Source organism: Tenacibaculum singaporense (genome assembly GCF_003867015.1).
Classification (GTDB): Bacteria; Bacteroidota; Bacteroidia; order Flavobacteriales; family Flavobacteriaceae; genus Polaribacter; species Polaribacter singaporensis.
The window spans coordinates 1,338,700-1,454,042 of sequence record NZ_CP032548.1 but is presented as its reverse complement, the minus strand read 5'-3'; the positions used below and the strand labels follow the sequence as shown (position 1 = coordinate 1,454,042).

The following is a 115,343-nucleotide window of genomic DNA, read 5'->3' as shown; positions in this document are numbered from 1 at the left end:
AAGCTATTCATGAAAAGAAGTTCAAGCAACTAAAAACCAATACCATGTGGTCGGTACTACTTTCGCTGCCTGTAGTTGTTATTGGTATGTTTTTTATGAACATGCCTTACGCCAACCCTATTATGTGGGCCTTCTCTACCCCTGTGTTATTATGGTTTGGTAAAGACTTTTTTATCAATGCATGGAAACAAGCCAAACATCGTTCTGCAAACATGGACACTTTGGTCGCTTTAAGTACAGGTATAGCGTATATATTTAGTGTATTTAACATGTTGTTTCCTAAGTTTTGGGAATCTAGAGGATTAGAAGCACATGTATATTTTGAGGCTGCTTCGGTTATCATCGCATTTATTCTGTTAGGAAAGCTATTGGAAGAAAAAGCCAAAGGAAACACCTCATCTGCCATTAAGAAATTGATGGGCTTACAACCTAAAACTGTGGTTGTGATACAACCTGACGGAATGGAAAAACAAACCCCTATTGAAGAAGTGAACGTAAATGATACTATTCTTGTCAAACCAGGAGAAAAAATTGCGGTAGACGGTATTGTTATTACAGGAAGCTCTTATGTAGATGAAAGCATGTTAAGTGGCGAACCTGTGCCTGTGCTAAAAGAAGAAAATGAAAAAGTGTTTGCAGGAACCATCAATCAAAAAGGAAGTTTTCAATTCAAAGCTCTTAAGGTTGGAAAAGAAACCATGTTGGCTCAAATTATTAAAATGGTACAAGATGCACAAGGTAGTAAAGCTCCTGTACAAAAATTGGTTGACAAAATTGCAGGTATTTTCGTACCTGTAGTTATGAGTATTGCTGTGATTACATTTATTATATGGTTTATTTTAGGGGGTGATAACGGAGTGGTTCAAGGATTGTTAGCTGCCATCACCGTATTGGTTATTGCATGTCCTTGTGCTTTAGGTCTTGCTACTCCTACCGCTATTATGGTGGGCGTTGGTAAAGGTGCCGAAAAAGGTATTTTAATTAAAGATGCTGAAAGCCTTGAATCTGCTAAAAAAGTAAATGCTATTATTTTAGATAAAACAGGAACTATTACCGAGGGAAAACCAGAGGTAACTGGTATATCTTGGTTACAGAATAATAATACTGCTAAGAACATTCTTTTAAGTATTGAGAAAAAATCTGAACACCCATTAGCAGAAGCAGTTGTAAAGTTTTTAGGAGATACTGCCACTACCCCACTAACAAATTTCGACAGTATTACGGGTAAGGGTGCTAAGGCTGATTATGATGGAAAAACCTTTTTTGTAGGTAATAAAAAACTATTAGTAGAAAATAAAGTTACCATAGCGGAAGAACTTTTAAAACAGGCAGACGGATGGAGCAAACAGGCTAAAACTGTTATTTGGTTTGCTAATAGTAAAGAAGCACTTTCTGTACTTGCTATTTCAGACAAAATAAAAGAAACCTCGGTACAAGCTATTAAAGAGTTACAGGCTATGAATATTGAATTATACATGCTTACAGGTGACAACGAAGCTACTGCAAAATCAATTGCTGAAGAAACAGGTATTCAACATTATAAAGCTGAAGTGTTACCACAACATAAAGCCGATTTTGTAAAAGAGTTACAGCAACAAGGAAAAACCGTTGCTATGGTGGGTGATGGTATTAACGACAGTACTGCCCTAGCTACTGCTGATGTAAGTATTGCCATGGGAAAAGGTAGTGATATTGCGATGGATGTTGCTAAAATGACCATTATATCATCTGACCTAAGTAAGATACCACAAGCCATAAAACTATCAAAACAAACGGTAGCTACCATTAAACAAAACCTATTTTGGGCATTTATTTATAACCTTATTGGTATACCTATTGCTGCTGGTATTTTATACCCAATTAATGGTTTCTTATTAAATCCTATGATTGCTGGTGCAGCCATGGCTATGAGTAGTGTTAGTGTAGTTACCAATAGCTTACGATTAAAATGGAAAAAGTAACAAGTGTTTCAGCACTAACAAGTGTCGGAACGTTTTAAATCTCACTTAATAAGTAAATCTGTAAATCTCACAAATCAATCTTAAAATAGTATAACAACAAACAGTCCCGTTGTGCTGAAATTTACAGTATTCAATAACTAATAAATTTTTAATATAATGGAAAATAATAAAGAGTTAAAATTCAAAACAAACCTTAACTGCGGAGGATGTGTATCAAAAGTTCAAGCTGATTTAGACAATGCTGAAGGTATTTGCCATTGGAATGTAGATACTAATTTTGATGATAAAGTTCTTACCGTAAGTTCTAAAGGAATTACTACGGATGAAGTAATTGCTATTGTAAAAAGTAAAGGTTTTAAAGCAGAACCTTTAGTATAAAAACAATTACACGACTCTCACTTACGCTGCAAATTGAAACAAAAGAGAACACCTGTGCTTTTGTAAGCTGTTAAATTAACTGTTTATAAAAATTTACACTTTAATACACCTCTCTTTGGGGTGTATTTGTTTTTTTTAATGACTTCTTTATACACCACAGCACCTAACAAACATTTTTCTACACAATACGAATATTTTACCTTTTTTGTTGTTTGAAGTTGCTCTCCTTAGGCAGTGAATGGCACTCCCCTTAGGCGGGGAGCATCGTTCCCCTTACCGAGGGAGTGTCGACCCGATTAGGCTTGGGGTGTCGACCCGATAAAAAAGTTACACTTTTTTATCTTACTTTTTTTATATTTGAGAGTGTAAATAAAATTGCTATATCTTCCATTTATTCTACTGTGTAAAATGCGTATTGGTAATTTTATTACGTATATAAACTAGTTATACTATAAAAATATTTAGATGAAAGATATATTCAATTCTATTTTCAAATCTTCAGAAGAAAGGTTAAAAAACCCATTCATCGGCACTTTTATAATATCTTTTATTGCTATCAACTGGAAGCCGATTATGGTACTTATAATTTCAGATAAAAAAATAGAAGATAGAATTGATTACATTGCCAAAAATTTTAATCATCTATCTCAAGTATTATATATCCCGTTAGCAATCGCTATATTTTATATAGGTATTCTTCCTTACATCATGATGATTTTCGATAAACTTACTTTTTACGCGTTGAGTCAAAGAAATGAAAATTTATATAAGAATAAACTCTTAGATATAACTGGCAAAAAATCGGTAGCAACCAGTGAGATTGAATTAGAAAATTTAAAATCGGATTTCAAAGAAAAATCAGATTTAAATAAGAAAATCAAAAAATTAGAAGAAGAAAAATCATTACAGGAGTCAAGAATAGAGAACTTTAATGATGAAAATACAAAACTAAAAAATCAATTATTATCTCTTGAGAAATCTTTAAATGAGAAAGACAGAAAAATTCAAGAATTGAGATATGAGTCCAAAGAAAACAATAACCAATTCAAAAATTATTATACTGAATATAATAGTACACCTCAGAATATTGTTTATGAGTTTGTAAATAGTTTACATATGATTAACAAATACCTTACAGATAGTAATTCTTTAAATAGAGAAAGTAAAAATATAATTGAACAGTTCTTATCTTTAGGACTCATTGAATCTCAAATTGATAATAACAAAAGAAAATTTATTATTTCAGATAAAGGACTTTATTTTATAAAAAGAGCATATTCTGATAATGTTATATAAATACGTTGCATAACAATGACTCCATAAAAAGTACGACTTGAACTCTATGCCTGCGGATATCCTTATGATGGAATTACAGGTCTAACCTTGTTCCTAAAATCATTTAACTTTAAAGCAGCTAAAATAGATGAAGGCGGAGGAATATATGATGTGGAATGGAAAAACGAAACGAAATTTGAACTAAAGGAAATAAAAACGGTAGCTAATTCATTGTGCAAAAAATAAAAGTAAAACTTAATCTATAAGTTTAAAGACCTAACTCTCTTAATCTTAAACTATATTTATTTCTCGATAACAAAATCATAATAAAACATTTATTACAAATGAAAAAACTTACAATAATTTTAATTCTAGCTTTTATTGTATTTACTTCCTGTAAGCAGAGCAAACAAGAAAAACAACAAGTAACTCCTGAAAAATTTGAGTTTACCGAGCTTATAAAAGAAGATTACGAACTTTATAAACCAACTAAAGAAATTAAGGCGGTTTTAATTTTGTTTGGAGGTTACCCAGAAGTTGCTAAAGACATTAAAAGAGAGTTTAAAATTCTTGATATCGCTAGAGAAAATAATATTGCGGTTATACTTTCTAATCTTAATCAGAAATTATGGCTTGAAGAAAACGAAAAACAACAACTTGCTAAAAGTTTACAAACTATAATTACAGAAAATCAATTACCAACTGACAATATTATTATTGGAGGTTTTTCTAGTGGTGGAGTTGTTAGTCTTCTAATAAGCAATTATATTATTGGGAAGAAACAATTTTATATCGATCCAAAAGGAGTATTTATAGTAGATTCTCCAATAGATTTGGTTGCTTTGTATAAATCTTCAGAAAAAAATATAGAACGAAACTTTTCAGAGCCTTCAATTTTAGAAAGTACTTGGCTATTAGAAACATTAGGTAATAACTTTGGCAACCCTAAAGACAGTATTAAAAAATACGAGGAGAAGGCTATATTTACCTCTAGTACAGACAATATTTCTAACATAAAGAAACTAAAAAACACTAAGATTAGACTTTACACAGAACCTGATACTTTATGGTGGAAAAAGAATAGAATGGCTGATTATGACCAAATGAATGCCTTCTATATCAAAAAATTATATGAGAGTCTAAAAACTAAAGGTTTTAATAATGTTGAGTATATACCAACCACAAACAAAGGGTATAGAGCAAATGGTGAACGACATCCTCATAGTTGGGCTATTGTAGACAAAAAAGACCTAATAAACTGGGTATTGACAAAATAATATTGGTTATAAATAACTGCTTGTACTCTCCTGCTTCTGAATATATTCAGTTTACATTTACTAAATTAGGCCCCCAAAACAAGTAACAATCCTTATACTTTATAAAAAACAATAAAGATTAATGAAAATTAAATTAATAAGAATCAGTAAAAACGAATGGATTTCATTTATTCTAACTTTAATAGCAACCCTAGCGGGTGTTTTAATTGCTATTTGGCTAACTAATTCAGGTATTAGAAATAAAGAAAAAGAAGACACTATAAAGCTTTTACACACTGCTAAATTAATTTTAGCTAATACAAGTGAATATTCTAATAATCTAAATAAAACAATACTTAAATTTGAACAGGATACTGTTAACTATACAAAAGAAAAATTAGAATCTGTGAAAGCAAACAACCCTATTCCATATCCTGATTTATTAGAAACAATAATATCAAATGAATTAATATCTAAAAACGTATCAGAATACTCTCATAATTCTATTTATAACAATTTAATTAATCTTAGAAAATTATCCCAATATGAAACCGCTGAATATTATCTTAAATTATTGGAAGAAATGATGCTTAATTTAGACCTAGAAATAGAGTTCCAAAAAGATGAAATAGATGTCAATGAATTAGAATCCAAATTTGAACTAGAAAAAAAATTAATTGAAAATAAGTATTCTACTAAAAATATATCAGTGATTAAAACTGATTAAAAAACGTAATAGACAATAAAATAGATAGCGTAACCTCTTATAATCTGGACCGTAATAGCCAATTTGAGTTTCTAAGTAGAAAATGATAGTTTGTTAACCTCATTTATATTTTTAAATTCTAGATAATTGTTAACTTCTGTTAAATAAGGTTTTACCGTACTTTTATTACGGTTTATTTCATTTTTTCATTTTTATTTATTCATAAGTTTGATAAATTTAAAACTCAAAATTATGTTAAAGAACATTTCAAGCTTAGGTGCTGTTTTAAACAAACAGGAACAACAATCTATTAACGGGGGAAATGAAAACTGTGGAGTTTTCACTAGACCTTGTCAAGAAGGCTATGGTTTTGATGAGAATTGCAACTGTATACCTGAACCAGGTAACTAAATTTTTATTAGCGAACTTCAGTTCGCTATTTTCCTTTTAAAACCTATTCTTGTTTTAAATACAATGAAGCTCAGTAATCAACTGAATATAAAAACAGTCACCTTAACTTAATAAAGTGACTGTTTTTTATTAACTCCAATCAACACCATCTAGTACAACACAAAATCAATATTTTCAATATCTGATCCTCTAAAGGCTCCAGTAATACTACCTTCTAATTTTTGAGGCATATTTACCTTTTTTAACCTCTTGCTATCCTTAAAGGAGTCGCTCCCTAGGGTTGTTATGTGTTCTGGAATTGTAAGTTCTTCAAAATTATTTTCAGTAAAACAATCGTTATACAATGTAGTTACCGATTCTGGTAAATCTATACTCGTAAGTGCATTTCCTACAAAGCAAAACATATGAATCGTTGTAATTGGTGCTTCAATAACAAGTTTTTCAATCTTATTTCTTCCAAAAGCCCCTCCTCTAATTTCTGTAACTTTTGAAGGAATTACCAGCTCTTTAATTTCATTTTTATAAAAAGCATCCTCATCTATATACTCTAAAAATTTTGGTAAAACTACAGCTTTCAGCCCTTTGTTATCAAAAGCTTTCCTTAATATATACTTTAAAGGTTTGTTGTTAATATTATTAGGTATAACAACATCAGTAGACTTTCCTATGTAGTCTAAAATTGCAACACCACCATTAAGTTCTCTAAAAGAATAATCCTCATTTTTTAAAATAGCAACTTGCTCTTCCATTTTGTTTAATCTAATGTTTTATTATTAATTACAAGTATCAAATGTATACCGTAGGTAGTAGCCTATAAAAAGTAGTTTGTTTTCGTAGCAATTGTTTTTATATTCGTAGTCATACTAGCCAATACTGTTTATTATTCAGTTGTACACAAGTTGCTCTAATTACTACCATTCTAAAAAGTACTGTATGAAAATAACACTGTAAAATTTTGCCGAAGCCAACTTCCCTAATTATTTCAAACTTGTGAATAATGAAAAAATTATGGAAATGATTATTGAAAGAGCAATAGAATTGGAAGAAACTAAAAACAACTTTTAAAAACTAATATTTAACGATGAATAAAAATAAAATAGCAAAAAAATACCTAGAACACCTAGAAAATGGAAATATAGAAAAGGTAATTAACCTGTTTAGTAATAACGGAATTGTTGAGTCTCCTATCTATGGAATTAAAAAAGCAGACGAATTTTATCGTGAATTAAATAATGACACTTCTAATTCTGAGCTTTTCCTAAAAGGGATTTTTGAACAAAATGATTCTAACAATTTAGCACTATACTTTACCTATAAATGGACTTTAAAAAACAATGAAAAAGTAGAGTTTGATGTTGTTGATATTATTGAACTTAATTCTGAAAACAAAATAACTAAGCTAAAAATAATTTACGACACAGTTATTTCTAGAAAGTTAGTCAATGACTTAAACGAGTAAAGCTAAACCAAAAATGCTGAAGTTTTTAAAGAAAATATTTAGTAAAAAAGGAGCCTTTTTTGGGGCTTCTAATTATGAAATAGATAATATGATTTGTGGCATTGGAGAATCTAAAATCTTAAAAACTGAAATTGAAATTTTAGCATACCCATTTAAACCATCATTTGTGTTCCCTAATAAAAAAATTAAAGCTAATGAAATAACTGCTATTTGCCATCAATCCTATCCTCCATTAATTAAAATTGGTGATGAAGTTATATTTATTTCAAGAGAACATGCCGAATCTCTTAAAGAATTTACAGAAAGAAATAACATAGCTACTTTTAAAGAAACAAAAAACTGGAATTGGTTACTAGAACCTTACCTTGATACAGAAAACACTCCGGAGGAAGACATTAAAATAAACCAATTACTTAATAAACATGGTTTTTCTGACTCTGAAATAATGAAAATAAGAACAGAAGTAGAAAAGCAAATGTATAAATACAATTTTGACACCATGCTTTGGGATTGGTTTAGTTTGGGTTTACCAGATGTTTTAGCTGCCATGAGAGTTAAGTATAACGAAAAAGAGTTTACTGACTTTTATAAAAGAGCTATGGAAATTGAGCTTAGATCATAAAAACAAATAACTTCCCCTACTCTAATATTTTAATTAAACATACTAAGGATTGTTATCTACAACTACAAAAATAACAATGACTTAACAAACCGTTTACGCTCTCTTCACTCATGTAAATGATTAGTTTATACATTTGATGCTTAATCAATTAACTATTTCTGTAGATGAGATTCTATAAATCAAACTAATTTAACCCCCATGAGAAAAACTATTATTTTTGTCTGCTTCTTATTAATAGGAAGCCTTATCAAGTTACACGCACAAAGTGTAAATCCTTCAAAAACCACTTATACACCTAACGAAGCTATTACTATCAATTTTTCTGACGGTCCTGGCAATGCAAAAGACTGGATTGGTATTTATAATCAAGGTGATACACCTAGTATTGTAAGCTCTATTGATTGGTTATATGTAAACGGAAAACAAAGTGCTACCAAAAAACTTAAAAATGGTACGGTTACCTTTTCAGCTGGTTTACCAAATATTGGAACTTATAAAGTGTATTTTTTTAAAAATGACGGATACACGGTATTAGCTTCTTCAAGTTTTAAGGTTGGTACAGAAACTCCAACCTGTACTCCTATTTCACAATCTGGATGGAGTTTACAGTATGTAGACAGCCAAGAAACATCAGGTGAAAACGGAGTAGCTACCAATGCTTTTGATGGGGATACGTCAACTATTTGGCATACCGAATGGAGTGCTAGTCAACCTACACACCCACATGAAATTCAAATTAACTTAAACGGTATCTACGATGTCTGTGAGTTAAAATACTTACCTCGTCAAACAGGAACCAACGGTACAATTGCCGATTATCAAATTTATGTAAGTGATACCCCTTCTAATTGGGGAGCTGCTGTTGCGACTGGAACCTTCGCTTCCAATCAAACAGAAAAAACGGTTAGTTTTCCTAAAAAACAAGGACAATATGTTCGCTTAGTTGCTACTTCTGATATTAATGGTGGAAATTATACTTCAGCTGCGGAGATTAATATCAGCGGTACCTTAATTCAATCAGGAGCTCCAGTAGCTAACTTCACTTCAAACACCTCTTCTATTATTTCAGGACAACAAATTTCTTTTACAGATAGTTCTACGAACAATCCTACCTCTTGGAATTGGACATTTGAAGGAGGGACTCCTACTACGAGTACTGCTCAAAATCCGGTAGTGACCTACAATACAGAAGGAACTTATAATGTTACTTTAACCGCAAGCAATACCACAGGTAGTAATACCATTACTAAAACAAGCTATGTTACTGTTCGTAACACCAACAGTCTTAAAGTATTGCAATTTAATATTTGGCAAGAAGGAACTTCGGTACCTAACGGAATGACCTATATCAGAGATGTCATTGCCAACGTGAATCCGGATATTGTATGTTTTAGCGAAGTGAGAAACTATACGGGTGATTGGACCACTAAAATTGTAAACAATCTTGCGGCTATTGGCTTAAACTATCACAGAGGTTATGCCAGTGGTGATGTTTCTATCATTAGTAAATACCCTATCACCTCATCGGGTACGAACCTTGGAGCGATTTCTGTTTTTGATGTAGATGTTAACGGACAAAGCATTGTGGTAGCAACCGCACACTTAGATTATACGTATTACGCTACCTATCTTCCAAGAGGATACAACTGTGGAGGTTCTTCACCTTATACAGGATGGAGTAAAATAGGAGCTGCCAACCAAGATCCACAACCAGTTACCGATCCTGCTATCATTTCAGAACAAAATTTAGGTTCACGAAGAGATGAGCAAATTGCTTCGTTTATCAATCATATAAAAAATGAAACTCGTCCAATAATTTTGGTAGGTGATTTTAACGAACCATCGCACTTAGACTGGACAGCAAGACAAGCAAATATGTTTGACCACCACGGAGTGGTATTCCCTTGGCATACGACCAAAACTTTAGAAAATAATGGCTTTGTTGATGCTTTTAGGGAAGTATATCCTGATGAAGTTGCCAATCCTGGTATCACATGGCCTTCAGTAGCTACAGGTGTTGGAAGTACTAGCTGGACACCAGAAGCTGACGAGAGAGATCGTATTGACTATATTTTTTACCGAGGTTCTACCCTTTCTGCAACTAACGCTGCCATTGTAGGTCCAAAAGCATCGTATGTTAACAATGTATCGAGTACCGCAAACACACAAAACGAGACCTTTGAAGCTGACCAACTACCTTGGCCTTCTGACCATAAAGGGGTAAGTGCTGTGATTAATCTATCTGCAAATACTACTGCTAGAATGTTTGAAACAACCGATAACACTTCACAAACCAATGATACCTTTAGCTTATATCCAAACCCAACAAAAGGTATGGTGAATATCAAGTGTGAAGACTGTGCTCCGTTTACCTATACAGTACGAAACTTTTTAGGGCAAACAGTTTTACAACAAACCGCCAAACAAAAAAATGTGAATATCAATTTAAAATCAGCTCCTAAAGGAATGTATTTTGTTGATATTAAAACCAAGGACAAAACTCTTACCTGTAAAATTATAAAAGAGTAAAACGCCCAAGAAGCTGCTACAGAAATAGATAATTATTAATACCGCAAAATCCCAAGTTAGTAACTTGGGATTTTTTACTATATTTAGTTCATGAAAAAGAATAAAATTACTAAAGCTTCCGATTATCATATGTATACAAGGGATAAAAGTAGTTTTACTTCTTATATAACAAGTTGTAACCAATAAACCCAAACTAGATTAATTTTACCATATGAAAATAATTGCCTTTATGGTTGTTTTATTACTAACATCTTGTAAAAATGATAAAATGGACAAAAAAGTAGTCACACACAAAACTATACCAATTACCACTTCATCTGAAAAGGCGAGAGAACATTTTGAAAAAGCAAGATTTTTAGTTCAAAATGGAATAAATGGAAATCCTGTGGAACATTATGAAAAAGCTATTAAGTTAGATAGCAGCTTCGTTAGAATGTACAACTTTATATCAATGTATTCTCAAGACGATTCAATAAAAAAACAAAATCATCAACTTGCGAAAAGATATAAGCATTTAGTTTCCAAAGAAGAACAGATGTTAGTTGATGCAACCGAATTTAGGTTAAACAATCCTGATGATATTTATGAAGCTAAATTATTTGAACTAACAGAGTTAAGTCCGTCTGACAAATATCTTCATCATAGCATTTGCTTTTTACTTTTTAGAAAAAATCCAAGTTTAGCTATTAAAGCAGGAAAAAAATCAGTTGAGTTAGATAAAGACTATGGTTCTGGATATAATATTTTAGGGTATGCTTACATAAACAACAATGAATTTGACAAAGCAAATGAAGCTTTTGATAACTTCATTAGATGCGAACCTAAAAATGCTAATCCTTATGATTCTAAAGCTGATTTAATGTTAAAATTAGGCAATTACAAAGAAGCTTTAAAACTAAAACAAAAGGCATATAAATTAGATAAATCTTTTGACTGGATTCCTGAAGAAGTAGTTGACATCAAAGCTAAAATAGACTCATTAACAAATAAATAATTACCGATTACAACAAGTTGTATAACGAATGAGGCGCAATTATAGTTCTCCGTGAGACTAGTGTTTCACTTTCCTCACACCTAGAGCGTTACGCAACATTTAAGATATAAGAAATGCTAAAAAACACTTTAACTATAATATTATTTTTTGCTCTTACAACATTATTTGCCCAAGAAGCAGTTATAATTCCAAGGTTTTTGTATAACCCTATGGATTCGATTTCAAAACAGAATTTCAATCAAAGTTTGGAGTCATTTTTTTCAGAAATAACAAAAGGCAAAATAAATAAAAGTCTGTTAACCCCTAAAAGAGCAGAACTAACTCAATCACAGCTTCAGGAATTGATAAGCTACGAAACCAAGAAGGATAGTACGACTTCAAAACTTCAAGATAAACGATTGATAAATTTATATCCAATATCAAATAATGATTATTTTATTTCCATTTCATACACTCATCAGAAACCTAAATCCAACCCTACTCTTCTATATATCTTTAATTTAATTGCAACAAAAGAGGGAAATAAATTTACATTTTCAGTTCCAATTGATTATTTGACTCGCTACTGGAAAACACAAGTTATTGGTAATATCACTTATCATTTTAGAGATAATCTTAACATAGAAAGAGCAAAACTATTCAATAAAAAAAATTCTGAGATAGCTATGAAATTAGGGTTAAAACCTGAGAAGTTAGACTTTTATATGACTGATAATTTCCAAGAGATATCAAAACTCTTAAGTTTTGGATATTCACTTTTTTCAAACGGAAAATATCGAGATGGTTATGGTGTAGACTGTAAAACAATTTTTGCAGTAATGAACAACGAAGACTTTTCTCACGATATATTCCATTACTATTCTGGGAAAATTAACAAACGTGAAAACCGCAATTGGATTACCGAGGAAGGAATTGCCTACGCGTGGGGAAATGCTTACTACACAGACAAGAAAGGTGAAATGATTACAAACAAAAGACTTATAACAAAGTTAAAAGATTACCTAATAAAAAACCCTAATGCTAATCTCTTTGAAATTTTCAGCAAAAATAAAAAAATTTTCAACGATATAGCACCTGAAATTTCCGTACGTTCTACAATGTCCGGAATTATTGCTCTTGAAATTGAAGCAAAAAAGGGAAAAGAAGGAATTACAAAACTAATTAATGCAGGTCGTAAAAACAGATTGGAAAGTTATTTAAAAACTACCGATGAATTAATTGGAATTAACAATAAAAATTTCAATGTAAAGATGAAAGAACTAATTAACAAATATCAAAAAGCTTTGTATATCAAATAATTAAGTTAAAAACCAAATCTTTTTAGCTTAATTTAGATACAAAATTCTCGTCGTAAGGTAAACCGCTTTTTACAATTGAAAATACTTGTTTTAATAATTTATTTGCTACGGAAATAAGTGTTCGTTTTTATTCTTTTCTTTACTTACCAATCTTTCGTATAGTTCCCCACATGCTTTGTTATTTCCTGCGGGAAAAATTTGGAAAGAATACAATACCTATAAAGATAAAGAATCTTTATACGGTCTAGATAACTTCCATCCTTCTACTGCTGGAAGCTTTTTAGCTGCACTTACTATTTTTCATCAATTATATCCAACAAAAAACCTTCAACAACTCCCTTTTAAAAAGTATAAAAAATGGGTAGCTGATGAAGATTCTTTTAACTTATTAATTCAGTTGGTACAAAAGTATTAGGACTTCATACACTTTTTCAACACCTGTTCTGCTCTTTGTACATTAAACTTAGGATAAAATTTTTCTTTTATTTTTTCTTCCTTTCCCAACTCAATAGCTCTTTTTACGTTATTACAAAAAGGTTCTGTAGATTGACCAAAAAAACGTGCTGCTCCCATATCTGACTCTGCTTTACTTAAAATAACTCTCGGATTGTTAGGTGCTAATTTTAGTGCTTTTTCATACAACGCCGCATTTTTCATCGACATAGTCATCCCGTACTTCTGCCCATCAAAAGCCATATATGAAACATGTAATAATGCCTGTGTAATTAATATTTCTGGGTTTTCTGGTGAAATTGATTTAGCGGTATCTAAAAACTCTTGTGCCTTATTTAATTTAGCTATTAACGTTGCTTCTTCTTTTATTTGAAAACTTTCTAAAATGTTAATCATTCCTGCGTAATAAGACGGCAACCAGTTGTCTTTTTCTGCTTTAGAAATACGTTCGAATAATTGAGCTGCTTCCGTTGTTTTATTTGCTCCCCATAACTCAAATGCCTTTACCATTCCTTTTTCGTATTTACTTTGTGCTGAAATACTTATTGTTAATACTAATAGAACTAATGTGATTATTTTTTTCATCTTTTTAATCTTAATTGTTTTGTTTTTATTACTCTACGGGAAGTAGGGTATATTCATTAAATACTCTATCAAGTAACTAATTCTTCTTTTGTTAATTTATATTAATCACTAATGACATGTCTTTATTTACCAAAAATTTGGCGTCTTTATATCTTGGAGGCCCCATAAATCCTTTTGCATCGTTAGAAACTCCTATTGGCTCTTTTGGTATTCCTATAAAATTTGTATCCATTTTTTTATTATCATTTGTATCGTGAAAGCAAGAAACCGCATATGTTCCTTTTGGAATATCGTGAAACTCAACCCTCGCCTTTTTATTAGTTATCTTTACAACCTCTCCCTTATACCCTTCTTTTAAAAAACTTTTCTCCGTATTGTATAACGCCACAAATAATGCGCCTTTATCTGATTTTATTCCTTTAAAATCAATTGAAACTGCATGTGTATTTTGAGCTACCATAGCTGTTAAGCACCCAAATAAAATTATCATTGTTAAAATTGTTTTTTTCATCTGTCTCGTATTTATTTTAGAAAAATTGATTTTATTTTGACTATTCAAATATCTTTTGATTTTCGTTAATTATATAAAAAAGAATACTGAATCGTTATTTTTAATTACTGAATTGTTGTTATAAGTTATTTAACTGATTATCCTTTTTATTATCACTAATCGTCCAAAAGAATCCTACAAAGAAGAAACTATCCGCTGATGGTATTATAGCTTGTCGATTAAAAGTCCCAGCTGGATTGGGTGTGTTTTTATAATTATATCCAAACACATTTTGTGTTCCTAACACATTATTTACTGAGAAATACAAGATTTTTTGCTGACTAATTAAGTATGCCCAATTTAAGCTTACAGAATTATAACTCTTTGTTTTTTGATTTAAAAAGCCACCTTTATTAGGGTTTGTATAACTTCGTCCAGATGCAAAATTATAACTCATTCCTACTTGACTTTTCCAATCTGCAATCCAATGTTTTGCTACGACTGATAAGTTGTGTTTTGATGCAAAGTTTGGTGTAGCTTTTACTGGGTAGTTTTTATAATCTCTTTCTGTATCTAAAAACGAATAGGAAACCCAATAATCTGTATTTTTTACATTTTTATTATCTCTCCAAAAAATATCTATTCCTTTTGAATACCCTTCTCCTAAGTTTGAGAAATTTGAATAGGGTAATGCTCTATCAGTATCATATTTTACTAAATCTTGATACTTTTTATAATATCCTTCTATTCTTAAAATTTGTTTGTTTTTAACATATTGATAATTTGCTATAAAATGAGAAGTATTCTCTGCTTTAAATTGCATGTTGAATTTTAGGTATTCATTTTTCGGATTTTGATAAAAGCGTCCGTAAGCAAATGAAAACTGTGCGTTTTCTCCCGGTTTATAAGCTATAGAAGCTCTTGGTGAAATGGTGAACTCATCTAACAATTCAGAGTTTTCCATGCGTACTCCTACTTTCGTTGCTAACTTTTTACTAAAAAAGATATCTGCTTCAATAAAACTTCCAAAAATATTATTGTCAAATCCGTACGTAGTATTTCCATTCGTTTCGCTTCTATAATCTTCAGAGAAATCGGTTATGAAATATTCTGCACCAAAATTCAGTTTAAATCGGTTTGAAAATCTCTTTTTCAACGTTGCCTTAACATGAGCTGAGTTTTCATTATCTACAACCTTATCATCCAATATATTCATCTTTGAATTATCATTAGTAAACGACACCCCTCCTGAAACTGTCCAGTTATTAGCTAAATGTTGTTTATAGGATCCGTTGAAATATAAGTTTCTATTTTTCAATCCAAAACGAAATCCGTCTTTATAATTAATATCATCTTGAATCATATCAAAATCAGTATAACTATATGCTCCATATAATTTTAACAAAGACTCATTTTTAAATCTACAACGATATACAGCTTCACCATTTAATGATTGCACTGGTTTGTTCCAAGTATTCCTATCGGGAAATAATTTTTGATAAGGTGCTAAATTGATATACGAAGCGTTCACACTTAGTGAGTTTTTTCCAAATACTTGCGTGTTTCCTACTCCTAAACCAACTGTCATTAGTGAGATGTCTGTCTTCTCTTTTATTGCTTCGTCATTCGTGTTTAGTAATAAAACACTCGATAGTGCTTGACCATATTCTGCTGAATATCCTCCTGTAGAAAATGTAATTCCTTTAAATAAAAATGGAGAAAATCGACCACGTGTAGGAATGTTACGTGCCGAAGGACTATACGGAGTAAACACTCGAATTCCATCAATAAAAATTTGTGTTTCATCCGCTTCCCCTCCGCGAACAAATAAACGTCCATCTTCACTAACCGAAGAGGTTCCTGGTAATGTTTGCAAGGCTCCAACAAAATCTCCCAAAGCACTTGCTGTTGTTACTACATCTAACGGTTTTAAAGCGGTTACTTTCGCATTATCTCCTGCTTCAAAAGTTCCAGCATTAATTGTCACAGCATCTAAGGTGGTTACATCTTCACGAAGAACAATTTTCATGTTTGTGAATGTGGAAACATCTCCTGTTTTTATACACGTTTCAAAAGAAATAAAAGATACAACCAAAGTTTGCTTTCCTGTTTCAGAAGTAGTAAACGAAAAATCTCCTTTTGCATTAGAAGAAGTTCCGTCATAAGTTCCTTCTAAATATATATTTGCCCCTTCAATAGGATTCCCTTTAGTATCAGTTACTTTTCCTGCAATAGTAGTTTGTGCAATTAATAATGTATGCATTAAAAAACATACAATAAGTAATAAATGTTTCATTTTGTTCGTTTTTGACACTACAAAACTGCTTTCTTTTCAAACTTTAACACAAAAAGAAATACTCAACTGTATAATTTTACGGATGAATTGTTTTGCATATCAAAACTAAGATTACTTAACTCTCCTTATTTTACCTTTCTTGCTTTTGTTTATTCAAATCTTGCTAAATTTTAATACCTAAGGCCTACAATACTTTTGATAAAGTTGTACTTTTACATAGTATAAATTAACAATAATGGCACACGATTTAAGTGACTATAGAAAATCTTACGAAAAAAGAGAGTTACTAGAGCATAACTGTCCTGAGAATCCTATTGAATTGTTTAGGGATTGGTTTTTTGCTGCAGATGAATCTGAAATGGTAGAGGAAGCAAATGCTATGACGATTGCGTCTATTGGATTAGATGGTTATCCAAAAAGCAGGGTTGTTTTATTAAAAAAATACACTTGGGAAGGTTTTATTTTTTATACCAATTACAATTCAGAGAAAGGAAAGGCTATTTTAAATAACAATCATGTATGCCTATCTTTTTTTTGGGCTGGTTTAGAACAACAAATTATCATTAAAGGAAAAGCTGAGAAGCTTGCTGAGAATTTGTCTGACGGGTATTTCGAATCGAGACCAGATGGAAGTAAATTAGGCGCTTGGGCTTCTAATCAAAGTGAAGTAGTTACCTCTCGTAATGAGCTAGATAACAATCTTGCTTCTTTTGAAAAAAAGTTTGAGAATCAAGAAATCCCAAGACCTAAACATTGGGGTGGTTTTTTAGTAAAACCAGTTTCTATTGAGTTTTGGCAAGGGCGCCCTAACCGTATGCACGATCGCATTAGGTACACCTTACAAAAAGATTTTTCTTGGAAACTTGAACGTTTAGCTCCTTAGTTTTATATTTACATAGCTTTTTATAATTAAATGAAAACACTTTATATCGTTCGTCACGCAAAATCATCATGGAAATATGAGAGCGTTAAAGATATTGACAGACCTTTAAAAGAACGTGGTATTAACGATGCCCATCTTTTATCTAAGTACCTAGCGGAAGAAATAAAAAGACCTGACGTATTTCTTTCTAGCAGTGCCAACAGAGCGCTTCATACAGCTGTTATTTTTTGTGAGAACTTTGGATATCCTTTATCCAATCTTAAAATAAAACGTCAGTTGTATAGCTTTAGTGATGGTTATTTGGTTAAAACTGTAAAAGCTCTTGATGATAGTTTCAATAGTGCTATTGTTTTTAGCCACGACCATGGTATAAATAGTTTTGTAAATAAGTTTGGAAACAAACCTATTGCACATGTAACTACTTGCGGTGTTATTGGAATAGAGTTTGATACAAAGCACTGGAAAGATATTAAAAAAGGGAATACAATTTTAGTTGAGTTTCCTAAAAACCATAGATAAATCAGTACATTTTGAAGATAAAGAAGTACGGCGCTATTGATATAGGATCTAATGCAGTAAGGTTATTAGTAGCCAACGTTATTGAAGAAAAAAACAAAGAACCACAATTTAAAAAATCATCCTTAGTTCGCGTGCCTATTCGTTTAGGAGCCGACGCTTTTGTCTCTGGAAAAATATCAGAGGCTAATACTCAAAGAATGCTTGACGCAATGCAAGCCTTTAAATTAATCATGAAAATTCATGGTGTTGAAAGGTACAAGGCCTGTGCAACTTCAGCAATGAGAGAAGCTGAAAATGGAGAAGAAGTTGCCGCTACTATTTTAAAAAATACTGATGTTAAGATTGATATTATTGACGGAAAAAAAGAAGCTGCCATAATTTCATCTACAGATTTAAATCAATTAATAGAGTCAGATGCTACCTACTTATATGTAGATGTTGGTGGTGGTAGTACAGAGTTCACCTTATTTTCTAAAGGAAAAATCATCAACTCTAAATCCTTTAAAATAGGTACTGTACGTGTACTTAATAATACAAAACCTGAAAATAAAGCACTTTTTAAGAAGGTTCAAAAATGGATTGAAGAAAATACTAGTGATTACAAGCGTATTTCTTTAATTGGTTCAGGAGGAAACATTAATAAGCTATTTAAAATGTCTGGTAGAGATAGTGGTAAACCTATTTCTTACATCTATCTTAATGCTCAGTATCAATTCTTGAAAAAGATGAGTTATCAGGAACGTATTTCAGAATTAAGTTTAAACCCTGATAGAGCTGATGTAATTATTCCTGCTACAAAAATATATTTGTCTGCTATGAAATGGAGTGGCGCAAGAAAAATTTATGTTCCTAAAATTGGGCTTTCAGATGGAATCATCAAAAGCTTATATTTCAACAAGCTTTAAACATTATTTGTGACTCTTTTAAAATTATGGTGTCATATAATAGGTAATTGGAGTAATCTCTTATTTACTATGAATACTCTAACAAGTAATCAAAAAATTAAACCGAGCTGTACAGCTCGGTTTTTTATTTTAAGTTTTTATTTTAAGTTTTTATTTTCTTCTTAGTTGAACTTTATCAATCTTCAACTCTTTTTGTATCCAACTTCTTAATTCATTTTCATTTTTTACTATGACAGAGTCTTTTAATTTTGCATTCCATTTTACAGAAACTACAGTAGTTGTGTCTACTTTTATAAAATCACTAGATGATAATACCTTCGCTAAACTCATTTCTTTAATATCATTAAATCGGATTTTAGCTTCTGTACTAATTTTACTAAAAGGAATTGAGTTTTTATCTCTATATAAAGCATCTTGTTCAATGGTTTGATTTAAGTTAGAGATGGTTCTTTTCAAATCATCAATCTCCATATGTAAGCCTTTGATAACATTATCCTTTTGATCTAACTCTTTTACAGCTCTATCATAAGCATCCACTACTCTATCAACACTTTTGGCTTTATTTTCATTAATAACTAAAGAATAAGAATCTATTTTAGGGAAGGTTTTTAATTCATTTCTTAAAAAAGATTCTGTTGCATCACTTACATCACCATTAAAAAATAATTTTATCGTTTTTTCTTTAACCTCTAGTTTTTCACGCTGTAACCATAAGTTAGGATTATCATATACTTTCGCTTTTAAAAACCTTTTATAACTTGCATCTATTACACTTTCATTATACACTCCTACAAAGGTAAATACGGCTGGAACCATTACTAAAAAGGCTATAAAAGATGCTATTTGTGCTATTCTTTTACGTTTAGCTGAGTTTACATAACGAATCATAGTAAACCCTAACAGTTTCAACACTAAGAAAGTTGCTAAAGCAATAAAAATGGTGTTGATTGTAAACAAATACATCGCACCAAGAAAGTAGTCAAAATTACCTATTGCTAAACCATACCCTGCTGTACACAATGGCGGCATTAAGGCTGTAGCAATTGCTACACCAAATATTACAGAAGCAATTGTTCCTTTTTTAGTTCGTGCGATAATTAATGCTAAACCACCAAAAAAGGCTATTAATACATCTCGAATATCTGGTCTTACCCTACCTAATAACTCCGAAGTTTCTTCACGAAGTGGAAATATAAAGAAAAACAAAAATGCTGTTAATAAACTTAACACAATCATTGTGGCTAGGTTTGTTAACGATTTGCGTAATGTATCAATATCGTTAATAGCAATTGACATTCCTACTCCTAAAATAGGCCCCATTAGTGGAGATATTAACATGGCTCCAATTACTACTGCTGTTGAGTTTGCATTTAAACCAATAGATGCCACAAAAATAGAACAGATTAAAATCCAAGCTGTCGCTCCTTTAAAAGAAATATCGCTTTTTATAGCTTCTATTGTCGCCTCTTGGTCTGTATCATCTCTAAAATCAAGAAGTTCTAAAATAAACTTCTTTATCTTTTCCCATAAACCTTTTGCATCCTTCTGTATCTCCTGCTTTGACTGCTCTGCAGCTTCTTCTTGTTTATTTTCTTCCATAAATTTTGATTTTTGTTAACTTTGGAAAGATACGAAATTCCCAAATTAGAAAAGATATAAAAAACGCTTGAAGATTCTAAGTCTCCAAGCGTTTTGCATACCCTTAAAGAGTTTATTCTTATTTAATATTTAATTTGTTTTTCAACTTTGGTGCAATTGCATCTTTATGTAATAAAACTGATATTGTTTTTAATTTAAAGTAAGGAACTGACATATATACATAACCTTGATTCCCTTGATTTTTACCCCAAGAATTCTTTACTTTAAAGTAAGTATTTCCTTTTTGATCTTTTACCAAACCTACGATATGCATTAAGTGATCGTCTGTTGTATTAAAGTTTTCAAATTCTGTTTGACGTAAACTTGGTGTAATAGTCCTTTCTTCAACTATTTCTGTTAATGCTTTTTCATTTTCTGTGCTACTTGCAGGAATTACTGCTACTCCGTTTTTTGATGAAAATGTTTTTTCTGAAACATCACAATCTAACTCTACGGTGTATCCTTTTTTAATTGCGTCTTCTGTTACTGCAACTAATTCATCTAAAGAAACATTATAAAATGCTCCGTTTGAAAAATTATCTGGAATATTTAAGATGAATTGATCATATTTTTTTGCATGCTCAAAAGAACTAATCGTTACATAATTTGTAGGATCTATCTTTACATACTCTGCAAAAGACTTAGGAGTATATTTTTTTCCTTCAAAAGTAAACTCCTTTTTATTTTTTCCTAAGTATACATCCAAAACACTTTCTACTGATTGCTTCCATTTTGGACTTAATTCTCCTGCTGGATTTTTGATATAAGCATCCAACATTGATTTTAACACCGCAATCATTTCAGCGTGATTGTGTCTGTCTTGTCCAAGATCTAAACCTGTAAAAACCTGTTCAGGAACTAACCCGTATTTTTCTACAGAATTAATAACATCATGTGCTAAACCTCCTTCACTAAATTGTGCTTTTCCTTGACGGTATAAGTAATTATTTGCTTTATCTGAATAGGTGTTACGAACCGTATACATTTCAGATAAATCAATGTTTTTACCTGTTAATCTAATAATTTCCGATTCTAAAAAAGAGGTTGTAGAAAAACTCCAACACGTTCCTGTTCTTCCTTGACTTTTAACTTCAGTATCTTCAATATCTTTTACTGTTGAGAATTGATATTTTTGCGCTGAAGTTGAAGTTATACTTAAAAAAGTGAATGCTGCTCCTAATAGAATTTTTTTCATATTTAAAAATCTTATGATAATTTAAGCAAGCAATTTACTCTTTTTAAAAGAGTATTAAACTTCAAAAGTGTTAAAAATCTATTATAACACCTATACGAGGTAAAGCTCTTCCTGTTGTACTTTCTATTTCTTCTAATAAATATCTTGAACTATCGTTAGGATCGGTCACTCTTCCATTTCCATCTTCAATAGGTAATAAAAATGGTTGCTGTTTAGAGCTACTAGCATATATATTTTGAACATCTAAATATAAGTTTATGGCCGCTTTCTTTAAGAACCATGTTTTATCTACACGTATATCTAGTTGTGTATACGTATCTAATCTTTCTGTGTTTAGTTTGGTATAATCTAAAATTCCGCCGTTTTGCACATCATAATTATCTTTTAAAGAAGAAGCGTCTAAATCGTATGGCGTATAAGGTTTACCACCAACTAATCGAAATTTCGTTCCTATTTCCCAGTTTCTGTTTAGTTTTTTTCCTGCTGTAATTGTTAGCAAGTGTTTATTATCCCAAGTTGAGGGAATATAGGCTCTTTGCGCATCTTTAAATTCACTTCTCACAAAAGTATACGACGCTATTCCATACAGTCCACTATATGATTTCTTTTGTGCCAATAACTCAAAACCATACGCTCTACCTTCAGAGGTTGAACTTACTGCTTCGTTTCCTATTATACCAAAATCAGCACCTAGGTTTGCTAGACTTATCTGATTTCTTATTGAAAATGGATAATTTTTATATCCTTTGTAAAACCCTTCAAAGGTTATTTTTGAGCTTGTATCAGGCTTATAACTCAATCCGCTTACAAAATGATCTGATTGTATATACTTCAATCCATTTTTGTTCTCAAATTCGCCTACATCATTTTTATATCCTAATACTGTATAAGATGGCAATTGATAGTAACGCCCAACTGAAGAACTCACCATCCATTTTTCAGACAAATCATAACTTAACGACAACCGTGGTGAAAACTGATTGAATGGATTTTTCATTTCTGAATTGTAGTCTATTCCATCCATTCTAAACCCAAAAGAAACTCCTAATTTTTCATCTAAATATCTTTTTGATACTTGTCCGAAAGCCCCGTATTTAACAAAATCTATGGCTGAATTAAAATCGTAAATGATAACTCCATCTGAATTAGCATTTTTCTGATAATTACTATTTGTATACCTCGCTGTTTCTAGGTTAAAACCTAAGTTAAAATCAATTTTGTTGGCAGTTTCAAAACTGTTTTCGTATCGCAATTTATTCTCTATCTCTTTAGATGAATAATCTAACAATAAGTTTGCTGGTATTTCTTCATTTAAAAAATATTTCACCGCCTTGTTTTTCCACTCATTCCTACTTAACACAACCAAGTGTGTTGAGTTTGGTGCAAAGTACTTATAACTTGCTCCTACTGTATAATTCGATTGGCTGTTTACGGGAACAGCATTTAAAATAACTTTATTTCTCTTTATCGTTTCTAAATCTGTTTCACCATCATTTACCTCTTTATTAATTTCAAAATCATCAATAGCACCCAAAGCAACTATTGATAATTCACTGTTTTTTGATAATTGTGATTTAACATTCACTTGAAAATCGCTGTATGTAGGTAAAAAAGGAAGTTTTGTCAACTTAAATAAAAACTGTAAATACGATTGTCGTGCAGAAAACATAAAGGTTGTGTTCTTTCCTAATGGACCATCTAAGGTAATTCCTGCGTCTGAAGTTCCAATAGTTGCTCTCGTATTTAACGAAGTCGGATTACCTCTTTTTTGTGTAAACTCTATAACAGAACTTAAAGAGTTACCCCTATTAGCAGGAAAAGCACTTGAATAAAAATCTACCTTACGAATTAAATCTGCATTCATAATTCCAACCGGTCCACCAGTTGCTCCTTGTGTTTGAAAATGATTTATTACAGGAACTTCAATTCCATCTAAATAAAACTTATTTTCAGAAGTTGCTCCTCCTCTAATAATAATATCATTTCTAAATCCAGGATTAGAGGCTACACCAGGAAAAGACTGAATTACTTTTAACACATCTCTATTACCTCCTGGGTTCTTTTCTATTTCTGCTATACCCAAACTTTGAAGCGATAAAGGGCTATCTACAGACTCTTTAAATAGTGGTGCTTGTATTTGAACTTCTTTTAACTGTGTTGCATCTTCAATTAACTCTAAGGTTATATATGGCGAATTATCTTTAGTAACTAAATACTCGTCAGAAATTAACGTCTTATAGCCTACAAACGATGCTTGTATTTTATTATATCCTAAAGGAACATTACTCAAGACAAACTCTCCTTTTTCATTTGAAACTGCCCCTATTCCTGTTCCATAGACTAAAACATTAACGAAAGGAAGTACTTCTCTTGTTTTAGAATCAATAACCCTCCCTGAAATTCCTCCCTCATTTTGGGACATTCCAGTAAACGACTGAAGTAAAACCAAGAGTATCAACACTTTTCTCATATCATATTATTTAAGACCTAACAAAAATACATATTTTGTTTAACAAAAAATACAAAATATTAAACAATATAATTATACAAACAAAAAAACTCAATCGATATGATTGAGTTTTCGTGGGGAGAGCAGGATTCGAACCTGCGAAGTCGTAAGACAACGGAGTTACAGTCCGTCCCATTTGGCCGCTCTGGAATCTCCCCAAAGCTTTTAAAAAAAGCTTCTCAGTAAAATCGAGAAGCTTTACTAGTGACCGGGCTGGGGCTCGAACCCAGGACCCTCTCCTTAAAAGGGAGATGCTCTACCAACTGAGCTACCCGGTCATTTTTTGCTTTTGCTTTTCTGCGTTTGCGGGTGCAAATATAGAAGCTTTTATTGTTCCCACAAACATTTTTTAGAAGTTTTTTTGAAAAATTTTTAATGTTTTTTGTTACCTATTAATTAACAGAAAGTTACCTAAAGATCATTTAAGTATGCTTTTCTAACTTTTTTAAATAAATTAGATGAATACACAAAATCTACCACTGCTTCATTATCTGTTTTGAAGATTTCTTTATGTGATCCTTCCCATGCTTTGACTCCATTTTTTAGAAAAACTATCTTATCTCCTATTTCCATCACCGAATTCATATCGTGTGTATTTATTACTGTAGTAATTTTATACTCATCGGTAATTTCTTGAATTAAGTTATCTATAACGATAGATGTTTGCGGATCTAAACCTGAATTAGGTTCATCACAAAACAAGTATTTAGGATTCATGACAATTGCACGAGCAATTGCTACACGTTTTTGCATTCCTCCTGATAATTCAGCTGGAAACTTTTTATTCGAATTTTCTAAGTTTACACGCTTCAATACAAAATTCACCCTATCCAACATTTCGCTTTCAGGCTGTTTGGTAAACATTTTTAAAGGAAACATTACGTTTTCTTCTACTGTTTGGGAATCAAACAAAGCACTTCCCTGAAATACCATTCCTAATTCTTGACGAAATTGACGTTTATCTTCTATTGTCATGTCAATATTTGCTAACCCATCGTAAACAATTGTTCCTTCTTCAGGTGTATGCAGACCAATTAATGACTTTAAAAATACTGTTTTACCAGAACCACTCTGACCAATTATCAAACTTGTTTCTCCTGGCTTAAATGAGGTTGTTATTCCTTTTAAAATCTCAACACCATTAAATCCTTTATGTAAATTATTTACTTTTATCATTAGGTTAATAACATTTGGGTTAAGAAATAGTTCGCTATTACAATAAGCACTGTAGTCCAAACTACAGACTGTGTACTTGCTTTACCAACTTCTAGTGAACCTCCTTTTACATAGTATCCATGGTACGAAGGTACTGTAGCTATTAAAAAGGCAAAAACTACTGTTTTAATTAATGCATAGGTTATAAGAAAAGGGTCAAAATCCATTTGAACTCCTGCAATGTAATCTGCTCCAGAAAACAGCCCTGATAAAACTCCAGCTACCCATCCTCCAAAAATTCCTAAAAACATTCCTAGAATTATTAAAAACGGATAAAAGAAAACTGTGGCTATTATTTTAGGAAGCACTAAATAATTAAGTGAGTTAATTCCCATCACCTCAAGTGCATCAATTTGCTCTGTAACACGCATAGTTCCTATACTAGAAGTTATATACGATCCTACTTTACCTGCTAAAATAATAGAACAAAACGTAGGTGCAAACTCTAAAATTACTGATCGTTTTGCTGCAAAACCAATCAACGATTTTGGTATAAACGGACTTTCTAAGTTTAACGCAGTTTGTAAGGCAATTACTCCTCCAATAAAAAATGAGATGAAAGCTATAATCCCTATCGACTTATGCCCTAACTCATCTACTTCTCTAAACAAAGCTTCACGAAATACTCTTGCCCTCTGAGGTTTTGAAAAAACCTGTTTTAGCATTGAAAAGTATTTACCTATATGCTCAATGTAATTCATTAAATGAAATATATTTTCTTTTTTGCTAAAGTATTAAAAAACCATTAACTCATCGCCTTATTTACAAGTTTTAGCTTGCTTTTTGTGTACCTTTGAGTTTTAATTTTCAAAAAACAAAATGAGAAAAATAGCTTTTTTAGCAGCTATAATATGTTTAACAAGCTGCTCTGTTAACAAAAAAACAAATACTCAAAAACCAAAACTTGTAGTTGGTGTTGTTATTGACCAAATGCGTTACGATTACCTTACTCGTTTTGCTGATAGATATGGAAATGACGGTTTTAAACGTTTGCTTAGAGAGGGGTACTCTTTAGAAAACGCACACTACAATTACATTCCTACCTACACAGCTGTAGGACATACTTCTATATATACAGGGACAACTCCTACTAACCACGGTATTATTAGCAATCATTGGTACGATAAGTATTTAAAGAAAACCATTTATTGTGTTGATGACAATAACTACAACACAGTTGGTAACGATGGTGAAGGAGGTAAAAAATCTCCTTACAGAATGTTTACTACAACTATGACTGATCAATTAAAATTAGCTCAAAACATGAATGGTAAAACTATTGGTGTTGCTATAAAAGATCGTTCTGCTATTTTACCAGCAGGACACACAGCTAATGCTGCTTATTGGTTTGATGGTGGTGATAAAGGACAGTGGATTTCTTCTTCTTTTTACCTAAATGAATTACCTAATTGGGTACAAGAATTTAATGCTTCTGGAAAAGCAGACGAATACTTAAGTAAGCCTTGGGAAACTTTATATGATATTACTACCTACAAACAAAGTATAGAAGATAATAATAATTTTGAAGCTACTTTTAAAAGGGAAGAAAAGCCAGTTTTTCCACACGACATTCCATCTTTAAGAAAGAGTAACAACAACTATAGCATTATAAAAGGTATTCCTGCTGGTAACTCTATCACAACCGATTTTGCTAAAGCAGCTATTGTTGGTGAAAACTTAGGAAAATCAGCATATACTGACTTTTTAGCGGTTAGCTATTCTTCTACCGATTATGTTGGACATCAATTTGGAGTTGCTTCTAAAGAAATTGAAGACACTTATTTACGTTTAGATCAAGATTTAGCAGAATTATTTAAGTTTTTAGATACACAAGTTGGAAAAGGGAATTATACCTTATTCTTAACTGCAGATCATGCTGCTGTACAAGTTCCTTCATACTTAGAGTCTTTAAAAATACCTGCTGGTTATGTAAAGCCTGTTGCTTTTAAAAACTTTTTAAATGAGATTACCTTAAAGCATTTTAAATCTGACGAAATCATTGAAAACGTTTCTAACTTCCAAGTTTTCTTAAATAAAGATAAGATTAGAGAGTTAAACCTTAACTATGAAAATGTGGCACAAACCATAGCGGATGAAGCCATTAATCATAAAAAGATTTATAAATCGGTAACTGCGAGAACCATGCAGACCACTACGTTTACAAACGGAGTTTTACATGTATTACAAAATGGTTACAATCAAAAGCTTTCTGGTGATGTAATTTTAGTTCCTAATCCATCAACTATTGCAAGTAGCTCTAGAAAAGGAACAACTCACGGTTCTGGATACTCATACGACACACACATTCCTATGATTTTCTATGGAAATGGAATTAAGCAAGGTGTTTCTAAAAAGAAATATGAAATTGTAGATATAGCTCCTACCATTTCTAATTTATTACAGATAGAATTCCCTAATGGATGTTCTGGAGAGATTATTGAAGAAGTTCTTGAATAGAAAAACTTAGAAGATAAAAATAGAAAACGCCATTTTGATAAACTCAAAATGGCGTTTTTAATTAATTCATATTCTCAAATCAACATATCGTTTAATTTGGGTTGTTTAATATAATTAGTGCAGCAATTACTCCTGGAACCCATCCGCAAAGTGTTAGTAAAAACACTATAATAATAGACCCACAGCCTTTACCTATAACTGCTAACGGTGGAAAAAATATTGCTAATAAAACTCTTAATAAACTCATAGTACTTTTTTAGTTAGTATACTTAAAAGACGAGTTAATTAAAATTTTGTTACACTTATTTTAATATTGAAAACAAGCTCCATCATAACAAGTGAAGTAATTATTCTTTTTGTAATTCCATTTTGACTAAGCTTTAGCTTATTTCTTTGTAAAATTTTTAAAAAAGTTTTTTATTCCTTCTAATTTATTTGGCACATAAATAGTTGTACCATGCTCTTCTTTATCTTTTATTTGAAAATATGCTCCAATAGGTAATAACAATAATCCAGACCACCCTAGTATTGTTATAATATACCCTAAACAAATAATTATTCCTTTCTTAACATTTGGAATACTCCCAAGAATGGTTTCTTTATTTATAGCTAGATATACTAACTTTTCTTTACTATAAATTACTTCTAATGTGTTTATAAAACCTAGTTCACCCTCATTCAAACTAATAGGAAGTGAACTAAAAAAATCTTCTTCATTTTTAATTAATTTTTCTTTTTTTAAAACTGCCAATAAAGGTTTATAGCTCTCATCTGGTATATAATATTGAAAATGAACTATTTTATTATCTGTAACTATATCAAAATTTAACCTATTCCTCATTAATGGATGTATATCCAAGTTATTATATTTTAAATCAATCCTTTTTACTTTATTAAATACTTCAGGTTTTATATTTATCTCTCTACCACCATTTAAAATATCTGGACCTCCTATAAATGCTAATAAAGCAGCAATGCCTACATAGGCTAGCGTATATAAAATAAAATTACTTTTAGACATGTTTACTTTAGTTTTATTAATCCTCTTTTTCTGGAGGAAATGGGTATTCATCTAAAGGTAATCAACTATCCCCTTTCATTGCTAAATACTTTTCTAAACTTCCTAATTGATATGCAAAGTCATAAATAAGTTCAATTGAGATTTCTTTGATATCTATGGTTACAAAAGATGTTCCATCTGCATAGTCAGTATTAATCAATTCAATTTCTGTATTATTATTAAATTTATAAACTAATTGTTCAACTGCTAAAGGTGAATAAACTACTTTTTTTATTTTCATTTTTAATATTTTAGACCATCTATTAATATAATTTTTACATTAGTGAACATTGTACTAAAATCTTGTATCATTCCCTGACAAGACATACAGTAAGGTAGTTCAGAAACTAATTTAACTTCTCCTTGAATATTTGGATAAATTTTCCCTCTTTTAGCTCAAGGATAAAAAAAACTTATATAATTCCTCAATTTTTTTATTTACTTCTGGTTGTTTATATATTTTTAAAGTTGGAATTTTATTAGGTTTTATTCTTTCTGTATAACACTTAAAAGCTTCTTCAACTTCTTTTTTTGAAGGAAAACATACCTTATTTTTATATGAAGAATGATCTATAATCTCTAATTGCTTCTCACAAAAATTTAACAAATCTTCTGTAAGATGCTTTTCTTCCATATTTATTTTATAACTAACTGCCATTATATATGGAATAACCTCTCTTATTTTTGAATATAGATTAATTTCATTGAGTTGATGTTTTACATCAAGACCTTGTTCTCTAGATTTTGCTAATTGAAAGATTCTTTTACTTTGTTTATTTTCTTCTTTGGATGTTTTCCATTCAAAAGCTTTTCTTATTTCTTCAAAAACCTCTATTCTTAACTCTAATTTATCTCTTTCTCTATTATTCAAGCCTTCTCTTTGAATATGGCTTCTTAGATTAGTTAATACCTTATCTATATATAATAATATTTTCTTATCCATATCTTATTCTAATAATTCAATAATTACTTTGGTAAACGAATTCTCTTGAGAATAATCAACATCATAAATCATAAAATCTTCGACTACATCAACTTTCCAAAGAAAATGGCATTCATCAATAGTTTATTGGTTCCAAACCAAAAACCTCTAAAGTTAGTATTATCCGTAAAAACGATTACTCTACCACTCCCTAATCGTTGAACTTTAAACGGAACGGTGTTTTTCAACTCTTTTAAGTTCTCTTTTGAAATATAACCACTCAATAACGGATTCTTGGTGTACTGAATTGGGTTGTTATAACTCTTTGCATCAGGTTGAATAAACTGTTTTGTATTTCTAAATAATGCTATTTTATCATTCTTATATCCAAAATTGATTGGATGTGAACGGTCAATCTTTGCTTCAAAAATTGCTCCTCCAATCACTTGCGCTCCCGATTGTAACGAACGGTTTTCAAATGACACATTCTTTATAGAATCTATTTTAGTTTTATTAAACTTTGCATTAACAAATCCTCTGCTAGATAACCAATTTACTGCATTTCTATATCCAATTAACACTCCTCCATTACGCACCCATACTTTTAATTTCTCTACTAAATTCTTATCAATAGAGCGACTATTTGGAACAATAATCGTTGTATATTTATCAAGATTTACTCTTGTAGCGTACTGTGTATCTAACTTTGTTAGCTTCATATCGTAGCGTTGGTCTAACAAATGCCAAATTTCTCCTGCATCGTAACTTGTTACTCCATTTCCTACCAACATCGCTACTTTTTGCCTTTTTACAGCCTCAAAGTTTCTACTTCCTAAATCAATTCCTTCATTTAACCCTGTAGATGCTCCTTTAATTTCAATATGGTTTTCATTTGCTACTTTTCCCAAGAAATCGAACAACTCATTTCCGTTTAACTCTTGATTTTGAGCTGGAATAAAAATAGTTCCATAGTCATATGAATTGCCGTCGTTTACAAACTTTTTCATCGCTACTTTCGCTCGTAATCCTTTTTCTAAAATCGCATTTAAAGCTTTAGGAGTGTTATATTCATTCCAAGGAAATAAATATCCCACACTACTTTTTTGTTGAATTGTTCCTTGTTTTGGTTGCAATTTAGTAACCTCAACTCCTGCTTTCGACAATGATATATCATCTGCAAAATCAACTCCAAAAGCATAATTAAAAGTCCAAGCAGATACGTCATAAAACAAACTGTCTTTAAATGTAGTTCGTACATCAAACATTGCTTTTACCAATCGATGATTTTTTTGGTTCATAGGCACGACATAGCTATACCCTTTTTTGAAGCGTTTTCCATTCGATGTAAAATCTTCTTTTAACTCATGGAGTTTTATTTGATGACGTTGTAAAACCTCAGCTAAGTGATTTGTTTTAGTTGCGTCTTTTTCATCACCAAATACTATCGCTTTGTTTGTTTCTGAGCTTCTTGAATTTTTATAAAAATCTTGTTGATACTGTAAGATTTTAGTTCGCATGTTTTTAGCAGCCTCTAACGTTGATAACGCTGCTGTAAACTGGTTACGAATTGTAAACGGAAACGTTAATATTCCGTTTTCACTTTCTTGCGCATGCCCACGAGAGCTTCCTTGTTCAAACAAAATTCCGATACCTCCATTAATATCTGGGAAAGTTGATCCTTTTCCGTAGTAAAAATCATCAAAACTCTCCTCTGAATAATACGTTGAACCAATTTTATCAAATGCTTTAGCATGATAGGTAGCTATTTCTTTTGTTAACTCCTGATTCATTTTTGGAGTTAACGGATTGGTTCTACTAGGAATTCCTGGTTGAAAAAAGAAGGTTGAATTCGTTCCCATCTCATGATGATCGGTTAAGATATTAGGTAACCATTTATGGAAAGTTTGAATTCTCGCTCTACTCTCTGGTAACTGCACAGGTAACCAATCACGATTCATATCAAACCAATAGTGATTTGTTCTTCCTCCGGGCCAAATTTCGTGATATTCTCTATCATTCGGATCAGGGTTGATATTATTTGCCTTGTTAGTATTAGTCCAATAAGCAAAACGTTGTAAGCCGTCAGGATTCATTGCTGGATCAAAAAGAATAACTGAATTATTTAGTAGTTCCTCTATTTTTTGTCCTTCTGCTGCTGCTAAATAATAGGCTGCTGCCAACGCTGCATTTGAGCCACTTGCTTCGTTTCCATGAATAGAAAAACCTTGATACACCACAATTGGACTCTTAGAAACATCAACTGAAGCATTGTTCGTTGCTTTTATATGATTTTCTCGTATTGCTTCTAAATTTTGATGATTTTTAGAGGAAGTAATTGTTAGCAACACTAAAGGTCTTCCTTCATAAGTTGTTCCTCTATTTTCAAGCACCACTCTATCAGAAGCTTTGGCTAGTGCCTTCATATACTCTACCAACTTATCATGTGTAACATGCCACTCTCCTACTTCATGTCCTAAAACTGATTTTGGAGTAGGAATGTTTTGGTTATAAGAAACATTTTTTGGTAAATAATAACTCAAATCGACAGTTTGAGCTGTTAATGTAGCACTGATAAATAGTAGTGATAGTAAAAATTTCTTCATTATTTTCTTGGTTTCATTTTACGATTCGTTATAAAATTAGGTAATTAATAGCACTAATAGACAAAATCCCGCATAAACCGCGGGATTTATTAGTTTTAAAATATTTAACTGTTAATTATCTGTTTCTTTTATCTTTAATAGAACAACCTATAGCCCTTGTATCTGTTTTTGTTGGTTTTTCCCCTTTTAACAAAGCATCTACAGCATTTTCAACAAAACGTTCTTTCACATTGCTTTCATCACGAGAACTATCGTCAATAGCGCCAATATATTCTACAATTAATTTATTATTTTCTTTATTTAAAATATATACATGTGGTGTTCTTGTTGCTCCATATTTAGGGTACACCTTCTGTCCTTCATCAAACAAATAAGGAAATGTAAACCCTTTTTCTTTAGCTCGTACTTTCATTGCTTCAAAACTATCTCCTTTCGATACCTCTGGGTCATTCGGATTAATGGCTATTACAGGAAATCCTTTTTGTTTATACTTTTTATCTAAAGCTATTAACCTATCTTCATTAGCTACAGAATACGGACACATATTACATGTAAACACAACAATAAATCCTTTTGCGTCTTTATAATCTGCCAAAGAAACCATTTTATCATCTATATTTTTTAATGTAAAATCAGAAGCTTCATCTCCTACTTTATAACCTCTAGAGTTATCACTAGTAAATGCTGAAACAGATGCCACCACCAATAACATCAATATTATTTTAATTGTCTTCATAATTATTTAGTTTAAAAAGGTTTGTAATTCGTTTTGTAACTCTACATAGCTAAAAGTTCGTTCGTAAAATTTTCTCTTTTGCCTATTGTAAATTAGGGTTGCTGGTATTGAACCTGACCAGCTTTTTGCAATATCTCTAATCCAAAACTGCTCATTTGAATCTTCAAAATGTAGTATTTTAGATTGTAGTTTTTTCTTTTTGATAAATGGTATCAAATTCGTTTCTATTTGCTTAGAAAAATCTAAACTTACCAAAACAACTTCAACATTTTTATCTTTATATTTCTTATGAAGTTTTTCAAAAGCAGGTAACTCTTTTACACAAGGCATACACCATGTAGCCCAAAAATTAACTACATACGTTTTATCATTGCTTTTATGTAAAAATGGTTTTAACTCTTCGTAATTTAACGTAGTAATTTTAACTTTTTTAGATGTGCCCTTTACCTGAGCTTTGGCTGTTGTTCCACTAAAAAAAGCGGTTATTATGAGTATGAGTAAGAATTTACTTCTATGCATTTTAAAACGATTTCTCTCAAAATTAACTGTTTATCGTATTAAAAAGATAGAATTAACTAAATATTAACAAGAAAAGAGCTCGGAAAATATATTTCCGAGCTCTTTATTTTATCACTGTATTTTGTTGTACTAACAAAAAATTTCATTCAGTAATTTAGCTAAACGTAAACCTCCTTTTTGTAACTGTTCTCTCACTACAGGAAAGTATACATACGAATAACGGTAACGTAAGTTCTCTCCTACTTCAGCAGATTTGTATACTTCTTTAGTAATCTTATGTGTATCATGTAGCCAATCTACAACAGTTCCTTTTTGAATTACTTTGATTTGTTCTTTAGATAAATCTCTTGCATTATCAGCTAATTCAACATAACTCATGTCCCATTTATTAATTAAATCTTCATCCCAAACTCTGTGTAAATTAGAGCCTTTTCCATGCCACTGAACCTGAATTTTATTACCTCCTAAATCTTCTTTTTGCCCAACATGCATCGGTTGATGTAAATCTCCCACTAAATGGACTAACATTTTTAAGTAAAAACGTTTGTCTTCAATTGAACTATTTTCATCCTTTAACACTTTTACACATTGCTCTATACCAGTAATCATATCTCCTTTCGGATTTTTTTCGGTATCTTCATAACGAGCGTCTAATGGCATATTTACATAATGCCAAGTATAAAACTTTCCATATTTCTTTCTATCAGATTTTATTTCATCTGCATAAGTAGATACAAATGCTAAGCTCTCACCTTGTAGTAATTTTTCAATTTTCTTTCTAGCTTTCTTAGTCAAATGTTTTTCTGCAATTTTTCCAGTAGCTCTGTGACCTGTTGGTCCCCAAACATCTTCGTTATTAGCAATTGATGAAATACTCACTAACAATGCAACTAATACTATTAAAAATTTTGTCTTCATGAATGGTTTAAATTATAATCGGAAGCTAAATTATAAAATATAATCATCAAAAATTTGGATTTAACAAAATTTAATCTATATCTTTATAATATCATTTTAATATCATTTTAATTAAAACAAACATGAAAGCAGAAAAAATTATCAAACCAGCAAATGGGTACCTAATGTTTTTTATTGTACTTATTCTTTTTATTGGCGGAATCGCATTAGCCGTTAAAACCGAAAATCCAATATTTATATTAATGTCTGTAATAGCATTTATTTTAGCATTGGGCTTTATTTTAGTAAATCCTAATTCTTCAAAAGTTCTATTATTCTTCGGTAAATATGTAGGTACTGTGAAGCAAAATGGTTTATACTGGGCTAATCCATTATATAAAAAGAAAACCGTTTCGTTAAGAGCTAGTAATTTTGATAGTGAGCGTTTAAAGGTCAATGATAAACTAGGAAACCCGGTGATGATAAGTACTATTTTAGTTTGGAGAGTTACCGAAACCTATAAGGCTGCTTTTGATGTTGATAATTATGAGAATTTTGTTCGTGTACAAACAGATGCTGCTGTACGAAAACTAGCTAGTATGTACCCATACGACAATTTCGCAGATGAGGGACACGAAGAAGATATTACACTACGATCTAGTGTAAACGAAGTCAGTGAAGCTTTGGAAAAAGAATTAGAAGAACGATTAGCTATTGCAGGTATTGAAGTTTTAGAAGCACGAATTGGTTATTTAGCCTATGCACAAGAAATTGCAAGCGCTATGTTAAAACGTCAACAAGCTACAGCCATCGTTGCTGCTCGTCATAAAATTGTACAAGGTGCTGTTGATATGGTTGACATGGCTTTAGAAGAACTAAACAAAAAAGAAATTGTGGAGTTAGACGAAGAACGTAAAGCTGCGATGGTTAGTAACTTATTAGTTATTTTATGTGGAGATAAAGAAGCTTCTCCAGTAGTAAATACAGGAACTTTAAATCATTAAATTATCAACACAAAATCAATTAACGTGACACAAATAATAACCACCATTATAGTATATATCTTAATTTTTATGATCTCTTTACTATAAACTAAAAGAATTTTGAAATTGTATTTTTGTAACCATTTTTTGCGTTTCAAAAAAACACTATTATAAAACACAACATGGCAAAAAAGAAAGCTTTTGCACTCCGCATTAATGAAGAAATGTTAAAAGCCATTGAAAAATGGGCTTCCGATGAGTTTCGATCTACCAATGGACAGATTGAATGGATGCTTATGCAAGCACTTAAAGAAGCCAAAAGAGAACCTAAAAAGAAAGAAGAAGAATAACAAATCTTAAGAACTTGTTAAAAAAAACGTCCAATTTTATTGGACGTTTTCTATTTTGTACATTGTACAAACTTAAATTACAAGCAACTAACTCTTATGAAAAACCTTTTTTATCTACTATTTATAACCTTCTCTTGCGCTACTTTTTCTCAAGAATTCTCAATGGATTTAGTCAAAAACATGAAACCGAGAAACATTGGTCCGGGTGGAATGAGTGGACGTGTCACAGCCATTGATGTTGTTGAATCCAATCCTGATATTATGTTCGTTGGTACAGCTTCAGGAGGAATTTGGAAGTCTACTTCAGGAGGAATTAAATGGGAGCCTATTTTTGATAAAGAAGTAACAGCCTCTATTGGCGCTTTAGCTATACAACAATCCAATCCTAGTGTAATTTGGGCAGGAACTGGTGAAGGAAATCCTCGTAATAGTTTAAATGGTGGTTATGGAATTTTTAAATCTCTTGATGGTGGTAAGTCATGGAAGTCCATGGGATTAGAAAAAACACGTCACATACACCGTGTGGTTATACACCCAAACAATCCAGATATTGTTTACGTAGGCGCTATTGGATCACCTTGGGGTGAACATAAAGAACGTGGTGTATACAAAACTACCGACGGCGGTAAAACTTGGAAACAAATTTTATTCAATAATAATAAAACCGGTGCTGCAGATTTAATTATGGATCCATCCAATCCAAACAAGCTAATAGCTGCTATGTGGGAACACAAACGCGATCCTTGGTTTTTTAAATCTGGAGGTGAAGGAAGTGGTTTATATATTACCCATGACGGTGGAGAAAACTGGAAAAAAATTACCGAAAAAGAAGGCTTTCCAAAAGGAGAATTGGGGAGAATTGGAGTAGCAATCGCTCCTTCTAACCCAAACACTGTTTATGCTTTGGTAGAAGCAAAAAAGAATGCCTTATACAAAAGTGAAGATGGTGGTTTTTCTTGGAAAAAAATTAATGATAAAAAAGGCATCGGAAATCGCCCTTTTTACTATTCAGAAATTTATGTAGATCCTCAAAACGAACATAAATTATATACAGTTTTCACCTATGTAAATGTTTCTATTGATGGAGGAAAGAACTTTAAGCAACTCATGCCTGCTTATAGTGTTGATAATGGTATTCACCCAGACCATCACGCTTGGTGGATTCATCCTAAAAACGGAAAATTCATGATTGATGGAAACGATGGTGGAATGAATGTTACCAAAGATGGAGGTAAAACTTGGCGTTTTATTGGAAATTTGCCTGTTGCACAATTTTATCATATTAATGTAGATAATGAGTTTCCTTACAATGTGTATGGCGGTATGCAAGATAATGGCTCTTGGCGCGGACCTGCTTATGTATGGAAAGCACAAGGAATACGAAATTCATATTGGCAAGAGATTAGTTTTGGTGACGGTTTTGATGTTATTCCAGACAAAGACGACTCGCGTTATGGTTGGTCTATGAGTCAACAAGGTTATGTATCTCGCTACGATTACAAAACAGGTAATAATTACACTGTTCGTCCTACACATCCGGATGCTAACGTGAAACTACGCTTCAATTGGAATGCAGCCATTAATATTGATCCTTTTGATAATTCTACACTATATTTTGGAAGCCAGTTTGTACACAAATCAACCGATAAAGGTTTAACGTGGAAAGTAATTTCTCCAGACTTAACTACAAATGATAAAAGCAAACTCAAACAATCAGAAAGTGGTGGGTTAACCATGGACGCTACCGGAGCAGAAAATCACTGTACTATCTTAGTAATTGAACCTTCTCCCCTAGAAAAAGATATGTTATGGGTTGCTACGGATGATGGACAAGTACATATTACTAAAAATGGAGGTACAACTTGGACAAATGTTGCCAGAAACCTGAAAGGTTTACCTAAAAATAGTTGGATTACTCAAATAAAAGCATCTAACAAAAATAAAGGAGAAGCTTTACTAGTTGCCAACGATTATCGTCGTTTTAACTATAAACCTTATGCATACAGAACAAAAGATTACGGAACAACTTGGGAACGTATTGTTGATGAAAGCGATGTAAAAAGCTTTACACAATGTATTATTGAAGACCCAATTGAGCCAAATTTAATGTTCTTAGGAACTGATGACGGTTTATATATTTCTATCAACGCAGGAAAAAAATGGACTAAGTGGACGGAAGGCTTCCCTACTGTTCCTGTAAAAGATTTAGTAATTCACCCAAGAGAACACGATTTAGTTATTGGTACTTTTGGTAGAGCTGCTTGGGTGTTAGATGACATTCGTCCGTTAAGAGCAATAGCTAAAGACAAAAACATTCTTACCAAAAATATTGAATTATTCACTCCGCCAACAGCCTATCAAGCTGCCTATCAGCAACCCACTGGTAGCCGATTTGGTGCTGACGCTATGTTTAATGGAACTAACAGAGGTCGTGGTGCTTTGGTTCAATTTTATGTGAATAAACCAAAATCAACAAAAAAACCTGAAGTAAAAGGCAAAAATTCTATTAAAAAAGAAGACGAGAATACCATAAAATGGGATTCTATCAAATTTGAAGTTTTTGATGGTAACAGACTTATTAGAACCCTTAAAAGAAAAACCCCTGAAGAAAACGGCATTCATAAAGGTGTTTGGTTTATGAGTGAAAAAGGTGTTGCCAGACCTTCTAGAACTATCAGGAAACAAAAAAGAGAACCTAGAGGTGTTCGAGTAAAACCTGGAACCTATAGAATAAAAGCTTCGTTTGGTAACCAAACATCAGAACAAAACATTACTGTAAAGTTTGACCCAAGACTGCATATTTCTCAGAATGCAATAGATCAAAAATATGCAGCAGCCAAAGATCTAGAAGCTCAGCAAAAAATTATAGCCGATGCAGTAAAACAGTTAGTTGAGAGTAAAAATATTGCCAATAGTTTCAACCAAAAACTATCTAAAAAAGACAAAAAGCTTTATAAAGAATCAATTAAAAATTCTAAAGATATTATTAAGAAAATAGATACACTTTTAGCTGTTTATTTAGGAAAGGTAGATAAAAGACAAGGGATTACACGAAATCCAGAAGTAAATATTATGCAACGTTTAGGAACTGCTAGTAGATATGTGAATAGTAGATTTGGCGAACAAACTTCTACAGAAAAACAGTTAATTATTCAATTTAAAGAAGCATTAAAACCTGCTTTAGAAAAAACCAATGCTTTCTTTAATAAAGATTGGAAAGAATATAAGGCAGAAGTTGAGAAAATAGATTTATCTCCTTTTAAAGAAACCAAGCAGTTTAGCTTAGAATAAAAAAACTATTAAAAACCGAAATTAATAACCCAAACACACACTTATGAAAAAACATTTCTTATTACTTGCCATTGCCGTTTCGGTAATTGCTTGTAAAACGGATAAAAAAGAATCTGTTAAAACCAGTACAGCTCCCAAAAAATATACTATTGAGCAAATGATGGATAACGAAAACGTTTTTGGTGGAAGTTTTTCTCCTGATAATTCTAAGTTACTTGTAACTAGTAATCGTTCGGGAATCTATAACATGTACACCGTTTCAACATCTGGAGGAGAATTTGAACCTATTACAAAGTCAGATAGTTCTTCAGTTTTTGCAACATCTTATTTCCCAAAGGATGAAAGAATGTTATTTAGAATGGATAATAATGGGGATGAAATTTATCATATCTTTTTAAGAGAACTTAATGGTGATATTAAAGATTTAACACCAACTAAAGGTGCCAGAGCAGGCTTTTTTGGTTGGGCTAAAGATGAAAAGAGTTTCTTTTTTACTTCAAACGAAAGAGACAATCGTTTTATGGATCTCTATGAAATGGATCTGGAAACGTTTACTCCAAAAATGATTTATGAAAATAAAGAAGGTTATAACGTAGCAGCAATATCAAACAATAAAAACATACTAGCCCTAAGCAAAACGGTTAATACTAACGATAGTGATTTATTTTTGTTTGATAGAACCACCAAAGTAATCACCAAAATTAATCTAACATTGAGCGGTAATTCTGCTGCTGATTTTTCTATCGATGATACAGAGTTCTACTATACAACAGATGCTGAAGGTGAATTTGCTACTTTAATGAAATATACAATTAGTACTAACGAAACAGAAAAAGTACTAGCCAAAGATTGGGATATTTCCGGAAGCTACTTTACAAACAATGGTACCTATAGAGTAACATACATTAATGAAGATGCTAAAAACGTCATTGAAGTTTATGATATCAAAGCTGGTAAAAATATTGAGCTTCCTAATGTTGATGGAAAAAGTATTACTAGCGTTGGTTTTTCTAGAGACGAAAGTATGATGCGTTTTTATGCTGGTGGTTCTAATACTCCTTCAAACTTATATGTGTATGACTTAAAAACAAAAAAACAAACGCAGCTAACCGATGTGTTAAATAAAGAAATTAATCCTGCTGATTTAGTAAAAGCGAAAGTAATTCGTTACCCTTCTTTTGATGGAGTAACTATTCCTGCAATTTACTATGTACCTCATCAAGCTTCAGAAGATACTAAAGTTCCTGCTTTAGTTTGGGTTCATGGAGGTCCTGGAGGACAATCACGTCAAAATTTTAGTTCAAGAATTCAATATTTAGTAAACCACGGATATGCTGTTTTGGCTGTTAATAATCGTGGAAGTAGCGGTTATGGTAAAACCTTTTTTACTATGGATGATTTAAACCATGGAGAAAAAGATTTGCAAGATTGTGTAGAAGGGAAAAATTGGTTAGCAAAACAACCAGAAATTGATGCTGAAAAAATAGGAATTATTGGAGGATCATATGGTGGTTATATGACCATGGCTGCTTTAACATATACTCCTGAGGAGTTTGCTGTTGGTGTAAACATTTACGGAGTTACAAACTGGATGCGTACCTTAAAAAGTATTCCATCTTGGTGGGAATCTTTTAGAGAAGCTTTGTACAAAGAATTAGGAGACCCATATTCTGCCGATTCTGTAAGACTTAAAAGAATTTCTCCTTTATTCCATACAGACAAAGTAACCAAACCATTAATGGTATTACAAGGAGCTAAAGACCCAAGAGTTTTGCAAGTAGAATCTGATGAAATTGTAGCTGGAGTTAAGAAAAATGGAGTTCCTGTAGAATATGTGCTGTTTGATGATGAAGGGCATGGTTTTGTTAAAAAGGAAAATCAAATAGAAGCTAATAGTAGAATCTTACAATTTTTAGACACCTACTTAAAGAAAGAAGAACCTATAAAAAACGACGAATTATAAACAAGTTAGCGCAATTTTAACACCCTAATTTTTCGTAAGAAAAACCTGGTTTTTATTTTTGCCTATATAACAATTAAATCTCCTGCATATACCAAACATGCAGGGGATTTTTAATATAACAAACAACCTCTTTATCAATTATGAAAAAGTTTACTTTATTAATCATCACTTTATTTTCATTAAACAATTTCGCTCAACAATCAGTAGCCCCAGACCCAACAAAAGAATTAGGTGTATGGTACATGTACAACGGATCTCATCAAGTTTCTGATAAGTTTAGCTTAAAAACCATGGCACATTTCCGCTTCTTTGAAGTTGGAGATGACATGCAACAATTTATTGGACGTTTAGGTGGTAATTATAAATTCAACAAAACTTTAAGCGCTACCGTAGGATATGCTTTCTTAAATACTGATAGAACTTTTAATGTTGATGCGAGCGACTTTAACGAACATCGTATTTATGAAGACCTAAATGTAAATCATAAAATAGCTAGTTTAAACTTAGCACATCGTTTTAGAGGTGAACAACGTTTTTTTGAATCGACCACTGGTAACTTCTTTAGATATCAATTAGCCTTGGGGCATCCTATCGATGAAAAATGGTCGACATACCTATACAATGAAACCTTTTTAGATTTTGAGGCAGAAGCTTATAATCAAAACTGGTTTGGAGCTGGTTTTAAATATAAAGTATCTGACATAGTTAAGCTTCAAGCAGGATATCAACTAATACATGTAAACGAGGTTGGTAACTTTAATAGAATTCAACTAGGAGTTGCAATTAGTACAGATCATAGAAAATAGAACTAACTAATATTTCATACTTTAGCGGCAAATTATTTTTAAATGGAAGCACCTCTTTTTACAAACGATGCAATCGTATTTGGTATTTTAATGATTTCGTTAGGTTTTGTATTTTATACAGAATCAAAAACCTCAGGATTTTGGCCTAAATTTTATAAAATAGTCCCAGGTTTATTCATGGCGTATTTTATCCCTGCAATATTTACTACTTTGGGAGTTATTTCTCCAGAATGGGAAACTACCAGTGCTGCTGGCGAAGTCGTAAAAAACAAATCACAACTATACTATGTCTCTAGTAGGTTTTTATTGCCTGCTGCCTTAGTTTTAATGACATTAAGTATTGACTTAAAAGCTATTTTCAACTTGGGATCAAAAGCTTTAATCATGTTTTTTACAGGAACTGTTGGTATTGTTATTGGAGGACCAATTGCTATTTTATTAATTTCTGCTTTTTCACCAGAAACAGTTGGAGGTGCAGATTTTGATGCTGTTTGGAGAGGACTTTCAACCTTAGCTGGTAGCTGGATTGGTGGTGGAGCTAACCAAACTGCTATGTTAGAAATTTACAAATACAATCCTGCTAAATATGGAGGAATGGTGTTTGTTGATATCGTAGTGGCTAATATTTGGATGGCTATCATTTTAATTGGAATTGGTAAAAAAGACAAAATAGATAAATGGTTAAAAGCTGATACTTCAGCTATTGAAGATTTAAAACAAAGAGTTTCTAATTTTACACAAAGTGTAAAAAGAAATCCGACTTTAACCGACTTTATAATTATGCTTGCCATTGCTTTTGGTACTGTTGGCTTTGGTCATTTTGCAGGAGCGTATTTAAGCGACATTTTTGCTTCTATAACTGCTAGTATGGAATCTCAAACTTGGAGAAACATATTCTCTTTCTTAGGTTCTAACTTCTTCTGGTTAATTAGTATATCAACAATTGCTGCTGTTATCTTATCTTTTACCAAAGCAAAAAATTACGAAGGTGCTGGCGCTAGTAAAATAGGTAGTATTTTTATTTATGTGTTAGTAGCAACCATTGGAATGAAAATGGATTTGACCTTGATTTTTGATAATGTAGGACTAATTGCTATTGGTTTGGTATGGATGGCAATTCATGCTGGATTATTAATTTTAGTCGCTAAATTAATTCGCGCTCCATATTTCTTCTTGGCTGTGGGAAGTCAGGCAAATGTTGGTGGAGCTGCTTCTGCCCCAATTGTAGCACAAGCTTTTCACCCTTCTTTAGCAACAGTAGGTGTTTTATTAGCTGTTTTCGGATACGCTATCGGTACCGTAGGCGCAATCCTATGTACAATTTTAATGGAAATAGCCTCAAAAGTTTAGGAGAAATCTGCATATTTGCAACAGACAAATTTTGAATTCAATGAAGAAAATTATTGCTCTTTTCGCAATTGCACTTGTTGCTTTTGCTTGTTCCTCTAAAAAAGAAGGAAACATGGTTGTTAAAGGTCAAATTAAAGGATTAAAAAAGGGTACTTTATACCTTCAAAAAATGAAGGACACATTACTAGTATCTGTTGATTCTATGGCGTTGTTAGGTGATGATAAATTTATACTAACAGATAACGTTGAGTCTCCTGTAATATATTACTTAACTTTTGATGGTAATACTACAGATAAACACATAATGTTTTTTGGTGAAGAAGGTGAAATTACCATCAACGATAAAATTGAAGAGTTTGGTTTTAAACCTGAAATCAAAGGGTCAAAAAATCAAGAAGTGATGGATGAATACCGTAAAATAAACCAACGTTTTATAGATCAACGTTTAGACTTTGTTAAAAAAGAAGTTGAAGCTCGTCAAGCTCAAGATGAAGTGCAGTTAGAACAAGTAGAAGCAGATTATAAGAAAATGGTACGTCGTCGTTTCTTATTCTCTACAAACTTTGCTATTGCAAATGCCGATAGTGAAGCTGCTCCATATATTGCTTTATCTGAACTATATGATGCTAATATTCAACTTTTAGATACAATTAATAATAGCTTAACTGATAAAGTTAAAAATTCTGAATACGGTAAACGTTTACAAAAGTTTGTAGATGATATAAAAGCTAAAGAAGGAAAGTAAGTTTTCTTTTCTTCAAAAAATATAAAAAAGCTCATTCAACTTGAATGAGCTTTTTATGTTTATATTCTAAATTTTAAAGGACAATACTGGTAACTTACTGTGGTTAGCAATATCTTCTGAAATACTACCTTCAAAAAAGTGTGCTATTCCCTTTCTACCATGTGTAGCTACTACTAAAGCATCTGAGTTTATTTTGTCTGCGTAATAGAACACTCCCTTTTCTACAGAATAATCAGAAATTATTTTTACTTTATGAACGCTTTCATCATAACTTTCATTAGCCTGATTGAAAAAACGCTTCATTCTTTCTTCTAACTCTTTTGTGCTCTTAAATTTAGACGTTGGTGTACTAACATATACGAGTTCCATATCTGCATTAAATTTCTTAAGAAACTCTTTTGCTTCCACATACGGCTTTACATCGTCATCAGAAAAATCACAAGCAAATAACACTTTGTCTATATGTTTTATTATTGGCTCTTCTTTTATTACTAATACAGGTACATGTGCATAACGGATTACCTTTTCTGTATTTGAACCAATAAACATTTCTTTTAAACCGCTTGCTCCTTTAGACCCCATAACAATCAAATCTGCTCCTTCATTTCTTGCCAACTGGTCTATTTCACTAAAAATCTTAAAATGTTTTATAATTGGAGTTACTTTTATGCCCGACAAATACTCTTTCTCTAAAAATTCTGCTAACTTTTTCTCAGACATTTGTAGGTAAAACAACATTTCTTGTTGTAAATAACTTTCTGATCTACTTAAAACAGCATTAGATAACTCAAGCATATGTACTACCAATACCTCAGCATCTGACTTTTTTGCTAAAAAAGCTGCTGTTTGTAAAGCATTTTCAGAATATTCAGAAAAATCAACAGGGACTATAATTTTTTTCATGATTTATTACTTTTAGGTTCTACGTCTTCTATAAAGTTACCTAAATTTTATCAGTAATACTATGATAATTGTCATTAAAATTTTTAGTGACAGCCTTCTACTGAGTTATGAACATCAGTAACAGGAAGTGGAGATATATAAGGTATTCCTAACCCTAATCCTCTAAAAATAAACAATATTCCAATAAAAACTACAACATAGGGTATTGCTTGTTGAACTCTTTTTCGCACCAAGCCATTTGCAAAATTACCTGCATATACTACAGCTGTCATTAATGGTATTGTTCCTAATCCAAAGAGAAACATATACAAGCTTCCGGACAACATGTTAGTTGTACTTAACGCTCCAAAAACTGCCATATACACTAATCCGCAAGGCAAAAATCCATTTAGAAAACCGATAGTAAAAAAAGTATCGTTTCCTTTTTTCTTCAACTCTTTCCCTAAAGAAGATTTCACTTTTATTACCAACCTATTTATTGGATTTGAAAAGTTATACCTTTGAAAAGTTTTTGGTACTAGAATTGCCAAAATCATTAACACTCCTACAATAATAGAAAGTTGTTGCTGAAACCCGAAGAAATAAAACCCTTTTCCTAGTAATCCGAATAAAAAGCCTATTAAACTATAAGTAAATAAGCGTCCTAGATGATAACTAGTTATTTGAAAAAACTGCTTTACTTTATTAGTTCTGTCTACTGGTAACATAAAGGCTATAGGGCCACACATACCTATGCAATGAAAGCTACCTAATAAACCAAATATGATTGCTGAAAGAAACATTAATATACTAACTCTTTCTGAAATAAATAATCTTTACTTTTGTAGTTCCAGGAAACTGTTATGTTCCAACGACCACCCAACAAACGTTTCTCAGGCACGAGCAAATATGTTTCGGAGATCGAAATAGGCATTTCGAAATCCAATTGTTTATCAGATGGTCTGTATAGGAACACTTTTCCTTTTATATCTTTAGGGTTAAAGTCCGTTGGAAAATGGACTTTAATTCCTTCAGTTACTTTTTCTATTGTAATATTGTCTTTTAATGCTTTCGCATTTTTAGTAGCATCTAATTTGTTCTGAAATTCTAATTCTTGTTGATAGTATTTTTCAGTTACCAAATCGTGATTAAAATTTTTACCTGTACTCATCGTGATTACAAAATACATGATAAAGCCTATAAATCCTATAATTGCTATTACTATACCCGTGCCCCAGTTTAGTTTCATTTTATTTATTTTTTGGTCTTTGGATTCGTAGTCTTTAGCCTTACTGAGCTAAAAACTACAAATCTGTAGACTGTTTTATCTATAACTTCTTGGTCCTAAAAAGTTGGTTGTAGTAGTTTCAATAAGTTTATCGCCACTATACACTCCTATTTTTAGTTTTTCCTTTTCATTTTTCATTTCAGACTGATGTAACTCTATAAACAACGTTCCTTCTGCCAATCCTTGTTTAGGTACTTCAAAATCTTGATGTGTTACCGTTTCTATTTTTCCTTTATGAGATAGCAATTTATAACTCACATTATCAATTTGTTTTGTTGTTTTATTTACTACTTTAAAAGTGTAAATATTACTAATAACTCCATTTTCTTTATGTTGATATAACTGACCTGGTAATCGCAAAATTGTTGCTTCTACATCATTTCTCAAAAACAGCATTCCTATTAAAATCCCTATTAAAATGAACAATACCGCTGAGTATCCTTTCATCCTAGCTGTAAATTTAAAAGGTGTTTTCTTAACAATGTTTTCCTCACTAGCATAACGGATTAAGCCTTTTGGTAATCCAACCTTTTCCATCATGTGGTCACATTCATCAATACAAGCTGTACAGTTTACGCATTCTAATTGCGTACCATTTCGAATATCTATTCCTGTAGGACATACATGAACACATTGAAAACAATCAATACAATCTCCTTTTCCAGACGCTGCTCTATCTTCTTTTTTATTAAACTTCCCTCTTCCTACTTTTCCTTCTCCTCTTACATGGTCGTAAGCAACATTAATCGTTTTATTATCTAACAATACTCCTTGCAATCTACCATAAGGACAAGCAATAATACATACCTGTTCTCTAAACCATGCGAAAATAAAATAGAAAACTCCTGTAAAAATTAGCAATGATATTAAAGTTCTTAAATGATCTAATGGATTACCTGTTATGTAACTTATTAATTTATCACTTCCAATTAGGTATGCTAAGAAAACGTTTGCTATTATAAAAGAGATAATAAAAAAGACAATCCATTTTAAAACTCTTTTTCTAATTTTTTCAGCATTCCATGCTTGTTTTGCTAAACGAATCTGTTTTCCTCTATCTCCTTCTATTAAATATTCTATTTTTCTGAAAACCATTTCTAAGAAAATGGTTTGTGGACAAATCCAACCACAGAAAATTCGACCAAAAACAACGGTAAATAGAATGATAAAAACCACTCCTATTATCATTGAAATCACCATTAAGTGAAAATCTTGTGGCCAAAAAGGGAATCCGAAAATGTTAAACTTACGCTCTAAAACATTAAATAGTAAGAACTGATTTCCGTTGATTTTAACAAACGGTGCTAGTAATAAAAACGCTAATAAAAAATAGCTTACATAGCTTCGATATTTGTAAAACTTTCCACTTGGTTTTTTTGGAAACACCCAAGCCCTTTTTCCTTCATCATTTATAGTACCAATACTATCTCTGAATTGTTCGTTTTTGGGTGTTTCCATAATCAACTATTAAAAACTAATTTGTAACTACTATTTTTATTGAATACTGTCTTTTGCTTGTTCTTCAGCTGGTGCCTGACCTTCTTCTTTATACAACTCTCCTTGAGGTTCTTTTGGTTTTGCTGGAGTAGTTCCTTGTAAAGAGATAATATAACTTGCTACCTTTTGAATGTCTTTAGGTTTTAGCGTTTTATTCCACGCAACCATACCTTTACCATCTCTACCTCCATTAGCAATAGTGTTGAAGATATTTTTCATACCACCACCTAAAATCCAGTAATTATCGGTTAAGTTTGGTCCAATACCACCTCCACCATCAGCAATGTGACATGCTGCACAGTTTAGATTATATACCGCCTTACCTCTACTTAAATCTCCAGCATCTGTTAAAACAGTAGCTGTTTCTGCATCAATAACAGCTTCTTTTGAAGTTGATTTGAACGCTGCCAGTTCTTTTTTAGCTTCTGCTACTGCTTGGGCATATTCCATTTCTTGATTGTCTGCTCCCAATACATGGTATCTTACTAAATATACCGCTGCAAAAATGATTGTTGCATAGAACATGTACAGCCACCATGGCGGTAAGTTATTATCTAACTCTTTAATTCCATCATAGTTATGATCTAGGATAATTTCATCTTCCTCTTCAATAGCTTTAGCTTCTGTCCATTTATTAATAATTTTCTTAGCCCAAGCCCAATTATCAACTTCTTCAGGTTGAATTCCTTCTTTTTCCATTTGAAGCTGTTCTGCCTTTTGCTGTGCTACAATATTTAAAGCTTCTTTTAATATAACTACTGTTATAAGACCTACAATTGCTATCCATACTAACGGGTGCTCATACAGGCTAAATGGATTTTCGTATGATTTAATTGCAGTAGTAATAGCAAAAAAGGTTACTGCTACAAAAATGATATATACTATAGATTGAAAATATTTTTTCATCTTACTTTGAATTTTCTAGTTATCTAATGGTAAATTACTTACCCTACTTATATACTCTTTCTTGGCTGTAAACACCCACCAAAACAACACTACAAAAAATGTAAAGAATATGGTTAGTGAAATAATTGGGTATATTTCAATACCTGCAATAGTTTCCATATGATTTTTTACAAACTTTAACATGATTTCTAGTTTTTAGCGCTTAATTGATCTTCTACATCTTTAATCTTAATATCGGTACCTAATCGTTGTAAATAAGCGATTAAAGCTACAATTTCTCTATCTTTCATTTCTATGAAAGTTTGTCCGTTTTCCTGAGCGTACTTTTTATCTGCTTCATAATTCGTTTTGAAATCAGGATCTGCATATAAGTTCTCTTGAATTTTAGTTCCTTGCTCTTCCATGCTTGTTTGCGCATTGGCTATATCTTCTTCTGTATAAGGAACTCCTAAGCTAACCATTGCTTTCATTTTGCTTTCGGTATCACTCTTATCTAACTTGTTTCTTACTAGCCATTGGTATGCTGGCATAATAGATCCTGGCGATGTACTTTGTGGGTCATACATGTGGTTTAAATGCCAACTATCGTTATACTTTCCTCCAACTCTTAATAAATCTGGACCTGTACGTTTAGACCCCCATAAGAATGGATGATCGTATACAAACTCTCCTGCTTTTGCAAATTCTCCATAACGTTCTACTTCCGATCTAAATGGACGTACCATTTGTGAGTGACATCCCACACATCCTTCACGGATATAAATATCTCTACCTTCTAATTCTAGTGGAGTATAAGGTTGTACGCTTGTTATTGTTGGAATATTAGATTTTACTAATAAGGTTGGTATAATTTGAACAACCCCTCCAATTAAAATCGCTACAGTAGCATAGATAGTTAATTTTACTGGTCTTCTTTCTAACCAAGTGTGCCAACCTTCTTTAGATGTTCTATATTTAGATACTTTTGTTAATGCTGCTGCTTCTGCTAATTCATCTGTTACTCCACTTCCTGATCTTACCGTTTTAACAATGTTGTATAACATTACAAATGCTCCAAGGATAAATAAACTTCCTCCAATAGCACGCATCCAATACATTGGAATGATTTCGTTTACTGTTTCTAAGAAGTTACCATAAGTTAACGTTCCATCTGGATTAAACTGTTTCCACATTGAAGCTTGCACAAACCCTGCAACATACATTGGTAGTGCATACATAATAATACCTAAAGTTCCAATCCAGAAATGGAAGTTAGCCAATGCTGTAGAGTATAGTTTTGTTTTGAACATTCTTGGTACTAACCAATATAACATACCAAAGGTTAAGAATCCGTTCCATGCTAAAGCACCTACGTGTACGTGAGCAATAATCCAATCACTAAAGTGCGCAATTGCATTTACATTCTTTAACGATAACATCGGTCCTTCAAAAGTTGCCATACCATACCCTGTAATTGCAACTACCATGAATTTTAATACTGGATCTACTCTAACTTTATCCCAAGCTCCACGAAGTGTTAGTAATCCGTTAATCATACCTCCCCAAGATGGTGCAATTAACATTACTGAGAACGCTACTCCTAAGTTTTGTGCCCAATCTGGTAAAGATGTGTATAATAAGTGGTGAGGTCCTGCCCAGATGTAGATAAAAATTAACGACCAGAAGTGTACAATAGATAATCTATATGAATATACTGGACGATTAGCCGCTTTAGGAACAAAGTAGTACATTAATCCTAAGAACGGAGTCGTTAAGAAGAATGCCACAGCGTTGTGTCCGTACCACCATTGTACTAATGCGTCTTGAACTCCTGCATACACTGAATAACTTTTCATAAAGCTAACAGGTAATTCTAAACTGTTAAAAATGTGTAATACCGCTACGGTTACAAAAGTCCCTAAATAGAACCAAATTGCTACATATAAGTGACGTTGTCTTCTTTGTAAGATTGTCCAAATCATGTTAGCACCAAAAGCTACCCAAACTAATGCTATGGCAATATCAATTGGCCATTCTAATTCGGCATATTCTTTTGAAGTTGTATACCCTAACGGAAGTGTTATGGCTGCTGCAACAATTATTAACTGCCATCCCCAAAAGTTAAAGTTACTTAAAAAATCACTCGCCATACGGGCTTTCAGTAATCGTTGTAGTGAGTAGTAAACTCCTGCAAAAATGGCATTTCCTACGAATGCAAAAATTACTGCGTTCGTATGTAATGGTCTTAAACGTCCAAAACTTAACCACGAAATTCCGTCAGTTAAATTTGGGAATAAAAACATAAAAGCCAATAACAATCCTACTGAAAAACCTACTATTCCCCATAGTAAGGTTGCGTAGATGAATTTTTTTACGATCTTATTATCGTAATAAAATTGTTGCATTTCCATAATCTATTTGAATTTAATATCTATTGTTAATTGTTAGTTCTTTGTTTCTTCTTTTACCAGTTCATCATCAAATAACATGCGAACTGACGGCGTGTACGAATCATCGTACTGCCCTTTTTTTACTGAAACAATAAATGCTATAAAGAAAATAATAGCCACTAAAATACTTAGTGATAGTAGTAAGTAAATAACGCTCATATCTTGCCTGATAATTATAGTTCAAAGATACTTGTGAAGGTTTTCTTAAAATATGACTTTTGTCATGTTTTAATTTTTTTTCATAAAAAAACTCGAAGAAAAAATCTTCGAGTTCTTCGCTGTTTAAATAGTCATTGAAAACAGTTTGGTTTCTGGTTGTTTTTCATGTAATTTCTTATCGAATGCCATACAGATATTACGCACATAGGGTCTTGCTTTTTCTGGAACGGTTAACTTATTTCCTTTTATAGAGACCAAACCATCATCTATCATTTCTTCCAATTTTTCAATATACGTTTCTACATTTTCTATCTGTAATTGCTCTTCTTCCCACGAAGTGGAGAAATGACACATGATATTTAAAATATGCTTTCTAATAATTAAATCTTCTTCTGATAATATATGCCCTCTAAATACAGGAATTTCTCCTTCGTTTACAACTCTTTCGTACTCTTTTACCGTTTTTACATTTTGTGCAAATCCGTACCAAGAATCAGAGATTGACGACATTCCTAAGCCTACCATTAACTGTGTTTTGTTAGCAGTGTATCCCATAAAGTTACGATGCAGTGTTTTTTCTTCTGTAGCTTTGTATAAGCTATCAGTAGGTAACGCGAAATGATCCATTCCTATTTCTATGTAACCCATTTCTGCAAACAACTCCTTTCCTATTTCATACAACTCTCGCTTTTCTTCATTTTTAGGTAAATCATCTTCATTAAATCCTCTCTGCCCAACTCCTTTTACCCAAGGAACATGCGCATAACTATAAAACGAAATTCTATCAGGTTCTAGCTCTTTTGTTTTATTAATGGTATGAATTACATTTTCCTTGGTTTGAAACGGAAGTCCAAATACCAAATCGTGACTGATAGATGTATACCCTATTTCTTTTGCCCAATTATGTACGTTTTGAACATTTTCAAAAGGCTGAATTCGATGAATTGCTTCTTGCACTTTTGGATTGTAATCTTGTACTCCAAAACTCACTCTTGTAAATCCTAAATCATATAAGGTTTGTAGGTGTTCTTTTGTGGTGTTGTTTGGATGCCCTTCAAAACTAAATTCATGATTAGGATGTTTTTCTGCATTGATAAAAATCCCGTCAATTAATCTTTTTAATTGTTTTTCTGAAAAGAATGTTGGAGTCCCTCCTCCTAAATGAATTTCTTTTATTATAGGTGTTTCATCTACCAAATTAACATATAACTGCCATTCTTTTAAAACAGTTTCTATATACGGATCTTCCATTTCATGACGTTTTGTTATATGTTTATGACACGCACAAAACGTACATAAACTCTCGCAAAATGGTAAGTGAATATATAAGCTAATTCCTTCTGATGAGTTACTTTCGATAAACGATTGCTTAAAAGTTTTAATCCATTTTTCCTTTGAAAAAGTTTCATTGTCCCAATACGGAACGGTTGGATAACTTGTATATCTTGGTCCTGGAATGTTATATTTCTGAATAAGTGAATTTTTCATATGTATTAAGTTAAAAATTGTGAGACCTCTCGACTACGCTCGAGGTGACATTAAGCCAATTCTAAAGCGATTTCAATCATTTCTTTAAAGGTTTGTTCTCTTTCATCTGCAGTCGTTCTTTCTCCAGTAACTAAACTATCTGAAATGGTTAAAATTGATAGTGCGTTTACTTTGTGTTTTGCAGCAACAGTATACAGCCCATTTGTTTCCATCTCAACACAAAGCACTCCATAATCTGCCCACTTTTTATAGCTTTCAAATTTATCGGCATAAAACTCGTCTGAACTTAAAATGTTTCCTGCTTTTAATGGAATTCCTTTCTGCTTAGCTGCTTCAATAGCTTTTTGGAATAGTTCAAAACTTGCTGTCGACGCATAATCAGCTCCGTTGAAACGTATAGTATTTAATCCAGAATTTGTTGATGCTGCCATGGCTATAACAATATCTCTAATTTTTACATCTTCTTGATAAGAACCAGCTGAACCTACTCTTATTAAATTTTTAACTCCATACTCTGTAATTAATTCATGACAATAAATTAATGTGGAAGGAATTCCCATTCCAGTTCCTTGAACAGATATTCGCTTTCCTTGATACGTTCCTGTAAAACCTAGCATTCCACGAACATCATTGTAACACGTTGGATTTTCTAAAAATGTTTCTGCTATCCATTTTGCGCGCATAGGATCACCTGGTAATAAAACAGTTTCTGCTATTTCTCCTTTCTTTGCTTCTATATGTACGCTCATTCTTTGTTCTTTTAGATTTTGAGTTATTAAAAACTTATTTTAATACTGATTCTTACCTGAAATACCACTCGTTACTAATGAAACACCTGACGAGGTTCCTAAACGAGTTACTCCCATTTCTATGTACCTCTTAGCTGTTTCGATATCTCTAATACCACCAGCTGCTTTTATCTGCGCTTTTCCATCTACAACACTATCCATTATCATTACATCTTTAAAAGTAGCCCCTTCAGTACCAAAGCCTGTAGATGTTTTTACAAAATCAGCTCCGGCTTCTACCGCTAATTGACTTGCTATTTTTATTTGTTCCTTAGATAGGTAACAGTTTTCAAAAATTACTTTTAATATATTTTCTCCTATTTCTTCTTTAATCAATCGAATTTCTTTTTCTACATAATTTTCTTCACCATCTAACAACTTACCAATATTGATAACCATATCTATTTCTGAAGCTCCGTTTTTTATACATTCTTTAGCTTCAAAAATTTTAGCTTTGGTTGTCATTGCTCCTAAAGGGAAACCTACTACAGCTGCTACTTTTACATCCGAGTTTTTTAACTCTTTGGCTGCCAATTCTACATAACATCCATTTACACAAACTGCATAAAAATTATATTTTTTGGCCTCATTACATAGCTTTACTATATCTGCTTTAGTTGCTGTAGCTTTTAATAAAGTATGATCTATATATTTATTAATATTCATAATTATACTTCTTTTACTCTTTTTAAAGTGTCTAATTTTGATAACGATAACCTTACAATACTCTCTTCAGTCGCTGTTAGATTATGTACTACTTGTGGTTTTAATGAAATTATATCTCCAGTAACCATTTGTTTTACTTCTCCTGCGACTCCAAAATCTATAGACCCTTTTACTATTTGAACAATGATTGCAAATGGAGCTTGGTGATCTTCCATAGTTTGCCCTTTTTTAAATACCACTCGTATTTCTTTTGAGAAATCTGTATCTAATAATAAAGACACTGCTGGTTTAAGTTCATTAAATTTTATATCTTCTAAAAATGATGCTATCTTCATAATTTTTTATTTTATTTTTCTACCTAAAATATTGGTTGCTATGGTTGTAAATATTACTACACTAATTGAACTCAACGGCATTAAAATAGCTGCTATTACAGGCATTAACCGCCCCGTTACCGCAAAATAAAGTCCTACAACATTGTACATTAAAGATAGTAAAAAACAATACTTAATAATTTTTATCGCTTTTTGTGAAGCTTTTATATAGTTTCCTATTTCACTAAATTTTGTGGCATCTAAAATAGCATCGCAAGCAGGTGAAAATACATTGATATTTTCCGATAAAGCTATTCCTACATTACTTTGAGCTAACGCTCCTGCATCATTTAATCCGTCACCAATCATCAATACACTTTTGTTTTTTTCTTGTAGTTCCTCTACATAATGTAGCTTATCTTGCGGTTTTTGATTGAATAAAAATGTTGTTTCTTTAGGTAGTAACTCCTCTAAAAACTTCTTTTCTCCTTCATTATCTCCTGAAACAACTGATAAATCATACTTTTTATTTAAGTTAGAAAACAGGTTTTCAACACCTTTTCTGTAAGCATTTTTAAACACAAACTTTCCTTTATACTCATCGTTAACACTAATATGAACCGAAGTATCAAAATTTAATCGTTCTTCTGCATTTTTTACAAAAGAAGACGAACCTATTTTTAATCTTATTTGTTGATAACTTGTCTCAATTCCTTTTCCTACATATTCTTGGTAATTATCAACTGGTAACATTTCTTCTTCTAAAGAAGCATATAACATTCTACTTAGCGGATGATTTGAAGCCCTTAATGAGCTTTTTAATATCGCTTTTTGGAGTTTATTTAGATCTTCACCTTTATACGTTATCGTATTTTCTTTATTAGTGGTAAGCGTACCTGTTTTATCAAAAATAACAGAGTTTATAGCTGCTAATTGTTCTACTATTGTAGCATTCTTTAAATAAAATTTCTTTCTTCCAAAGATTCGTAGGATATTCCCTAAAGTAAACGGTGCTGCTAAGGCTATGGCACACGGACATGCAATAATTAATACGGACGTAAATACGTTTAATGCTACACTTGAATCATAATACAACCAAAAGGTTGTAGACAAAAATGCTATTGACAATACAATGATGGTAAAGTTCTTACTGATTTTATCGGTCAACGTTTTAAATGATGAATTTTTATCTTTTTGAAATACATCATTACTCCACAACTGTGTTAAGTAACTTTGTGAAACCGAAGCTAGCACCTCCATTTCTATACTTCCTGACAGTTGCTTTCCTCCTGCAAATAATTTATCTCCTGACTTTTTATTTACAGGAACAGCCTCACCTGTAACAAAACTGTAATCTATTTTTGCTTCTCCGTTAATTAAAATTCCATCAACAGGAATTAATTCTTGGTTTCTAATTAGTAGTCTGTCTCCTTTTTTAACATCATAGATTTGTGTGTTTTCTTCTTTTTTATCCGCTGTTATTTTTGTGACTGCAATTGGAAAGTACGACTTGTAATCGCGTTCAAATGACAAGAAATTATAGGTTTTCTGTTGAAAAAACTTCCCTAATAATAAGAAGAACACTAGCCCTGTTAAACTGTCAAAAAAGCCTGTTCCTAGGTCTAATACAATTTCTGCTGTGCTACGTACAAATAACACAAATATTCCTAAAGCAATAGGAACATCAATGTTTAAAATTTTAGAACGAAGTCCTTTATAAGCAGAAATAAAATAGTCTTGTCCAGCATAAAACACTACAGGTAACGAAAATATAAACATTAACCAACGGAAGATTCCTTTGTATTGCTCTAACCAATATTCAGATACTTCAAAGTATTCAGGAAATGACAAAAACATAACATTTCCAAAAGCAAAACCTGCTATTCCTAGCTTATAAATTAAACTACGGTCTACCTTCTTTTTTCCTACCTCATAATCTTCAAGACTTATGTAAGGTTCATAACCAATAGAACTTAACAGTAATACTATTTCTTTAAGTGATGTTCTTTCGGAATTAAACGTAATTCGTACTGTCTTTTTTGGAAAATTAACTTGAGATGAAGATACAAACTCCTGTAGTTTATGTAAGTTTTCTAATACCCAGATACAGGAGCTACAATGTATATGTGGAATGTATAAATTTACCACTTGTACATTACCATCGTTAAACTCTAATAGTTTATCTACAATGGATTCATTATCCAAGAAATCATATTTTCCTTGTATTTCTTCAGGTATTGCTCCTGGGTTGTTTTGAAAATCGTAATAACAAGTTAAATCGTTTTCTGAAAAAATTTCATAAACCATTTTACATCCATTACAGCAGAAAAATTTATCTTCTATTGTAATTATTTTTGTATCGCACTCGTTACCACAATGAAAACATGTTGTGCTTTCCATATTTACTCTTTTGCCTAGTACAAATGTCTGATAAGATATCAAATTAAAACATGATAATTGTCAGGTTTTCCGTATATTTGAGTAGTAAAAAAAAGGGCATATTTATGAGCAAGTGTGAGCAGTGTATCATTCGAGAATTTAATTCTTTAAAGGCTTTAACTAAAGAAGAATTGATAAGAATTACAGGATGTAAAACCTCTAAAAAAATAAAAAAAGGAGAAGTTCTTTTTGATGAAGGTGAATACATTAATGGTGTTTTTTGTGTTAAAGACGGTGTTTGTAAAGTGTCTAAAATGAGTGATAATGGTAGAGACCAAATTATTCACTTAATAAGAAAAGGTGATATTTTAGGTGAGCGTAGTTTGATTAATAATGAAGCTTCCAATTTAAAAGCTATTGCTGTTAATGACATGGAAGTTTGCTTTATTCCTAAAGAAGAAATTATTAGAGATTTAGAAAACAACTCTAACTTTTCTATGGACATTCTAAAGAAAATGGCCAATTCTTTAAAGAAAGCAGATGATGTTATTGTTGATATGGCTCAAAAAACCGTAAAGCAACGTTTGGCAGCAACTCTACTACTTTTGGATGCTAAGTTTGATAAAAATGAAAATGGCTCTATAAATATTAATTTATCAAGAGAAGATATCGCTAATATTATAGGTACAGCAACTGAAAGTGCTATTCGTTTGCTTTCAGAGTTTAAAAAGAAAAAACTAATTGATTTAAAAGGTAAAGAAATCTATATAACTGATATAAAAGCTTTAAAAGAGCTTTCGGAAGGTTTTTAAAACTTAGAAATATTATTATAAATAAAAAAATCGTCTAAATAGACGATTTTTTTATTTTAAGCTTCCCCGGTAGTTCCTCCAAAATTCATTGGAATTGGTGGTTGCTCATAATCTTTTATTTCTCCATGTGCTTGTTCAAACTTACGAATATTATCAGCTAATGCTTTTGACAAACGTTTAGCATGTTGTGGAGTTAATATAATTCTTGATTTTACTTTTGCCTTAGGAACTCCTGGCATAATATTAATAAAATCTACTATAAACTCAGAAACTGAATGATTTATAATAGCTAAATTACTATACGTTCCTTCTGCTATTTCTTGATCTAACTCTATATTTAATTGCGGTTCTTTCTTGTTATCTTCCATAATGAAGCCTTAGTTTTATTTATTTAAAAAATAAGGGTTTAGAGTTCTAAGAACTCTAAACCCTTCATGTTATTTATAAACTTAAGTTTTTATAAACTTTGTTCAATCTCATCCTTAGGTCCAACTACTATATCTTCGTAAGCTCTCATTCCTGTACCTGCTGGTATACGTTTACCAACAATTACATTTTCTTTTAATCCTTCTAAGGTATCAATTTTACCATTTACAGCGGCTTCATTTAATACTTTAGTTGTTTCCTGGAATGATGCAGCTGAGATAAATGACTTCGTTTGTAACGATGCTCTTGTAATACCTTGCAATACTTGCTCAGCTGTTGCTGGTTGAGCATCACGTGCTACTACTAAGTTTTTATCTTCTCTACGTAATAAAGAGTTTTCATCTCTTAATTGACGAGCTGAAACTATTTGTCCTGGTTTCAAGTTAGCAGAATCTCCTGAGTCTTCAACTACTTTCATTCCGTAAATAGCGTCATTTTCTTTGATGAAGTCCGTTTTATGAACTAATTGATTTTCTAAGAATAAAGTATCTCCTGAATCAATAATTCTAACTTTACGCATCATTTGACGTACTACTACTTCGAAATGCTTGTCGTTAATTTTTACCCCTTGTAAACGGTATACTTCTTGGATCTCGTTTACTAAATATTCTTGAACTGCTGAAGGTCCTTTGATATTTAAGATATCAATAGGAGTGATAGCTCCATCAGATAATGGCATTCCTGCTTTGATAAAGTCGTTTTCTTGAACTAAGATTTGATTAGATAACTTAATTAAGTATTTCTTAATCTCTCCAGTCTTAGATTCGATAATAATTTCACGGTTACCACGCTTAATCTTACCAAATGACACAACTCCATCAATTTGTGCTACTACAGCTGGGTTAGAAGGGTTACGCGCTTCGAATAACTCAGTTACACGTGGTAAACCTCCTGTAATATCTCCTGCTTTACCAGACTTACGAGGAATCTTAACTAATGTTTTACCTGACTCTACTTTATCTCCATCATTTACCATTAAGTGTGCTCCTACTGGTAAACTGTACGAACGTAATGCATTACCGTCAGCATCTTCAATAATTAAAGAAGGAATAATCTTCTTATTCTTAGAATCTGTAATTACCTTTTCTTGGAAACCTGTTTGTTCATCAATTTCTACAGAATAGTTAATTCCTTGCTCTAAGTTATCAAACTTAACTTTTCCTCCGAACTCAGAAACAATAACTCCGTTAAATGGATCCCATTGACATACTGCATCTCCTTTCTTAATTGTCTTTCTATCTTTATCAAAGATGATAGAACCGTAAGGAATAATGTTAGTACTTAATACAATTCCAGTTTTCTTATCAGTAATTTTAATTTCTGCAGTACGAGAAATTACGATATCTACTTCTTCGCCTGCTGAATCTTTACCTTTTACAGTACGTAAGTCATCAATTGTTACAGAACCGTCGAATTTAGCGATTAACTTATTGTCTTCAGAAATGTTTCCTGCTACCCCACCAACGTGGAATGTACGTAATGTTAACTGTGTACCTGGTTCTCCAATAGACTGTGCAGCAATTACACCAACTGCTTCACCTCTTTGAACTTTTTGACCTGTTGATAAACTTTGTCCGTAACATTTCTCACAAATTCCTCTTTCAGATTCACATGTTAATGCTGAACGAACTTCAACTTTATCTACGCCTGATGCTTCAATTTTGTCAGCTAAAATTGGAGTAATCAACTCTCCTGCTTCAACTAATAATTCATCTGTAGTTGGAGCATAAACATCATATAATGCTGTACGTCCTGAAATTCTTTCACTTAAAGGTTCAACGATTTCATCGTTTTTCTTTAAGGCAGAAACTTCTAATCCTCTTAATGTACCACAATCTTCTTCGTTTACGATAACATCTTGAGATACGTCTACTAAACGACGTGTTAAATATCCTGCATCGGCTGTTTTTAATGCGGTATCGGCAAGTCCTTTACGTGCACCGTGCGTGGAGATAAAGTATTCTAAAATTGATAACCCTTCTTTAAAGTTCGATAAAATTGGGTTTTCAATAATTTCTCCACCTCCTGCGGTCGATTTTTTAGGTTTTGCCATTAATCCACGCATACCAGTTAACTGACGAATCTGCTCTTTCGATCCACGTGCTCCAGAATCTAACATCATAAATACTGAGTTAAACCCTTGCTGGTCTTCACGTAAACGCTTCATTGATAATTCAGTTAATCGGTTGTTGGTAGATCCCCAAACATCAATTACCTGATTATAACGTTCTTTTTGCGTTAACATACCCATGTTATAATTCATAACAATTCCATCCACTTCTTCGTTCGCTTCAGCAATCATGGTATGTTTTTCTTCCGGAATAATGATATCTCCTAATGAGAAAGATAAACCACCTTGGAAGGCAAATTTATACCCCATTCCTTTGATATCATCTAAGAACTTACCTATTGATGGAATATCTGTTACTTTTAGGATATTACCAATAATTCCACGTAATGATTTCTTTGTTAATACCTCATTAATATACCCTGCTTGTTCAGGTACCACTTCGTTAAATAATACTCTACCAACAGTAGTTTCTATTAATTGAGTTACTAACTCACCATTCTCGTTAAAGTCTTTAGTTCTTACTTTTATTCCAGCATTTAAGTCTACTTGCTCCTCATTATAAGCAATAGTTACTTCTTCTGGAGAATAGAAAGTTAACCCTTCACCTTTAATAGGTACTTCTGGAGTTGACTTTCTTTCTTTTGTCATATAATATAACCCTAAAACCATATCCTGAGATGGTACCGTAATTGGTGCTCCATTTGCAGGGTTTAAAACATTATGAGAAGCTAACATTAATAACTGTGCTTCTAAAATTGCTTCTGGTCCTAATGGTAAGTGAACCGCCATTTGATCCCCATCAAAATCGGCATTAAATGCCGTACATACTAATGGGTGTAAACGAATTGCCTTTCCTTCAATTAATTTTGGTTGGAAAGCTTGAATACCTAAACGGTGTAAGGTAGGGGCACGGTTTAATAAAACAGGGTGTCCTTTAATTACATTTTCTAAGATATCCCAAACAACTGGTTCTTTTCTGTCAATTATTTTCTTTGCAGATTTAACTGTCTTAACAATTCCTCTTTCGATTAACTTACGAATAACGAAAGGTTTGTATAATTCAGCTGCCATATCTTTTGGCAATCCACATTCGTATAATTTTAATTCTGGTCCAACAACAATTACCGAACGTGCAGAGTAATCAACACGTTTACCTAATAAGTTTTGACGGAAACGTCCTTGCTTACCTTTTAAACTATCAGATAATGATTTTAATGGTCTGTTAGACTCTGTTTTTACAGCTGATGATTTACGTGTATTATCAAATAATGAATCTACTGATTCTTGTAACATACGTTTTTCATTACGTAAAATTACTTCTGGTGCTTTAATTTCCATTAATCGTTTTAAACGATTGTTACGGATAATTACACGACGATATAAATCATTTAAGTCAGAAGTAGCAAAACGACCTCCATCTAATGGTACTAATGGACGTAATTCTGGTGGAATAACCGGAATTACCTTCATAATCATCCATTCTGGATTGTTTTCTCTATTTTTTTGAGAATCTCTGAATGCTTCTACAACATTTAGACGCTTTAATGCTTCATTTTTACGTTGCTTAGAAGTTTCAGTGTTTGCTTTATGACGCAATTGGTATGATAACTCATCTAAATCGATTCTTTCTAATAAATCAATTAAACACTCTGCACCCATTTTAGCGATAAACTTATTAGGGTCAGAATCTTCTAAATACATATTTTCTTGTGGAAGCTCATCTACGATATCTAAGTATTCTTCCTCAGTTAAGAAGTCCATTTTTTGTAATGGTTCTCCTTCGGCATTCTTAGCAATACCTGGTTGAATTACTACGTAACGTTCGTAGTAAATAATCATATCTAACTTCTTAGATGGTAACCCTAAAAGGTACCCCATTTTGTTAGGTAATGATCTAAAGTACCAAATATGTGCAACTGGTACTACTAAGTTAATATGACCTACTCTATCTCTACGTACTTTTTTCTCAGTAACTTCAACACCACAACGGTCACAAACGATACCTTTATATCGAATTCTTTTATATTTACCACACGCACACTCATAGTCTTTTACAGGACCAAAGATACGCTCACAAAACAATCCATCTCTTTCTGGTTTGTGTGTACGGTAGTTTATAGTTTCTGGTTTTAACACCTCTCCTTTAGAAGCCTCTAAAATAGACTCAGGTGATGCTAAACCTATTGAAATTTTGTTAAACTTCTTAACAGTGTATTTTTCGTTTTTTCTTGCCATGATAATGGATTCGAATTAAAAATAAATGTCTTATAATAAGACTGATATTGAAAAAATGATTTGCCTCAGAGCTTACACTCTGAGACATTTCACTGTGATTATTCTTCTAATTTAACGTCTAATCCTAAACCTTTAAGTTCGTGCATTAATACGTTAAATGATTCTGGTAAACCTGGTTCTGGCATTGCTTCTCCTTTAACGATAGACTCGTAAGTTTTTGCTCTACCTAATACATCATCAGACTTAACAGTTAAGATTTCTCGTAAGATACTTGATGCACCATATGCTTCAAGTGCCCATACCTCCATCTCACCAAAACGCTGACCTCCAAACTGAGCTTTACCTCCTAATGGTTGCTGAGTAATTAATGAGTAAGGTCCAATAGAACGCGCGTGCATCTTATCTTCAATCATGTGACCTAACTTAATCATATAAATTACTCCTACCGTTGCAGGCTGATCGAAACGTTTACCAGTACCTCCATCATATAAATATGTGTGTCCGTAACGTGGTATTCCTGCTTCATCAGTTAAAGCATTGATTTGATCAATTTTTGCACCATCAAAAATAGGTGTCGCATATTTTTGACCTAATTTTTGACCTGCCCATCCAAGAACAGTTTCATAAATCTGACCAATGTTCATACGAGATGGTACCCCTAATGGGTTTAATACGATATCTACTGGTGTTCCGTCTTCTAAGAAAGGCATATCTTCTTGACGTACAATACGTGCAACAATACCTTTGTTTCCGTGACGTCCTGCCATCTTATCCCCTACTTTTAACTTACGCTTCTTAGCTACGTAAATTTTAGCAAGTTTTAAGATTCCCGCTGGTAATTCGTCTCCTACAGAAATTGTGAATTTCTCACGACGTAAAACTCCTTGTAAATCGTTTACTTTAATCTTGTAATTGTGAACTAATTCTACAACTAATTGATTTAAGTCTTTATCAGTAGTCCAAGTTCCACTTAAATGTGTAAAGTCTTCTACAGAGTTTAACATTTTTTGTGTGAACTTTTTACCTTTTGGCAATACTTCTTCTCCTAAGTCGTTATACACTCCTTGAGAAGTTTTTCCTGATACTAAGTTGAATAATTTTTCAACTAAAACATCTTTTAATTCCTCAAACTTAGACACATAAGATGCTTCTAAAGCTGCTATTGCTTCTTTATCACGAGCACGCTTATTCTTATCTTTTACTGCGCGTTTGAATAATTTTTTATTAATTACAACTCCTCTTAATGATGGAGACGCTTTTAATGATGCATCTTTTACATCTCCTGCTTTATCACCAAAGATAGCACGTAATAACTTTTCTTCTGGAGTAGGATCAGATTCTCCTTTTGGTGTAATTTTACCAATTAAGATATCACCAGGATTTACTTCTGCTCCAATACGAATCATTCCATTTTCATCTAAGTCTTTTGTAGCCTCTTCAGAAACATTAGGAATATCGTTTGTTAATTCTTCAGCTCCTAACTTAGTATCACGAACATCTAACGAATATTCATCAATGTGGATAGAAGTAAAGATATCTTCACGAACAACTTTTTCAGAAATCACAATCGCATCCTCAAAGTTATACCCTTTCCAAGGCATAAAGGCTACTTTCATGTTTCTACCTAAAGCTAATTCTCCTTTTTGTGTTGCATATCCTTCACAAAGTACTTGTCCTTCTTCAACTCTATCACCTACTTTTACAATTGGTTTTAAGTTAATGTTTGTACCTTGGTTGGTTTTTCTAAACTTAATTAAGTCGTAAGATTTTTCATCAGAATCAAAGCTTACCATGCGCTCTTCTTCAGTTCTATCGTACTTAATTGTAATTTTGTTAGCATCTACATACTCAACAACTCCAGCTCCTTCAGCATTGATTAAGATACGAGAGTCTTTTGCTACTCTACGCTCTAAACCAGTACCTACGATTGGAGATTCTGGACGTAATAATGGAACGGCTTGACGCATCATGTTTGATCCCATCAATGCACGGTTCGCATCATCGTGTTCTAAGAAAGGAATTAACGATGCTGAAATCGAAGCAATTTGGTTTGGAGCAACGTCCATGTAGTTAATTGCTTCAGGGCTTTCAACAGGGAAATCACCTTCCTCACGTGCAATTACTCTATCTCTTTCTATCTTACCATCTTCTGCTATTGGTAAGTTAGATTGAGCAATCTTCATTCCTTCTTCCTCTTCTGCACTCAAATAAATAGGCTCTTCTCCTAAAACACTTCCTTCTTCTACTTTCTTATATGGTGTTTCAATGAATCCCATATTGTTTACTTTAGCATAAACAGCTAAAGAAGAAATAAGTCCAATGTTTGGTCCTTCAGGTGTTTCAATCGGACATAAACGACCATAGTGCGTATAGTGAACGTCACGAACCTCGAAACCTGCTCTTTCACGTGATAAACCTCCAGGTCCTAATGCCGATAAACGACGCTTATGAGTAATCTCTGCTAATGGATTTGTTTGATCCATAAATTGAGATAACTGGTTGGTACCAAAGAAAGAGTTAATTACTGAAGATAACGTCTTAGCGTTAATTAAGTCGATTGGAGTAAATACTTCATTATCACGAACATTCATTCTTTCACGAATAGTACGTGCCATACGAGCTAAACCTACACCAAATTGACCTGCTAATTGCTCACCAACAGTTCTAACACGACGGTTAGATAAGTGATCGATATCATCTACTTCTGCTTTTGAATTGATTAACTCAATTAAATACTTAATAATAGTAATGATATCGTTTTTCGTTAATACTTTTTGATCTAAATCTTCATCTAAACCAAGTTTAGTATTCATTCTAAAACGTCCTACTTCTCCTAAACTATAACGTTGTTCTGAGAAGAATAATTTTTCAATAATTCCTCTTGCAGTTTCCTCGTCTGGCGGTTCAGCATTACGTAATTGTCTATATACATGCTCTACAGCCTCTTTTTCTGAGTTTGTAGGATCTTTTTGTAATGTATTGTGAATGATGGCATAATCTGCTTGCTGGTTATCTTCTTTGTGTAATAACACAGTTTTAGCACCCGCTTCAATTATTTCATCAATATGTTCTTTTTCTATAATAGTATCACGGTCGAAAATAATTTCGTTACGCTCAATAGAGACAACTTCTCCTGTATCTTCATCTACGAAATCTTCATGCCAGGTTTTTAATACTCTTGCTGCTAATTTACGCCCTAATACTTTCTTTAATCCAGCTTTAGAAACTTTTACTTCTTCAGCTAAATCAAAGATCTCTAAAATATCTTTATCTCTTTCAAAACCTATGGCTCTGAATAACGTTGTTACTGGTAATTTTTTCTTTCTATCAATATAAGCATACATTACTTGATTGATATCGGTAGCAAATTCAATCCAAGAACCTTTGAATGGAATTACTCTTGCAGAGTATAACTTGGTTCCATTAGCGTGGAAAGATTGCCCAAAGAATACACCTGGTGAACGGTGTAATTGTGACACTACAACTCTTTCTGCACCATTAATAATAAAGGTACCAGAGTTTGTCATATAAGGAATTGTACCTAAATACACATCTTGAACGATTGTTTCGAAATCTTCGTGTTCTGGGTCAGTACAATATAATTTTAAACGTGCTTTTAGAGGTACACTGTGAGTTAATCCACGCTCGATACATTCTTGAATGCTATATCTTGGTGGATCTACAAAGTAGTCTAAAAATTCTAATACAAATTGATTACGTGTATCTGTAATCGGGAAGTTATCCATGAAAGTTTTATACAAACCTTCTTCTCCTCGCTCTTCAGCTTTAGTTTGCAATTGGAAGAAATCTTGGAAAGATTTTACCTGAATATCTAGAAAATCCGGATAATCAGCTCCTAACTGCGATGACGCGAAGTTAATTCTTTCAGTAGTATTTGTCGTTGCCAAAAGAGATGCTATTTTTAATTAAAAATATTATTTTTGAAACTTAATTGTTTCAATACTGCAATTTTAATTGCCTTTACTGATTAAAAATCAGCACTTTATAATCGTAAAATCACAATTAAAAAAATTGTGAAAAATAAAGAACGAATATATACACAAAATGGTTTAGGCCTAAAAACATGAGTTTTTAGTACCTAAACCTTAATTGTTTTTTCCCGTTTTTATAATTCGGGAGTATAGCTTACTTAAGCTCTACCTCAGCTCCTGCTTCTTCTAAAGACTTCTTAAGACCTTCTGCCTCATCTTTAGATACAGCTTCTTTAATTGGTGCTGGTGCGCTATCTACAATACCTTTAGCTTCTTTTAATCCTAATCCAGTTAATTCTTTAACTAATTTTACAACTGCTAATTTAGAACCTCCTGCTGCTTTTAAGATTACATCAAACTCAGTTTTTTCTTCTGCTGCATCTCCACCACCTGCTGCTGGTCCTGCTACTGCTACTGCTGCTGCTGCTGGCTCAATACCATACTCTTCTTTTAAAATATCAGCTAATTCATTAACTTCTTTTACTGTTAAGTTAACTAATTGTTCTGCGAAATCTTTTAAATCTGCCATTTTAATTGTTTTTTAAAAATTTTATTTATTTAGTTTATTAGTGCGCGAAATTATTTTTCTGATAATGTCTTTAAGATACCTGATAACTTACCACCACCTGACTGTAATGCTGAAACAACATTCTTAGCAGGAGATTGTAATAAGGTAATAATATCTCCAATAAGTTCTTCTCTAGATTTGATGTTTACAAGAGCGTCTAATTGGTCATCTCCAATATAAACTGCCTCTTCTACATACGCTCCTTTTAATAAAGGACGATCTTTTGATTTTTTTCTGAACTCTTTGATAACTTTTGCTGGTGCATTTGCTGCTTCAGCAATTAACATTGAAGTGTTACCTTTTAATACCTCTGGTAATTCTCCGAAATCTTTATCAGAAGCTTCCATTGCTTTTGAAAGCAATGTATTTTTAACAACAGCCAATTGTACGTTCGCTTTAAAACATGCTCTACGTAAGTTAGATGTAGTAGCTGCATCTAAACCAGAAATATCTGCTAAATAGATCGTGCTAGTATCTGCTAATTGTGCTGTTAAATCTTGTATTACTTGTGATTTTTCCTCTCTAGTCATAATTAAAAAGTTTTAACTGCCTTACGATACTGTTTTAACATCTACAGCTACACTAGGACTCATAGTAGAAGACATAAAAATGCTCTTAATATATGTTCCTTTAGCCGCTGTTGGCTTTAATTTAATTAATGTTTGAATTAACTCGTTTGCATTTTCTTCAATCTTTGCAGCATCGAAAGATGCTTTTCCGATTGCAGCGTGTACAATACCAGTTTTATCTACTTTAAAGTCGATTTTACCAGCTTTTACTTCTTGTACTGCTTTTGCAACATCCATAGTTACTGTACCAGTTTTAGGGTTAGGCATTAAACCACGAGGTCCTAATACACGTCCTAAAGGACCTAATTTACCCATAACGCTTGGCATAGTAATAATAACGTCAACATCAGTCCAACCTCCTTTAATTTTTTGAAGGTACTCATCTAATCCAACGTAATCAGCACCAGCTTCTTTAGCTTCTGCTTCTTTATCTGGAGTAACTAATGCTAAAACTTTTACATCTTTACCAGTTCCGTGAGGTAATGTTACAACACCACGAACCATTTGATTAGCTTTACGAGGATCTACTCCTAAACGTACTGCTAAATCTACAGATGCGTCAAACTTTACGTTTGTAATCTCTTTAACTAATGCTGATGCATCTTGTAAGCTATAAACTTTAGAGCTATCTACTTTAGCACGAGCTTCTTTTTGCTTTCTAGTAATTGCCATTTCTAAATATCTTTTAAAGTTTAAGCAGGTGCATCACCTGTTACTGTTAATCCCATAGAACGAGCTGTTCCAGCAATCATTCTCATTGCAGACTCTACTTCAAAGGCATTCATATCTACCATTTTGTCTTCTGCAATTCCACGAATTTGATCCCAAGAAACGCTTGCTACTTTTTTCCTATTAGGTTCTCCTGAACCTTTCTTAATTTTGGCCGCTTCTAATAATTGTACTGCAGCTGGTGGAGTTTTTACAACAAACTCAAATGATTTGTCTGTATAAACTGTAATAACAACAGGTAATACTTTACCTTGTTTGTCCTGTGTACGAGCATTAAACTGCTTACAGAACTCCATGATGTTAACACCGGCAGCACCTAAAGCGGGTCCAACTGGTGGCGACGGATTCGCTGCACCTCCCCTAACTTGTAGTTTAACTAATTTACTTACTTCTTTTGCCATTGTTTAAGATTTAACGATGTGTTTAAATTGGAAGCTTAAACCCATCAAAATATAGGTGTAACAATTATATTTTCTCTACTTGCATATAGTTTAACTCTAATGGTGTTTTTCTTCCGAAAATCTTAACCATTACTTCTAACTTACGCTTTTCTTCATTTACCTTTTCAACAGTTCCATCGAATCCATTGAAAGGTCCATCAATTACTTTTACAGTTTCTCCAACTGAATAAGGAATTGCAATATTTTCGTCTTTAACAGAAAGTTCATCAACTTTCCCTAACATTCTGTTTACTTCTGATTTACGCATTGGTACAGGATCTCCTCCTTTTGTTTCACCTAAAAAACCAATAACACCTGTTACTGATTTAATTACGTGAGGAACTTCCCCTGCTAAATTAGCCTCAACCATTACATAACCAGGAAAGTAAACTCTTTCTCTGTTAATTTTCTTTCCGTTTCTTACTTGAATAACTTTTTCTGTAGGAACAATTACTTGGTTCACAAAATCAGACAACCCATGACGAGCAATCTCAGTCTCGATATAAGTTTTTACCTTATTTTCTTGACCTCCAATAGCTCTAACCACATACCACTTCATCACCGAATCAGCCATCATTAAAACATTTTAAAGAAGTTATCTAATCCTGTTTGAAAAACCTTATCTATCCCCGCCACAGCTAAAGCAAACACAATTGTAAATGCTGCAACTACTACAGTAGACTTTTGAGCTTCTTCACGAGAAATCCAAGTCATATTGGTATTTAATTCTTCAAAAGAATCCTTAATGTATTGTACAAAGTTACTCATATTTTATCCTTTTAACGAGTTGCAGTTTTCACCACAACTCGTTTTAGTTTTTTGCACGGGTTGAGAGGCTCGAACTCCCGACACCTGGTTTTGGAGACCAGTGCTCTACCAACTGAGCTAAACCCGTATTTTAAAGGAGTCCCTCTCTTATAAAAGAGACTCCTTATACTTTATTATTAAACTATAATTAGTCTAAGATTTCAGTTACCTGACCAGCTCCTACTGTTCTACCTCCTTCACGGATTGCGAACTGTAAACCTGTGTTTAATGCGATAGGTTGGATTAAGTCAACAGTAATAGTTAAGTTATCACCTGGCATTACCATTTCAACTCCTTCTGGTAAGTTAATGTTACCTGTTACGTCAGTTGTACGTACGTAGAACTGTGGACGGTAGTTGTTGTGGAATGGAGTGTGACGTCCACCTTCCTCTTTCTTTAAGATATACACCTCAGCTTTGAACTTAGCGTGTGGAGTAATAGAACCTGGCTTACAAATTACCATTCCTCTTTTAATTTGAGTCTTTTCAATACCTCTTAATAAGATACCTGCGTTATCTCCTGCCTCACCTCTATCTAAGATTTGACGGAACATCTCGATACCAGTTACAGTAGATGTTAATTTTTCATCTCCCATACCGATAATCTCAACAGGATCTCCAGTATTAATGATACCAGTTTCGATACGTCCAGTTGCTACTGTACCACGACCTGTAATAGAGAATACATCTTCGATTGGCATTAAGAAATCTTTTTCAGTATCTCTTGGTGGCTCTTCGATCCAAGTATCAACAGCTTCCATTAATTCTAAAACTGTATCAACCCACTTTTGCTCTCCGTTTAATGCACCTAAAGCAGAACCAGCTACAACAGGACCATTATCTCCATCGTATTCATAGAAAGATAATAAATCTCTTACTTCCATTTCTACTAACTCTAATAACTCCTCGTCATCAACCATATCAACTTTGTTTAAGAAAACAACGATACGTGGAATACCAACCTGACGACCTAATAAGATGTGCTCACGAGTTTGTGGCATTGGACCATCTGTAGCAGCTACTACTAAGATAGCACCATCCATTTGTGCAGCACCAGTTACCATGTTCTTTACGTAATCGGCGTGACCTGGACAGTCAACGTGTGCGTAGTGACGGTTAGCTGTTGCATACTCTACGTGAGAAGAGTTAATTGTGATACCTCTTTCTTTTTCTTCTGGAGCGTTATCGATTTGATCAAAAGCTCTCTGCTCAGAAAATCCAGCATCTGCTAATACTTTAGTAATTGCAGCAGTTAAAGTAGTTTTACCGTGATCTACGTGACCAATAGTACCTACGTTTAAGTGCGGTTTCGAACGATCATAAGTTCCTTTTGCCATGATTATTAATTTTAATTCTTAGTTAAATATATTTAGTGTTATTTTTAAACTCTTGTCAAATAAACTCTAAAATAGAGCCAACAACGGGATTTGAACCCGTGACCTCATCCCTACCAAGGATGCGCTCTACCAACTGAGCTATGTCGGCAACGAATTTAGAGCGGGAGACCGGGTTCGAACCGGCGACATTCAGCTTGGAAGGCTGACGCTCTACCAACTGAGCTACTCCCGCAATTTTGCTATTAAGATTTTTGTGGGGAGAGCAGGATTCGAACCTGCGAAGTCGTAAGACAACGGAGTTACAGTCCGTCCCATTTGGCCGCTCTGGAATCTCCCCAAAAATCTTAAATCAAAATTTTAATGAACTTTTGTTCTTTTAGAGCCGATGGAGGGACTCGAACCCACGACCTGCTGATTACAAATCAGCTGCTCTAGCCAGCTGAGCTACATCGGCTTTTGTTATAAAAAAACAATCCGCTATTTCTAACGGACTGCAAATGTAAAAAGTAATTTTTAATTTTTAAAACTTTTTTAATTATTTTTTATCGTTTTTATGACACCAAGGCATCCTTTGATTTTTCTTTTGATTTTTGCAACTGTCTTTTTAAAGATTCAACAGATATACTAATCCCTTCTTCAAAGGTTTTGGTTTGTTTTTTTACGATTAATTCATTTCCAGGTATGTTAATTTTTACTTCAGTTATTTTATTCTCCTTTTCACTCGTTTTTTGCACTTTCAAAAACACTTCTGCATCAACGATCTTATCATGAAACTTTTCTAATCCTCCTACTTTTTTCTCAATGAAATCTATTAGTTTTTGGTCTGCTGAGAAATTTACTGATTGCGTGAATACCTTCATAATTCTTCGATCTTTTAATTTGACCCTCTAGGATGAGTCTTATTATACACTTTTTTTATTTGCTCCAAGCTATTGTGCGTATATACTTGGGTAGAGGCTAAACTTGAATGCCCTAGCAATTCTTTAACCGAATTTAACGACGCACCGTTATTAAGTAAATGTGTCGCAAAAGCATGCCTTAATATATGGGGGCTTTTTTTTGCTTTTGTTGACACCCTACTAAAGTACAAATTTATTATTCGGTAAACAAGGGTTTCATAAATTTTAACGCCTTTTTTAGTCACTAAAAGCACCTCTAAATCTACATCTTCAATCCCTCTTTTTTGTCTTAAATATTCTTGTAAAGTTTTATATACTGATGGTAAGATTGTTACATACCTTTCTTTATTTCTTTTTCCTAATACTTTTATTGTTCTACTAGTATGATCTATATCTTTTTCTTTAACATTTATTAACTCAATCCTTCTCATTCCTGTTGAATACAACATTTCCACAATCAACCTATCTCTTACTGACTCAAAATCTGACCTCTCTTTTATTAGTTTTAAAACTTCTTCTACTTCATTTTGATCAAAGGGAGTTTGTATTTTTTTTTGAACTTTTAGCGCCTTATGATTTGAAAGTGGATTCACTGTTACTTCTCCTATCTTTTGAAGAAATTTATAAAAAGTTTTTAAAGAACTTACCTTTCTATTCACACTTCTATTTGACACATTAGCATTCACCAAGCTAACAATCCATGTTCTAATTTGATTGTAATGAATACTCTCTAAATCCTCCTGATCAAACTCAACCTCACAAAAATCTTTAAACGCTATTAAATCCGTTTTATATGCTTGAATTGTATTTTTTGAATACTTTTTCTCAAATTCTAAATACTCTAAAAAAGCTTCTATTAGCATTACCTATCTTATTTATTAATTGAAGATACAAAAAAAACCTGTATTGATATCAATACAGGTTTTTACACTTTTTAGGATGATTACTATCCTACTTCTTCTTGAGTTCTTAATCTCTGAACGTAAGATGCTTTAATCATTTGAGCTCGTTTTGCTACAGATGGCTTAGTAAACTGCTTTCTGTTACGTAACTGCTTCATCGTTTTTGTACGATCAAATTTACGCTTATAACGTTTTAACGCTCTATCGATATTCTCTCCTTCTTTAACTGGAATGATTAACATATTTTTGCACCTCCTTTCATCGTAGTTTCTATATCTTTAAAAATCGACAACAATCAGTATATCAATTAATTATATTATTTTATTTCATTTTTGGACGGCAAAGATACAAAGTATTCTTTAAAAATACACTATTTTATTTCTTTTTAGTTTAAAAATGAGGCAAATAAAAAAATCCTGCTTTCACAGGATTTTTACTTAAATATTTATCAAGAACCTATAAATAAATTATAAGTATTTCTTATCAATAATCATTTTTACAAAATAAGAGGTATTAAGTTGCTGGCCTATATTCCTTCTTATCTATTACCATTTTTGCAATAATTTCTTTCAATATTTCTGAAGTACCTCCCCCTATCGGTCCTAATCGACTGTCACGTAATAAACGTGCCATTGGATACTCTTCCATATAACCATAACCTCCTAGTAACTGTAAAGCATCGTATATAACCTCATCTGCCATTTTAGTAGACAATAGCTTACTCATACTTGCTTCTTTTACCACATAAATGCCATCATTTAATCGTTTTGCAATGGAATAATTATATTCTCTACACATATCTACTCTACTAGCCATTTCCGCTACTTTATGGCGTAAGGCTTGAAACTTATCTAGTGTTTTTCCAAACGCTTCGCGTTCACTCATATATTGTACTACATAATCAACAGCATATTCCGCACGCGCATGAGCATTGATACCCATTACTAATCTTTCTAAAGCAAAGTGTTGCATTATATATGGAAATCCTTTTCCTTCTTCTCCCATTAAGTTTTCAGCAGGTATTACCACATTATCAAAAGCTATTTCAGCAGTATCTGAAGCTCTCCAACCTAATTTATCTAACTTAGTTGACGATATTCCTGGAGTATCTCTATCAACTATAAAAATACTCATTCCTTTATGTTTATCCTCAGGGTTAGTTTTAGCTGCCACTACTAAGTAATCAGAATATACTCCATTTGTGATAAACGTTTTAGATCCATTAATCACATATGAATCTCCTTTTTTTATTGCTGTAGTACGCATTCCTGCTACATCACTTCCTCCAAAAGGTTCTGTAATACATAAACACCCTATTTTATCTCCTTCTATGCTTGGTGTTAAATATTCATTCTTAATTCGATCATCTCCTTCTTTATTTACATGTGTCATTGCTAAATAAGCATGTGCCCACATATTAGCTGCAAAACCTCCTGAGTTTATTTTTTGTAGTTCTTCTAAAAAAATAACTGTATAAAAAAGATCTAAACCTAATCCTCCATATTCTTCAGGTTGGTTTAAACCAAAGTATCCCATTTCACCGAACTTCTTCCAGATAAAACGCTCTACCGTACCTTCTTTCTCCCATTTATCTATATGAGGAACTACCTCTTTTTGTAAAAAATCTCTAAAACTCTGACGAAAGGCCTCATGCTCTTCGGTAAAGTACATACTATTCATAGTGGTTTGTTTATTAAATTTCGTTGCTTGTTTATTCTGCTTTCAAATATAAGATTATTCTATCGTATTTATTTAACGGAAAATCTTTAATCTTTTTTAATTCTGATATATCTTGTAATTCTGCCACTTCATCTCGGTATTCAAAAATCTTTTTACATAACTCATAATTAATATATGGATTTTTCAACACTTCTTTAAATTTGGCTGTATTTACATTTACTTTTTTAATAATTGGCTTTTTTACTACAGTAAAGATTTGTATAACTTTATCTGCTGTAGCTTTATCTAAACCCCAAACTTCATATAATTGTTTTGAGAATGAATATCCTTGTAACTTCTTTCTATACTTTATAATTCGAGAAGATAACACTTCTCCCACACCACTAATGGTTTCAAAATCTCTTTCAATCGCTTTATTAATATCATTAGTAGAAATTTTATACTCCTTATTATATGTATGTCTTTCTATTAAGTCTGACTCTATTTTACTTTTCTTCTTTTGGCTTTCTTTTTTCACAACCCAATCTGGAAATTTAAAATAAGGAGCTATTCTATTCAATAGACTATCAGATATTTTTGTTACTTGTTTAAAATCTTTAGCCGAGTTAATCCATTTATTTTGTTTTCTATAATTATGTAATCTATCAATTTCCTCTACAGACATCCCTAGTTGATAACCTTTAAAATCTGTTATATAATTTGGATTGAATGGATATCGTTTAGGTTTTCTTTTATCCAATTCAATTCTTTTCAAACTATCAATAGTATTTTGAAAAGCCACTAACTCTTTCTTATTTATGTTCTCTACTTTTTCTGAAGAAAAATCTATGTATACATATATAAGTTGTAAAACAACTATTACAAGTAATAAAAAGAAAACCCCATTTCTTTGGCGTTTATTGTACCAGAAATGGGGCTTAAATATTTTCATTCGTTTTGTTTCTTATTCTTCTACTGCTTCTTTTTTAAGGTTAATAGCATCTAAATATCTTTTTAGTTGCTGTTTAACCACTGGCATCAATAAGTATAAACCTACCATGTTAGGGAATACCATTGCAAAAATCATTGCATCTGAGAAATCCCAAATAGATTTCATACTCGCTGCTGCTCCGATTACCACGAAAGTTAAGAATAAAATTTTATATGTTAAATCTGCTTTTTTTCCTCTACCAAATAAAAATTTCCAAGATTGCAATCCGTAGTACGACCAAGAAATCATTGTAGAAACAGCAAACAATACTACTGCTACTGTTAAGAAGACATTTGAAAAAGGAATATATGCAGCAAATGCTCTTGAAGTGATTCCTGCTCCTTCATAAGCCACACCATCAATAAATACCGATCCTGTACCATCTCCTCCATATTCAAAAGCTCCTCCGAAGTTAAAGATAATGATAACTAAAGCTGTCATTGTACATATTAATACAGTATCGATAAACGGCTCTAATAATGCCACTAAACCTTCTGATGCAGAATATTTTGTTTTCACTGCAGAGTGAGCAATTGAAGCTGACCCTGCTCCTGCTTCGTTTGAAAAAGCTGCTCTTTTAAATCCTACCAATAAAACACCTATAACACCACCAACACCTATTGCTGTAGGATTGAAAGCCTCTGTTATAATTAAAGATATAGCATCATCTATTAAAGAGAAATTTACCCCTAGTATATATAAACATGCTAACAAGTACAACAATGCCATAAAAGGAACTACTTTCTCCGTTACAGAAGCAATCCTTTTAATTCCTCCAATAATTATAATACCCACCAAAATAGCTAATACAACACCTATGATAGCTCCAGCTGCTGTACTTTCCAAACCTAATAATTCTTTAATTACTATTGTTGCTTGGTTAGATTGTGCTGCATTACCACCACCAAAAGATCCTCCGATACAAAACACTGCGAATGCTCCTGCTGCTATTTTACCTAAAGTAGCAAAACCTTTTTCTTTTAATCCTTTAGATAAATAATACATAGGCCCTCCATATACTGTTCCATCTTCTCCTACATCACGATAGTGAACTCCTAAAGTACATTCAACAAACTTTGTAGACATTCCTAGTAAACCACAAATGATCATCCAAAAAGTTGCCCCTGGACCTCCTAAAGCAATTGCTAATGCAACTCCTGCAATATTACCATTCCCTACTGTACCAGAAACCGCTGTTGCTAGCGCCTGGAAGTGAGACACTTCTCCTTCATGACTTTCATCACGGATAGTATCTTTAATATCTCCATCAATTTCTAAATCACTATGTAAACTTTCTACATTTTCTATATGCTCTTCAATATCATCAACCTCATTCATATCTACTCCTTGAGCTATACCATCTTCTCCATATAATAATTGTGCTCCATGTTTTTCGATATCCTCATACTTTCCTCTCACAACATTAATTGCAGTAAAAAAGTGACGAATATTAGGGAATCCAAAATAGAGCGTAAAAAAAGCGGCACTAGCCACTAACAAAATCAATACAAAAGGGGTTCCGAATACAGGAAAGAAAATCACACTACTAAAAAAATCAGAAAAGGGTTTAAACGCTTCATCAATCATTTGATCAATCCCTTTTTCCTGTGCAAATGTTAACATTGGCGTCATTAATAACAGCAATGCAAGTAGTTTTTTGTTCATAATATGTATTAGATTTTTGAATTAGTAGCCCGCAATATCATAAAAAAATGTACTTACAACAAGTTTTCGTTGTTAAATATAGTTTTTACGTTAGTTTTTCTTTAAATTTTTGTAAATCTTCTTGAAATGATTTTGGGTTTAAACCCAGATATTCTCTTGTTTTAGACAAGTCAAAACCTGTTATAGCTGGTCGTTTTGCTGTTTGATTAAGCGTAGCTGTAGAAATTGGTTTTATTAAGCTTTTATCTAACTTAAAAGCCTCTGCTATTTGCTGGGCTATATCGTAAATACTCAACAGTGTATTTGATGATACATTAAAGATTCCTAAAGCTTTTTTATCTATTGATAGCTTACATGCAAGTGCTAAATCTTCTGCATAGGTTGGCATGCGAAACTGGTCGTTTACTATTGTAATTTCTTTCCTTTCTTCCAACATTTGTTTTACCCACAACACTATATTGCTACGAGACATATCATATACTTTTCCGTAAACTAATATGGTGCGTAAAATAGTATAATCTATCGTAGATCTTGTTAAAATTTCTTCTGATTTCAGCTTTGAAACCCCATAATAACTTAATGGGTTAGCTGTATCGGTCTCTTTATACGGGCCCGCTTTACCATCAAATATAAAATCGGTTGAAATATGTATTAAATGAGTTTTATGCTCTTCAGAATAGTTTTTCAAACACCTAACTACATCTACATTTAATTTATCACAAACTTTCTTGTTGGTTTCGCAAGCATCAACATTTGTCATTGCCGCCGTATTAACAATAACTTCAGGCTTGTACTCCGAAAGTTTATCATAAAACAAAGCTTCGTCTGTAATATCAATTGAAACATAATCGAAATCACTTCTTCCACTTCTATTTTCCCCTCTTGAAAAACCTATAACTTGATACTTTTCTTTCTCCTCTAATAATAGATTTACTAGAGTTTGCCCCAGTAAACCATTGCTTCCAGTTACAACGACTTTCTTCATTAAAAAATTCTTCTAAGCGTTTCTATTTGTTCTGGCCGACCTAAAACGATTAAATTACCTCCTGCTTCTAATTTTACAGACGCTTCTGGATTGATAATATAGTCTTTATCTGGAGTACGATATCCTATCACTGTACATCCAGTTTTTCTCCTTAAATCTAAGTCTAAAATTGTCTTGTCAATATATTTTTCAGGTAAACCATTAATAGCTACTTCTTCTAAATTTGCAGTAGTTTCTCCTTCTATAGTTAATCTATCAACAAACTCTATAACATCTGGAGTAACCACTAAAGAAGCCATATGTGAACCACCTAACTTATCTGGCATTATCACATTATCTGCTCCTGCAATTTTTAATTTACTATACGAGGTTTCTTTTGATGCTCTACTAATTATTTTACAATCTTTATTTAATTGTTTTGCTGTTAACACTACAAACAAGTTATCAGCATCAGACGGCAAAGCAATTATTAAGTTTTTAGCACTCATAATACCGGCTCTTAGTAGTGTTTCATCAAGCGTTGCATCTCCTTGAATAGTTAACACTCCTTTTTCATCCAACTGTCTTGCTATTCCTTCAAATTTTTCAACGACCACTATCTGCTTCTTGTAATTTTTTAATTTTGAAATAGCTTGCTTACCATTTCTTCCATAACCACATACAATAGTATGTCCTTCTAATTGTTCTATTTGTTTTTGCACTTTTTTTACTTTTAGTTGATGAAAAAATTGCCCGCTGATTAAATATTCAGAAAATGAAGATACCGCATAACCAAAAATAAACAAACTAGATATTATTAACCCAATAGTAAATAGCTTTTCTCCTGTACCAAACGGATGCACTTCTCCGAAACCAATAGTGCTAATGGTTATAATTGTCATATATAAAGCATCTATAAAAGAATACTCAAAAAACAACATATAACCTAACACTCCTATTGAAACAATCAGTACAGAATAAGTTATAGCTTTATATAATCTTGATTTAAATACGGTGTTTATCATAAATCAAAAACAGAAGTTCTTTTTGTATAAATCATATCTTTTAAACGCAGTAAAAACGCCATGGTTAAATACAAGCCGAAAGACAAACCTACTGTTACAAACGATATGTATATAAAAAACAGCCGTACATTGGTAGCTCGCATACCTAAACGGTCTGCAAATCTAGATGATACATTAAAACCATGTCGTTCAAAAAAATGTCGTACAGAATGGATGAATTTCATTACACTATTTTTTCAAGATATAAAAATTCTCATTTAAAATTAAATCTTTTTCTAACTTCACTTCATTATTATATTTTTTGGAAAGGCTAAAATAGTCTTGATGATTTATTAAATCATAACTTTTATTTTCTTTATAAAAACCATCTTCAATCGTCTGCCAATCTGATGCCTCAGTTTTTACCATTTCTTTATTACAAAAGTCGAGTAATTTTTTAAACCCTTCTGATTTTTTTAAACCTTTTTGAAAAGAAGCACTTCCTATATAATCCCCTTCTTTTTGTAATATCGAAAAGAAATCAAAAAGCTTATCAGTGTCATTTCTTGATAAAAAAAACAGCACACCTTCTATTAAAATAAATGAGGTTTTATTTTTTTTAATTGCTTTAATTCTTTTGAGTAAATCCTCAACATAATCCTCACTAAAATCGACCCCTATAAAATGGATTGTTCTTTTTGGCAATTCTTCTTGATTTTGAAACTCTTTAACTTTTTCCTTTTTATAATCAACTATTTCTTTCTTATCTATTTCAATATTTATTATACTTTGATCTAATAAAAAAGGATACATACTAAAGCCTGAACCAAAATTAATTAGAACTTCTGGTCTAAGCTTTTCAATCTCTTCAAGAAAGAATCGATTTCTCAAACAATGAGCCGAAACCTCCTCTACACAAACTTGATTGAGGTATTTTTTCACTAAAACATTTGTTCGAGAATTATTCCAAAGCTTCGCATATACATCTCTACTCAAATCTTCATTTAAAGACCTAAAAGTTGATGTAACAAACGCTGTTTCGTGTATTTCTATACCTAAACCACTCATTGATACGCAAGATACTATTTTCAGTTTATTTGTTGACAATCACTGCTTCAAAATAAATTTGGTTTTGGTAACTTTGCTGTTTTTGGTAAAATCCTCACTTTGAAAGAACAAGAATACATAGAAGTTTACGGAGCCCGAGCTCATAATTTAAAGAATATTGATGTTAAAATTCCTCGTGAAAAGCTAGTTGTAATTACTGGTTTAAGCGGGAGTGGAAAATCTTCTTTAGCTTTCGACACCATTTATGCTGAAGGACAACGTCGTTATATTGAAACTTTCTCAGCTTATGCACGTCAGTTTTTAGGCGGGTTAGAAAGACCTGATGTTGATAAAATAGACGGACTTTCTCCTGTAATTTCTATTGAACAAAAAACAACAAACAAAAGTCCTCGTTCTACCGTAGGAACTATTACTGAAATTTACGATTTTCTTCGTTTATTATTTTCTCGTGCAGCAGATGCTTACTCATACAATACAGGTGAAAAAATGGTAAGTTATTCTGACGAACAAATCAGAAAATTAATTTTAAAGGATTTTGACGGAAAACGCATTGCCATTCTTGCACCATTAATTAAATCGAGAAAAGGGCATTATCGCGAATTATTTGAACAAATTTCTAAACAAGGTTTTGTTCGTGTTCGTGTGGATGGAGAAATTAGAGAGATTGAAAAGGGCATGAAGCTCGATCGTTACAAAACACATGATATCGAAGTGGTTATCGATCGATTAGTTGTAAATGATGCTGCCGAAAAACGCCTAGAAGAGACTATTAGAACTGCATTATACACGGGTGATAATATTTTAATGGTAATAGATGTTGATGATGAAAAGCCTCGTTATTTTAGTCGTGAACTGATGTGTCCAACTACAGGAATTGCCTACCCTAACCCCGAACCAAACACTTTTTCGTTCAACTCACCAAAAGGAGCTTGTTCACACTGCAACGGACTAGGAATTACCAACGAGATAAACCATCAAAAAGTAATTCCAGACGATAGCATTTCTATTAAAAACGGAGGAATTGCACCCTTAGGTGAACAAAAAAATAGTTCGATTTTTAAACAGCTTCAAACTATTGCTGAGCGTTATAACTTTAAGTTAACCGACCCTATAAAAAGTATTCCTAAAGAAGCTATGGAGATTATTCTTCATGGAGGAAAAGAAAAGTTTGAAATTCAATCAAAAACTGCTGGAGTTACCAGAAATTATGAGATTGATTTTGAAGGTATCATTGCCTTTATTGAGAATCAATATAAAAACTCAGAAAGCACTTCCATCAAACGTTGGGCAAAAGGTTTTATGGATGAAGTTACTTGTTCGGTTTGTGATGGAAAGCGTTTAAAAAAAGAAGCACTTCATTTTAAAATCACCGATAAAAACATTAGTGATTTAGCCCAAATGGATGTGTTAGAGTTAGCTAGTTGGTTTCAAAAAGTTGATAAAAAACTATCTGAAAAACAATTAACTATTGCTTCTGAAATTTTAAAAGAAATCCGCACACGCATTCAGTTTTTATTGGATGTTGGGTTAGATTATTTAACATTAGACAGAACTTCAAAATCTCTTTCTGGAGGAGAAGCCCAACGCATTAGACTTGCAACACAAATAGGTTCACAACTTGTAGGTGTTTTATATATTTTAGATGAACCTAGTATTGGTTTACATCAACGTGATAATCAAAAATTAATTGACTCTTTAATTAAACTTCGTGATGTTGGAAATTCTGTTTTAGTGGTTGAGCATGATGAGGATATGATTAAGAATGCTGATTTTGTGTTAGATATTGGTCCAGGTGCAGGTCGTCATGGAGGAGAAATTGTTAGCGAAGGCAACTTTGACGATTTAAAAAGTCACGATACTCTCACTGCTGACTATTTATCGAGAAGAAAAGAAATTGAGGTTCCTAAAAAGCGTCGTGACGGAAACGGAAAAACAATCTCATTAAAAGGCGCTTCTGGAAACAACTTAAAAAATGTTTCCGTGGAATTTCCTTTAGGAAAGATGATTTGTGTCACAGGTGTTTCTGGTAGTGGAAAATCTACTTTAATCAACGAAACCCTCTACCCTATCCTAAATGCACACATTTATCGAGCGGTTAAAAAACCAATGCCTTTCAAAAAAATTGAAGGTTTAGAACATATTGATAAAGTAATTGATATTGATCAATCTCCTATTGGTAGAACTCCACGTTCAAACCCAGCTACCTATACTGGAGTGTTTAGTGAAATACGTAGTTTATTTGCTAAAACTCCAGAAGCTTCTATTAGAGGGTATAAACCAGGTCGTTTTAGTTTTAATGTAAAAGGTGGACGTTGTGAAACCTGTCAAGGTGGTGGTGTTCGTGTAATAGAAATGAATTTTTTACCAGATGTTCATGTAGAATGTGAAACTTGCCAAGGAAAACGTTTTAACCGAGAAACTTTAGAAATTCGTTATAAAGGAAAGTCGATTTCTGATATTTTAGAAATGACAATCAACGAAGCTACAGTATTTTTTGAGCATATTCCTAAGATCTATAGAAAATTAAAAACAATTAAAGATGTTGGTTTAGGGTATATTACACTCGGACAACAGTCTACTACTCTCTCTGGTGGAGAAGCACAACGTATTAAATTAGCATCAGAGTTATCAAAAAGAGATACTGGAAATACCTTTTATATATTAGACGAACCAACAACTGGACTTCATTTTGAAGATATTCGTGTGTTGATGGATGTTTTAAATAAGTTAGCAGATAAAGGAAACACTGTTTTAATTATTGAACACAACTTGGATGTAATTAAACTCGCCGATTATATTATTGATATAGGTATAGAAGGTGGTAAAAAAGGCGGTAAAGTATTAACATTTGGAACTCCTGAAGAAGTTTCTGAACACAAAAAAAGCTACACAGCAAAATTCTTAAAAAAAGAGTTAAAAAAGTGAGATAACAATATTTCTCATTGACAAGTAATTTATTTTATACATATTTTTTTTGATTTTAAATTAGTTTATATAAATTTATGAGCTGATTTTTTGTAAAAGAATCAATTAAATAGTATTCCCCCCGAAATTATTTAAACATGAGAAAAGAAAAACAATCTGCCTTATTAGCGGATAATTGCCCGCTTATTTGCGAAACGTACAAGAACATAATATCTAAAATAGCTAGATTAAACCCAAATTTTAATTTTAACACGGACATTACCTATAATTGTAATGGAGCTTACGATATTATAAAAAAGACAATTGAAAAAGAAACCTCTCTAAACTTTGTTGTTTTAGATTTAAAACTTTCACCTGCTAAGAACAGAAAAATTTTATCCGGCGAAGATTTAGGTCTTTTAATCAGAAAACTACTACCAAGTACAAAACTGATTGTTTCAACTGATTGTAATGACAACTATAGAATTCACAATATATTTAAAAGCTTAAATCCTGAAGGTTTTCTTGTTAAAAGTGATCTAACTTCAAAAGAGTTAAAAAACGCTATAAAAAATGTAACAAACAATATTCCTTATTATAGTAAAACTGTTTTAAGCCTTTTGAGAAAAGAAGTTTCAAACAATTTTTCTATAGACTCAATAGACCGACAAATTCTATATGAACTTTCATTAGGTTCTAAAATGAAAGACATGCCTAACTATATACCACTTTCTGCAGCTAGTATTGAAAAACGAAAACGACATTTAAAAAAAATATTCAATGTTAAAGCTAAAGGAGACAGAGAGTTAATATTAGTAGCAAAAGAGAAAGGATTCATTTAAAAAAATAAAAACTACGGTTTTTCCATACTTTTTTTATGGTTTTTTTTGCGAAAAAATAATTATCAACATATAGCTTTGGGAAGATTAAAAATAGCTATCCTTAAAAACTTATTTACTTTTGAAAGACACATTAATCAATCTAGTACAAAAATTACTTAAGAAAAATAGTATTTCTTTTGACAAAGAAGAATTAGCTTTTCAAATTCAAAGTCATCCTTCTTATCCTAGTTTACATGCAATTACAGGAGTGTTAGATCATTTCAATATTGAAAATGTTGCTGCCGATGTTCCTGTTAATTCAGAAACTCTTTCACAATTACCCAACTGTTTTATTGCTCAAGTAAACAGTGATTATGGCCAAGATTTGATTGTAGTAGAAAGAAAAAAGTTAGATTACATAATTTACGATTCTGAAAACAAAAAAACGAAACTTACTGAAAGTGAATTTCTAAATAAATTTACAGGAATTATTGTTGCTGTTGAAGAAACAGAAGACTATCAAACAACCAAAAACAACTCCAAGCTAGTAAAAACTATTGGTTTTTCTCTACTTGCTGTTTTTGCTTTATTCTTTGTTTTTAACAATTCAACTTCGTGGTATAACACTTTTTATTTTCTACTATCAATTACTGGAGCTGTTATTAGTGTTGCAATTATAAAGCATGAACTTGGATTGAAAACATCTATTGGTGACGCCTTTTGTTCAGGAGCTGATGATAAAAAAGATTGTGATGCTGTATTAACCTCAAAAGGTGCTGAAATTTTAAAAGGATATAAATTAAGTGATTTTAGTATGCTTTATTTTATAGGGTTATCTCTTTTAACCTTTACTCAAATTTCTAATCCTGTAATTTCATATACTATTAGTTTACTTGCAATACCTATAACATTATATTCTTTATACTACCAATATGCAGTTGTAAAAAAATGGTGTCTTTTATGTTTAAGTATTGTTGGGGTACTTTGGTTACAAGCATTAGCTCCTGTATTAACAAACAACTATATTAATACTTTTGTAGTAAGTGATTTTGTTACTTTAGGTCTAATAGCTTCTTTTACTTGGTTAACTTGGAGTTACATAAAACCTTTATTCACTGAAGTTCAAAAACTCAAAAAAGAAAAGATAGCAAGTGTTAAATTTAAAAGAAACTATGCGCTATTTGATAGTTTATTACAAAAGTCACCTCAACTTGACACTCAATTAACTGATAGCAAAGAGATTATTTTTGGAAACCTTAACTCCAACCTTGAAATAACAATAGTTACCAATCCTTTTTGTGGGCATTGTAAACCTGTTCACGCTCATGTTGATGAAATACTTAAAAGATATCATAACAATGTAAAAATTAAAGTACGATTTAATGTAAGTGTAGAAGATAAGAATAGTGATGTTGTTAAAATTACTAGCAGACTTATAGAAATTTACAATACACAAGGAGAGAAAGAATGTCTCCAAGCCATGGACGCTATTTATGAAGGACAAAAGCCTGCTGCTTGGTTAAAAAAATGGGGTGAATGTTCTAATAAAGAAACTTATACCTTGGAGTTAGAAAAAGAAAAGAATTGGTGTACAGAAAATGCTATCAACTTTACTCCAGAAATTTTAGTAAACGGAAAATCATTCCCTAAAGAATATAACAGAACTGATTTAATATTATTTATTGAAGACTTAGAAGAAAATTCACAAACTTCTAATGTTTCATTAAAAACAGCATAAAAACAAAGCCCTAAAAAGGGCTTTGCATTTTGAACAAAATTCTCTCGCGAAGAATAGACACATTGGTGAGTGTCTTTAAATGTTCGCCGCAAAAGTAACCTTAATATTTTAATTATGAAAAAACAAATTCTAAATTTAGGTAAAGCTTTAAAAAAAGTGGAACAAGCTCAAATTAACGGAGGTAGAATGCAATGTGATGTTAACGGGGATCGCATATGTGAAGACTTTGGATGGAAATGTGCTGAACCATATTGTCAATTAATGCCTTTATAGTTATGAAAAAACAAATTTTAAGCTTAGGTAAGGTTTTAGATAAAACTCAACAAACCCACATTAATGGAGGTGGAGAAATTGTAGGTTTATGTGATTTTAAAGGAAACTGCCCTAGAGGAAGTTATTGTGCAGACGGTTACGTTTGTACAAAAATTAATTAATAACAAATATTTATGAAAAAATCAATTTTAAACTTAGGTGCTCCCTTAAATAAAGTTCAACAAATCCATATTAATGGTGGTAGAAAGATGTGTGACACAAATAAAGATCGTATATGCGAAGATTATGGTCCTCATTGTGCCGAAATATATTGTAGTTTCATTTTAGACTAAAAAAATGAAAAAGTCAATTTTAAACTTAGGCAAACCTCTAAATAGAGTTAAACAACTACAAATCAATGGAGGTAAAGAGCAATGTGATAATCATTATCAATGTGGTAATGGCTATTGCTGTAATACTGCTGGATGGTGCCAATTATTTGGTGATCAAGGAAGCACAGGATACTTATGTGATGGAAGTATAATTTAATTAAACAAATTATGAAAAAATCAATTTTAATTTTAGGAAAATCTCTTAATACAGCAGAGCAAAAACTAATTAACGGCGGAGGCTTAAAGCCAAGAAAGTGTTGTGATCCAGCGTTACAGTGTTGTACAACAAGTCATGCCGCCATAAATAACCCTAGCTGTGGAGGAACTTATATTTCAGGTTGTCAATATCACCCAGCTACTAATTGTTGTATTTAACCCTATAAGATCATGAAAAAATCAATTCTAAATTTAGGTAAAACCTTAAATAAAATAGAGCAAACGCTAATCAATGGAGGTAAATACAATTGCTTTACCAGTGATGATTGTGACTTGGGTTGTTGTAATACTGCTAATTTTTGTCAAACGATAGGAAGTCCCAACGCAGGTGGTTTACCATGTAAATCTTAATTAACACTTTTTAAAATTTCAAAACTATGAAAAAATAGATATTAAAATTAGGAAACGCTTTAAACCAAGCCGAGTAAAAACAAATTAATGGTGAAGGAGCTGTTGGATTTTGTGACGGAGAAGGTAACTGTTCGCCCGGTCAATATTACGATGGTATATACTACAATACTGAAGATGGTAGCGGTAGCTGCACTGGCAGTAACAACAGCACAGGACCATGGAAATTTTGCCCAGATGGAGGTATAAGCTGTACAGGCTGCTAACTAACCAATATAAAAATTAATATATTTTTTTATGAAAAAACAAATTTTAACCCTAGGCAACGTTTTAGGTAAAACACAGCAAAAACAAATTAATGGAGGACAACCAATGCCTGATCCAAGGTGCAAATGCTTCTGCTATTTAAATTCAACAAAGTACACAACAGATTGTCAATCATTATGTCCAAATGGAGACATCCCTGGAGTGTATGAAGGAACACCCGCTTCTTGTTTTGGTGATTATCCTATGTAATTAATAATTGTTTTATTTAAAATACACCCATTTAGATTCTGTATAATGAGCGAGATTCAGTACCGCAACTTGGAAAAATTGAACATGTAGCAACAACTCCAAGTCAAAGAAGGTGTTTTTTCTAGTCGTATAATTTAATACAACGCTATAAAAAACATTTATTGTTCGGATAGCACTTCTAAAAACATACCTTAAAAAGGTATTGATTATTTAGCTCTTAGTAATTTTTAAAACTAGGTTAGAAATTGTATATTCCTGACCTAGTTATATCTTATACCAAAATTGAACTTGAAAAAATTCCCAAACTACAAACAAACCGAAGCAAAAGATTGCGGACCTACTTGTATCAAAATCATAGCTAAACACTATGGTAAAACTATTAATACTCAACAACTAAGAAGTTTAAGTGAAACTACCAGAGAAGGAAGTAGTTTACTTGGTTTAAGTGAAGCTGTTGAGTCTATAGGTTTCAAGTCTTTAGGTATTAAATTAGCTTTCAATAAGCTTAAAGAAGCCCCATTCCCATGTATTATTCACTGGAATAAAAATCACTATGTAGTTCTTTATAAAATAAAAAAGGATCTCGTTTATATTTCTGATCCCGCTCACGGATTAATTACTTTCACAAAAGAGGAGTTTATTCAACATTGGATTGGTAACAATGCCGATGAGAATACAGAAGAGGGAATTGCTTTATTAGTGGAACCCACTCCTAAATTTTATCAAGAAGAGTTTGAAGAAGATGAAAAATTTGGATTTTCTTTTATTTTCAAATACTTATATAAATACAAAAAATTTATAGCTCAACTTATAATAGGACTTCTTGCCGGAAGTTTATTACAATTAATATTGCCTTTCTTAACTCAAAGTGTCGTTGACGTAGGTATTAAAAATCAAGATTTAAACTTTGTATATCTAATCTTATTTGCACAACTGTTCCTTTTTATTGGAAAAGCTTCTTTAGAAATTATTCGAAGTTGGATTTTACTACACCTTAGTACTAGAATCAATATTTCTTTAATCTCCGACTTCTTCATCAAGTTAATGAAGCTTCCTATCTCTTACTTTGATGTAAGAATGACAGGAGATTTACTACAAAGGATTAATGATCATAAACGTATTGAAAGAATTTTAACTACATCATCTTTAACAGTATTATTCTCTTTCTTTAATCTTTTAATTTTCAGTTTGGTATTAGGCTATTATAGTTTACAAATTTTCGGAGTGTTTGTGCTAGGAAGTGTGTTGTATTTTGGTTGGGTATTATTCTTCTTTAAAAAACGAAAAGAATTAGACTATAAACGTTTCTCTCAAGTAAGTCAAGAGCAAAGTAAAGTTATTGAACTTATCAATGGGATGCAAGAAATAAAGCTTCATAATGCTGAAAGACGTATGCGTTGGAACTGGGAGTATGTGCAAGCTCGATTATTTAAAGTAGCTACCAAAAGCCTTGCTTTAGAGCAAACACAAAGTGTAGGTTCAAACTTCATTAATGAACTTAAAAACATGTTCATTACCATACTTTCTGCAAAACTAGTTATAGACGGTCAAATTACCTTAGGTATGATGATGGCTATTAGCTACATCGTTGGTCAATTAAATGGCCCTATTACTCAACTAATTAATTTTATGAGAGATATACAAGATGCACAAATCTCTTTAGATAGATTAGGTGAAATACACAACATGGAAGATGAAGAAAAACCTAGTGATGAAAAAGTTACTACTATTCCTGAAAATGCTTCAATAAAATTAAATAATATTTCATTCAGATACACTGGAGGATTAGAACCTGTGTTAAAAGATTTATCACTTGAAATTCCTGCTAACAAAACAACAGCTATTGTAGGTGTTAGTGGAAGTGGTAAAACTACTTTAATGAAACTACTACTTGGTTTCTATCAAGTTGACCAAGGAGACATTATGATTAACAACTTCAATTTGAAAAACGTATCACAAAAAGAGTGGAGAAGAAACTGTGGTGTTGTAATGCAAGAAGGTTACATTTTTAATGATTCTATAGCTAAAAACATAGCTGTAGGTGAAGATTATGTTAATAAAGAAAAATTAGCTCACGCAATCGATGTAGCAAATATTGGTGACTATATTGAAGGTCTACCATTAGGATACAACACAAAAATTGGTAGTGAAGGAAACGGATTGAGTACTGGTCAAAAACAACGCTTATTAATTGCACGATCTGTTTATAAAAACCCGAAATTCTTATTCTTTGATGAAGCTACTAGTGCATTAGATGCCAATAACGAAAAGGTTATTATGGGAAAACTTAATGAGTTCTTTGCTGACAAAACAGCGGTGGTAATTGCACACCGATTAAGTACTGTAAAAAACGCGCATCAAATAGTGGTACTTGAGAAAGGAAAAATTATTGAAAAAGGAAGCCACGAAGAATTAATTAAATTAAAAGGAAGTTATTATCATCTAGTTAAAAATCAACTAGATTTAGGTAAATAAAATATTCATTTCGCGAAGAATAGACATGAACCTTGAGTGTCTTTAAATTGTTCAAGGATTTTTATCAAATTTAAATTATTTTAAAATGAAAAAATCAATTTTAAATTTAGGAAAATCAGTTAGTAAAACTGAACAAAAACAAATTAACGGAGGAAATGAATCGTGCCCTCCAACTGGATGCTACTACTCTGATACTCCACTTAGTACACCAGCAACTCTTTGTGGTACTTGTCAAGATTACCATAATCTTTCACAAGAATGCCAAATGAAAGTTTTAGTCAATCACGAATGTTTTTCTAGATAATAAAATTCTTTAAAAACTAACATTATAAAAACTCTCGCAAAGAATAGACATAAACCTTGAGTGTCTTTAAATGGTCAAGGTTTTTATCAAATTTAAATTATTATTAAAATGAAAAAATCAATTTTAAACTTAGGAAAAGCTCTAAATAAAACTGAGCAGCAACTAGTTAATGGAGGTAAATCAATTAGTTTCCCATGCTCTAACTACTTTTTTTGCGCTTTAGACTGTGAAGAAGGAGACGTTTGTGCTGTACCAAATGGTATGGGAGGTGCTAATAGAGGTATTATAAAAAATGGACAATGTTGCCCTGCTTAAGCTTCTAAATAATTATGAAAAAATCAATCTTAAACTTAGGAAACAACTTAAGTAAAATAGAACAAAAGTCAATCAATGGTGGGGGAACTCAATCATGCCCTCCTACTAACTGCTACTATGGTAATAGTGACACAGAGTTATTTGGTGGTGCTGTTTATTGTGGGAGTTGTAGTGACTATAACAACCTTCCTTCTAACTGTCAAAACAGAGTTAGAGTTGGGTATTATTGTTTTGGTGTATAATTTAAAAAAAATAAAAAATGAAAAAGTCAATTTTAAATTTAGGAAAAAAGCTAAATAAAAAAGAACTACAAAAGTTAAATGGTAGTTCCGCTAGTAACAATTGTTATGTTATAGATGGGGGACCTTATGGAATTTTATGTTCAGATTGTTGTAAACTACAAGGAGACTCCTGTGTTCCTGATTACACTCAAATTTGTCAACAACCCTATTAGTCTTTTTTTATCTCTCTACTAAAACTAGTATAAAATATTTTAATTATGAAAAAATCAATATTAAACCTTGGAGTGATTTTAAATAAGGTTGAACAGCAACTAATCAATGGAGGTAAAAATAAGTTTTGTGAAAACGACTCTAATTGTGAATGGCCATTAGGTTGTTGCATTGGACTTTGTATGACGCCAGAAAGATATGATGAAATTTGTGGATTATAACCCATACTCATTATCTTTTAAAACCTTAATTTATAACATAAAGGGAGAATAATTCTCCCTTTACTATAAACTTTAAAATGCCTAACAATACTCAAGATATAGAGATTCGTAGTGAAGAAGTACAAGAAATTTTAACTCATTTACCTAACTGGATGATACGTTGGGGTAATACTTTACTTCTTGGACTTATAATAATGCTTTTATTCATTTCATGGTTTGTAAAATACCCTGATGTTATATCTACAGAGGTAATGGTTACCACCTCTACTCCACCCGAAAAAATTTATGCTAAATCAACCGGTCAGTTTGAAGCTTTTTTAACGAGTGAAGGTAAAAATGTCTCTGAAGGAGATGTTTTAGCGGTTATTGAAAACAGTGCTTCTTACAAAGATGTCTTACTATTGAAGAGTATTGTCGATACTATCGAAGTGAATCAACAAAAGTTCTTTTTTCCTGTTGATAAAGTTCCACCTTTAATTTTAGGAGACATAACTTCTAGCTACTCTCAATTTGAAAACGACTATTCTGAATATGTTTTAAACGAAAAACTAACTCCGTTTAAATCTGAGAACTTCGCAAACCAAATGTCTGTTATAGAAGCAAGAGGTAGACTACAAATTTTATTATCACAAAAAGAACTAAACTTAAAAGAACTAGAGTTTAAAGAAAAGGACTTAGAACGCAGTAGAAAAATGTTTGGTCAAGGAGTTATTTCTGCTAAAGAAAAAGACCAAAAAGAAATAGAATATTTACAAGCCAAACGATCATACAAAACCCTTGAATCTTCGATTTCACAAATACGTGAGTTAATCAACAATTCTGCTAAAAATTTAGAGGGAACTTCTATAAAAAAAACACAACAAGATACTCGATTGAAAAAGAAAGCTATTCAATCTTTCTTATACTTAAAAAAAGCTATTAAAGACTGGGAAAAACAATATGCGCTTACTTCTTCTATAGATGGAAAAGTATCATTTCTCTCTTTTTGGAACAAAAACCAAACTGTAAATACAGGAGATTTAATATTCACTATTATTCCAAACAAAGGAAACTCTTTTATTGGTAAAATTGAAGCACCTGCTGCTAACTCTGGTAAAATAAAGAAAGGTCAAAAAGTTCAAATTAAACTATTAAACTATCCTTCTGATGAATTTGGTGAGTTAAACGGAAAAGTCAAATCTATCTCTCTTATACCTAACGAAAAAGGCAACTATTTGGTAGATGTAGAATTACCCCAAAACCTAGAAACTACGTACAATAAAACAATTCCTTTTAGACAAGAAATGAAAGGAGCAGCTGACATCGTAACTGAAGATTTACGCTTGATAGAACGTTTTTTCTATCAACTTAAAAATATAATCAAATAAAAAATTCTTTCGCGAAGAATAGACACAAACCTTGAGTGTCTTTAAAACAGTTCAAGGGTTAATCAATATTTAAATTTTTTAATCATGAAAAAATCAATTTTAAACTTAGGAAAAGAATTAACTAAAACAGACCAAAAACAAGTTAATGGTGGTATTGGATCTGGTTCATGCACTGGTAGTGGAAGCTGGTGTTGTGTTCAAACTCAATGGGGAGAGTTTTGTGATGCAGGAAGATGTACACAATATGGTTGCATTTGGTATTAATATCTAAAAAATAAATTATGAAAAAATCAATTTTAACCCTTGGTAAAACTTTAAGTAAGATAGACCAAAAACAAATTAATGGTGGTAACAATTGTGATTATTACAGAGAACATGGCTTATGCTTTGGTCCTGTACCTGGTTGTTTACATTGCGATCAAATTGAAGGCTACCCAGGCGCTGAGGGTTGTGTTCTAATTCATAGCGATTGTTTTGAAGGGACAGAACCTTTATAAACTTTTTCGGCTATCTAAAAAGATAGCCGATTTCTAATTTCTTAATTTTAATAGTTTGCGGTATTTATTAGCATTAACAAATAAAATTAATCTTTTCAGCAAAAAAAGTATGAAAACAAATTTCAACCTTAAGAAACGTTTTAAACAAAGTTGAACAAAAAGTAATTAATGGTGGAAGGCATGCCAATTGTAATTCATACTCTAGCCCTAGTCGCTATAGTAACCAACAAAGTCAATATGGTAGTTATCAAGAGTATAATACACTACCTGAAAGGCATAAACCTTGTGTACTTGTTAACTATCATTGTATTTCTGCTTAAAAATAAAACTTGTCTTAAATAATATAAAATATTTTAATCATCAATTATGAAAAAAACAATTTTAAACATAGGTAAAGTCTTAAACAAGGCTAATCAAAAACAAATTAACGGAGGTACTTCTAGTTGCAATACTTACTCTGGACCTCCATGCTATGGTATAAACAATGGGGTTTGTGGCACTTGTCCTCAGTATCAAGCACTTCCTCTTGAACATAAAAAATGTGTTCTTGTACACACTGACTGTGAAGAAAGCAACCCTTTTTAATTCTAATATATTTTAATATAAAAAATCAAATTTTAAACTTAGGAAAAGTTATAAATAAAGCTGAACAAAAAACTATTAATGGTGGTAATCCCATCTGTCCTGAGGCTTTTATATCAATCACAACCTGAAAACACTTGTTGCACATTTATTATGTTGTAATAATCTTAGGTAACTATACATTATTTTACACTAAAGGTATATGTAATTACCTAATTTTATTTTCATGTACAAAGAGTGAGTTTATCTCGCTCTTTTTTTATATCTCTCATCTCATAATTAATAAAAAACCACTAAATTAGCAGGCTTGCTAAAAAGCAAATATTAGCAGTTTAATTTGTTATTTAATATAAAAGTAGAAGAATTATGAGTCCGAATGATGACAGAAAAATTAGAGAAAAACTACAACAAAAAACCTGGAACGAAATAAAAACAAATGACTCTTGGGCTATTTTTAAAATTATGTCTGAGTTTGTTGAAGGCTACGAAAAACTAAGCAAAATTGGACCTTGTGTGTCTATTTTTGGGTCTGCACGAACAAAAGTTGATGATCCATATTATAAATTAGCTGAAGAAGTAGCTTATAAATTAACACAAAGTGGTTTTGGTGTTATTACTGGTGGTGGACCTGGTATTATGGAAGCAGGTAATAAAGGAGCTCATCGTGGTAAGGGAACTTCTGTTGGTTTGAATATCGAACTTCCTTTTGAACAACACGACAACCCATGGATTGACAATGACAAAAACTTAAATTTTGATTACTTCTTTGTTCGTAAGGTTATGTTTGTAAAATATTCTCAAGGATTTGTTGTTATGCCTGGTGGTTTTGGTACAATGGATGAACTTTTTGAGGCAATTACTTTAATTCAAACTAATAAAATTGGTCGCTTCCCTATTGTTCTAATTGGCAAAAAGTTCTGGGCTGGATTGTTAGACTGGATTAAAAATACTTTAATTGAAGAAGGTAACATTAGTGAGAAAGATTTAAATTTATTCAGAGTTGTTGATACTGCTGACGAAGCTGTTGAGCACTTTAATAAATTCTATGCTAAATATCAACTGAAACCAAACTTCTAAAAATTTTTATCTTTAAAGCTCATTGAAAATTCAATGAGCTTTTTTATTTTCACAAGGTTTATTAAATAATAAATCTTTTTAAAAGACCTTATATAATATTGAAACAGAAAACACTCCTCTTATTATGTGCTATCATCTTGTATTGCTTTAAAATAGTAGCACAAGAAAACTCTGTTGAAATAAAAGCTAAATTAGATATAGACAACGATGTAATTCATATTCTACAAAAAACAATATTTTATAATCGCTCTTCTTCTAATCTAAATTATATTTTTTTACATAACTGGGCTAATAGTTATAAAAATGATGACACTCCTTTAGCTAAACGTTTTATTGAAGATTATAGAAAAACTTTTCATTTTTCAAAAGATAAAGATAGAGGCTATAGCATAGTGAAAAACTTAACAGTTAACTTTAAACAAGTTTCATTTAAAGAGGTAAAAAATCAACAAGACATTATTAAAGTATCTCTTAATAAACCCTTAAAGCCAAAAGATAGTTTAGTACTCCGTACCTCATATTCTGTAAAAATTCCAAATGCAAAATATACAGGATATGGAAAAACAAAAACAGGATATCATTTACGGTTTTGGTATATAACTCCTGCTGTATACGATAAAGAGTGGCAGTTAATGAGCAACTTAAATTTAGATGATTTATACGAAGAACTCTCTAATTACTCTATTTCTATAGATATTCCTAAAAACTATCATATAGAAAGTAACTTATACCAATATAAAACTGAAAATGATAATTACACCAATTTCTATTTAGTTGGTGCAAAAAAAAAGGATATCATCCTTCATATTGATACAGTGAGAACTTTTAAATCTTTTAAACTAAAAGATAAAGAAATAAAAACAGATGCTTACCTAAAACAAATCCCTAATGAAGAAACAACCAAAATTATAAATAGGCAAATACAGTTTATAGAAGACTTCATTGGCAAACACCCGCACCCTGAAATCCTTGTAGATTCACGTACCATAAACAAAAATTCTCTGCATGAAATTTATGGGCTTCCTAGTTGGCTAAAACCTTTTCCTAAAAATTTTAGATGGGAAACAGGTTTTTTAAAAGCTCTTACTCAAAAGTATTTTGATGATGTAATTATTCATAAACCGAGAAAAGATTACTGGTTAACCGATGGCTTACAAACTTATTTAATGATGGAGTATGTAAAAAAATACTATCCAGAAGTTACTTTTTTAGGTAAGTACTCCAAGTATTGGCCTATAAAAACCTATAATATTGCTAAATTAAAACAAAACGATAAATATCCTCTTGTTTATCAGTTTAGTTCTCGTAAGTTTTATGATCAACCTTTAACAACCTCTAGTGACTCTCTTTCTAACTTTAACAGGAAAGTAGTAAGTAAGTATAAAGCTGGTTTAGGAATTAAATATTTACATGACTTTGTTGGAGATAGCATTTTAAAAGAATCTGTAAAAGAATTCTACATTAAAAATCAGCTAAAACCTTCAAGTAGTAAATCCTTTACTGAAATACTTCAAAAAAAAACCTCAAAAGATTTGCAATGGTTTTTTGATGATTACCTTACTACCGATAAAAAAATTGACTACAAAATAAAAAAAGTAGCCTACACCAAAAACAAAGATTCTTTGTTCGTAACCATCAAAAATAAAAGAAGTTTTACTGCTCCTGTAGCACTCTTTGGTATTCAAAAGAAAAAAATAAAACTTAAAACTTGGATTACAAATGTAGATTCTACCAAAACAGTAAAAATTAAAAGAGGCGATTTTAACAAGCTAGCTTTGAATTATGAAAATAACTATCCTGAATTTAATTCTCTTAACAATTTTAGAAATGTAAATAATAACATTATAAGTAAACCTATTCAATTTCGCTTCTTTAAAGACTTTGAAAACCCTTATTATAATCAACTATTTTATTACCCTGATATTAAGTATAACTTATATGACGGACTAATACTTGGGGTAAACATAAACAACAGGTCACTTGTTAGCCATAACTTTCAATTTAGTTTAACCCCTAACTATGGTCTTAAAAGTAGAAACTTAACCGGATCTTTCTCTGTAGGATATAATCATTTTTTAAGAGACTCTAAAATTTATAAAATACGGTATGGAATTTCAGGAAGTAATTTTCACTACGCTCCTGAATTAGGATACAATACTTTAAGTCCATTTATTAATTTTCAATTCAGGAGAAATACACTCCGTGATATTGGTTCTAAATTCTTAATAGCCCGTATGGTTAGTGTTGATAAAGAAGTAGCCCCTAATAGTACTCAAAACGATCAAGATAAATATAACATTTTCAACCTGCGTTATATCAACAACAAATTTGATGCTATTCACAGAATTAGATATGCTGCAAACCTCGAGATAAATTCTAATTTTAGTAAAATATCTACTGATTTTCGTTATAGAAAGTTCTTTACTGCTAACGAAAGTTTTGAAGTCCGTTTTTTTGGTGGACTCTTCCTATCTAACAAAACGGAAGGAAATTACTTTAGCTTCGGGTTAAACAGAGGTAATGACTATTTATTTGAACAAAATTTATTTGGACGTTCTGAAAATGAAGGGTTCTTCAGTCAGCAATTTGTTGTAGGACAAGGAGGCTTTAAATCTAAATTTAAAGAACCCTATTTTGCTAATCAGCTTATAACATCTATTAATACCAGTGTAAGTGTATGGAGATGGGCCGAGATTTATAACGATGTTGCTATGTTAAAAAACAAGAACACTACCCCCAAGTTTTTTTACGAGAATGGTATTCGATTAAACTTCCTTCCAGATATTTTTGAATTTTACTTACCTATCTACACTAACGAAGGTTTTGAGATTAACAAAAGAGCTTATCCTTCAAAAATTAGATTCATCATTACCACAGATATTGATAGAATTTACAACTTCATCAGAAGAGGCATATTATAGATACTTCAATAAAAATTGATTTTTTCTCTTTTTTTTGAAAAATATTCAATGAAAATAGAAATTTTTAAATTTCAACTAAAAAACCTATCTTTGTAACCATACCTAAATTAGATGATTATGACGCAAAATACCGAAATAGCTAATACTCAACAGCTTTCTTTTCAAGATTTTAAAAATGAAGTTTTAAAGGACTATAGAATTGCTCGTATTAGTCGAGAATGTAGTTTATTAGGAAGAAGAGAAGTTTTAACAGGTAAAGCTAAATTTGGAATTTTTGGAGATGGTAAAGAAGTACCTCAATTAGCAATGGCTAAAGCTTTTCAAAATGGAGATTTTAGATCAGGTTATTATCGTGATCAAACCTTTATGATGGCCATTGGAGAATTGACTCCTCAACAATTTTTTGCAGGATTATACGCACATACTGATATTGAAATTGAGCCTATGTCTGCTGGTCGCCAAATGGGAGGCCACTTTGCAACTCATTCTTTAGATGCAAATGGGAACTGGAAAAATTTAACAGCTCAAAAAAATTCATCTTCTGATATCTCTCCTACTGCAGGACAAATGCCTCGTTTATTAGGATTAGCACAAGCATCTAAAATCTATAGAAATGTTGAAGGTTTAGAAAAACACACCAACTTTTCAATCAACGGTAACGAAGTTGCTTGGGGTACTATTGGTAATGCTAGTACTAGTGAAGGTTTGTTCTTCGAAACTATCAATGCGGCAGGTGTTTTACAAGTTCCAATGGTAATGAATGTTTGGGATGATGAGTACGGAATTTCAGTACATGCACGTCACCAAACTACTAAAGAGAGTATTTCTGAAATCTTAAAAGGATTCCAACGTGAAAATGAAAGTAACGGATATGAGATTTTTGTAGTTAACGGTTGGGATTATGTTCAGTTAATTGACACCTACAACAAAGCTTCTCAAATTGCTAGAGAGCAACATATACCTGTATTAATTCATGTAAAAGAATTAACACAGCCTCAAGGACACTCAACTTCTGGGTCTCACGAACGTTATAAATCAAAAGAACGTTTACAATGGGAACAAGAGTTTGACTGTATTGCGCAAATGCGTAAGTGGATTTTAGAGTTTGAACTTGAAAATGAAAATGGAGAGACTTTAAAATTTATTGATTCTGAAGAAGATTTAATCAATATTGAAAAAGAAGCGAAAAAAGAAGTTAGTAAAGCTAAACGTGATGCTTGGAGCGCATATACAAACGAAATAAAAGCAGAAGTAGCTGAAGCTATTACTTTGTTAGATACCATTGCACAAAAAAGCAACAACGGTTCTTTCATTTCAAAATACAAAAACGATTTAGCGGCAATTGCTGAACCTATCAGAAAAGATATTTTAGTAGCAGCACGTAAAACGTTACGTTACTTAAGAGATGAAGATTTTGCTGAAAAAACTGCACTTCAAAACTTTATTAAAGCTTCAATTGATAAAGCTGCTGTAAAATATTCAGCTCATTTATTAAGTGAAACTGAATTAGCTACTGAAAATATTCCTGCCGAAGCTCCAACCTATGCTTCAGAAAAAAATATGGTAGATGCACGTATTATTATGCGTGATAATTTTGATGCAATTTTAGCAAAACACCCTGAGGTATTGATCTTTGGGGAAGATGCTGGTTATATTGGAGATGTAAACCAAGGATTGGAAGGTTTACAAGAAAAATTTGGTGAGTTACGTGTTTCTGACACTGGAATTCGTGAAGCTACTATCTTAGGTCAAGGTATTGGAATGGCAATGCGTGGTTTACGTCCAATTGCTGAAATTCAGTATTTAGATTATTTATTATATGCTTTACAAATTATGAGTGACGATTTAGCAACACTTCGTTACCGTACTTTTGGAAAGCAAAAAGCTCCTTTAATTATCCGTACTCGTGGACATCGTTTAGAAGGAATTTGGCATTCAGGTTCTCCAATGGGAGGAATTATAAATAATATTAGAGGAATTCATGTATTAGTTCCTCGAAACATGACCAAAGCAGCTGGATTCTACAACACATTATTAGAAGGTGACGATCCTGCTTTAGTAGTAGAGTGTTTAAATGGATACCGTTTAAAAGAAGAGTTACCGACAAACTTAGGGGATTTTAAAACTCCAATTGGTGTTGTGGAAACCATTAAAGAAGGAAATGACATTACTATTGTTTCTTATGGTTCTACCTTACGAATTGTTGAGGAAGCTGCTAAAGATTTAGCTCAAGTTGGTATTGATGTAGAAATTGTTGATGCACAAAGTTTATTACCTTTTGATATTAATCATGACACAGTTAAATCGGTTGCTAAAACAAATCGTTTATTAGTTGTTGACGAAGATGTTCCTGGAGGAGCTTCAGCTTATTTATTACAAGAAATTGTTGAAAATCAAAATGGTTACAAACATTTAGACAGTAAACCACAAACCTTAACTGCAAAAGCTCACAGACCTGCATATGGTACTGATGGAGATTACTTCTCTAAACCATCTGCTGAAGATATTTTTGAAAAAGTGTATGAAATTATGCACGAAGCAAATCCTGCTAAGTTTAAGAGTTTATATTAACATTAATATATATCCCAAACAAGAGCTTTGTTTGGGATCTTTTCTTTCACTATTATATGTCTTATAAAAAATATAATGATGACTTTTCTTTTGAAGTCGTTGAAAGTGGCCAAAAAGACTCTTCAGGTGATTATATATATTTTTACAAAATATTATCCTCTCAGCCTGAAAAAGATGTAAAGCATTTTTGTATCGAGAATCTATACCCTAAACCCCAAAAGGACAATCCTTTTTCTCCAATTATAATCGAATTTAAGAATGCTACTAATCTTGGGTTTCCAGAAGGCGATATCTATTATTATAAAATAAAAAAACTCAAAACATCTTAACCTTTTAACAAACTATTCCCTATTACACATTGTAAACAACGTTTCTTTATACAATAATTATTTTTTAACTCTAACAAAGCTTGAGTTTCAAAAGCATTTTTTGCTTCAATTTTTAATTCAGAAAACTTATTAATAATTGAGTTTTTCTCTGGTCTTAGTTGCTGTATTAATTGCAATAATTGTTCTTCATTCACCTCTCCTCTTTCTTGCTCATACACAAACCTTAAAGGAACAATCGTATTGATAATAAGTAAATCAATAAATGATTTTGTAAGTTTTTTAGGCGATTTCTTTGATGCTGCTTCAAAAGTATAATGTGTTTTCCAAAAGTCATTCACCTCCACCGAAAACAACATATAAAAATCCTTTAAGTGAATTGCTTCTAATGTTTGAGAGAATAAATGCTGATGTTTAAAGTATAGCGCTACTAACTGAGCTATTCTAATTGTAGGAAAGTTATTAGGGCGCATTCTAAAAAACTGAAACCGCTGTTTCGCTAACGGTTTTAATTGATACTTATGTTGTAAGTATTTATATTCTTTTTGTAGTTCTAAATAATAACCATCCTCAATTTTATTTTCTAGAAAACCTGCTTGACCAAACAATAATGCGGACAATTGTTCTTCGTTAAATCTTACTTTTCGTAATACAGAAAATTCAAACGACTTCGCTAACTCTAAAAAAGCTTCTCCATTTACTTTCAATCCAAAATTTTTGACTAATAACTGAAACAACACCGCTTCATAATCATTATTTGATTGTAGAAGTAATTCTTTTATAAGAATCGATTTATTTTCTAAACGTTCAAAAAACAAACGCTCTAACCAGTTATTTAATAAAAAAGAGTCTATTTCAGTTATTTGCTTTTCGCAAGGGATCCAACGTTGCTCTTTTGAAAACAATTTCTGATAATTTTCCAATACATCTTCTTGAACAAATCTTTGTAATTCTACCGTTGGTAATGGATGGTTATTTTTCATAAACACGTTTGTATCATGCTCCCATACGACGTGTAAAATAACTGCATCGTAATTCTTGTCCTTTTCATGATGATGTACATACCAATCTGATGATTTTATGTGAATTTCAACATTTCCTACCCATAACTGATCATCAATCTTCAATTTTGAGTTTAAAAAATCTGGTCCTGAATTCGTATTATAACTTCCTGAATCTAGAACTTCAATGATTCCTCCTTTTACGGATGTTAAGTTTGATTTGTTAAATAATTTGTATTGCCACAAAAAGTGTAAAAATTCTTCTTTCATATGCTTTCTTTTTCACTTTCAATGTACAAAATATTTCTATGATACTATCAATATTAATTATTCAAAGTATTTTTAGGCAACTTTTTATTCCTCTATTTTTGTCAAGGAATTTATCTTGTAGAAATCAATAAGCTAAATCTTGAAATATTTTAACCCTCAATTATCGAGTAAAATTAAACCACATGAATAGTATTGAAAATTTACAATGGCGCTATGCTGTTAAAAAATTTGACGAACATAAATTTCTTTCCGAAGAACAAATAAATATTTTAAAAGAAGCATTCAACTTAACCGCTACTTCTTACGGTTTGCAACCTGTAAAAATGGTGGTAATTAAAAATAAAGATTTACAACAACAATTAGTTGTACATTCTTGGAATCAACATCAAGTTGCTCAAGCGTCACATTTGTTAGTTTTATGTATTCCAAAAGAGTTAACCTCGGAGCATGTAGAAAACTATTTTAAACTAGTAAAGGACATCCGAAATACACCAGACGAAATTTTAAATCCGTTTAAAGAATTCTTAACAAACGACATTGATAATAAATCTCCAGAAGTATTATTTCAATGGATGAAAAATCAAGCATACATTGCCTTAGGAAACCTAATGACTGTAGCTGCAAATGAAAAAATAGACTCATGCCCTATGGAAGGCTTTGTTCCTGAAAAATATAACGAGATTTTAGATTTAGACAAGTATAATTTACAATCTGTTTTAGTGCTACCTGTTGGTTTTAGAGCAGATGACGATTATATGAAAGACTTAAAAAAAGTTCGCAGAAAAACCGAAGAAGTGGTTATAGAACTCTAATTTTGCAATTGTTAATTACGAATTATGAATTTGTACAAGCTAAAAACTAAATTAGTACATTCGTAATTTATAATTCGTAATTAACAGTATGCAGCCACTACATATATTACTCCTTATTCTAGCTTATTTTGGTGTATTAATTCTTATTTCATACATCACTGGTAAATCAGCAAACAACGCCACATTTTTTAAAGCAAACAATTCCTCTCCTTGGTACTTAGTTGCCTTTGGAATGATTGGGGCTTCACTTTCGGGAGTCACCTTTATTTCAGTCCCTGGGTGGGTTGAAGGCGATAAAATGAGTTATATGCAAATGGTGTTAGGATATGTGTTGGGATACGCTGTAATTGGACTCGTTTTACTTCCACTCTATTACCGATTAAATTTAACCTCTATTTACACCTATTTAGAAGGTCGCTTTGGTAGATATTCATACAAAACGGGTGCTTCTTTTTTCTTACTTTCTAGAACTGTTGGTGCAGCTTTCCGATTGTTTTTAGTAGCAAATGTTTTACAATTAATCTTGTTTGATGCGTATGGAATACCTTTTTGGGTAACCGTTACCATTACTATTTTACTTATTTGGGTATACACTTTTAAAGGAGGAATTAAAACGATTGTATGGACAGATACTTTACAAACACTCTTTATGCTAATTGCAGTTGGCGTATGTATTGTAATGATAAAAGATGCGATGCATATAGACAATCTATTTACCTACGTTGCTGATAATAGTTTATCTAAAACCTTCTTTTTCGACGATGTAAAAGCAGGAAATTATTTTTGGAAACAGTTCTTTTCTGGAGCTTTTATTGCCATAGTAATGACGGGGTTAGATCAAGACATGATGCAAAAAAATCTCACTTGCCGTAACTTAAAAGATGCTCAAAAAAACATGTTTTGGTTTACCATAGTGCTAGTCATTGTAAACTTTTTCTTTTTAGCTTTAGGAGTTTTATTAACAGATTATGCTACTGCTAATGGTTTAGACGCTCATAAAGACAACTTATTTCCTACCATTGCCATGAGTGGTGATTTAGGAATTGCTACGGCTTTATTCTTTTTATTAGGTTTAATTGCTGCGGCTTATTCTAGTGCAGATAGTGCCTTAACCTCATTAACAACCTCTTTTAGTATTGATATTTTAGAGATTGATAAAAAAGATAACGAACAAGAAAAAGAAAAAACACGAAAGAAAATCCACGTGTTATTCTCATTTATCTTAGTAGCAACCATCTTGATTTTTAAATATTTTATTGCTAATGAAAGTGTAATTGCTAAAATATTTCAATTTGCAGGCTATACTTATGGTCCCTTATTAGGTTTATATACTTTTGGACTATTTACCAAACTGAATGTAAAAGATAAACTGGTTCCAATTATTTGTTTGATAGCTCCAGTATTAACGTATATCATTAGTTTTTACAGTAAAGAAAAACTCGGATTCGACTTTGGATTCTTTGTATTAATATTAAACGGATTCTTAACTTTCTTAGGGTTATTAACTATACACAAAAAACACGTAAATTTATAGTTTACAAAATCTCACATAGCATGAAACCTTTTTTAATACTCATAATAGCATTGTTGTCTACCTCAATAAATGCTCAAAACAGCAATCCTAATTACGATGCTGAACTAGCAAAAGAATTAGGTGCAGACAACTACGGAATGAAAGGTTATGTCTTTGCCATTTTAAAGACAGGTAGCAACACATCTAAAAACAAAGAAGAGAAAAACAAAGCTTTTAGGGGACATTTAAATAACATCAATAGATTAGTTAAAGAGCAAAAACTCATTGTTGCTGGACCTTTTGGTAAAAATGAAAATTCGTTTAGAGGCTTGTTTATCTTTAATGTAAAAACCATAGAAGAAGCCAAAGAACTAATTAAAACAGACCCTGCTGTAAAAGCAAAATATTTAGATGTAGACTTATACAACTGGTATGGTTCGGCTGCATTGTCTGAATATTTAAAAGCTGCAGATAAAATCTGGAAAATCAATCCTTAAAATGCCTAAAAAAGGGAAAGCAAAAAATACGGTAAACAAAGCGAAACATACGCGCTTAATGAAGCAAAAGGAGAATAAACTTCGTTTGGAAAAGCAACGTACCAAAGAACGTTTAAAAGCCATTATTAAAAAAGCGAATGAACATAAAGAAGATGACAGCACAACAAATAATTAAAAAATTTGATTTAACAGAACATCCTGAAGGAGGCTTTTATAAAGAAACCTACAGAAGTAATGGAATCATTAAAAATGAACAACTGAATTCAAATTTTATAGGAGATAGAAATTATAGTACGTGTATATACTTTTTACTAACTTCTGAAAAATTCTCTGCCTTTCATAAGATTAATCAAGATGAAATATGGCATTTTTATAAAGGAAATTCCCTAAAACTACACATGATTTCTCCTAAAGGAGATTATTCTTTTGTTCTAATAGGAAATGATATAGAAAATGATGAACAACCTCAATTTGTTGTTCCTGCTGGTTATTGGTTTGCTGCTGAAGTTGTTGACGAAAACTCCTATGCTTTTACTGGTTGTACAGTAGCTCCTGGCTTTGACTTTCATGATTTTGTATTACCTAAGAGAGAAGAGCTTATACTGTTATTCCCTAAGCATAAAGAAATCGTAACTAAATTAACTCACATTTAATGTTTCTTTTCATAAAGAAAAGCTATTTTTATTCCCTTTATTAAACAAATTAAATTACCATTATGAACAAGAAACTTTTATTATCAATTGCTTTTACTATTCTAATATCTTCTTTGGGGTTTTCTCAAAAAATAAAATTAAAAAAAGGAAAAGTATTAGTAGATGGAAAAGAAATTTTAAACTATGAAAAAAGAGGACTAGGAACTGAACTAATTTTATATTCTTTAGACAGCAAAGATGAAATTGTTAATATGTTTCAAGAAAACAGCGGTACTCATAGCTATCTTGACGATGATTACAAAAAAATGTTTTTTACCAAAGATGAGATATGGGTTGAATCAAGCAGAGTAAGCAATAGAGGTTGGAAATACATGATAAAGCTTTTGCTTGAAAATAATGTTTTAGACAATGAAGGTAATATTAATTCTAAGAACTTAAAAAAGTTTGCCAAAAAATACGATGAAAACATAACTAATAGAACTGTACGATTCTAAATTTAAAAACCTGAGTTATAACTCAGGTTTTTTCTTTTAAGCATTATTTACTATTACATAAACGCTATTTGTAATCCCATCAATACAAATATTGCTCCTGATACTTTATTCAGTCTTATACCTATTTTTTCATTCTCTTTTATTTTCGTTGAAAACGATCCCGCAAACGATGTTAAAATCAAGTACCAAATAGTAGTCATTACCGCATAAATAACTCCCATTATTATAAAAGGAACTGGATTTTCTATTTCTTTTGGACTTATAAACTGCGGAAAGAACGCTATAAAGAATAATGCAACTTTCGGGTTTAATATATTTGTAATAAACCCCGATGTAAAGTTACTTTTTGCTGAATTTTTCTTTTGCTCTTCATTTGTTTCTGTGATCAATCCTTTTTGTGACATCACTTTTACTACCCCTAAATAAATTAAATAAGCCGCTCCTAAATATTTAATCAATGCAAAAAACAAAGCTGATTTGGCTACCATGATTGACAGCCCCAAAGCTCCAAATAACGTATGTACTAAAGCTCCAGTATTTAAGCCAAAACTAGTATACACACCAGACTTTCGCCCTTGACTAATTGACTTGTTAATTAAAAAAACAGTTTCTATTCCTGGTGTTAACACAAAAAGAATAGTTGCTACTAAAAATGCAATAAAATTCTCAATTCCCATTTCTTTACTTTTTAAAAATGATTACAAAGTTTTTTTATGCAAAGCAACTGCGGTTCTCTTTATTAAAAAATACTTATTTTTGATCAATTAATGCAAAAAACGCATTAAAATGACATTTCAACAAATTCGATATTTTTTAACGCTAGCAGAAGAACTACATTTCTGGAAAACAGCAGAGAAAGTTTATACTTCTCAATCATCGTTGAGTAGACAAATTCAATCTTTAGAAGAAGAATTGGGTGTCACTTTATTTGAACGAGATAAAAGAAATGTAAAACTTACCGAGGCTGGTGTATTCCTTAAGAAAAAGTGGGACGTTTTACTAGACGAATTTGATCGCACACATCAGCATGCTAAAAAAATAGATGAAGGTTCTTCCGGACTTGTTAGTATTGCTTATCCTGGCTCTATCTCATACAACTATTTACCAGAGTTACTCAAAATATTTTCAGAAGAGAAACCTGATTTAAAAATAGAACTTATGGAGCCTACTGATATAACACTTGAAAAACTTCTTTCTAGTTATCAAATAGACGTTGCTTTTAGTAGAAATAAAGTTTTAAATACTTCTATTTTATTGAAAGATTGTATGCTGAACCCGTTTGCCTTGTGGTTCCGAAAGATCATTGGGTTACAGAAGATTCTTTTGTAGATTTAAGAGATGTAAAAGACGAAAAATTTATTCTTTCAGGTTTACATCATACCACCTATTTTTCCTCATTGCTACGCAATATATTTAACACTTACGGCTTTGAACCTCAAACTCATATTGAATCTGATTTTGGAAGCATGATTTTAAATTTAATTGGTAGAGGTTTAGGTATTTCTATTTTGCCTTATTCATATCAATTTTCTTTAAACACCAACCTTCGTTTTATCACATTACCAGAAAATACTGAGTTATATATCAATTGGCGTAAAAATGACAATAGAAAAATCATTAAAAATGTAATTGAATATGCAGTAAAACTGGGTAAAAGCTACAATCGAAAATTTGTTTAATTTTACTAAATGCGACTCCTACCTAAACCTTAAATCGTAAGATATTCCCAAGGTGTATAACAAAAAGTATTCTCCTCTATCAAAGCTTTTTTCTTCACGTAAAATATTTACTGAGGTTCTCCATGCGTGCTTTTTATTGGAAGAGGTAAATGCATATTCACCGCTTATTTTTTGTGTTTTTAAATCAAAAACTACCGTTTGTTCTGTATTTACAGGAAATCTATCTATTTCTGGTGAAAACCCTACTCCTATTGCAACACCAAAGTAATTGTCTGCATCACTATAATATCTACGGTACGCTAGCGTAACTGACTTACTTGTACCATTATCGTTAGGAGTAAAATAAGGTCGTAACGACCAATAACTATTCCCTGTATACCAACCTACAGATCCTGTATAAATAATCGTTGTTTCATCAAACTTCAAGCCTCTAAAACCTAAAGAAACTTCTAAGCCAAGTGGTAGCGACTTATACAATTCTGCTCCATAACGCACCTTTGGAAATAAACTAGAGTTTGAAAAGCCTGCACTCACGTATGCGTATAAACCGTCTGTTATTCTTGGGTATAAATCTACTTCATATTGTATGTTATCAGTATCAAAACGTCTTGAGTAGTTTATTTTAGCTATAATACTACCATACTTTGTTTGTCTTGTATAATTAAATGTACTGAAGTGAGATGCATCTCTTTCATTTTTATGGTATAAAACCGTTGAATAACTCAACCCAACACTATTAAAACGCAATGTATTAGTTAAGCTTTCTTTATAAGAAATTGCTTCAGAATTGTTAGCATCAATACTAATTATCTTATCTAGTGTTATTAAAGCTTCTTCTGGATTTTTTAATTTTTCTTCCGACTTTGCCTTGAGATATAGTAAATCTGTATCGTCTGGAAAGTATGACAGTGCCTTTTTTACTAAATCGTTTGCTTTATAAGGTAATGAGGCATACAGTTCGTTTTTAATAGCCGCTATCCAATCATTTTTTCTTTTAGGATCTTTTTCCAACACATATTCAAATTCTTTTCTAGCTTCTTTATAGTTTCCATCCCAAGAATAAGTACTTGCTAAAAAAGATCGTACATCTAAGTAATTTGGATACTTTGTTAAGATAAACCGTAAGGCATCTTGCGCTTCCTTTCGCTGTTTGTTAAAAGCCATTTCTCTTGCTTTTTCAAAAGCTGTGTCTGGATTACCTTGAAATATTTTTTGCTGTGAAAAAACAGAGCAAACAAGTAACATTAACAATATACAAAGATTACACTTTATGCTTTTTAACATCATTCTTTTAATACTTTTTCTAATTCCACGTACTCCTTATTATCTGGATATATAGTTAAAAGGCTATCCATAATTTTTACTGCCTTATTTTTTTGCTTCAATCGTTGATGTGCTTTCGCTAGCTTAAAACTTATATCTGGATTTTTAATTTCATTTACATAAGCTTCTTTGGCAACAGTTATACTTTTTGTTTCTTGACCTGACCACCAATATAAATCTAACAAAGCAACATATGCATCATCATAAAACGGGTGCCTCTCAACAGCATTTAACAATAGTTTTTCTGCTTCTTTATATCTTCCGTCCCAAGACAATGTTCTGCCCTTTAAAATTCTTGCATCTGCATGATTTGGCATATTATTTAAAATAAAATCACAAAGTAATCTTGCACCTGCTCTATCTCCATCAAAAGCTTTTGATCTTGCTATTAAGAACACCTCATCAAATGTTTTTCCTTCTGTTACTCCTCTTATTACTTTTTGTTCTCTTTCAGTAAACTGAATCTTTTCCTGCTTTTTTTCATAAATAACATCTGGATAAATTTTATCCTGCTCAGTTACGTATTTATTAATTGCTTTAAACTCTTCAAAAGATTTTTTTACCTCTTTTAACATTTTTTCATTGTTAATTTTATGGGTTTCAAAAGTGCTATCTATCTTATATAAATCACCATCAGAAAACAAATATTCACCATAAATAAAGTCTTTCAAACCTCCTTTATAACGCATTAATCCTATTTTATGAATATTTCTAAAGTTTCTTGTAGTATCTAAACCTATTCCTAACCAAGCGGTTTGTTTCAGAGGTTCAAACGAATAATTATTCGTTAAAAAGGAATAAATACTTGGAGCAACATCTAAATGAGAAGAAATGGATTTAAAACGCTGTGTTTTTTTTAACATGGGACTGTATATAAGCAACGGAACATGAAATCTACATAACTTATCTTTTTGTTCTACTGGAATTAGTCTATGATCTCCAGTAATGACAAAAATTGTATTATTAAAATCTTCTCTTCTCCTATAACTCTCCATAAAGTTTTTTAAAGAATGATCGCTGTAAAGTAGCGTTGCATAAATTTCTTTTTTGTTTTCTATTTCTTTTTTTGGAACTCCAAAAGTTTGTGATGTTTTTAATATACTATCTACCTTCTTTTCATACATCTCTTTTTCGGGGAATACAAAAGGCTCATGATTAGTAAGCGTTGCTATCACATCCAACCTAGGTTCTTTTTTGTCTTTTAGTGTACTTATTACTTTTTTAAACATTTCTGCATCTGGATATCCCCAAGAAAAACCATCAACTCCTCCTGTTTTTATATATGATGGTCCATATTTATTTTCATCAATAATAAAATCGACATTGTTGTACTCTAAAAAGTTAACGATTTTATCAAAACTAGACTGGGTTCCTGTATAATAGGATGTTGTATATCCATCTGCTTTTAACACATTAAATAATGACAAATGTGCTGGTGCTTTTTTTAGCTCTAAAAAACCAGTATCTCCAAAAGGTAACGACCCAAGTAAAGAAGGTAGTATCCCAAAGGTTCTCCCTGTGTTACTAACAAAATTCTCCCAATACAACGATTGTGTTATTAGGTTATCTAAATAAGGAGTAAACCCACTGTATGAATTGCCATCTACAAATTCAGTCCCTAGTCCTTCCATTACAATAACAACTATATTAGGCTTTTTCAATGTTGTATTAAAAAAAGGACCTAATACATCTTTTGTTTCTTCTGATGGTTTTAAAAAAGGATACTCTTCTGCTTCTTCAGGCTGATAATTGTGTGTTTGTAATTTATCTAATTTAAACTTTAAAATATCTGTTGCTAAAAAACTGATCTTATTTTGATATTTAGCTTCATTAAATTCTGAACTAAAAAACCTCAACAGTATCACTAATACTAACAACCCTAAAATCGTTTTAAGAAAAAAGTTTTCTGGCACTTTCTTCTTGAATAGATATACAAGCACTAAAAACAACAAAGGAATAATTAAAAAAAGTAAATAATTAACAATAGAAAACGATTCGGAAGATGCTATAGTTTTGTAAATATCATTATACGAATACCCTAAAAGATCTGCTCCTAAATTCAAGAGAGTGGTTGTACTATACTTTACCAAAGAAAATTCTCCTATAATGAGAAGCACCCCAAAAGCTATAAGTGTTATTTCTGCTAATTTTTTATTTCCTAATCCTAATAAATAATATACAGGCAAAAACAATACTCCTATTATCACAGCTGTTGCAAAAGCATGCAACAACTTATACACTACAAATTTTATTATGTAAATTATTGTATGCACTCCTTTAAAACTAGCAAAAACCTCTACCACTCCTAGTAACCAAAACATTACTAACAATGCTGTAAGTATTCTTAAATATGTTAACAGTTTTTTTCTCATAATTATTTACTACCCAATCCTTTTCTTGTCATTTTTCCCCATTTAAGTTTTTTATTAAAATAGTAGTCTTTGTTTCCTTTTAAGGCGGCATACAAGACAACTGGATGTAAAATAAAGGGTTCTAAGAAAGCTGATTTTATTAACTGAAACCCTACTCCCTTTTTTTTATATTGATGAAAACTAAATTCTTCTGAGAAAATCGCTAATAAAGTATAGATTACTGAAGAAAAATAAGCCGCTAAAAAAAATCCGAGTACGTAACTCCAATGAACACTTCCTATAAAAAGCAATACTATAAAGTATATAATACCTAATGCTTCAATTATAGGTGCTAATCGTTCAAAAAGAAACCAATAAGGAAAACTTAGCATTCCTAAAACCCTGTATTTTGGGTTAAAGCCTATTACTCTATGTGTCTTTAATGTTTCAATTGTTCCTCTCGTCCATCTGTTACGTTGTGATATAAATGTTCTATAACTTTCTGGAGCTTCCGTCCAACATAATGGATCTGGAATATAGGCTACTTTATATTTTTTGTTTTGTTCTTCCATATACCTACGCATTCGAACTACAATTTCCATATCTTCTCCAACAGTTTCTGTACTATACCCTCCCACCTTAATCGCTATATTTTTATCAAACATTCCAAACGCTCCTGAAATCACCAACAATCCATTTAATTTACTCCATGCCATTCTTCCTAATAAAAAAGATCGTAAGTATTCTAGTATTTGTAACCTAACCAAGGTTGCTTTTGGGTAGTTTATATCTATTAGCTTTCCGTTTTTTATAATACATGAGTTAGCTATTCTTATGACTCCTCCAGATGCAATTACTTTCCTGTCCGTATACTCTAAAAAAGGTTTTATCATTTTTTGTAATGAATCTTCCATTAACAAGCAGTCTACATCAATACAAGCTACATAATCATTTTTACTAATATTTAATCCTACATTAAGCGCATCTGCTTTTCCTCCATTTTCTTTATCAACTACAATCAGTCTTTCAAATGCTGGGTTTTTAGACTTAAAAACTCCTGCTCTTATTGGTTTAGTTTTAATACGCTCATTTATTAGGTATTCTACTTTTTCTAGATTATAAGCTTTAATCAACTTTTCTAAACTATCATCTGTGCTACCATCATTTACTATAATTACGTCGTAATCTGCATAATGTATAGAAAGTAACGACCTTACATTCTCAACAATATTTAAACTTTCATTATAGGCTGGAGCTACAATTGAAATACCTGGAGCTAATCTTGATGATAAAATGTCTTTGTAATTAACAAAGCTATTTTTTCGTAAATACGAAATTGTTTCTTTTCTAGAATAAACAGCCAATATCCCATAGGACACTAAAACCAAAAATGAGTATCCTAAAAATAAAAAATGAATAATTAGTAATATATAATATGTAACACTTGAAGTATCCATAATTTTCTTTTTTACTTACGGTGTATTTTCTAAAAAATCAATAACCTTAAAACTCTCAAGCCCACTTATTTCATTTTTAATTCCTGTAAATTTGGAAGCATCTATTTGTTTTAAAGTTTTTAAGGCTAGTACTTTTATTTCAAAAACTTCACTAGTAACATGTTTTAACACAAAAGACTCTTCTTCTTTCGCTCCCATATTTTCTAACAACTTAAAAACTTCTATTTGTTCTTTTACTGTTAGTGTTTCATAAGTTTTTATCAGTAATTCTTTCGCCTCAATTATATATAAGTGATTTAAAACATTAATTGTTTTTAGACGGATCTCACTATTTTCATGTTGTATTAGCTGCAGTAATTCTTCTTGTGTTTCTCTTAAACTATAAATTCTCACTAATTCAAGAGCCAACAATATAACGTAATCATTTTTAGAACTTAACCATTTTCCAGCATCAAGTATTTCTTGCGATTTTATACCTTGTAAAGCTTCTAGAATTCCTATTCGATCCCAGACAGAAATTGACGAGTTTAAATTATCCAAAAACTCAAGCCCCTTAAAACCAAATAAATTTATAAAGTATAAATATGCTTGCCTACGGACTTCCATTTTGGGATGGTTGATAAATTTTGCTACTTCACTTTGAGCTTCTAATACTTTAAACCTTCTTAAATCTCTAATCCCTATTGAAACTATATGCCATTTATTATCTTTTAACTTGAATAAAGCTCGTTGATCTAACTCTAGCATTTTATATAATTGATTAATAGTATCAATCATACTACCAGAAACTTCTCCTTTTAATTTTAAAAGTGTATTGACAAATACCTTTCTATTTATACTAGTTGTTAAACTGAGTTTTATATTTGAGATGAGTTTTTCTTGATTACTATCAAGTTCTTCGCTATTTTCATATGCATACAGGTAGTCTACAATAGATATTTCATACTTCTCGCTTTCACTTTTAATATATGCTTCCCTTTTTCTTAAACGAAACCTTACCACTTTTAAAAAAAGGATAAGACTTAGTAAAACAAAAAAGAAAACTACAGCAAGAATCCAGATTATTTTGACTACAGCCGGAAAGTCTTTAAAAAAAGAATCGATAAATTGAGGGGGGACCATAAAGTTGAGGGACAAGTTTATTTTACATGAGCATTCTTTTTACCCTTATCACTAACTCATTAGGCATTAATGGTTTTACCATAAAATCATTTGCACCTAAATTAAACGCTTGTGTTACCATTTCTTCTTGACCTGAAGCCGAAAAAACAAGAATAGGGACATTCATTTTTAATACATTTCTAACGTGACTTATAACTTCTAACCCTGAAAGGTAATCCATCATAATATCTGTTAAAATCAAATCGGGTTGATGAGCTTCTATAAGTTCAATTGCCTTTTTTCCATCTTCAGCAACAAACAACTCATAACCTTCCTTTTCTAATTTCAGTTTAATTAATAATAAAAACACTGAATTATCCTCAGCTATAACAATTTTCTTTTCCTTACTCATTAAATTATTATTTACATACTTTTTTTACTAATTTTATAGAAAAATCACACTTAATACTCAAATATAACAAAAATATGTTAGTTTAACTACTTAATTACATGTATTAAAATTGTATTTCAAAAACTGTCCCCCATGTTAAAAAACAATTGTTTTCATAGTGAAATTGTTGATTTAGATTTTCTTAACAGGAATCTTTCTGATGATACTGATTTATACATTGAAATGATTTCTGTCTTCTTAACAGAGAGTAAAAAAAAGATTACTACCTTAAAAAAAGCAAGTAATGAAGAAGATTTTACTTTAATTAAAGAAGTTTCTCATTTTTTAAAGTCTTCATTTACTATCATGGGATTAAAGTCTAAAGACTTACTCCTTGAAATTGAAGAACTAAGCTCACAATCAAAAAACATTAAAAGAGTAAAATCTCTTATAAATTTAGTCATAGATAATTACAACGAAAGTATTATTGAATACGAAAGAATGCTCTCTTGTTTTTCAAAAAAGAACAATTAACTTTTTTCAGAGTCCCTCACTACATGAAGTCACAAAAACTTAAATACACAAGTTACTTATTCACTTATTTGCTATTATTTTTTAGCATTTTCACCATGCTTGAATGGTTTTTTCATAAGCAAATCCTATTTACAATCAATGAAAATGGAGCTACAACCAAATTTAACACCGCTTTGTTGTTCTTTTTATGTACAATAAGCTTAATAATTAGTAGAAAAAAACAAAGAAAATACAGAACCCCATTCTTTATCTTCACTTATACTGTATTATTTATCAGCATTCTAACCCTTATAGAATATATCTTTAGAGTAAACTTATATGTAGACAATCTATTCATAAAAGATACTTTTACAATAGTTAACCCTGGTAGAATGTCTGAAGCTACAGCAGTATGTTTTATCTTTTTTGCTATTGGACTTACAGGTTTAAAATCAACCAATAGAGCTTATATAGCCACTACTCAACATATTGCTCTTGTAACCTCAATAATTTCATTAATTACCATTCTTTATTTTATTCTAAGGTTTCCTATAGACTCTAAGATTGTTTTTTTCAAAACCATGTCTATTCAAACAGCAATATCTTTTCTTTTTATTTCATTTTTATTAATATCTAAATCTTACAACATAGGTTTTAAAGAAACCATTTTAGGAAATAGTGATGGTAGTAGATCTCTTCAAAAACTATTACCTTTTATCATTCTTATTCCGTTTTTTTTAAGTTTTTTCATGCTAACTTTAATAAATGAAAAAATTATTGGTGCTCAATCAGGTATTATAG

General features: G+C 31.8%; 114 protein-coding genes, 7 tRNA genes and 1 pseudogene (2 of these 122 only partly in view). 57 read left to right on the top strand and 65 right to left on the bottom strand.

Annotated features, from left to right (window positions below; all coding sequences use genetic code 11):
- From D6T69_RS06715 to D6T69_RS15965, 6 genes are all read left to right on the top strand, one after another.
- Window positions 1–1,961, top strand: partial view of a heavy metal translocating P-type ATPase gene (locus tag D6T69_RS06715; protein ID WP_125067015.1) — the 3' portion only. It extends 457 nt beyond the left edge of the window; the window shows 1,961 of its 2,418 coding nt (coding positions 458–2,418); the start codon falls outside the window, past its left edge; it ends in the stop codon at window positions 1,959–1,961.
- Between the two features lie 156 nt (window positions 1,962–2,117).
- Complete coding sequence (locus D6T69_RS06710) at window positions 2,118–2,339, top strand: heavy-metal-associated domain-containing protein (RefSeq protein ID WP_125067014.1); 222 nt, start codon at window positions 2,118–2,120, stop codon at window positions 2,337–2,339.
- A gap of 465 nt (window positions 2,340–2,804) precedes the next feature.
- Window positions 2,805–3,635: a hypothetical protein gene (locus tag D6T69_RS06705; RefSeq protein ID WP_125067013.1), complete on the top strand. Its 831-nt coding sequence runs from the start codon at window positions 2,805–2,807 to the stop codon at window positions 3,633–3,635.
- Window positions 3,636–3,958: 323 nt separating this feature from the next.
- Window positions 3,959–4,891, top strand: coding sequence for a hypothetical protein (locus D6T69_RS06700; protein ID WP_125067012.1), 933 nt, complete (start codon window positions 3,959–3,961; stop codon window positions 4,889–4,891).
- Between the two features lie 121 nt (window positions 4,892–5,012).
- Window positions 5,013–5,597 carry a hypothetical protein gene (locus D6T69_RS06695; protein ID WP_125067011.1) on the top strand — a complete coding sequence of 195 codons (585 nt, stop codon included), beginning with the start codon at window positions 5,013–5,015 and terminating at the stop codon, window positions 5,595–5,597.
- Window positions 5,598–5,828: 231 nt separating this feature from the next.
- Complete coding sequence (locus tag D6T69_RS15965) at window positions 5,829–5,987, top strand: hypothetical protein (protein ID WP_164506698.1); 159 nt, start codon at window positions 5,829–5,831, stop codon at window positions 5,985–5,987.
- Window positions 5,988–6,136: 149 nt separating this feature from the next.
- Here D6T69_RS15965 and D6T69_RS06690 read toward each other — a convergent pair whose 3' ends face one another.
- Window positions 6,137–6,736, bottom strand: a complete 600-nt coding sequence (locus D6T69_RS06690; protein ID WP_125067010.1) for a leucine-rich repeat domain-containing protein — start codon at window positions 6,734–6,736, stop codon at window positions 6,137–6,139.
- A 332-nt stretch (window positions 6,737–7,068) separates the two neighbouring features.
- Here D6T69_RS06690 and D6T69_RS06685 point away from each other — a divergent pair, with 332 nt between their 5' ends.
- The 5 genes from D6T69_RS06685 to D6T69_RS06665 all read left to right on the top strand — a co-directional run bounded on the left by D6T69_RS06685 (window position 7,069) and on the right by D6T69_RS06665 (window position 12,889).
- Complete coding sequence (locus D6T69_RS06685; protein WP_125067009.1) at window positions 7,069–7,446, top strand: nuclear transport factor 2 family protein; 378 nt, start codon at window positions 7,069–7,071, stop codon at window positions 7,444–7,446.
- Window positions 7,447–7,459: 13 nt separating this feature from the next.
- Complete coding sequence (locus D6T69_RS06680; RefSeq protein ID WP_125067008.1) at window positions 7,460–8,068, top strand: hypothetical protein; 609 nt, start codon at window positions 7,460–7,462, stop codon at window positions 8,066–8,068.
- A gap of 198 nt (window positions 8,069–8,266) precedes the next feature.
- Window positions 8,267–10,597 carry a discoidin domain-containing protein gene (locus tag D6T69_RS06675; RefSeq protein ID WP_125067007.1) on the top strand — a complete coding sequence of 777 codons (2,331 nt, stop codon included), beginning with the start codon at window positions 8,267–8,269 and terminating at the stop codon, window positions 10,595–10,597.
- A 211-nt stretch (window positions 10,598–10,808) separates the two neighbouring features.
- The gene (locus D6T69_RS06670; protein WP_125067006.1) at window positions 10,809–11,591 is read left to right on the top strand and encodes a tetratricopeptide repeat protein; all 783 of its coding nucleotides are present in this window, start codon (window positions 10,809–10,811) and stop codon (window positions 11,589–11,591) included.
- Between the two features lie 113 nt (window positions 11,592–11,704).
- Window positions 11,705–12,889 (top strand): hypothetical protein, encoded by a 1,185-nt coding sequence (locus D6T69_RS06665; RefSeq protein ID WP_125067005.1) that lies wholly within the window; start codon window positions 11,705–11,707, stop codon window positions 12,887–12,889.
- A 22-nt stretch (window positions 12,890–12,911) separates the two neighbouring features.
- Here D6T69_RS06665 and D6T69_RS16085 read toward each other — a convergent pair.
- Window positions 12,912–13,069: pseudogene (locus D6T69_RS16085) on the bottom strand (IS110 family transposase); the annotation flags it as partial.
- Here D6T69_RS16085 and D6T69_RS06660 point away from each other — a divergent pair.
- A complete protein-coding gene (locus D6T69_RS06660; protein ID WP_125067004.1) occupies window positions 13,065–13,304 on the top strand; it encodes a hypothetical protein in 240 nt (79 codons plus the stop codon). The pseudogene D6T69_RS16085 and the gene D6T69_RS06660 overlap by 5 nt on opposite strands.
- Here D6T69_RS06660 and D6T69_RS06655 read toward each other — a convergent pair.
- The 3 genes from D6T69_RS06655 to D6T69_RS06645 all read right to left on the bottom strand — a co-directional run bounded on the left by D6T69_RS06655 (window position 13,301) and on the right by D6T69_RS06645 (window position 16,713).
- Window positions 13,301–13,927 carry a tetratricopeptide repeat protein gene (locus D6T69_RS06655; protein ID WP_125067003.1) on the bottom strand — a complete coding sequence of 209 codons (627 nt, stop codon included), beginning with the start codon at window positions 13,925–13,927 and terminating at the stop codon, window positions 13,301–13,303. The two genes, D6T69_RS06660 and D6T69_RS06655, sit on opposite strands and share 4 nt — an antisense overlap.
- A gap of 91 nt (window positions 13,928–14,018) precedes the next feature.
- A complete protein-coding gene (locus tag D6T69_RS06650; RefSeq protein ID WP_125067002.1) occupies window positions 14,019–14,438 on the bottom strand; it encodes a DUF2141 domain-containing protein in 420 nt (139 codons plus the stop codon).
- Window positions 14,439–14,556: 118 nt separating this feature from the next.
- Window positions 14,557–16,713, bottom strand: coding sequence for a TonB-dependent receptor (locus D6T69_RS06645; RefSeq protein WP_125067001.1), 2,157 nt, complete (start codon window positions 16,711–16,713; stop codon window positions 14,557–14,559).
- 235 nt (window positions 16,714–16,948) lie between these two features.
- On the opposite strand from D6T69_RS06645, the gene pdxH reads away from it, so the two are divergent.
- The 3 genes from pdxH to D6T69_RS06630 are packed head-to-tail and all read left to right on the top strand — an operon-like array spanning window position 16,949 to window position 19,020.
- Window positions 16,949–17,596: a pyridoxamine 5'-phosphate oxidase gene (pdxH, locus tag D6T69_RS06640; RefSeq protein WP_125067000.1), complete on the top strand. Its 648-nt coding sequence runs from the start codon at window positions 16,949–16,951 to the stop codon at window positions 17,594–17,596.
- 30 nt (window positions 17,597–17,626) lie between these two features.
- Window positions 17,627–18,115: a SixA phosphatase family protein gene (locus D6T69_RS06635; protein WP_125066999.1), complete on the top strand. Its 489-nt coding sequence runs from the start codon at window positions 17,627–17,629 to the stop codon at window positions 18,113–18,115.
- Window positions 18,116–18,123: 8 nt separating this feature from the next.
- Complete coding sequence (locus tag D6T69_RS06630; protein WP_125066998.1) at window positions 18,124–19,020, top strand: Ppx/GppA phosphatase family protein; 897 nt, start codon at window positions 18,124–18,126, stop codon at window positions 19,018–19,020.
- A gap of 150 nt (window positions 19,021–19,170) precedes the next feature.
- On the opposite strand, the gene D6T69_RS06625 is transcribed toward D6T69_RS06630, so the two are convergent.
- The 7 genes from D6T69_RS06625 to D6T69_RS06595 all read right to left on the bottom strand — a co-directional run bounded on the left by D6T69_RS06625 (window position 19,171) and on the right by D6T69_RS06595 (window position 26,278).
- A complete protein-coding gene (locus D6T69_RS06625) occupies window positions 19,171–20,619 on the bottom strand; it encodes a DUF389 domain-containing protein (RefSeq protein ID WP_125066997.1) in 1,449 nt (482 codons plus the stop codon).
- Between the two features lie 118 nt (window positions 20,620–20,737).
- Entirely contained in the window at window positions 20,738–21,853 is a 1,116-nt protein-coding gene (locus D6T69_RS06620; protein WP_125066996.1) for a C1 family peptidase, read from the bottom strand.
- 70 nt (window positions 21,854–21,923) lie between these two features.
- Window positions 21,924–24,323: a TonB-dependent receptor gene (locus D6T69_RS06615; RefSeq protein WP_125066995.1), complete on the bottom strand. Its 2,400-nt coding sequence runs from the start codon at window positions 24,321–24,323 to the stop codon at window positions 21,924–21,926.
- A 114-nt stretch (window positions 24,324–24,437) separates the two neighbouring features.
- A tRNA-Tyr gene (locus tag D6T69_RS06610) sits at window positions 24,438–24,520 on the bottom strand.
- 47 nt (window positions 24,521–24,567) lie between these two features.
- Window positions 24,568–24,640, bottom strand: a tRNA-Lys gene (locus D6T69_RS06605).
- Window positions 24,641–24,773: 133 nt separating this feature from the next.
- Window positions 24,774–25,538 (bottom strand): ABC transporter ATP-binding protein, encoded by a 765-nt coding sequence (locus tag D6T69_RS06600; protein WP_099214108.1) that lies wholly within the window; start codon window positions 25,536–25,538, stop codon window positions 24,774–24,776.
- On the bottom strand, window positions 25,538–26,278 hold the full coding sequence (locus D6T69_RS06595) for an MlaE family ABC transporter permease (protein ID WP_125066994.1): 741 nt from the start codon (window positions 26,276–26,278) through the stop codon (window positions 25,538–25,540). Before D6T69_RS06595 ends, D6T69_RS06600 begins: the two co-directional genes overlap by 1 nt.
- Window positions 26,279–26,396: 118 nt before the next feature.
- Here D6T69_RS06595 and pafA point away from each other — a divergent pair, with 118 nt between their 5' ends.
- Complete coding sequence (gene pafA / locus D6T69_RS06590; protein ID WP_125066993.1) at window positions 26,397–28,034, top strand: alkaline phosphatase PafA; 1,638 nt, start codon at window positions 26,397–26,399, stop codon at window positions 28,032–28,034.
- A 91-nt stretch (window positions 28,035–28,125) separates the two neighbouring features.
- Here the strand turns inward: pafA and D6T69_RS06585 are convergent, their stop codons facing one another.
- The 8 genes from D6T69_RS06585 to D6T69_RS06550 form a co-directional block, all read right to left on the bottom strand.
- The gene (locus D6T69_RS06585; RefSeq protein ID WP_073184478.1) at window positions 28,126–28,281 is read right to left on the bottom strand and encodes a YqaE/Pmp3 family membrane protein; all 156 of its coding nucleotides are present in this window, start codon (window positions 28,279–28,281) and stop codon (window positions 28,126–28,128) included.
- Window positions 28,282–28,419: 138 nt separating this feature from the next.
- Window positions 28,420–29,055, bottom strand: a complete 636-nt coding sequence (locus tag D6T69_RS06580; protein WP_125066992.1) for a hypothetical protein — start codon at window positions 29,053–29,055, stop codon at window positions 28,420–28,422.
- A 61-nt stretch (window positions 29,056–29,116) separates the two neighbouring features.
- Window positions 29,117–29,335 (bottom strand): hypothetical protein, encoded by a 219-nt coding sequence (locus D6T69_RS06575; protein ID WP_125066991.1) that lies wholly within the window; start codon window positions 29,333–29,335, stop codon window positions 29,117–29,119.
- A gap of 150 nt (window positions 29,336–29,485) precedes the next feature.
- Window positions 29,486–30,037, bottom strand: coding sequence for a hypothetical protein (locus D6T69_RS06570; protein WP_125066990.1), 552 nt, complete (start codon window positions 30,035–30,037; stop codon window positions 29,486–29,488).
- Window positions 30,038–30,120: 83 nt separating this feature from the next.
- Window positions 30,121–32,619 carry a M14 family metallopeptidase gene (locus D6T69_RS06565; protein WP_125066989.1) on the bottom strand — a complete coding sequence of 833 codons (2,499 nt, stop codon included), beginning with the start codon at window positions 32,617–32,619 and terminating at the stop codon, window positions 30,121–30,123.
- A 115-nt stretch (window positions 32,620–32,734) separates the two neighbouring features.
- Entirely contained in the window at window positions 32,735–33,355 is a 621-nt protein-coding gene (locus D6T69_RS06560; RefSeq protein WP_125066988.1) for a thioredoxin family protein, read from the bottom strand.
- Between the two features lie 6 nt (window positions 33,356–33,361).
- Window positions 33,362–33,874 carry a TlpA disulfide reductase family protein gene (locus D6T69_RS06555; protein ID WP_125066987.1) on the bottom strand — a complete coding sequence of 171 codons (513 nt, stop codon included), beginning with the start codon at window positions 33,872–33,874 and terminating at the stop codon, window positions 33,362–33,364.
- A gap of 129 nt (window positions 33,875–34,003) precedes the next feature.
- Complete coding sequence (locus D6T69_RS06550; protein WP_125066986.1) at window positions 34,004–34,792, bottom strand: S1/P1 nuclease; 789 nt, start codon at window positions 34,790–34,792, stop codon at window positions 34,004–34,006.
- 122 nt (window positions 34,793–34,914) lie between these two features.
- Here D6T69_RS06550 and D6T69_RS06545 point away from each other — a divergent pair, with 122 nt between their 5' ends.
- From D6T69_RS06545 to D6T69_RS06515, 7 genes are all read left to right on the top strand, one after another.
- Entirely contained in the window at window positions 34,915–35,775 is an 861-nt protein-coding gene (locus D6T69_RS06545; RefSeq protein ID WP_125066985.1) for an SPFH domain-containing protein, read from the top strand.
- A gap of 161 nt (window positions 35,776–35,936) precedes the next feature.
- Window positions 35,937–36,104, top strand: a complete 168-nt coding sequence (locus D6T69_RS06540; RefSeq protein WP_073184483.1) for an Arc family DNA-binding protein — start codon at window positions 35,937–35,939, stop codon at window positions 36,102–36,104.
- 96 nt (window positions 36,105–36,200) lie between these two features.
- Window positions 36,201–39,395 carry a WD40/YVTN/BNR-like repeat-containing protein gene (locus D6T69_RS06535; RefSeq protein WP_125066984.1) on the top strand — a complete coding sequence of 1,065 codons (3,195 nt, stop codon included), beginning with the start codon at window positions 36,201–36,203 and terminating at the stop codon, window positions 39,393–39,395.
- A 43-nt stretch (window positions 39,396–39,438) separates the two neighbouring features.
- Window positions 39,439–41,358 carry a S9 family peptidase gene (locus D6T69_RS06530; protein WP_125066983.1) on the top strand — a complete coding sequence of 640 codons (1,920 nt, stop codon included), beginning with the start codon at window positions 39,439–39,441 and terminating at the stop codon, window positions 41,356–41,358.
- A 140-nt stretch (window positions 41,359–41,498) separates the two neighbouring features.
- The gene (locus D6T69_RS06525; RefSeq protein ID WP_125066982.1) at window positions 41,499–42,164 is read left to right on the top strand and encodes a DUF2490 domain-containing protein; all 666 of its coding nucleotides are present in this window, start codon (window positions 41,499–41,501) and stop codon (window positions 42,162–42,164) included.
- Window positions 42,165–42,206: 42 nt separating this feature from the next.
- The gene (locus D6T69_RS06520; protein ID WP_125066981.1) at window positions 42,207–43,514 is read left to right on the top strand and encodes a DUF819 family protein; all 1,308 of its coding nucleotides are present in this window, start codon (window positions 42,207–42,209) and stop codon (window positions 43,512–43,514) included.
- Window positions 43,515–43,554: 40 nt separating this feature from the next.
- Entirely contained in the window at window positions 43,555–44,259 is a 705-nt protein-coding gene (locus D6T69_RS06515; protein WP_125066980.1) for a DUF4369 domain-containing protein, read from the top strand.
- A 66-nt stretch (window positions 44,260–44,325) separates the two neighbouring features.
- Here D6T69_RS06515 and D6T69_RS06510 read toward each other — a convergent pair whose 3' ends face one another.
- The 13 genes from D6T69_RS06510 to D6T69_RS06450 form a co-directional block, all read right to left on the bottom strand.
- The gene (locus D6T69_RS06510) at window positions 44,326–45,162 is read right to left on the bottom strand and encodes a universal stress protein (RefSeq protein WP_125066979.1); all 837 of its coding nucleotides are present in this window, start codon (window positions 45,160–45,162) and stop codon (window positions 44,326–44,328) included.
- 83 nt (window positions 45,163–45,245) lie between these two features.
- A complete protein-coding gene (locus D6T69_RS06505; protein ID WP_125066978.1) occupies window positions 45,246–45,944 on the bottom strand; it encodes a sulfite exporter TauE/SafE family protein in 699 nt (232 codons plus the stop codon).
- The gene (locus tag D6T69_RS06500) at window positions 45,944–46,390 is read right to left on the bottom strand and encodes a FixH family protein (RefSeq protein WP_125066977.1); all 447 of its coding nucleotides are present in this window, start codon (window positions 46,388–46,390) and stop codon (window positions 45,944–45,946) included. Before D6T69_RS06500 ends, D6T69_RS06505 begins: the two co-directional genes overlap by 1 nt.
- A gap of 75 nt (window positions 46,391–46,465) precedes the next feature.
- Window positions 46,466–47,887 carry a cytochrome c oxidase accessory protein CcoG gene (ccoG, locus tag D6T69_RS06495; protein WP_125066976.1) on the bottom strand — a complete coding sequence of 474 codons (1,422 nt, stop codon included), beginning with the start codon at window positions 47,885–47,887 and terminating at the stop codon, window positions 46,466–46,468.
- Between the two features lie 36 nt (window positions 47,888–47,923).
- Entirely contained in the window at window positions 47,924–48,832 is a 909-nt protein-coding gene (locus tag D6T69_RS06490; protein WP_125066975.1) for a cbb3-type cytochrome c oxidase N-terminal domain-containing protein, read from the bottom strand.
- Window positions 48,833–48,847: 15 nt separating this feature from the next.
- On the bottom strand, window positions 48,848–49,015 hold the full coding sequence (locus tag D6T69_RS06485; protein WP_125066974.1) for a CcoQ/FixQ family Cbb3-type cytochrome c oxidase assembly chaperone: 168 nt from the start codon (window positions 49,013–49,015) through the stop codon (window positions 48,848–48,850).
- 5 nt (window positions 49,016–49,020) lie between these two features.
- Complete coding sequence (gene ccoN, locus D6T69_RS06480) at window positions 49,021–51,222, bottom strand: cytochrome-c oxidase, cbb3-type subunit I (RefSeq protein WP_125066973.1); 2,202 nt, start codon at window positions 51,220–51,222, stop codon at window positions 49,021–49,023.
- 33 nt (window positions 51,223–51,255) lie between these two features.
- A complete protein-coding gene (gene ccoS / locus D6T69_RS06475) occupies window positions 51,256–51,420 on the bottom strand; it encodes a cbb3-type cytochrome oxidase assembly protein CcoS (RefSeq protein ID WP_073184498.1) in 165 nt (54 codons plus the stop codon).
- A 123-nt stretch (window positions 51,421–51,543) separates the two neighbouring features.
- Entirely contained in the window at window positions 51,544–52,908 is a 1,365-nt protein-coding gene (hemN, locus tag D6T69_RS06470; RefSeq protein WP_125066972.1) for an oxygen-independent coproporphyrinogen III oxidase, read from the bottom strand.
- 50 nt (window positions 52,909–52,958) lie between these two features.
- Entirely contained in the window at window positions 52,959–53,657 is a 699-nt protein-coding gene (deoD, locus tag D6T69_RS06465) for a purine-nucleoside phosphorylase (RefSeq protein ID WP_125066971.1), read from the bottom strand.
- Window positions 53,658–53,696: 39 nt separating this feature from the next.
- The gene (deoC, locus tag D6T69_RS06460; RefSeq protein ID WP_125066970.1) at window positions 53,697–54,362 is read right to left on the bottom strand and encodes a deoxyribose-phosphate aldolase; all 666 of its coding nucleotides are present in this window, start codon (window positions 54,360–54,362) and stop codon (window positions 53,697–53,699) included.
- A 2-nt stretch (window positions 54,363–54,364) separates the two neighbouring features.
- The gene (locus D6T69_RS06455; RefSeq protein ID WP_125066969.1) at window positions 54,365–54,697 is read right to left on the bottom strand and encodes an AraC family ligand binding domain-containing protein; all 333 of its coding nucleotides are present in this window, start codon (window positions 54,695–54,697) and stop codon (window positions 54,365–54,367) included.
- Between the two features lie 6 nt (window positions 54,698–54,703).
- On the bottom strand, window positions 54,704–57,076 hold the full coding sequence (locus D6T69_RS06450) for a heavy metal translocating P-type ATPase (RefSeq protein WP_125066968.1): 2,373 nt from the start codon (window positions 57,074–57,076) through the stop codon (window positions 54,704–54,706).
- 104 nt (window positions 57,077–57,180) lie between these two features.
- Here D6T69_RS06450 and D6T69_RS06445 point away from each other — a divergent pair, with 104 nt between their 5' ends.
- Window positions 57,181–57,867 carry a Crp/Fnr family transcriptional regulator gene (locus tag D6T69_RS06445; protein ID WP_125066967.1) on the top strand — a complete coding sequence of 229 codons (687 nt, stop codon included), beginning with the start codon at window positions 57,181–57,183 and terminating at the stop codon, window positions 57,865–57,867.
- Window positions 57,868–57,923: 56 nt separating this feature from the next.
- On the opposite strand, the gene D6T69_RS06440 is transcribed toward D6T69_RS06445, so the two are convergent.
- The 25 genes from D6T69_RS06440 to D6T69_RS06320 form a co-directional block, all read right to left on the bottom strand.
- Window positions 57,924–58,235 (bottom strand): DUF3467 domain-containing protein, encoded by a 312-nt coding sequence (locus tag D6T69_RS06440; protein WP_047790111.1) that lies wholly within the window; start codon window positions 58,233–58,235, stop codon window positions 57,924–57,926.
- Between the two features lie 89 nt (window positions 58,236–58,324).
- Complete coding sequence (gene rpoC, locus D6T69_RS06435) at window positions 58,325–62,599, bottom strand: DNA-directed RNA polymerase subunit beta' (RefSeq protein ID WP_125066966.1); 4,275 nt, start codon at window positions 62,597–62,599, stop codon at window positions 58,325–58,327.
- 98 nt (window positions 62,600–62,697) lie between these two features.
- Window positions 62,698–66,507, bottom strand: a complete 3,810-nt coding sequence (gene rpoB, locus D6T69_RS06430) for a DNA-directed RNA polymerase subunit beta (RefSeq protein ID WP_125066965.1) — start codon at window positions 66,505–66,507, stop codon at window positions 62,698–62,700.
- Between the two features lie 238 nt (window positions 66,508–66,745).
- Window positions 66,746–67,120, bottom strand: a complete 375-nt coding sequence (gene rplL / locus D6T69_RS06425) for a 50S ribosomal protein L7/L12 (RefSeq protein WP_099214076.1) — start codon at window positions 67,118–67,120, stop codon at window positions 66,746–66,748.
- Between the two features lie 50 nt (window positions 67,121–67,170).
- Window positions 67,171–67,689, bottom strand: coding sequence for a 50S ribosomal protein L10 (gene rplJ / locus D6T69_RS06420; RefSeq protein ID WP_047790107.1), 519 nt, complete (start codon window positions 67,687–67,689; stop codon window positions 67,171–67,173).
- A 21-nt stretch (window positions 67,690–67,710) separates the two neighbouring features.
- A complete protein-coding gene (rplA, locus tag D6T69_RS06415) occupies window positions 67,711–68,400 on the bottom strand; it encodes a 50S ribosomal protein L1 (protein WP_047790106.1) in 690 nt (229 codons plus the stop codon).
- 20 nt (window positions 68,401–68,420) lie between these two features.
- Entirely contained in the window at window positions 68,421–68,858 is a 438-nt protein-coding gene (gene rplK / locus D6T69_RS06410; RefSeq protein WP_047790105.1) for a 50S ribosomal protein L11, read from the bottom strand.
- Window positions 68,859–68,922: 64 nt separating this feature from the next.
- A complete protein-coding gene (gene nusG / locus D6T69_RS06405) occupies window positions 68,923–69,471 on the bottom strand; it encodes a transcription termination/antitermination protein NusG (RefSeq protein ID WP_047790161.1) in 549 nt (182 codons plus the stop codon).
- 2 nt (window positions 69,472–69,473) lie between these two features.
- On the bottom strand, window positions 69,474–69,665 hold the full coding sequence (gene secE, locus D6T69_RS06400; protein ID WP_047790104.1) for a preprotein translocase subunit SecE: 192 nt from the start codon (window positions 69,663–69,665) through the stop codon (window positions 69,474–69,476).
- A gap of 54 nt (window positions 69,666–69,719) precedes the next feature.
- Window positions 69,720–69,792: transfer RNA gene (locus tag D6T69_RS06395), tRNA-Trp, on the bottom strand.
- A gap of 60 nt (window positions 69,793–69,852) precedes the next feature.
- Window positions 69,853–71,040, bottom strand: coding sequence for an elongation factor Tu (gene tuf / locus D6T69_RS06390; RefSeq protein ID WP_125066964.1), 1,188 nt, complete (start codon window positions 71,038–71,040; stop codon window positions 69,853–69,855).
- 75 nt (window positions 71,041–71,115) lie between these two features.
- A tRNA-Thr gene (locus D6T69_RS06385) sits at window positions 71,116–71,188 on the bottom strand.
- Between the two features lie 11 nt (window positions 71,189–71,199).
- Window positions 71,200–71,272: transfer RNA gene (locus D6T69_RS06380), tRNA-Gly, on the bottom strand.
- Between the two features lie 22 nt (window positions 71,273–71,294).
- A tRNA-Tyr gene (locus tag D6T69_RS06375) sits at window positions 71,295–71,377 on the bottom strand.
- A 43-nt stretch (window positions 71,378–71,420) separates the two neighbouring features.
- Window positions 71,421–71,494: transfer RNA gene (locus D6T69_RS06370), tRNA-Thr, on the bottom strand.
- A gap of 97 nt (window positions 71,495–71,591) precedes the next feature.
- Window positions 71,592–71,900, bottom strand: a complete 309-nt coding sequence (hpf, locus tag D6T69_RS06365; RefSeq protein ID WP_125066963.1) for a ribosome hibernation-promoting factor, HPF/YfiA family — start codon at window positions 71,898–71,900, stop codon at window positions 71,592–71,594.
- 14 nt (window positions 71,901–71,914) lie between these two features.
- Complete coding sequence (locus D6T69_RS06360; protein WP_125066962.1) at window positions 71,915–72,802, bottom strand: tyrosine-type recombinase/integrase; 888 nt, start codon at window positions 72,800–72,802, stop codon at window positions 71,915–71,917.
- Between the two features lie 83 nt (window positions 72,803–72,885).
- The gene (rpsU, locus tag D6T69_RS06355; protein WP_028892869.1) at window positions 72,886–73,083 is read right to left on the bottom strand and encodes a 30S ribosomal protein S21; all 198 of its coding nucleotides are present in this window, start codon (window positions 73,081–73,083) and stop codon (window positions 72,886–72,888) included.
- Between the two features lie 271 nt (window positions 73,084–73,354).
- On the bottom strand, window positions 73,355–74,521 hold the full coding sequence (locus D6T69_RS06350; protein WP_125066961.1) for an acyl-CoA dehydrogenase family protein: 1,167 nt from the start codon (window positions 74,519–74,521) through the stop codon (window positions 73,355–73,357).
- A 31-nt stretch (window positions 74,522–74,552) separates the two neighbouring features.
- Window positions 74,553–75,452 (bottom strand): helix-hairpin-helix domain-containing protein, encoded by a 900-nt coding sequence (locus tag D6T69_RS06345; RefSeq protein WP_125066960.1) that lies wholly within the window; start codon window positions 75,450–75,452, stop codon window positions 74,553–74,555.
- A gap of 12 nt (window positions 75,453–75,464) precedes the next feature.
- Window positions 75,465–77,156: an alanine/glycine:cation symporter family protein gene (locus D6T69_RS06340; protein WP_125066959.1), complete on the bottom strand. Its 1,692-nt coding sequence runs from the start codon at window positions 77,154–77,156 to the stop codon at window positions 75,465–75,467.
- A gap of 85 nt (window positions 77,157–77,241) precedes the next feature.
- Window positions 77,242–78,141, bottom strand: coding sequence for an SDR family oxidoreductase (locus D6T69_RS06335; RefSeq protein WP_125066958.1), 900 nt, complete (start codon window positions 78,139–78,141; stop codon window positions 77,242–77,244).
- Window positions 78,141–79,145 carry a potassium channel family protein gene (locus tag D6T69_RS06330; protein ID WP_125066957.1) on the bottom strand — a complete coding sequence of 335 codons (1,005 nt, stop codon included), beginning with the start codon at window positions 79,143–79,145 and terminating at the stop codon, window positions 78,141–78,143. Before D6T69_RS06330 ends, D6T69_RS06335 begins: the two co-directional genes overlap by 1 nt.
- Window positions 79,142–79,369: a PspC family transcriptional regulator gene (locus D6T69_RS16080; protein ID WP_099214064.1), complete on the bottom strand. Its 228-nt coding sequence runs from the start codon at window positions 79,367–79,369 to the stop codon at window positions 79,142–79,144. The genes D6T69_RS06330 and D6T69_RS16080 overlap by 4 nt, the downstream gene beginning before the upstream one ends.
- 4 nt (window positions 79,370–79,373) lie before the next feature.
- Window positions 79,374–80,231 carry a class I SAM-dependent methyltransferase gene (locus tag D6T69_RS06320; protein WP_240628382.1) on the bottom strand — a complete coding sequence of 286 codons (858 nt, stop codon included), beginning with the start codon at window positions 80,229–80,231 and terminating at the stop codon, window positions 79,374–79,376.
- A gap of 60 nt (window positions 80,232–80,291) precedes the next feature.
- Between D6T69_RS06320 and uvrA the strand changes: the two genes are divergently transcribed.
- From uvrA to D6T69_RS06220, 23 genes are all read left to right on the top strand, one after another.
- The gene (uvrA, locus tag D6T69_RS06315) at window positions 80,292–83,117 is read left to right on the top strand and encodes an excinuclease ABC subunit UvrA (RefSeq protein WP_125066956.1); all 2,826 of its coding nucleotides are present in this window, start codon (window positions 80,292–80,294) and stop codon (window positions 83,115–83,117) included.
- Window positions 83,118–83,254: 137 nt separating this feature from the next.
- Window positions 83,255–83,938, top strand: coding sequence for a response regulator transcription factor (locus D6T69_RS06310; RefSeq protein WP_099214061.1), 684 nt, complete (start codon window positions 83,255–83,257; stop codon window positions 83,936–83,938).
- A gap of 118 nt (window positions 83,939–84,056) precedes the next feature.
- The gene (locus D6T69_RS06305) at window positions 84,057–85,655 is read left to right on the top strand and encodes a vitamin K epoxide reductase family protein (protein WP_125066955.1); all 1,599 of its coding nucleotides are present in this window, start codon (window positions 84,057–84,059) and stop codon (window positions 85,653–85,655) included.
- A 114-nt stretch (window positions 85,656–85,769) separates the two neighbouring features.
- On the top strand, window positions 85,770–85,928 hold the full coding sequence (locus D6T69_RS15960) for a hypothetical protein (protein ID WP_164506697.1): 159 nt from the start codon (window positions 85,770–85,772) through the stop codon (window positions 85,926–85,928).
- A 2-nt stretch (window positions 85,929–85,930) separates the two neighbouring features.
- A complete protein-coding gene (locus D6T69_RS15955) occupies window positions 85,931–86,089 on the top strand; it encodes a hypothetical protein (protein WP_164506696.1) in 159 nt (52 codons plus the stop codon).
- A gap of 175 nt (window positions 86,090–86,264) precedes the next feature.
- Window positions 86,265–86,456 (top strand): hypothetical protein, encoded by a 192-nt coding sequence (locus D6T69_RS06300; protein WP_125066954.1) that lies wholly within the window; start codon window positions 86,265–86,267, stop codon window positions 86,454–86,456.
- An 11-nt stretch (window positions 86,457–86,467) separates the two neighbouring features.
- Window positions 86,468–86,674 carry a hypothetical protein gene (locus D6T69_RS06295; protein WP_125066953.1) on the top strand — a complete coding sequence of 69 codons (207 nt, stop codon included), beginning with the start codon at window positions 86,468–86,470 and terminating at the stop codon, window positions 86,672–86,674.
- 12 nt (window positions 86,675–86,686) lie between these two features.
- Window positions 86,687–86,866 carry a hypothetical protein gene (locus D6T69_RS06290; protein WP_125066952.1) on the top strand — a complete coding sequence of 60 codons (180 nt, stop codon included), beginning with the start codon at window positions 86,687–86,689 and terminating at the stop codon, window positions 86,864–86,866.
- A gap of 294 nt (window positions 86,867–87,160) precedes the next feature.
- The gene (locus tag D6T69_RS06285; RefSeq protein WP_125066951.1) at window positions 87,161–87,379 is read left to right on the top strand and encodes a hypothetical protein; all 219 of its coding nucleotides are present in this window, start codon (window positions 87,161–87,163) and stop codon (window positions 87,377–87,379) included.
- 288 nt (window positions 87,380–87,667) lie between these two features.
- A complete protein-coding gene (locus D6T69_RS06280) occupies window positions 87,668–89,854 on the top strand; it encodes a peptidase domain-containing ABC transporter (protein ID WP_125066950.1) in 2,187 nt (728 codons plus the stop codon).
- Window positions 89,855–89,939: 85 nt separating this feature from the next.
- Complete coding sequence (locus D6T69_RS06275; RefSeq protein ID WP_125066949.1) at window positions 89,940–90,158, top strand: hypothetical protein; 219 nt, start codon at window positions 89,940–89,942, stop codon at window positions 90,156–90,158.
- 108 nt (window positions 90,159–90,266) lie between these two features.
- A complete protein-coding gene (locus D6T69_RS06270) occupies window positions 90,267–90,473 on the top strand; it encodes a hypothetical protein (RefSeq protein ID WP_125066948.1) in 207 nt (68 codons plus the stop codon).
- A gap of 14 nt (window positions 90,474–90,487) precedes the next feature.
- A complete protein-coding gene (locus D6T69_RS06265) occupies window positions 90,488–90,715 on the top strand; it encodes a hypothetical protein (protein ID WP_125066947.1) in 228 nt (75 codons plus the stop codon).
- Window positions 90,716–90,732: 17 nt separating this feature from the next.
- Window positions 90,733–90,927, top strand: coding sequence for a hypothetical protein (locus D6T69_RS06260; RefSeq protein WP_125066946.1), 195 nt, complete (start codon window positions 90,733–90,735; stop codon window positions 90,925–90,927).
- Between the two features lie 45 nt (window positions 90,928–90,972).
- Complete coding sequence (locus tag D6T69_RS15950) at window positions 90,973–91,146, top strand: hypothetical protein (RefSeq protein ID WP_164506695.1); 174 nt, start codon at window positions 90,973–90,975, stop codon at window positions 91,144–91,146.
- Between the two features lie 77 nt (window positions 91,147–91,223).
- Entirely contained in the window at window positions 91,224–92,513 is a 1,290-nt protein-coding gene (locus D6T69_RS06255; RefSeq protein ID WP_125066945.1) for an HlyD family secretion protein, read from the top strand.
- An 84-nt stretch (window positions 92,514–92,597) separates the two neighbouring features.
- Window positions 92,598–92,777, top strand: coding sequence for a hypothetical protein (locus tag D6T69_RS06250; RefSeq protein WP_125066944.1), 180 nt, complete (start codon window positions 92,598–92,600; stop codon window positions 92,775–92,777).
- Window positions 92,778–92,794: 17 nt separating this feature from the next.
- Window positions 92,795–93,010, top strand: a complete 216-nt coding sequence (locus D6T69_RS06245; RefSeq protein WP_125066943.1) for a hypothetical protein — start codon at window positions 92,795–92,797, stop codon at window positions 93,008–93,010.
- Between the two features lie 366 nt (window positions 93,011–93,376).
- Entirely contained in the window at window positions 93,377–93,595 is a 219-nt protein-coding gene (locus tag D6T69_RS06240; protein WP_125066942.1) for a hypothetical protein, read from the top strand.
- Between the two features lie 363 nt (window positions 93,596–93,958).
- Window positions 93,959–94,669, top strand: a complete 711-nt coding sequence (locus D6T69_RS06235; protein ID WP_125066941.1) for an LOG family protein — start codon at window positions 93,959–93,961, stop codon at window positions 94,667–94,669.
- A gap of 98 nt (window positions 94,670–94,767) precedes the next feature.
- On the top strand, window positions 94,768–97,590 hold the full coding sequence (locus D6T69_RS06230) for a gluzincin family metallopeptidase (RefSeq protein ID WP_240628381.1): 2,823 nt from the start codon (window positions 94,768–94,770) through the stop codon (window positions 97,588–97,590).
- Window positions 97,591–97,707: 117 nt separating this feature from the next.
- Window positions 97,708–100,161, top strand: a complete 2,454-nt coding sequence (locus D6T69_RS06225; protein ID WP_125066940.1) for an alpha-ketoacid dehydrogenase subunit alpha/beta — start codon at window positions 97,708–97,710, stop codon at window positions 100,159–100,161.
- Window positions 100,162–100,217: 56 nt separating this feature from the next.
- Window positions 100,218–100,490, top strand: a complete 273-nt coding sequence (locus D6T69_RS06220; RefSeq protein ID WP_125066939.1) for a hypothetical protein — start codon at window positions 100,218–100,220, stop codon at window positions 100,488–100,490.
- On the opposite strand, the gene D6T69_RS06215 is transcribed toward D6T69_RS06220, so the two are convergent.
- Entirely contained in the window at window positions 100,487–101,758 is a 1,272-nt protein-coding gene (locus D6T69_RS06215) for a DUF2851 family protein (protein WP_125066938.1), read from the bottom strand. The two genes, D6T69_RS06220 and D6T69_RS06215, sit on opposite strands and share 4 nt — an antisense overlap.
- A gap of 182 nt (window positions 101,759–101,940) precedes the next feature.
- On the opposite strand from D6T69_RS06215, the gene D6T69_RS06210 reads away from it, so the two are divergent.
- The 6 genes from D6T69_RS06210 (at window position 101,941) to D6T69_RS06190 (ending at window position 105,727) form a co-directional block, all read left to right on the top strand.
- Entirely contained in the window at window positions 101,941–102,570 is a 630-nt protein-coding gene (locus D6T69_RS06210) for an NAD(P)H-dependent oxidoreductase (RefSeq protein WP_125066937.1), read from the top strand.
- Between the two features lie 88 nt (window positions 102,571–102,658).
- Complete coding sequence (locus D6T69_RS06205; protein ID WP_125066936.1) at window positions 102,659–104,104, top strand: sodium:solute symporter; 1,446 nt, start codon at window positions 102,659–102,661, stop codon at window positions 104,102–104,104.
- Between the two features lie 20 nt (window positions 104,105–104,124).
- A complete protein-coding gene (locus D6T69_RS06200; RefSeq protein WP_125066935.1) occupies window positions 104,125–104,580 on the top strand; it encodes a YciI family protein in 456 nt (151 codons plus the stop codon).
- Between the two features lies 1 nt (window position 104,581).
- Window positions 104,582–104,755 carry a hypothetical protein gene (locus D6T69_RS15945; protein WP_164506694.1) on the top strand — a complete coding sequence of 58 codons (174 nt, stop codon included), beginning with the start codon at window positions 104,582–104,584 and terminating at the stop codon, window positions 104,753–104,755.
- The gene (locus D6T69_RS06195) at window positions 104,718–105,233 is read left to right on the top strand and encodes a cupin domain-containing protein (RefSeq protein WP_240628379.1); all 516 of its coding nucleotides are present in this window, start codon (window positions 104,718–104,720) and stop codon (window positions 105,231–105,233) included. The genes D6T69_RS15945 and D6T69_RS06195 overlap by 38 nt, the downstream gene beginning before the upstream one ends.
- Window positions 105,234–105,295: 62 nt before the next feature.
- Entirely contained in the window at window positions 105,296–105,727 is a 432-nt protein-coding gene (locus D6T69_RS06190) for a hypothetical protein (protein ID WP_125066933.1), read from the top strand.
- A 53-nt stretch (window positions 105,728–105,780) separates the two neighbouring features.
- Here D6T69_RS06190 and D6T69_RS06185 read toward each other — a convergent pair whose 3' ends face one another.
- On the bottom strand, window positions 105,781–106,404 hold the full coding sequence (locus D6T69_RS06185) for a LysE family translocator (RefSeq protein ID WP_125066932.1): 624 nt from the start codon (window positions 106,402–106,404) through the stop codon (window positions 105,781–105,783).
- Window positions 106,405–106,513: 109 nt separating this feature from the next.
- Here D6T69_RS06185 and D6T69_RS16160 point away from each other — a divergent pair, with 109 nt between their 5' ends.
- Window positions 106,514–107,056, top strand: coding sequence for a LysR family transcriptional regulator (locus D6T69_RS16160; RefSeq protein WP_262706667.1), 543 nt, complete (start codon window positions 106,514–106,516; stop codon window positions 107,054–107,056).
- Window positions 107,014–107,406 carry a LysR family transcriptional regulator substrate-binding protein gene (locus tag D6T69_RS16155; RefSeq protein WP_262706666.1) on the top strand — a complete coding sequence of 131 codons (393 nt, stop codon included), beginning with the start codon at window positions 107,014–107,016 and terminating at the stop codon, window positions 107,404–107,406. The genes D6T69_RS16160 and D6T69_RS16155 overlap by 43 nt, the downstream gene beginning before the upstream one ends.
- An 18-nt stretch (window positions 107,407–107,424) precedes the next feature.
- On the opposite strand, the gene D6T69_RS06175 is transcribed toward D6T69_RS16155, so the two are convergent.
- From D6T69_RS06175 to D6T69_RS06155, 5 genes are all read right to left on the bottom strand, one after another.
- On the bottom strand, window positions 107,425–108,570 hold the full coding sequence (locus tag D6T69_RS06175; protein WP_240628377.1) for a YaiO family outer membrane beta-barrel protein: 1,146 nt from the start codon (window positions 108,568–108,570) through the stop codon (window positions 107,425–107,427).
- A 119-nt stretch (window positions 108,571–108,689) separates the two neighbouring features.
- Window positions 108,690–111,101, bottom strand: a complete 2,412-nt coding sequence (locus D6T69_RS06170; RefSeq protein ID WP_125066930.1) for an LTA synthase family protein — start codon at window positions 111,099–111,101, stop codon at window positions 108,690–108,692.
- Window positions 111,102–111,103: 2 nt separating this feature from the next.
- The gene (locus D6T69_RS06165; protein ID WP_125066929.1) at window positions 111,104–112,537 is read right to left on the bottom strand and encodes a glycosyltransferase family 2 protein; all 1,434 of its coding nucleotides are present in this window, start codon (window positions 112,535–112,537) and stop codon (window positions 111,104–111,106) included.
- A gap of 15 nt (window positions 112,538–112,552) precedes the next feature.
- Window positions 112,553–113,674 (bottom strand): HEAT repeat domain-containing protein, encoded by a 1,122-nt coding sequence (locus tag D6T69_RS06160; protein ID WP_125066928.1) that lies wholly within the window; start codon window positions 113,672–113,674, stop codon window positions 112,553–112,555.
- A 7-nt stretch (window positions 113,675–113,681) separates the two neighbouring features.
- Window positions 113,682–114,050, bottom strand: a complete 369-nt coding sequence (locus D6T69_RS06155) for a response regulator (RefSeq protein WP_125066927.1) — start codon at window positions 114,048–114,050, stop codon at window positions 113,682–113,684.
- A gap of 132 nt (window positions 114,051–114,182) precedes the next feature.
- Here D6T69_RS06155 and D6T69_RS06150 point away from each other — a divergent pair, with 132 nt between their 5' ends.
- Window positions 114,183–114,563, top strand: a complete 381-nt coding sequence (locus tag D6T69_RS06150) for an Hpt domain-containing protein (protein WP_125066926.1) — start codon at window positions 114,183–114,185, stop codon at window positions 114,561–114,563.
- A 95-nt stretch (window positions 114,564–114,658) separates the two neighbouring features.
- On the top strand, window positions 114,659–115,343 hold the start of the coding sequence (locus D6T69_RS06145) for a sensor histidine kinase (RefSeq protein WP_164506693.1). It continues 1,190 nt past the right edge of the window; only the first 685 of its 1,875 coding nucleotides appear in the window; it begins with the start codon at window positions 114,659–114,661; its stop codon lies beyond the right edge, outside the window.

Coding starts and splice junctions, on each gene's coding strand:
- D6T69_RS06650 (WP_125067002.1), bottom strand. CDS start 14,438: ATGAAAAAAACAATTTTAACAATGATAATTTTATTTGGGTGCTTAACA.
- D6T69_RS06520 (WP_125066981.1), top strand. CDS start 42,207: ATGGAAGCACCTCTTTTTACAAACGATGCAATCGTATTTGGTATTTTA.
- hpf (WP_125066963.1), bottom strand. CDS start 71,900: ATGAAGGTATTCACGCAATCAGTAAATTTCTCAGCAGACCAAAAACTA.
- D6T69_RS06580 (WP_125066992.1), bottom strand. CDS start 29,055: ATGTCTAAAAGTAATTTTATTTTATATACGCTAGCCTATGTAGGCATT.
- D6T69_RS06565 (WP_125066989.1), bottom strand. CDS start 32,619: ATGAAGAAATTTTTACTATCACTACTATTTATCAGTGCTACATTAACA.
- D6T69_RS06225 (WP_125066940.1), top strand. CDS start 97,708: ATGACGCAAAATACCGAAATAGCTAATACTCAACAGCTTTCTTTTCAA.
- D6T69_RS06510 (WP_125066979.1), bottom strand. CDS start 45,162: ATGAAAAAAATTATAGTCCCTGTTGATTTTTCTGAATATTCTGAAAAT.
- ccoN (WP_125066973.1), bottom strand. CDS start 51,222: ATGGAAATGCAACAATTTTATTACGATAATAAGATCGTAAAAAAATTC.
- D6T69_RS06345 (WP_125066960.1), bottom strand. CDS start 75,452: ATGAAAATATTTAAGCCCCATTTCTGGTACAATAAACGCCAAAGAAAT.
- D6T69_RS15965 (WP_164506698.1), top strand. CDS start 5,829: ATGTTAAAGAACATTTCAAGCTTAGGTGCTGTTTTAAACAAACAGGAA.
- D6T69_RS06710 (WP_125067014.1), top strand. CDS start 2,118: ATGGAAAATAATAAAGAGTTAAAATTCAAAACAAACCTTAACTGCGGA.
- D6T69_RS06165 (WP_125066929.1), bottom strand. CDS start 112,537: ATGGATACTTCAAGTGTTACATATTATATATTACTAATTATTCATTTT.
- D6T69_RS06285 (WP_125066951.1), top strand. CDS start 87,161: ATGAAAAAACAAATTTTAACCCTAGGCAACGTTTTAGGTAAAACACAG.
- rpsU (WP_028892869.1), bottom strand. CDS start 73,083: ATGTTAATCATTCCAGTTAAAGAAGGAGAGAATATCGATAGAGCGTTA.
- D6T69_RS06555 (WP_125066987.1), bottom strand. CDS start 33,874: ATGCATAGAAGTAAATTCTTACTCATACTCATAATAACCGCTTTTTTT.
- tuf (WP_125066964.1), bottom strand. CDS start 71,040: ATGGCAAAAGGAACTTATGATCGTTCGAAACCGCACTTAAACGTAGGT.
- D6T69_RS06215 (WP_125066938.1), bottom strand. CDS start 101,758: ATGAAAGAAGAATTTTTACACTTTTTGTGGCAATACAAATTATTTAAC.
- ccoG (WP_125066976.1), bottom strand. CDS start 47,887: ATGGAAACACCCAAAAACGAACAATTCAGAGATAGTATTGGTACTATA.
- D6T69_RS06525 (WP_125066982.1), top strand. CDS start 41,499: ATGAAAAAGTTTACTTTATTAATCATCACTTTATTTTCATTAAACAAT.
- D6T69_RS06550 (WP_125066986.1), bottom strand. CDS start 34,792: ATGAAGACAAAATTTTTAATAGTATTAGTTGCATTGTTAGTGAGTATT.
- D6T69_RS06200 (WP_125066935.1), top strand. CDS start 104,125: ATGAAACCTTTTTTAATACTCATAATAGCATTGTTGTCTACCTCAATA.
- D6T69_RS06335 (WP_125066958.1), bottom strand. CDS start 78,141: ATGAAGAAAGTCGTTGTAACTGGAAGCAATGGTTTACTGGGGCAAACT.
- D6T69_RS06210 (WP_125066937.1), top strand. CDS start 101,941: ATGAATAGTATTGAAAATTTACAATGGCGCTATGCTGTTAAAAAATTT.
- D6T69_RS06360 (WP_125066962.1), bottom strand. CDS start 72,802: ATGCTAATAGAAGCTTTTTTAGAGTATTTAGAATTTGAGAAAAAGTAT.
- D6T69_RS15960 (WP_164506697.1), top strand. CDS start 85,770: ATGAAAAAACAAATTCTAAATTTAGGTAAAGCTTTAAAAAAAGTGGAA.
- D6T69_RS06245 (WP_125066943.1), top strand. CDS start 92,795: ATGAAAAAATCAATTTTAACCCTTGGTAAAACTTTAAGTAAGATAGAC.
- D6T69_RS06220 (WP_125066939.1), top strand. CDS start 100,218: ATGTCTTATAAAAAATATAATGATGACTTTTCTTTTGAAGTCGTTGAA.
- D6T69_RS06570 (WP_125066990.1), bottom strand. CDS start 30,037: ATGGATAAGAAAATATTATTATATATAGATAAGGTATTAACTAATCTA.
- D6T69_RS06625 (WP_125066997.1), bottom strand. CDS start 20,619: ATGGAAGAAAATAAACAAGAAGAAGCTGCAGAGCAGTCAAAGCAGGAG.
- nusG (WP_047790161.1), bottom strand. CDS start 69,471: ATGGCTGATTCGGTGATGAAGTGGTATGTGGTTAGAGCTATTGGAGGT.
- rpoC (WP_125066966.1), bottom strand. CDS start 62,599: ATGGCAAGAAAAAACGAAAAATACACTGTTAAGAAGTTTAACAAAATT.
- D6T69_RS06185 (WP_125066932.1), bottom strand. CDS start 106,404: ATGGGAATTGAGAATTTTATTGCATTTTTAGTAGCAACTATTCTTTTT.
- D6T69_RS06585 (WP_073184478.1), bottom strand. CDS start 28,281: ATGAGTTTATTAAGAGTTTTATTAGCAATATTTTTTCCACCGTTAGCA.
- D6T69_RS06500 (WP_125066977.1), bottom strand. CDS start 46,390: ATGAAACTAAACTGGGGCACGGGTATAGTAATAGCAATTATAGGATTT.
- D6T69_RS06445 (WP_125066967.1), top strand. CDS start 57,181: ATGAGCAAGTGTGAGCAGTGTATCATTCGAGAATTTAATTCTTTAAAG.
- D6T69_RS06350 (WP_125066961.1), bottom strand. CDS start 74,521: ATGAATAGTATGTACTTTACCGAAGAGCATGAGGCCTTTCGTCAGAGT.
- rplA (WP_047790106.1), bottom strand. CDS start 68,400: ATGGCAATTACTAGAAAGCAAAAAGAAGCTCGTGCTAAAGTAGATAGC.
- D6T69_RS06695 (WP_125067011.1), top strand. CDS start 5,013: ATGAAAATTAAATTAATAAGAATCAGTAAAAACGAATGGATTTCATTT.
- D6T69_RS16080 (WP_099214064.1), bottom strand. CDS start 79,369: ATGAAATTCATCCATTCTGTACGACATTTTTTTGAACGACATGGTTTT.
- rplL (WP_099214076.1), bottom strand. CDS start 67,120: ATGGCAGATTTAAAAGATTTCGCAGAACAATTAGTTAACTTAACAGTA.
- D6T69_RS06270 (WP_125066948.1), top strand. CDS start 90,267: ATGAAAAAATCAATTTTAAACTTAGGAAAAGCTCTAAATAAAACTGAG.
- D6T69_RS06685 (WP_125067009.1), top strand. CDS start 7,069: ATGAATAAAAATAAAATAGCAAAAAAATACCTAGAACACCTAGAAAAT.
- D6T69_RS06635 (WP_125066999.1), top strand. CDS start 17,627: ATGAAAACACTTTATATCGTTCGTCACGCAAAATCATCATGGAAATAT.
- deoD (WP_125066971.1), bottom strand. CDS start 53,657: ATGAGCGTACATATAGAAGCAAAGAAAGGAGAAATAGCAGAAACTGTT.
- D6T69_RS06620 (WP_125066996.1), bottom strand. CDS start 21,853: ATGAAAAAAATTCTATTAGGAGCAGCATTCACTTTTTTAAGTATAACT.
- D6T69_RS16160 (WP_262706667.1), top strand. CDS start 106,514: ATGACATTTCAACAAATTCGATATTTTTTAACGCTAGCAGAAGAACTA.
- D6T69_RS06615 (WP_125066995.1), bottom strand. CDS start 24,323: ATGAGAAAAGTGTTGATACTCTTGGTTTTACTTCAGTCGTTTACTGGA.
- D6T69_RS06235 (WP_125066941.1), top strand. CDS start 93,959: ATGAGTCCGAATGATGACAGAAAAATTAGAGAAAAACTACAACAAAAA.
- D6T69_RS06250 (WP_125066944.1), top strand. CDS start 92,598: ATGAAAAAATCAATTTTAAACTTAGGAAAAGAATTAACTAAAACAGAC.
- D6T69_RS06690 (WP_125067010.1), bottom strand. CDS start 6,736: ATGGAAGAGCAAGTTGCTATTTTAAAAAATGAGGATTATTCTTTTAGA.
- D6T69_RS06295 (WP_125066953.1), top strand. CDS start 86,468: ATGAAAAAATCAATTTTAATTTTAGGAAAATCTCTTAATACAGCAGAG.
- D6T69_RS06485 (WP_125066974.1), bottom strand. CDS start 49,015: ATGTTAAAGTTTGTAAAAAATCATATGGAAACTATTGCAGGTATTGAA.
- D6T69_RS06675 (WP_125067007.1), top strand. CDS start 8,267: ATGAGAAAAACTATTATTTTTGTCTGCTTCTTATTAATAGGAAGCCTT.
- D6T69_RS06515 (WP_125066980.1), top strand. CDS start 43,555: ATGAAGAAAATTATTGCTCTTTTCGCAATTGCACTTGTTGCTTTTGCT.
- D6T69_RS06545 (WP_125066985.1), top strand. CDS start 34,915: ATGAAAGCAGAAAAAATTATCAAACCAGCAAATGGGTACCTAATGTTT.
- D6T69_RS06255 (WP_125066945.1), top strand. CDS start 91,224: ATGCCTAACAATACTCAAGATATAGAGATTCGTAGTGAAGAAGTACAA.
- D6T69_RS06155 (WP_125066927.1), bottom strand. CDS start 114,050: ATGAGTAAGGAAAAGAAAATTGTTATAGCTGAGGATAATTCAGTGTTT.
- D6T69_RS06530 (WP_125066983.1), top strand. CDS start 39,439: ATGAAAAAACATTTCTTATTACTTGCCATTGCCGTTTCGGTAATTGCT.
- D6T69_RS06290 (WP_125066952.1), top strand. CDS start 86,687: ATGAAAAAATCAATTCTAAATTTAGGTAAAACCTTAAATAAAATAGAG.
- secE (WP_047790104.1), bottom strand. CDS start 69,665: ATGAGTAACTTTGTACAATACATTAAGGATTCTTTTGAAGAATTAAAT.
- D6T69_RS06205 (WP_125066936.1), top strand. CDS start 102,659: ATGCAGCCACTACATATATTACTCCTTATTCTAGCTTATTTTGGTGTA.
- D6T69_RS06595 (WP_125066994.1), bottom strand. CDS start 26,278: ATGAATTACATTGAGCATATAGGTAAATACTTTTCAATGCTAAAACAG.
- D6T69_RS06560 (WP_125066988.1), bottom strand. CDS start 33,355: ATGAAGACAATTAAAATAATATTGATGTTATTGGTGGTGGCATCTGTT.
- D6T69_RS06575 (WP_125066991.1), bottom strand. CDS start 29,335: ATGAAAATAAAAAAAGTAGTTTATTCACCTTTAGCAGTTGAACAATTA.
- D6T69_RS06340 (WP_125066959.1), bottom strand. CDS start 77,156: ATGAACAAAAAACTACTTGCATTGCTGTTATTAATGACGCCAATGTTA.
- D6T69_RS06440 (WP_047790111.1), bottom strand. CDS start 58,235: ATGGAAGATAACAAGAAAGAACCGCAATTAAATATAGAGTTAGATCAA.
- D6T69_RS06170 (WP_125066930.1), bottom strand. CDS start 111,101: ATGAGAAAAAAACTGTTAACATATTTAAGAATACTTACAGCATTGTTA.
- D6T69_RS15955 (WP_164506696.1), top strand. CDS start 85,931: ATGAAAAAACAAATTTTAAGCTTAGGTAAGGTTTTAGATAAAACTCAA.
- D6T69_RS06535 (WP_125066984.1), top strand. CDS start 36,201: ATGAAAAACCTTTTTTATCTACTATTTATAACCTTCTCTTGCGCTACT.
- rplJ (WP_047790107.1), bottom strand. CDS start 67,689: ATGACTAGAGAGGAAAAATCACAAGTAATACAAGATTTAACAGCACAA.
- D6T69_RS06195 (WP_240628379.1), top strand. CDS start 104,718: ATGAACATAAAGAAGATGACAGCACAACAAATAATTAAAAAATTTGAT.
- ccoS (WP_073184498.1), bottom strand. CDS start 51,420: ATGAGCGTTATTTACTTACTACTATCACTAAGTATTTTAGTGGCTATT.
- D6T69_RS06175 (WP_240628377.1), bottom strand. CDS start 108,570: ATGGCTTTTAACAAACAGCGAAAGGAAGCGCAAGATGCCTTACGGTTT.
- D6T69_RS06490 (WP_125066975.1), bottom strand. CDS start 48,832: ATGAAAAAATATTTTCAATCTATAGTATATATCATTTTTGTAGCAGTA.
- D6T69_RS06150 (WP_125066926.1), top strand. CDS start 114,183: ATGTTAAAAAACAATTGTTTTCATAGTGAAATTGTTGATTTAGATTTT.
- D6T69_RS06670 (WP_125067006.1), top strand. CDS start 10,809: ATGAAAATAATTGCCTTTATGGTTGTTTTATTACTAACATCTTGTAAA.
- D6T69_RS06705 (WP_125067013.1), top strand. CDS start 2,805: ATGAAAGATATATTCAATTCTATTTTCAAATCTTCAGAAGAAAGGTTA.
- D6T69_RS06300 (WP_125066954.1), top strand. CDS start 86,265: ATGAAAAAGTCAATTTTAAACTTAGGCAAACCTCTAAATAGAGTTAAA.
- rplK (WP_047790105.1), bottom strand. CDS start 68,858: ATGGCAAAAGAAGTAAGTAAATTAGTTAAACTACAAGTTAGGGGAGGT.
- D6T69_RS06680 (WP_125067008.1), top strand. CDS start 7,460: ATGCTGAAGTTTTTAAAGAAAATATTTAGTAAAAAAGGAGCCTTTTTT.
- D6T69_RS06505 (WP_125066978.1), bottom strand. CDS start 45,944: ATGTTTCTTTCAGCAATCATATTTGGTTTATTAGGTAGCTTTCATTGC.
- D6T69_RS06645 (WP_125067001.1), bottom strand. CDS start 16,713: ATGAAACATTTATTACTTATTGTATGTTTTTTAATGCATACATTATTA.
- D6T69_RS06600 (WP_099214108.1), bottom strand. CDS start 25,538: ATGATAAAAGTAAATAATTTACATAAAGGATTTAATGGTGTTGAGATT.
- D6T69_RS06450 (WP_125066968.1), bottom strand. CDS start 57,076: ATGGAAAGCACAACATGTTTTCATTGTGGTAACGAGTGCGATACAAAA.
- D6T69_RS06240 (WP_125066942.1), top strand. CDS start 93,377: ATGAAAAAAACAATTTTAAACATAGGTAAAGTCTTAAACAAGGCTAAT.
- D6T69_RS06665 (WP_125067005.1), top strand. CDS start 11,705: ATGCTAAAAAACACTTTAACTATAATATTATTTTTTGCTCTTACAACA.
- D6T69_RS15950 (WP_164506695.1), top strand. CDS start 90,973: ATGAAAAAATCAATATTAAACCTTGGAGTGATTTTAAATAAGGTTGAA.
- D6T69_RS06310 (WP_099214061.1), top strand. CDS start 83,255: ATGAGAAAAGAAAAACAATCTGCCTTATTAGCGGATAATTGCCCGCTT.
- D6T69_RS06275 (WP_125066949.1), top strand. CDS start 89,940: ATGAAAAAATCAATTTTAAATTTAGGAAAATCAGTTAGTAAAACTGAA.
- pafA (WP_125066993.1), top strand. CDS start 26,397: ATGAGAAAAATAGCTTTTTTAGCAGCTATAATATGTTTAACAAGCTGC.
- D6T69_RS06455 (WP_125066969.1), bottom strand. CDS start 54,697: ATGAAGATAGCATCATTTTTAGAAGATATAAAATTTAATGAACTTAAA.
- D6T69_RS06540 (WP_073184483.1), top strand. CDS start 35,937: ATGGCAAAAAAGAAAGCTTTTGCACTCCGCATTAATGAAGAAATGTTA.
- D6T69_RS06330 (WP_125066957.1), bottom strand. CDS start 79,145: ATGATAAACACCGTATTTAAATCAAGATTATATAAAGCTATAACTTAT.
- D6T69_RS06655 (WP_125067003.1), bottom strand. CDS start 13,927: ATGAAAAAAATAATCACATTAGTTCTATTAGTATTAACAATAAGTATT.
- D6T69_RS06190 (WP_125066933.1), top strand. CDS start 105,296: ATGAACAAGAAACTTTTATTATCAATTGCTTTTACTATTCTAATATCT.
- D6T69_RS06265 (WP_125066947.1), top strand. CDS start 90,488: ATGAAAAAATCAATCTTAAACTTAGGAAACAACTTAAGTAAAATAGAA.
- hemN (WP_125066972.1), bottom strand. CDS start 52,908: ATGAAAAATTCACTTATTCAGAAATATAACATTCCAGGACCAAGATAT.
- pdxH (WP_125067000.1), top strand. CDS start 16,949: ATGGCACACGATTTAAGTGACTATAGAAAATCTTACGAAAAAAGAGAG.
- D6T69_RS15945 (WP_164506694.1), top strand. CDS start 104,582: ATGCCTAAAAAAGGGAAAGCAAAAAATACGGTAAACAAAGCGAAACAT.
- deoC (WP_125066970.1), bottom strand. CDS start 54,362: ATGAATATTAATAAATATATAGATCATACTTTATTAAAAGCTACAGCA.
- D6T69_RS06260 (WP_125066946.1), top strand. CDS start 90,733: ATGAAAAAGTCAATTTTAAATTTAGGAAAAAAGCTAAATAAAAAAGAA.
- D6T69_RS06700 (WP_125067012.1), top strand. CDS start 3,959: ATGAAAAAACTTACAATAATTTTAATTCTAGCTTTTATTGTATTTACT.